This window comes from Priestia sp. FW507-14D1A (assembly GCF_058781295.1).
Genome location: NZ_JBYSWQ010000001.1, coordinates 905,764 through 1,021,106, shown reverse-complemented (window position 1 = coordinate 1,021,106; position 115,343 = coordinate 905,764). Strand labels below are relative to the sequence as shown.

The following is a 115,343-nucleotide window of genomic DNA, read 5'->3' as shown; positions in this document are numbered from 1 at the left end:
TTGGATGAAGATCCAAAAGAGCATTTTAAAACAGTTTTTGGAGAAGACCATGAAGAGCTAGTGCTTGTAAAAGATATTCCTTTTTACTCTATGTGTGAACACCACTTAGTGCCTTTTTACGGAAAAGCTCATGTTGCGTATATTCCAAAAGGCGGACGAGTGACCGGTTTAAGTAAGCTGGCAAGAGCGGTAGAAGCTGTTGCGAAACGTCCTCAGCTTCAGGAGAGAATTACATCTACAGTGGCGGATTCTATTGTAGAAACATTAGAGCCGCACGGGGTAATGGTAGTAGTGGAAGCAGAGCACATGTGTATGACCATGCGAGGCATTAAAAAGCCTGGAGCTATGACAATCACTTCTGCTGTACGCGGAGTGTTAGAACACGATGCAAGTTCTAGAGCTGAAGTTTTATCACTGATTAAATCATAATGTGGATGATGAAGGAGAAGAGAATATGACACAAAAAGGAACGCCGGAGTATATTGTCATTAAAGCGGTCGAAGATGGAGTTAACGTAATTGGCTTAACGCGAGGAGCAGATACGCGATTTCATCATTCAGAAAAACTAGATAAAGGCGAAGTAATGATTGCGCAGTTTACTGAGCATACATCCGCAATTAAAATTCGTGGCAAAGCCGTCATTCAGACTGTTCACGGAGAAATTGAATCCGATACGAAAAAATAAGCAGGGATTTTCCTGCTTTTATTTATATTTAAAATAAATGAATAAGAACAGGAAAAACATGGTGAAACTAAAAGCAATATCTTAAATTACTGTCTAAGGAATCCAGATGGTATGTAGATGAACGGTGTTCAAGCGGATGAGCAGCTAAATGATTTAAACCGTGAAAAAGCTTCAAAAGAATTTAAAGGATATTTTATAATGTAATTATGTTATAATTGACACTATCGATTTGGAGTTAAAAGAACTTTAAACAAATAGTGATGGAAAGGGAGACAAGGATGATGAGCGTAAAAACCATCTATGATATTGTGGCCAACATGAAAGAACAGCTTCATGTTGAATTAAGTCATCCATATGTAAAAAAATATATTCATCATCCGCGTATTGATGAAAATAGATTACTGTACATGTGTTCGTTCTTAGATACTCTTTCAATGGAAGAAGAAAAAAAGAACAGCTCTGTGCTATCTGTGATGCTCGTTCAAACCGCACTTGATACCCACGATCTAGTCTCCACTCAAAATGTTAGCGGAAATGAAGGAAAGCTGCATGAGCGGCAGCTAGTAGTTTTGGCCGGAGATTATTACAGCGGCCTGTACTATTACTATTTAGCTCAAAGCAACCAGCTGAATTTAATGAAAGTTATAGCATCTGCTATTAAAGAAATTAATATCGCTAAGATACACATTTATAACAATCGCTCCACTAATCCACACGACGTTATGAATAGTTTTTTAGCAGCAGAATCATCGTTTGTAAGATGCTTATGTGACTATTTTGAACGTGAAGAGTGGAAAGAACTTTTAAAACATGCAGCGTATTTGAACGGGATATTAAAGCAATTAAAGTCATTACAGCATAAAGAGCCTACTCTCTTGCTAAACTATTGCAAACAAATTGGTATGAATCAAGAACAAATAAAAGAATACCTTTATTCGTATAATCAACAGTCTGTAAACATTGTTAGAGGATACTTACGAAGTGAATTTGTGATGAATGAGTTTTTAAGAGAGCACTTAGATGAACTTACATCTAGCTTAGAAGTGCTGAAAAATGTCGTAGGAGAAGGATAGAGATATGCAGCAATCAAAAGAACAGCGTGTCCATGGCGTATTTGAAAAAATATACAAAAATTATGATCAAATGAATTCTGTTATTAGTTTTCAGCGTCATAAGGCATGGCGCAAAGATACGATGAAGCGAATGAATGTTCAAAAAGGAACAAAAGCTTTAGATGTTTGTTGCGGAACTGCGGATTGGACGCTAGCTATGGCGGAAGCAGTTGGAGAAACAGGAGAGGCAGTTGGCCTGGATTTTAGTCAGAATATGCTAAAGATTGGTGAAGAGAAAGTAAAAAACTCACCTTTTTCAAATATTACCTTACTACATGGCAATGCAATGGAACTTCCTTTTGAAGATAATTCATTTGACTATGTAACGATTGGATTCGGACTGCGCAACGTGCCCGATTACCTTCAAGTGTTAAAGGAAATGCAGCGCGTCGTGAAACCTGGCGGAAAAGTGGTTTGCCTTGAAACATCTCAGCCCACGATGATCGGCTACCGACAAATGTACTTGCTTTATTTTAAGTATATTATGCCTGCGCTTGGAAAGATGGTCGCTAAAAGCTATGATGAATATTCATGGCTTCAAGAGTCAGCTAGGGACTTTCCGGGTCAAAAGCAATTGGCTGATATGTTCCGTGAAGCCGGTTTGACAGATGTTGAAGTGAAATCTTACACAGGTGGAGTAGCAGCGATGCATCTAGGGTACAAACGATAAAAGAGAAAAAGCTTGTCCTACAGGTGCAACAGCCTGTAGGATAAGGAGTAAAGAATGAATATATAATGCAAGGTGAGTCCAATGAAACTAAAAATGATGTACGCTTTTTTGAATACGGATATTACCCTTATTGAGAAAGAACTTGAACAAACTGTTCATACCGATGAAACACTTATCACAGATGCTTCTCTTCACCTTTTACAAGCAGGGGGGAAACGAATTCGCCCTGTATTTGTTTTGTTGGCAGCTAAATTTGGGGATTACAACATCGACCAAATCAAACACGTGGCAGTAGCGCTTGAGCTGATTCATATGGCGTCCCTTGTTCATGATGATGTTATTGATGACGCTGATAAGAGACGCGGAAAACCAACAATTAAGGCAAAATGGGACAATCGTATTGCTATGTATACAGGGGATTACATCTTTGCTCGTGCGCTTGAAGTTATGAGTGAGGTTAAAGATGTGGAAGCACATAAAATTTTATCTAATACGATGGTGGAATTAACGCTCGGTGAAATTGAACAGATTAAGGACAAATACAACCTAAACCAAAACTTACGCGTGTATCTGCGTAGAATTAAACGTAAAACGGCACTGCTAATTGCTGCAAGCTGTCAGTTAGGTGCAATTGCAGCGGGAGCTCCTGAAGATATACATAAACGTTTATTTTGGTTTGGATATTACGTGGGAATGTCATTTCAAATTACCGATGACATTTTAGATTTTATCTCATCAGAAGAACAGCTTGGGAAACCAGTTGGCAGCGACTTACTGCAAGGAAATATTACGCTGCCAGTTTTGTATGCCATTGAAAATGCTGAGTTTCGAGATAAAGTAGAACAGCTTTTCGAGAGGGAATATGAGCAAGAGCTGATCAATGAAATTATTTCTGATATTAAATCTTCTAACGCCATTGAACGTTCATTTGAGATGAGCGATCGTTATCTGCAAAAAGCGATGAGCATTTTAGAAGAACTGCCGCCAAACAAGGCGAAAAAAACGCTGCATCAAATTGCGAAGTACATTGGAAAACGGAAATTTTGATTTATTTACTTTCATAAGTTGTAAACTGCTCGAAACAATGTTAATATCTTCATGAGGTGTGATTGCGCTTTCAAAACTTGTTTACATATCATGAACTTCAGGGGTGGAGAGTAAAATGATACAAAAAACGTTTTTAATGGTCAAACCAGATGGGGTACAAAGAAGCATTATTGGTGAGGTTATTTCTCGCTTTGAGAAAAAAGGTTTTCAATTAGTCGGAGCTAAGCTTATGCATATTTCGCAGGAATTAGCTGAAACACACTACGGTGAACATAAAGAGAAAGCTTTTTTCGGTGAGTTAGTGAAATTTATCACATCAGGTCCAGTTTTTGCTATGGTATGGGAAGGTGAAAACGTGATTTCAGTATCACGTCAAATGGTGGGGAAAACTAACCCTCAAGAAGCCCTTCCTGGAACTATTCGAGGTGATTATGGACTGATTGTCGATAAGAATATTATTCACGGCTCAGATTCACCAGAAAGTGCGGAGCGTGAAATCAGCTTATTCTTTGAAAGTGAAGAGCTGACTTTCTATAAAAAAGACGCAGACGCTTGGATTTACTAATTTAGATAGCGCAAGGAGACGAATGAATTTTCATTCGTCTTTTTTATTGTTTTTATAAATAGGTCCTAGGCTATAGATTGCGAATATCTCTCTACATAAACATTTTCACAATGTATTCCGATATATTAGTAAGAAGATAAGCATATATAAAGGTTTTATTTCTTTATATAGCATCAACGTATAGAAATAAGAAAGGAGAGTCAAAAATGATAGATGAATACGACGCGTTTGTGGAGAAAATAAAAATAAAAACAGGCATTGATTTATCACTATATAAGCAGTCTCAAATGCAACGCCGCCTTACCTCCCTATATGAAAAAAAAGGTTTTTCTAGTTTTTTTGAATATTATCGAGCAATGAGCAGTAATAACGAACTGCTTGAGGAGTTTTTAGATCGGATGACGATTAACGTGTCAGAGTTTTATCGCAACTATCAGCGGTGGGATATATTGGAGCAAAAAATTTTACCGGCTCTTGTAAAAGGAAAAACAGACCTGAAAGTGTGGAGCGCTGCCTGTTCAACAGGGGAAGAGCCATATACACTAGCGATGGTTTTATCAACATTTTTTCCTCTTTCGCGTATTTCTATATTGGCGACTGATTTGGATGAAAAAGTGATCGAAAAAGCAAAAATAGGCTTTTATGATGAACGTTCACTTCAGGAAATGCCTGTTTCGATGAAAAATAAGTACTTTCAACAAAGAGGAACCGGGTACTTATTAGATGAAAAAATCAAAAAAACAGTTGTTTTTCAGAAACATAACTTACTGTCAGACTCTTTTCCAAAAAACGTTGACTTGATTGTTTGTCGAAATGTGCTTATTTATTTTACAGATGAAGCAAAGCATGCTTTATATGAAAAATTCAGCAGATCTTTAGCACTTGGCGGCATCTTATTTGTAGGTAGCACAGAACAGGTTTTTACTCCGCAAAAGTATGGATTTGAAACGGCTGATACGTTTTTTTACAGAAAAGTAAAGACCATTTAATCGAGACAACCAGAAGCGGTTTCTTAAAAGCTGAGGTGAAACTTTTTGTACATTCTTATGTTATAGTATGGTATAGTCATATTTAAAAATGGAAAAATTCTGACGAATAATACATATTAAGCGGAGGTACGATTATGCGATATTTAACAGCAGGAGAATCACATGGTCCACAATTGACTACTATTTTAGAGGGTGTTCCGGCAGGGCTTCCTTTAACAGCCGAAGACATCAATACAGATTTAGCGCGAAGACAAAAAGGTCATGGTCGCGGAAGACGTATGCAAATTGAAAAAGATCAAGCGGAAATTTTAAGCGGTGTCCGCCACGGCTATACGCTAGGATCTCCTATTACGTTAGCGGTAGAAAATAACGACTGGAAACACTGGACAAAAATTATGGGCATCGAGCCAATTTCTGAAGAAGAGTCAGAAGAAGTAAAGCGTAAAATCTCAAGACCAAGACCAGGGCATGCCGATTTAAACGGCGCTATTAAATATGGTCATCGCGATATGAGAAATGTATTAGAACGTTCTTCAGCTCGCGAAACAACTGTAAGGGTAGCAGCAGGTGCTGTGGCTCGTCAAATTCTTGCTCAGTTCGGGATTTCTGTAGCTGGACATGTATTAGAAATTGGCGGCGTACAGGCAAATCCGCCTCAATACAAAAGCTTAGAGGACCTTCAAGAAGTCACTGAAGCTTCCCCAGTAAGATGTTTTGACTCAGCTGTTGAGAAAGACATGATGCAAGCAATCGATGATGCTAAGAAAAATGGCGATTCTATCGGAGGCGTAGTAGAAGTTATTATTGAAGGCGTGCCAGCAGGAGTAGGCAGCTATGTTCATTACGATCGTAAATTAGATACGAAGATTGCTGCAGCTGTTATGAGCATTAATGCATTTAAAGGCGTTGAGTTTGGGATTGGCTTTGAAGCGGCTCGCAGACCAGGAAGCGAAGTTCATGACGAAATTCTATGGGATGAAAAGAACGGGTATACCCGTAAAACAAACAACTTAGGCGGCTTTGAAGGCGGCATGACAACAGGTATGCCAATTGTAGTACGCGGTGTAATGAAACCTATTCCAACGCTTTACAAGCCGTTAAAAAGTGTTGATATTGAAACAAAAGAAGTCTTCGAGGCAAGCATCGAACGTTCAGACAGCTGCGCTGTGCCGGCTGCAAGCGTTGTAGCAGAAGCCGTTGTAGCTTGGGAATTGGCTGATGCGCTAATCGAACAGTTTGGACAAGACCGAATTGATTTAATTGCTGAAAATATTGAGAAAATGCGTGCACATGCGAGGGAGTTTTAATGTTGCAAATTGATATTCAAACTTTATCCAAAACATATCCTCTTTATTTAGGCAATGGATTAATTGAAAAGCTGCCTTCTATTATCGAGAGTGTAAAACCTAATCTGTCGTCCGTGTTAATCATCACCGATTCAGCCGTAGATTCATATTATGGAGAAGCGGTTGTAAAAGCGATTAATACAAAGTTTAAAGTGGCTAAATACGTAGTGCCAAGCGGTGAACATGCAAAGTCATTTCAACATTACTACGATTGTCAGACATTTGCGCTCGAGCAGCAGCTTGATCGAAATGCGCTCGTTATTGCTTTTGGCGGAGGGGTAGTAGGCGATTTAGCTGGATTTGTAGCCGCTACTTATATGAGAGGAATTTCTTTTATTCAAGTGCCAACGACGCTTCTTGCACACGATAGTGCTGTAGGCGGTAAAGTAGCCATTAATCATGAGCTTGGGAAAAATATGATTGGTGCTTTTTATCAGCCAGAAGCGGTTGTTTATGATATTGATCTTCTTAAAACGCTTCCCGAAAGAGAATGGCGTTCCGGTTTTGCAGAAGTGATTAAACACGCTTTTATTCACGATGAAGCATTTTATAAATGGCTTCAGCAAAATATACAATCGCTGACTGATTTACAAGATAAAAAATTAATTTATGCTATTCAAAGCGGTATTTTAGTCAAAGCATCTGTTGTAAAAGAAGATGAGACAGAAGCTGGCGTTCGCGCCCATCTGAACTTTGGACATACGCTAGGTCATGCGATCGAAGCAGAGTGCGGCTATGGACAAATCAGCCACGGAGAAGGCGTAGCGATTGGTATGCTGTTTGCTATGAAAGTCAGCAATGTTCTTGGAAAAAGTCAGTTCCCTGTGGACGACATTGCGAAATGGTTTGAAAAATTTGGCTACAAGACGTCTGTCCCAAACCATCTTTCAGCTGAAAAACTGCTCGTAAGAATGAAAGCGGACAAGAAGTCTAAATCAAGCAATGTTCACATGGTACTGCTTGAAGGCATAGGCAAGCCTTTTGTTCAGCAAGTAGAAGATGAAGTGATTCTTAAACTGCTGAATGAAGAGCTTAAAGCTTAGTTTCGTCTAAAGCCAAGTAGATAGTAGTTGACAAATGAATTTGAAACGTACTACAATTGGTAACAAGTTAGTTTAGAGATTTTAGTTATGAGAAAACAATAGACAGTTTAGTTGAGATTAGGGTAGACGAGAATGAGACAGTTGAGCAGAGTTTAGTTGAGTGAATTTTACCATTCGTATACCCAAAGGCCCATTTTTGATGTGTCTTTGGGTTTATTTATTATATCCTCTTTTATATAACCTCATCTATTCTCATTCTCCATGAAATGGAGGATTGAAAGATATGACGAACACGTATACTTCTTTTTTAGAAGACTCTACAGAGTATTTAACCATTCCAATTATAAAAAAAATATTTATCGATAGCATGACACCTGTTGATCTTTTTCAACAAGTAAAAGATGAAGCCGTATATTTGCTTGAAAGTAATGATGAATCATCACCATGGTCCAATTATTCTTTTATTGGCTTAAATCCATTTTTGTATGTCGAGGAAGAAAACGGAACCTATCTAGCAAAAAACAAGCAGCTTCAGCCTATGCTGCAAGGAGACAGCTTTAAAGAGGTATTTTGTAAAATTCAGCAAGAGCTGAAAGTGAAAGTACCAGACCTTGCACTTCCTTTTAAAGGAGGAGCAGTAGGGTTTATCAGCTACGACGCAGTATCGCAAATTGAAAAAGTAAACGTACATGCCCAAAATGATTTGAACATGCCTACTTTTCACTTTATCTATTGCCAAACGATGCTTGCGTACAATCATCAAACAAAAGAGCTTATGGTGATTCACTACATTAAGCTTAATGAGCAAGACAAAGAGCAGCAGAAAAAAGAAAAATACGGTGAAGCTTTAGCAGAGATCAATCGATATGTTGAAAGAATAGCGCAGACGGTGAAAGAAAAGCCAATGATGTTTGAAAGCGAGCAGCGCGAAGTTAGCTTTGAAGGCGTGACATCGTCATACCAAAAAGATAAATTTGTGCAAGATGTGGAAAAAATTAAGGAATACATTAAAAGCGGAGATGTTTTTCAAGCCGTATTGTCACAGAGATTTCAAATTGATACGACCGTAGCTGGATTTGATATTTACAGAGTATTGCGATTAGTTAATCCGTCTCCTTATTTATTTTACGTGAAAGTAAAAGGCGTGGAGCTAATTGGAAGTTCTCCTGAGCGGTTGATTCAAATTGAAAACGGCCATTTAGAAATTCATCCGATTGCAGGAACGAGAAGACGTGGCAGGGATGCAGAAGAAGATGCGCGCTTATACGAAGACTTAATTAACGATGAAAAAGAGCGGGCAGAACACTATATGCTCGTGGACTTAGCAAGAAATGACATCGGCCGAGTTGCACAGTATGGAAGTGTCCAAACACCAGTATTAATGCAGCAGGTTAACTTTTCGCACGTCATGCACTTGATTTCTAAAGTGACAGGGCGCCTTGACGAAAAAGTACATCCCATTGATGCGCTGCTTTCTGCATTTCCAGCGGGTACCGTATCTGGCGCTCCAAAAGTGCGAGCGATGCAAATCTTAAATGAAATTGAACCAGTTGCGCGAAATGTATATGCAGGAACCGTAGCATATCTCGGATTTGATGGAAACATTGATTCGTGCATTGCGATTCGGACCATTCTTTTGAAAGACCAGACCGCTTATATCCAGGCTGGAGCAGGAGTGGTTGCTGACTCAAAACCGGAGCTTGAGTGGAAAGAAACCCGCAATAAAGCCAGCGCTTTAATCAAAACAATTCAATTGGCCCAAGACATCTACGATAAAAAGGAGGATGTATATGTTTAAAGAATTGTTAAAAAAGTGTTTGCGCGGTGAGTCACTTTCAGCGGAAGAAGCAGAAAAAATTATGAATGATATTATGAACGGTAAAGTCCCGGCAGCTCAAATCGCTAGCGTGCTAACCATCTTAACGTACCGAGGAGAAACCGTCGATGAAATTGTCGGTTTTGTCCGAGGTATGAAAAATAATATGAATGCTATTTCTCTAGAAGAATTAAACGTAGTAGATACATGCGGTACCGGAGGAGATGGGGCCTCTACGTTTAATATCTCGACGGCTAGTGCGATTGTGGCATCTGCTGCCGGAGTAAAGGTTGCGAAACACGGGAACCGCGCCGTATCTTCTAAAAGCGGAAGTGCCGACGTGTTAGAACATCTGGATATATGGATTCAAGGAAATGAAAAAGAAGTGAAAAATGCGGTGGCTGACCTCAACATGTCCTTTTTGTTTGCGCCGCTTTATCATCCAGCTATGAAGCACGTTGCTGCTACTCGAAAGGAATTAGGATTTAGAACGGTTTTTAATGCATTAGGTCCATTAGCAAACCCTACTAACTGCACAAAGCAAGTAATTGGCGTTTATTCCATTGAGCTTGCACGAAAATTAGCAGAAGCGCTTGTTGTACTTGGAGCTAACCACGTCCTTCTGGTTGCAGGCAGAGACGGTTTGGATGAAATCAGTGCCACTGATGTAACGGACGTTGTAGAAGTACAGGGCAATGTCATTACAGAATATACGCTTGCACCAGAGGATGTACACTTACAGAGAGGGAAGCTTGAAGACTTAGTGGTAGAAGATGCAAAATCGAGTGCCGAGCTTATTGAATCGCTATTTTTAAATAAAAGCAATGTAACTGCTAAAAACGCAGTCGTGTTGAACTCTGCTGCAGCTATTTACGTTAGCGGAAACGTTTCTACTTTTGAAGAAGGAGTAGCTGTAGCTTTGGAAACAATTGAATCAGGTGCTGCATACACACAATTACAACGATTGAAATCGAAAAAGGTGGTTGAACATGCTCAATAAAATTATTGAAACAAAAAAAGAAGAAATTCAAAACTTACAGTTACCCGAACAGCAAAATGTTGCAAAACGATCATTTTTAGACGCTTTATCAAATCCGAATCGAGAGCTGGCTCTTATTGCAGAAGTGAAAAAAGCTTCTCCTTCCAAAGGATTAATAAAAGAGAATTTTCAGCCTGTGGAAATTGCTAAAGCCTACGAGAAAGGGAAAGCAGATGCTTTGTCTGTGTTAACAGATCAGCACTATTTTCAAGGGAATCGAACGTTTTTAAGTGACATTAAACAGCATGTCTCTATCCCTGTGCTTCGCAAGGATTTCATCATTGATTCCATTCAAGTGGAAGAAAGTGCAAGAATCGGTGCTGATGCTATTTTACTCATTGGAGAAGCACTTGAACCGTTAAAATTGCAAGAGCTTTATCTTCAAGCTGCTGAAAAAGAGTTAGATTGTTTAGTAGAAGTGCATTCTCTAGAAACGCTTGAAAAGCTGCTAGCTGTATTTACCCCGAAGATTATCGGCATTAATAATCGAAATCTTCACACGTTTGAAACCAGCGTGCAGCAGACCAAAGAAATCGCTAAGCACGTTCCGAAAAATCAGCTGTTAGTGAGTGAAAGCGGAATTTACTTATACGATGATGTTTCCTACGTAAAAGAAGCGGGAGCAAAAGCTATTTTAGTAGGGGAATCGCTTATGAGGCAGGATAATCAAACCAAAGCGATTGAAAAGCTGTTTGGGGAAAGTGAATATGCTCATTAAGTACTGTGGTATTCGATCAAAACAAGATATAGCTTTAATCGAAAGTTCGGCTGCTACTCACATTGGCTTTATTTTCTATCCAAGAAGTAAACGATATGTAAAGCCTGAACAAGTAAATGAGTTTGTAACGGATGAAATAAAAAAACAAGTCTCGCTAGTAGGGGTATTTGTTAATACACCGGTTGATCAAATACTTGAAATTGCCTCCCTAACAAATTTAGATGTAATTCAGTGCCACGGGCAAGAAACAGCTGCGGACGTACGTCAGTTAAAGCAGCGTGGATATGAAGTGTGGAAAGCACTCCCTCACAATAAAGAAACGCTGCAGCAAATGCATGTATATGAAGAAGCTGACGGGTATGTAATTGATAGCAAGGTTAAAGAACAATTTGGAGGAACGGGCGTTGCTTTTGATTGGAGCTTCGTTCCTCAGTATGAATCAGCTGCCCAAAGGTTAGGTAAAAAATGTTTTATTGCTGGAGGAATCAATGCTTGTAACATTGAGAACTTGTTACCCTACAAGCCTGGGGCGATTGATATTTCTGGCGGTATTGAAACAAATGGAACGAAGGACTATACAAAAATTATAGAAATTGAAAGGAAGATCATACTATGACATACAATCATCCTGATGAATTTGGCCGCTTTGGTGAATTTGGCGGAAAATACGTACCTGAAACATTAATGAAACCACTTGAAGAAGTAGAAGCAGCTTTGAATCAAGCAATGAAAGATCCGGCATTTAAAGATGAGTATCTGTCTTTACTCGTCAACTACTCTGGGCGACCAACGGCTTTAACATACGCTGATAATATTACCGAAACGCTCGGCGGAGCAAAAATTTATTTAAAACGTGAAGACTTAAATCATACGGGTGCTCACAAAATCAATAATGCCATTGGACAGATTTTACTTGCTAAACGGATGGGGAAAACAAAAATTATTGCTGAAACAGGAGCGGGTCAGCACGGGGTAGCTACAGCTACAGTAGCTGCAAAGTTCGGAATGGAATGTAAAGTATTCATGGGAGAAGAAGATATTGAACGTCAGGCGTTGAACGTCTTTCGCATGAAGCTTCTAGGAGCGGAAGTCATTCCTGCAACTTCTGGAACAAAAACGCTAAAAGATGCAACAAATGAAGCAATTCGCTACTGGGTTCAACATTGTGAAGATCATTTTTACTTAATTGGTTCGGCCATTGGACCGCATCCTTATCCTAAAATGGTTCGAGATTTCCAAAAAATTATTGGAGAAGAAGCAAAAGAACAGTTTACAGCGGTAGAAGGCAAACTTCCAAATGCTGTCGTGGCATGCGTTGGAGGCGGTAGTAATGCAATCGGAATGTTTTATGATTTTATTAAAGAAGAAAATGTACGCTTGATCGGCGTAGAAGCAGGAGGGAAAGGACTAAATACAGCCCTCCATGCTGCTAAAATGGCTAAAGGCACAAAAGGTGTTATTCACGGAACGCTCACGTATTTACTTCAAGATGAAAATGGTCAAATTACAGAGCCTTATTCTATTTCAGCAGGTTTGGATTATCCAGGTATCGGTCCAGAGCATTCTCACCTTTCATCTATTGGACGAGTAGAATATGAAAGTGTAACGGATGATGAGTCAATCGAAGCTCTTCAGCTGCTGGCGAAAACAGAGGGAATCATCCCGGCTATTGAGTCCGCCCATGCGCTGGCAAAAGCATTTGAACTGGCTAAAAGCATGACGAAAGAAGAAACCATTTTAATTTGCTTGTCAGGTCGAGGAGATAAGGACGTTCATACATTAGTAAACTTGCTAGAAGGGAAGGAAGAAGAACATGAATACGTTTGAAGCGAGACTACCTAAACATGAAACATTGTTTATTCCATTTATTACAGCAGGAGATCCTCATGAAGATGCAACGGTGGAAATTGCTTTGTCTTTGCAAAAGCAAGGTGCCTCTATTTTAGAGCTGGGCGTACCATATTCTGACCCTTTAGCAGATGGTCCAATTATTCAAGAGGCGTCTAAAAGAGCTTTATCTGGCGGTATGTCTATTTCAAAAGCAATTAAGCTTGTATCGGTGATGAGAAAAAAAGGTGTGAAAATACCGGTAATTCTCTTTACCTATTTTAATCCTGTGTTACAATTAGGTTTAGAATCCTTTTTCGCGTTAATGCGAGAAAATGAAATAGATGGAGTGCTAATTCCGGATTTACCGTACGAAGAGAGTGGCCGTATCCGGGAGCTTGCCGCTGAAAATGAAGTTGCGTACATTTCAATGGTTGCTCCTACATCTAAAGAGCGTATTCAAAAAATCGCTGCAGATGCAACGGGCTTCTTATACTGCGTGTCGTCTTTAGGCGTTACTGGGGTTCGCTCTACGTTGCCAGCTGATATTGGCACCTTTTTAGAAGATGTGAAAGCAGCAGCTTCTATACCGGTGGCCGTCGGTTTTGGGATTTCAACAAGTGAACAAGTAGAGGTGTTAAAAGAACATAGCGACGGCATTGTAATTGGAAGTGCAATTGTTAATAAAATTGGCCAGCTTGAACAAGTTCTTTTAAATAAGGATACACGCCGAGACGGATTAAATCAAATTGAGGAGTATGTTGCATCCATCGTTTCGCCTATACAAAAATGCGAGGTGTAACACGTTGAAGGTAAAAGAACAATTACTAACTTTATCTCCATATAAACCAGGTAAGCCAATTGAAGAAGTAAAGCGTGAATTTAATTTAGATCGCGTTGTAAAATTAGCTTCTAATGAAAATCCTTACGGCAGTTCTGATTTAGTAAAAGAAGCGATTGCTGCAGAAATCGAAAATATGGCGCTTTATCCAGACGGCTATGCAGCTGAACTGCGTGCAGCAGTAGCAAAGCACGTAGGCGTAGAGCAAGATCAGCTGATTTTTGGAAATGGGTCTGATGAAGTCATTCAAATTATTTGCCGAGCTTTGCTATCGGCTGATACAAATACTGTCATGCCAACGCCGTCATTTCCTCAATATAAGCACAATGCCGTAATTGAAGGTGCAGAAATTCGTGAAGTACCGCTGCGCGGCGGAGATCATGATTTAGATGCTATGCTTCGTGCAATTGATGAAAATACGACAATTGTGTGGGTATGCAGTCCTAATAACCCAACGGGAACGTATGTGAAGGGCGATGAGTTAATTTCTTTTATGAAACAAGTTCCTAAGCATACATTAATCGTTATGGATGAAGCCTATTTTGAGTATGCAGCAGATCAAGCCGACTATCCGGATACGGTAGAGTTTTTGAATGAATACGAAAACTTAATTGTACTTCGCACATTTTCAAAAGCATACGGCTTAGCTTCTTTGCGCATTGGTTACGGTATTGCAAACGAATCATTACTACAAAAAATTGAGCCGGCTCGTGAACCTTTTAATACAAGCCGCATGGCTCAAAAAGCAGCAATCGTTGCTCTTGAAGACCAAGCGTTCATTGAAGAGTGTAAAAAGAAAAATGAAGAAGGCTTGCAGCAATATTATGCTTTCTGTGATAAGAACGGTTTAAACTATTATCCTTCTTTCACTAACTTTGTTCTAATTGATTTTGGCCGTCAAGGCGATGAAGTGTTTCAATTTTTATTGCAGCGCGGATTTATCGTTCGTTCAGGGAATGCATTAGGCTTCCCAACTTCCGTTCGTATTACGGTGGGAACGAAAGAACAAAATGAACAAATTATTGAATTGCTTCAGCAGTTTGTTAATCAAGCAGCAGCGAAAGCTTAATACCTAATATAGTAAAAGATGAGAGTGTGATTTCACACTCTCATCTTCATATGCACAATGAGGTGAAGGAAAGTGACAGAAAATGTTTTTGTTATAGGTTTGGGGTTAATTGGAGGATCGCTGGCGCTTAATATAAAAAAGACGCATCATCATCTTGATGTAATAGGTTTTGACATTAATCAAGAGCAGCTGGAGCTTGCCAAAACTCTAGGTGTAATTGACCAAGCGGCTTCTTCTTTGCAACAAGGCGCGGAGCAAGCGGATTATATTGTTATTGCCATTCCGGTTACTCAAGCAGCGGAAGTGCTAAAACAGTTAGAACATTTTACGCTCAAACAGTCTGTTATCGTCACAGACGTAGGAAGTACAAAAGAAGAGGTAGTGAAGACAGCGGAGGCTCTTATTGCTAAAGGCATTGAGTTTATCGGCGGCCACCCAATGGCTGGGTCTCATAAAAGCGGAGTAGCTGCTTCTAAAGCTCATTTGTTTGAAAATGCCATGTATGTATTAACACCTTCATCTTCTACTTCTTCGGAGGCTTTGGACAGTTTAAAGGAATTGCTAAGTGGTACAAAAGCTAAAATTATTGTGATGTCACCAAAAGAACATGATAAATTAGCGGGTGTCATCAGCCATTTTCCTCATATTATTGCTGCAAGCCTTGTTCATCAAGCAGAATATTACCAACAAGACAACCAGCTAGTTTCGCAGCTTGCAGCTGGAGGGTTTCGTGATATTACACGTATTGCTTCAAGCAGTCCAGCGATGTGGAGAGATATTTTGCTTCATAACCAGGATGCGCTTCTTTCAATGTTTGACCACTGGCTTGAAGAAATGAACGACGTGCGAAATATGATCGAACGAAAAGACGCGAACGATATCTATACATATTTTTCACAAGCAAAACAATTTAGAGATCAGCTTCCTGTACGAACAAAAGGAGCGATTCCATCCTTTTATGATCTCTATGTGGATGTTCCTGACTATCCGGGGATTATTTCAGAAGTAACGGGTTATTTAGCAGAAGATGAAATCAGTATTACAAACATTCGAATTTTAGAAACACGAGAAGACATATACGGAGTATTACGTTTGAGCTTTCAAACAGAGGAAGATAGAAAGCGGGCAAGAGCGTGTCTCCATCAGCATCAATATCAGACGTTTATTTCTTAATGTATGAAAGGCGTGAATGAAATGAGTGGAAAACAATTAAAAACGAATCTTTCATCTCTCCAAGGAGAAATTTCTATTCCTGGAGATAAATCGATTTCTCACAGAGCTGTGATGTTCGGAGCGATGGCAGAAGGGAAAACAACGATTAATCATTTTTTAGCAGGGGAAGATTGCTTAAGTACGATTTCGTGTTTTGAAAAGATGGGCGTATCGATTAAAAGAGAAGGCGAGTATGTCGAAGTCGAAGGTAAAGGTATCGAAGGGTTAAGTGAACCTGCTTCCATCCTAGATGTAGGAAATTCAGGAACGACTACTCGTTTAATGCTTGGGATTCTTGCAGGTGTGCCATTTCATACGTCTCTAATTGGAGATGAGTCGATTGCCAAGCGTCCTATGAGCCGCGTTACGGTGCCCCTGCGCTCTATGGGTGCAAAGATTGATGGGCGTGAGCACGGCCAATATACGCCTTTATCGACTCGAGGAGGAGCTTTAAAAGCAATTCATTACCATTCTCCTGTAGCAAGTGCACAAGTAAAATCAGCGATTTTACTAGCGGGACTTCATGCAGAAGGCACAACAAAAGTAACTGAGCCTTTTACATCACGTGACCATACAGAGCGTATGCTTCGCGCCTTTGGAGTAGACGTAGAGGTAGATGGAACGACTGTAAGCATTGAAGGAGGACAATCTCTGCGCGGAACGGATGTATACGTACCTGGTGACATTTCTTCAGCGGCGTTCTTTCTTGTTGCAGGAGCCATTGTTCCAAACAGCCGAATCGTTTTGAAAAACGTCGGACTCAATCCTACAAGAACAGGTATTATTGATGTGCTTCAGCAAATGGGTGCACGTCTTACAATTTCTAATGAACGTATTCAAAATGGAGAGCCTATTGGCGATTTGACGATTGAAACGTCTCAGTTGAAAGGGATTGAAATTGGGGGGGATTTAATTCCTCGTTTAATTGATGAAATTCCAGTGATTGCTCTTTTGGCGACTCAGGCGAATGGGAAAACAGTTATTAAAGATGCCGAAGAATTAAAAGTAAAAGAAACGAACCGTATCGATACGGTTGCAACGGAGTTAAGCAAGCTCGGTGCCTCTGTTACTCCAACAGCTGATGGCCTCATCATTGAAGGCAAGACTGCTCTAAAAAGCGGTGAAGTAGACAGCTATGGAGATCATCGAATTGGAATGATGCTTGCGGTCGCAGCAGCCATTGCAACGGGAGAGGTAACACTAATGAGAAGTGAAGCTATTCACGTCTCCTATCCTACTTTCTTTGAAGATCTTGATAAACTAAGCGAATAAGAAAAAGACCGGGACAAACGTATTTTGGTTGAAGGGAAATCCGAACGATGAACTGATATTCTTGATAGAGAATCAAACTCGTTCGGATTTTTATTAGGGTGAACGTAGGTCTCATGTATGTAGGTGCTTCTAGCTGTTGATTGATGTAGTCATGTCTTAATCTCGTTTTTATCTTAAAAAATGTAAGCGTATTCAAATTGATTTGTTGAACAAACGCTCAAACTATTTTATCATGGTGTATAGAAGCATGTGTTCTTGCTTCGGTTTGGAAAAAATAGAAAATTAATTCGTTTTATTTGTATATAAAAAGTGAATGTAATAATAAAGGAGAATTGTGTGTGAAAGAACTAGACCGCGCGATAGGTTACGTAGAATCCAATGAAATTGAAAAAGGTCTTGCCCTTATTCATGAATTGAAAGATAAAGCTACAGACGAAGAAAAATTTTTAATGGCTGAACAGCTTCAAGAGTGGGGACTAGTAAATGATGCGCTGCCTTTAATAGACGAGCTCATCGCTAAATACCCAGAAGAAGGCGAGCTGTATTTATTAAAAGCTGAAATGCTTATTGATTTAGAAGAAGAAGAAGAAGCAATTCATATTTTAAATCAAATTAGCAGCGAAGATGATAACTACGTGCCAGCTCTGCTTCTTGTAGCTGATTTATATCAAATGCAAGGCCTTAGTGAAGTAAGTGAGCAAAAGTTAATGGAAGCGAAAAAAATGCTTCCAAATGAGCCGGTTATAGATTTTGGGCTCGGTGAATTTTACAGCAGTCAAGGAATTTATCAAAAGGCGATTCCTTTTTATCAAACGCTGCTAAAAACAGAAAAAGAATTTAACGGCACGGATCTTCGTCAGCGATTAGCTGAAAGTTTAGCAGGTATCGGCCAGTTCGAAGAAGCTCTTCCTTACTTTGATCAAGCGCTAAAAGATAAGCTTGAGATTAACACATTATTTGAATATGCGATTTCAGCGTATCAAGCAGGTCATTATCAGACTGCTATTGAAAAGTTCACAGAACTAAAAGAGCTAGACCGTGAGTACCATTCTCTTTATTTATATTTAGCAAAATCATATGAACATGAAGAGATGCTAGAAGAGGCTGCGGTGGCTGTCAACGAAGGTATTGCGCAGGATGAATTTCAAAAAGAACTTTACTTTTTTAAAGGGAAGATAGCATTAAAGCGCGGTCTAGAAGAAGAGGCTGAATCGGCATTTCAACAAGCGATTGCACTAGATCCAGGGTATATTGAAGCCATTTTAACTCTCTCTAAACTTTATATGAGTCAAGAGAGATATGAAGATGTAGTAGAGAATATCGAGCACGCCAAAGAATATAATGAGCATGACCCTCATTTTGAATGGGATTTAGCAAAAGCTCACCAGGAATTAGAAAATTATGAAGAAGCGCTAAAATACTACGAATCTGCATACACTGTTTTTAAAGAAGAGTATGCGTTTTTAGAAGAGTATGGCTACTTCTTATTAGAAGAAGGACAGCGCTCGAAAGCGAAGGAGATTTTCCAAGCCTTATTAGCAATGGATCCAACAGTAGATGAAATTCAAGACATATTATTTCAATTAGAAGAATAAATAATAGTTCAGAGGATTTTATTGCTGCCGTGTGGAATAAATAACTGTAAAAGGTGTTTTAACTGAGAGTTTAAACACAGAGGAGGGAAGTGAGAATATGACGACCCCTGTTACTGTCAACGAGAAAAAAGAATTTGTTCGCTGGTTTTTAACGAATTATCAGCTGAAGCGAAGAGAATGTGTATGGATTTTAAATTATTTGATGAGCCATGATCAATTGATGAAACGAGTTCACTTCGTTGAGCAAGCACAGTTTTGTCCTCGCGGGATGGTGATGTCTACGCACTGTGTGGAAGACCCTCCATTTCGTTTTTATAAAGAAAATATCATGACAACCGATGCAGAAAAATCATTTCATGATATTCGTTTGAATCGAGAAGAAGACATTTATATTCAATTAAACTTCCGATCGTTGTATTCATCGCCTCAATATGTGGCTGTACTGGAAGACAATCCGTATATGCCAAAAGCTAATCAAACAAATGAAAAAGACAGAGTATTAGCTGAGCAAATATTGGAAGAATCTATTCAGAAGTTTCAGCGATCAAAAATCATGGAACTAATTGATAAAGCATTAGATGAAAACGATAAAGAAGAATTTCAGCGCTTAAGCGAATATTTAAATAACCATTATGTACAGTAGATAAACGAGGGATTGGCTAGCTTCTTAGAAAAAGGTCAATCTCTTTTTTTATCTCCTTATTCATTTTGAAAAATAAATAAGACAAGCTTTAGCGGGCTTGCTGAGAGGAGAAGGAAGTTGAAGCTTCAGACCAAGGAAATGGATGTGTACCTACAATCCAAAAGTTATGTTGATACCGTATTGGTTCCGCTTATTCCGATTGATTTCGGAGAAGATTTAAAGCTTACTGCATCTATGAGTGAATATACGACTGCTCTTACTGAAGAGTTAGAAAGGCAATTTAAAGGAAGAGTGATTTTAACACCTAGTTTTACATACTTAAAAAAAGATGGAGTAGCTGCTGTTTATGAAACATTACTTCGTTGGAATGAGCATATAAATGACAATGAAGTCAAACATCTTTTTGTGCTTACTAGCGACCGAGACTGGCTGCAGTTTGAAAAAGAAATAGGGGCGCACTGCATTTGGATACCTGCTTTACCTCTTGAGCATATAGATGAGTCGCATAAGTATACGCTCATCCATGAACAAGTTCAACAGCTCTTACCGATTTTTGTAGAGAAATGGAGTGTTTAAAAAGACTGTAGAATAAGTAATGGAAGCGTACACAAAATAATGACAAAAAATTTAGAAAAATAAAGATTATTTCCATGTTTTAGGTTTTTATTGTATTGACCTTCCAGAAATATTAATATATCATGATTATGTCCTAGTTTAATAGAATGGTCCATCATGTGTCCAAAATTCTCTGGACTGAACTTTTTTAAAGGGGGGAAAAGCATGGGTGATCGGGTATCAAGACGACAGTTTTTAAACTATACGCTCACTGGTGTAGGGGGATTCATGGCTGCTGGAATGTTAATGCCAATGGTGCGCTTTGCAGTAGATCCAATTTTAGAAAAAGAAGCGGGTCAGGATTTAGTAGCTGTAGCGCAGGTTAAAGACATTACAAAAGAGCCGAAACGTGTCGATTTTAAAATCAAGCAAGTGGATGCGTGGCATAAATCAGAAGAGCCAAGATCGGCTTGGGTGTACAAAACTGATAAAGGTGAAATCGTCGCGCTGTCACCAATTTGTAAGCATTTAGGCTGTACGGTTAACTGGGCTGGTGACAAAAACTATCCACACCGTTTCTACTGCCCTTGTCATGGGGGAATGTATGAAAAAAGCGGTAAAAATGTACCGGGGACACCACCGATGGGACCGTTAGATGTATACGTTCAAAAAGTAAAAGGCGGTACGTTATATCTAGGAAAAGCCAAACCACAAGGAGGGGCATAGAAAATGTTGAATAAAATCTATGACTGGGTGGATGAACGGCTAGATATTACTCCTTTATGGCGAGATGTGGCCGATCATGAAGTGCCAGAGCACGTAAATCCTGCACATCACTTTTCAGCATTTGTGTATTGTTTTGGTGGATTAACGTTTTTTGTTACCGTTATTCAAATTTTATCAGGCATGTTTTTAACCATGTATTATGTACCAGATATAAAAAATGCATGGGAATCCGTTTATTATCTGCAAAATGAAGTCGCTTTCGGACAAATTGTTCGAGGTATGCATCACTGGGGAGCAAGTTTGGTTATCGTCATGATGTTTTTACATACACTTCGTGTTTTCTTCCAAGGAGCATACAAAAAACCCCGCGAGTTAAACTGGATTGTGGGTGTGTTAATTTTCTTTGTTATGTTAGGTTTAGGTTTTACAGGTTATTTGTTGCCGTGGGATATGAAAGCGCTATTTGCAACGAAAGTAGGTTTGCAAATTGCCGAATCCACACCAATTATAGGCCAGCAAGTGAAGACATTACTCTCAGGACATCCAGACATCGTTGGTGCTCAAACACTAACTCGCTTTTTCGCCATTCACGTATTCTTTTTACCCGGAGCTCTACTTGGCTTAATGGGTGCCCACTTCTTAATGATTCGTAAACAAGGAATTTCAGGACCACTATAAAATTTTATACGCTTTATTCAATTAGTCAATCACACTAGTCATCATATGCATCAAGCACATACTCCGTTGTTAGTACTTTCACTAGAGCAGTGAGAAAAAGGAGGGAGAACATGCATCGTGGTAAAGGGATGAAGTTTGTTGGAGATTCACGTGTTCCTGCAGAACGAAAACCCAATATTCCAAAAGATTACTCTGAATTTCCAGGGAAAACAGAAGCATTCTGGCCAAACTTTTTACTAAAAGAATGGATGGTAGGGGCAGTTTTTTTAATCGGTTATCTATGTTTAACCATCGCTCATCCATCTCCTCTTGAACGTATTGCCGATCCGACTGATACGGGGTACTTGCCTCTTCCTGACTGGTATTTTTTGTTCCTATATCAATTGCTTAAATATTCATTTGCTTCTGGTCCATATAATATTATAGGTGCATTTATTATTCCAGGGATTGCATTTGGCGCATTAATGCTTGCTCCGTTCATTGATCGAGGGCCAGAAAGAAGACCAGCTAAGAGGCCGTTTGCAACAGGATTCATGCTTTTGGCTATAGCAGCAGTCTTTTTCCTAACGTGGCAGTCAGCGACACAGGTGGATTGGAAAGCGCGTGAAGAGCAAGGGAAAATTAGAGAAGAAGTAGCGATTGACAAAAATTCAGAAGGCTACAAAATCATGCAAGAACAAACGTGCTTGACCTGTCATGGTGATAACTTACAGGGAGGCCCTGCGGCTCCGGCTTTAACAGGCATTGATTTATCTCCTGAAGAAATCGCCAATATCGCAAAAAATGGTAAGGGCAATATGCCAAAAGGTGTTTTCAAAGGTTCAGATAAAGAATTGAAAACGCTCTCGGAATTTGTCGGAAACTTAGGGAAAGAATAGTGAAAATCAGCCAAAGGGCTGGTTTTTTTTTGAATTTATTTAATGCTGTGGTTTACATCAATGAGATAGGTGCTTGCTATTGTTCAAAAACTGTACATAATAAAGAAGAGGTTAAATGTAAAGGAGACTTTCTAAATGGCTTGGTTATGGTATACCTTAAAAGATAAGCGTTTTTTAACGCTTCTGCTGATCGTGAATATACTAGGAACAATCTACGGATATATTTGGTATGGAAGCCAATTAGCGGAAACGCCTAAGAAGTTTTTATTATTTGTGCCTGATAGTCCAACGGCAAGCTTGTTTTTTGTTATTGTACTTATCGGTCTTTTACTTGGAAAGCATTTTTCATTGTTTGAAGCTTTAGCAATGATCACGCTGTTTAAATACGGGATTTGGGCCGTCGTAATGAATGTATTGGTCTATGTGTTAACAGGATACATTGATTGGATGATGCTTATGTTAATGGCTTCTCATGCAGCAATGGCTTTTCAAGGGCTTTTATACGTACCGTTTTACCGGATTAAATTATGGCATATAGCTGTTGCCGCTGTATGGGCCGTACATAATGATATCATTGATTACGTTTTTTCTATGATGCCAAGATACAGCATGCTCAATGCGTATATGTCTGAAATTGGTTATTTTACATTTTGGCTAAGCATTTTATCTATTTTCATTACATACTGGTTCACAGTTCGTGCTTCTTCAAAAAAACAGCTATAAAAAATTTTTGAAATAGGCGCACGAAACGAGCTCTCTTTTTCTAAGATATAGTAGGCTATATTTAAGTATGAGGTGAGTGACTGTGAAGGAAACCAAACGAGAGCTTCATCCGTCCGTTGTGGAATTTAAACAATTTGTAAAATCACATCCCAAATTAGTAGAACAGGTTCGAAAGCAGCAAAAAACGTGGAAAGAGCTTTATGAAGATTGGTATTTATTCGGTGCAGAAGATCCAATGTGGGAGGCATATCGTTCAGAAGAAAGTGCAAAGGCTGAACCAGCTGCTGCAACAGAGGAGAAAAAAGATATTATGGGTACAATTGTATCCTCGCTGAAAAACATGGACTTGAATCAAATGCAAAATCATATCACAAATGTAAATTCAGCTATTTCGAATATTCAACAAGTACTGCAGCAATTTCAGCCATCTAAGCCATCCGGTGGAGGAGCAGCTTCCGGGCCAGGGAATCCATTTGGCTTTAGGAAAGATTAAACGCAATGAGAAAAGATATATACGAGTATATGCAGTCTCGTCCTAAACTCAACGACTTCGTTCGTGAACAGCCAATGTGGTACCGGCGTTTATCTAGAAATCCTGAAGAACTAGAGAAATTTGAATTAGAATCCAAGCACTACTACAAACAAACGATTCCTCATAAAGTCGAAAAGTTTTCGAATTCGATTCAAATGGCAAACATGATGTTTCATATGTTTCAGTCCATGAAAAATCAATGATCTCTGCATACATAGCGATGCAGAGATTTTTGCATGTCATGAGTAAAAACAAAGAGTTTGTAAACACTATGGAGAAACGAATGATAAAGGAATGGTATTATGCGCTTACTATTAACGACGGCCTTATGTGTAGTTTCTCTGCTAGGATGCAACCATGATAAACCAAAACCTGAAACTAAAATTCCCTCTCAACCGCGTGCAGCTGAAACGTTTGGTGCAATGAATACAAAACCTTCACTGATGGTACACCAGCATGTGAAAGGACAAAACGTATACGTCGAATGTATTCTAAGCGGGTTTTCATTTTCAACAGAGAGTGGATTCCTTCAAATCACAGTAGATGGAAAACCATTTAAAGAAATGAAGCAAGCAGCCTTTGTTTTAAGTGATCTTCCAAAAGGATCTCATACTGTTACGATTGAACTGATGAAATCTAAAGAAGAAAGTTATCAAGTGAGGAATACCTTTACGGTTGAAATTATATAGTTAAAAAGTAGAACTTGTAGTAAATCAGTGTAAGCTGTTTTAGCAAGTTCTTTTTCTTTAGATCCAAAACGTGATAAGATAAAAACGGAGGTGCACAGCCATGCTGACAACAATGAGAACTGTTGAATTACTCGATGAGTCTGATCACGTAGCGAACATGGTGTTACAATCAGACGTAGCCGAGAACTATCGTCAATGTTTATATAGATTAAATAAAGATTCACATGCACAGGCATTAATTGCTGAATTTGTGAAAATAAAGGAACAGTATGAGGATGTTCAGCGATTTGGAAAATATCATCCTGATTATAAAACCATTACGAGACAAGTACGTGATGTAAAGCGTCAAGTTGATTTACACGCGACAATCGCTGCGTTCAAAAAAGCAGAAAATGAATTACAAAAGCTGCTTGATGAAATTAGCGTTATCCTTGGTCAAGCTGTTTCAGAGCACGTGAAAGTACCGACGGGAAATCCGTTTTTTGATACGGGAAGCAGCTGCGGCGGTGGCTGCGGATCTGGTGGAAGCTGTGGGTGCAGCGCGTAAGCCGTTCACTGTATAAATCGAACGCAATCAGCACAGGAATTTCCGCAGCAGGCCATTTTACGCTGTGGAACGTAAAACCTGTGCTGATAAACATAAGTAAGATGCTGACTTCTGACAAAAGTTGAGCGCCACGTAGCATTTGTATTGGATGTAGCAAAAATAGATGAAGCTTCTAGAAGCTCATCTATTTTTCTACGCTCAATTGATGTGTTTATATACAAAAAGGGTATATTTGTGATTTTTTTGAAAATGACTTGTTCAATAGCTCTCTGCTCGTTAAAATGAGTAAGAAAGAGCATCCAGATATCATCTAAATTCATACATAAAGCACCTACTTCATATAAAAGAATTTATGATAAAGAAAACCAATATAACGTATGCAAAAGGGGAACTAAATATGTTTGTTGAACGTCAAGGAATTGTGGCGTATGTGCATTCTGTTAAGCAAGCAAAAGCATTGCGAAAGTACGGAAATGTACATTACGTATCTAAAGAATTAAAGTATGTTGTCTTATATTGCAACCAAGATGGCATTGAAAAAACAATCCATAAACTTCAGTCTCTACCTTTTGTGAAGAAAGTAGATCCTTCTTATCGGCCGTTTTTAAAAACAGAATTCGAAAATTCAAAGCCGGATAAGGCGAAGGAATATGACTATAAGATAGGAATTTAAACAAAAAAGGAATGTGATGTACATTCCTTTTTTTATTTTACTTGCCCTTGGCAAATGAATAGGCAGGGATGAGATTATTGCATTGGCGGAATAAAGCGGTTCATTCGCAAAATGCCAATAAGGTGCTGATAGTATAGTGCTGTTTCTGGAAATGTAGTAGATGGTTTGACATCGAGTACCACAATTTCTTTTCCCGCTTCCTCAGCAGCTTGTTTAAATAACTCAACGCGCTTGCTGTCGTTTTGTTTTAAAACAATTCCTTCTCGGCAAACGTAAAGCGGTTGGAAATTCCCTTCAGCTGTTGGATGCAAGACAGCGACAAAAGAAGCTACTGGTCGATCTTCTTTTACTGTTCGCAGCATAATAAGATGAGCAAGACGGTGTTTGTTGCTTTTGACAATCTCTAACAGCTCATAAATATCTGAATACCCTTCTCCGAGCTCAATAAAACGCTGAATCATATGTATTTCCCCCTTTATGTATTAAAAAAGCAAACTCACGTAGTTTAATGTATCATTGAATATTTTAAGAGTAAATAAAAAAATCCCTACAACTACTCATTGTAGGGCCCTTCAATAAAGGGGTGTAATCACCTCTGCGATTACAAGCACCTTGATGAAGGCAAAGGGAGAGGAGAAACCGGAGGAAGAACTTATGGGGAAACGTAAGTCTTCTCCGCGGTTGGCAACAACATCGGTTAGATGATGTTGTTACTAGTCAGTATGTCCGTTTTAGACGTTCATATACCTGTGTTGTGAAATTCACTTTTTCATACATAAAAGACTGATAACATGACAGAGAAAAAGGGTAAATTTACGTTTATTATGACATATTAAAGTAAAGGAAATCTTCTATGAACGAAATGCCGAATGATCTTCATAGATGTATCTTCTAGAAAAGAATCAGTGTATCTAAGGACACGGTCATAAAAGTCCAGCATAAAAGCAAGGTGCTGGGTTATTGCACAGAATGTATACAGCATTGAATAAATTGAGGATTTTTGCTAGTCTTTGTAATTCAAAATATGTTAGGATAATGAAGAATAAGGAAGTAAAAGTAAGGTAGTGATAAGGATGAGAGTAGTAGCAGGTTTATATAAAGGCCATGCGTTAAAGGCGGTTCCAGGATACTCAACCCGCCCTACAACAGATAAGGTGAAAGAAGCTATTTTTAATATGATTGGACCGTTTTTTGAAGGTGGAACAGCTCTTGATTTGTTCGGTGGAAGCGGTGGCTTGGGAATTGAAGCTCTAAGCCGAGGAATAGATAAAGTCATTTTTGTGGATCGGGATGGCAAAGCGATTCAGACGATTAAAGCAAACTTAGCATCTTGCCGGTTAGAAGACCGCGCTGAAGTGTATCGAAATGATGCAGAACGTGCACTGAAAGCGATAAAGAAAAGGGAGCTGACTGTCGATTTACTTTTGCTTGATCCACCGTATAAAGCACAAAAGTTGAAAGCGCTTATCGAAACGGTAAGTGAAGAAAACCTTCTAGCAAAAACAGGAATTATTGTAGCGGAGCATTCTCATGATGTACATTTAGATAATGAGATTGGTTTATTTGAAAAAATAAAAAGCGAAACGTACGGTATCATTGGTGTTTCTATTTATACATACAAAAAAGAAGAATCAGTTGAATAAATCAATGAGCTGTTAGATGTAGAAAGGGGATACGTATGGGCAGTATAGCTGTTTGTCCAGGAAGCTTTGATCCAGTTACAAATGGACATTTTGATATTATTAAACGAGGCGCAAATGTATTTGATACGATTTATGTGGTTGTTTTAAATAACTCTTCAAAAAGTCCTCTATTTACAGGGGAAGAGCGAGTAGCTTTGCTGAAAGAAGTAACAAAATCACTTCCTAATGTGGTAGTCGAGTCGTACAGCGGATTATTAATGGAATATGCAAAAGAAAAGCAGGCAAAGACCATTTTAAGAGGTTTGCGTGCGGTATCGGATTTTGAGTACGAAATGCAAATCACATCTGTAAATCGCGTATTAGATAAAGAGATCGAAACGTTATTTATGATGACAAATAATCAATACTCGTTTTTAAGTTCTAGTATTGTAAAAGAAGTAGCTAAATATGGCGGGAATATTTCTGAATTAGTTCCTCCGCCTGTTAGAGAAGCGCTTGCGGAAAAATTTGAACAGCTGTCTCAAAAATAAGATAAAAAAGAACGTGACGTTTTCTTTGCCGATAAGAAAACGTCACGTTCTTTTTTTACTAGGAACGATGAAGAAACGTTCGTTTTGAATATATATAAATATAGCAGCATAGCGTAAAAATCGTTAAGAGCGGACCGTACACGTTTAGCCACTGCGATAGAATCGTAATGGACTCCAAGTGAGAAAAAACCGGCAGTGCTCCTTCTGATGCTTGAAAAGTAGTAATGGATTCTCGAAGAGGACCCCATAGAAAGATAGTGAATACTACCGCAAAAAAGCCGTGAAAAATGCGTGCAATAAAAAACGGAAAAAATCGAATATCTGTTTCTGCGAGTATACTAGCCACTTGTGCTTGAACGGAGAAACCGCTGAAGCCTAATACAAAGCTAACGATGATAATTTGATGAAACAGCAGCGTGTCAGGCGCTTCACTTGCTAGACGGCTTCCTAGTGTGATTTCAAAAAGCCCTGAAATAAAGGGGAGGCTCAGTTCAGTCCCTATATGACAGAGGGAAAATAAATAAGCTAGACCGCTGCTTAAAACGGCCGTGATATGAGTAACATATAAAAGTTTGTTTAATACAGAAAATAAAATGATAAAACCGCCAATCATTAAGAGAGATTGAACAGCAGAAGTAACCGCATCTCCTAGAAGCTTCCCGATAGGACGCTTATCTTTTAAACGCGTTTTATGCATTTCATGAAAAGCTAACGATAAAGAAGGTTTTTGAGTTACTTGTCCTTTCGGTTTTGCTGATCCATAAAAACGCATCACCAATCCTACACAAATATTCCCTATGTAATGTGAGAGAGCTAATATGATACCGACAGCTGGATTGTGGAAAAAGCCAACTGCCACAGCTCCAAAAATAAAAATAGGGTTAGATGAGTTAGTAAATGATACGAGTCTTTCAGCTTCGATAGCTGTTAGCTGCTTTTCTTGACGCAGCCGGGAAGTGATTTTTGCACCTGAAGGAAACCCAGAAGCCATGCCCATTGCTAAAGCAAAACCCCCTACTCCAGGTACTCGAAATAAAGGCCTCATAAACGGCTCTAATAAGATCCCAATGAACTTCACTACGCCAAACCCAATAAGCATTTCTGAAACAATAAAAAAGGGCAGCAGAGAAGGAAAGACGACCTTCCACCATGTGTTAAGACCTCTTACTGAACCTTCTAGCGCTTCTTTTGGATATACAATAAGCGCAATAGCGAGAAGCGTTACGCTCGTCCCGAGCAGAAGTGTTTTCACCATCGATTTATTCAATGAACGATTCATCTCCTTTTCTAAGCTCACGTCATTTTGATATGAATGAAATGAGGAGTTTTAGGCAAATGTACAAGTTCTTCTATATATCAATATACGAAGCTATGCATCGACTTTATGCCTGTGAGTAAGGAGAAAATAAATTCATACTGAATAAAAAGGCGTCTTGTCACATTTGGAAATACAATTCATATACATAAATCAATGCACTTCTAAGATAGTCAAGGAGTAAAAAAACGTATACGCAGCAAGCGAAGAGCAAGAATTTCTTAAAACAACCTTCAGTATAGTATAATGCTTAATAACCACCGTGCATTGAGCAAAACATATCTTTAGCTTCATACTAAATGAACAAATACAAAATGAAGAATAGTCCTACCGAAGACAGGGCAACAATGATAGAGAAGCTCATCAAATGTTTTTACATTTTTAGAAGTCTATAAGGTAAAACGAGGGGGCAGGTAAAGTGGAAAGCCCAAAAATAGGAGTTGCGTTAGGCTCAGGTGGAGCTAGAGGTTTTGCACATTTAGGAGTAATCAAAACGCTAACAGAAAATAACATTCCTATTGATTTTCTAGCTGGCAGCAGCATGGGAGCTTTAGTTGGTGCACTATATGCGTCAGGTATTGAACTGGCAACTCTTTATAAAATGGCGCTAACGTTCAAACGAAAGTATTATTTGGATTTTACCGTGCCTAAAATGGGATTTATTACGGGCAACAGAGTAAAATCGTTGGTTCGCACCTTTACGCAAAATAGAACCATTGAACAGCTATCTATACCGTTTGCCATTGTAGCGACAGATTTGAAAACAGGAGAGAAAGTGGTGTTTAAAAAAGGACCTATCGCTGAAGCGGTGAGAGCAAGCATTTCAATTCCAGGAATCTTTGCTCCCGAAGTAATTGATGGACGATTGCTTGTAGACGGCGGGGTAGTAGACCGTATTCCTGTGTCGGTTGTAAAAGAAATGGGATCTGATATTGTCATTGGAGTCGATGTATCAAAAGCGAAAGTGAATGCAGAAATTAGCTCTATTTTTGATGTCATTATGCAAAGTTTAGATATTTTGCAAGATGAGCTAGTAGCTCATCGGACCATTGCTTCAGACATTATGATTCGTCCTAATCTCGATACTTTTAGTTCCAGAGCGTTTACAAACATTCAAGAAATGATTTCAATTGGTGAACAAGCAGCACATGAGCAGTTGCCTTCTATCCTGCAAGCAATTGATCATTGGAAGGAGAACAAAAAAAGTGAAATCTAGAATTAGAATTTTGGTATATTTGGCTGTTATTGCAGTGGTGGCAATGCTTTGTTTTTATCCTTTGCCGTACTACATTACAAAGCCTGGAATGGCAGAAGAACTTGCGCCTATTATTAAAGTAGAAGATGGATACCATGAAAAAGGGACGTTTATGCTGACAACTGTAAGAATGGGCAGAGCAACTCCTCTTTCATATGGTCTTGCGAAAATACAGGACTTTCATGAAATTTTCCCTACAAAGCAAATTTTGCAGCAAGGTGAAAGCGATGAAGATTACTCGACAAGGCAATTACATATGATGGATACGTCAAAAAATGCTGCTATTTCAGTCGCATACGAAAAAGCTGGAAAGAGCGTTTCTTACCTCAATAAAGGCGTATATGTTACATATGTCGTAGAAAATATGCCTGCACATGGAAAACTTCATGTTGGAGATGTAGTGACGAAAGTAGATGAGAAAAAAATTCAAACTGCTGAGGACTTAATCAACTACGTATCGACTAAAAAAGCAGGAGATTCAGTATCAATCTATGTAAAAAGAGATGGCAAAGAAAGCAAACATACTCTAAAAGTTAAAGCATTCCCTGACGAGCCGAAACGAGTAGGCTTAGGAATTGCCTTAGAAACGAACCAAGAACTAAAAGTTAAGCCCGATATACATATTGATACTGAAAAAATAGGAGGGCCTTCAGCGGGACTGATGTTCTCGCTTGAAATTTATAATCAGCTTGTTAAAGAGGACATGACAAAAGGCCATCGCGTTGCAGGTACAGGGACTATCAATGATAAAGGAGAGGTAGGACCAATCGGAGGTATTTCGCAAAAAATTGTAGCCGCAGATAAAGAAGGAGCAGAAATTTTCTTTGCACCAAATGAAAAAGGGGCTGCGGGCTCTAACTACCGAGAAGCAGTGAAGACAGCTAAAAAAATAGACAGTGATATGAAAATTGTACCCGTAGATTCATTTTCGGATGCCGTCACGTATTTAGAAAAGCTGAAACCATAAAAAAATCGTCTCTTGCAGACGATTTTTTTATGGCCAAATGATAGGAGGCTGCGTGTATTCTTGTTTCATAAATTGAGAGCGCAGAGGCTCTTGAAACGGCATACTATAAACATGTGTCGCTTTAATATCGATATCAATTTCTTTTAGTTTACATTGCGAGACAGTGGATACAATAGGAAGAGACAGCTTTTTCTTAATTGTTTTTAAATAGTCTTGTCCGGTCTTTGACATTCCCAATAAGCGAATGTAAGGATCAGCTTGTTGCATCTCACTTTTTGTTGTATTGGTTAAAAGGTGAACGCACATGCGCTGTAAACGGGTTCTCGTATATCGCTTCGTTTTAACCTTTGTTAAAAAATCTTCAAATGAAGTAGCTGAAGAAATATAAGATAACAGCCGATGTTCAATACCTTCTTCTATTTCATAAATACGCTGTAAGTCATAAAGCGGAGTAGTTAATAATTTGTATTTCAAAAATGGGAAATAATGCTCCCAATGATGAAACTGTCCGTGTGCTTGCTTGTAAGCTGCTAATTCATTTGCTGTACTAACTGGCATGTGCTTGCTCAGATCCTCACTGCTGCTGCTGTCAAAAATAGCTTTACGTATGCTTGTAGCGCTTGAAATAAAAGAAGAAGATAGGGAATCATCGTGATAATGTGATTGAATTCGAGTGATTGTATATGGTTTAATAGATGCATGCTGTTTTTTAATGGCAGCTACATAGCTCATTCCAAGCACATTATTTGGCTGAGATAAATCAATAGGAGCCTCCGTGAAAAGCTGTAAGAAAGCGTTGGAAGCTGCTTTTGGATAACTGTTCCCTTTTTTCATCTCTTGTTGAATTAAAGCGGATAGTTCTGATTCATGAGCTTCGAGCAAATCAGCGGTGCGGGTAAATGAGTCAATATTGCCATTTTCGCTGCCAAAGCATACAAAGTCAGCGCGAAGGGATTCTAAAATAGAAATAGCGCCGCTTGCGAATGTTTCAGCTTTTTGAGTAGAAAAAGCATAGGGTAATTCAACGACTAAGTCTGCACCAGCGGCTAAAGCCATTCTTGTGCGGGACCATTTTGATACAAGAGCAGGCTCTCCGCGCTGCAAAAAGTGCCCGCTCATCACAGCAATCACACAATCTGCTCCGGTTTGTTGTTTCGCTTGCTGCAAATGATAAGCGTGTCCATTATGAAAAGGATTATATTCGACAATTATTCCAACTGCTTGCATAATGTCTCCTTTTAATTTATTATTTTTAGTCTAGCTCTTTGTTTTAAAAACATTTTTTTATGAAAGTAAGAAATATTTACAAAAAAGCATATTTAAGTACATTATAGTGTAAAGAAAAAATATTGACAAATAATCTTGTGAAAGCTATAATAACCTTTGTTGCCTTGAGGTGATTAACAATGAAATGGACAATACATCAATTGTATCAGTTGCAAAATAAAGGTCTAACATTTGACGAAGTGATTGACGGCAAAGAGTTTATGAATGCTGATCCTCAAATTCGTAGAATGTCAGATGTAAATGTGAAAGGAAGAGCCGACATTAGCTCTTCGAAAGTAACGTTTCACCTTAAAATCTCAGGAGAAATGACGTTGCCTTGTGCTCGTACATTAGTTGACGTTCCGTATCCGTTTGAAATTAACGCAACTGAAACGTTTTTATTGAATGTGAATGCTGATTATGAAGAAGATGCTGAAGTACGCATTGTAGAGGGAGAAACGGTTGATTTACAACCTTTGATTCAAGAGTTAATTATTGTTGAAATTCCTCTGCAGGTATTTAGTGAAAATCAGCAAGCGGCAGGAGCAGCTCCACAGTCAGGAAAAGACTGGGAAGTTGTTACCGAAGAAGAACAGCAGGAAAAAGTAGATCCCCGCTTAGCCGTACTCGAAAATTTCTTTAAAGACAAAAAGAAATAAAAATGCGAAGATCCGGCTTTCGGGCCTTCATATGATTTTAAAACTCTTTTAAGGAGGTGGGAATAATGGCTGTACCTTTTAGAAGAACATCTAAAATGAAGAAAAGAACGCGTCGTACGCACTTTAAATTACAAGTTCCTGGTATGGTAGAGTGCCCAAATTGTGGTGAAATGAAACTATCACACCGCGTATGTAAAGCTTGTGGTACTTACAAAGGAAATGACGTAGTAAGCAAATAATTGCTTATTTAAATAAAAGACCCTCTTAAAGGGTCTTTTATTTTTTTTGCCTTTTTTCCTTCTCTGCCCTTTGGAAGAGAAGGATTTTTCTTATAGAACAAGAACTCTTTTTAAATAAACAATTACTGTTGTAAAAGGATTCATACCTTGTCTATAAGGAGGAAAAAGCATGAAAAAAAGCGAGTTGTTTACTACAAGCCAAGGCATTGCTACGTTTGTGATTAATCGTCCTGAAAAGCGTAATGCTATTGATTATGATGTTATGAATGAACTGCAGCAAGCTGTAGATTATGTGAAACATGATCAGTTAGTAAAAGCTTTCGTAATTACAGGTGCTGGTTCAGATGCATTTTGCAGTGGAGGAGATTTAAGCGTATTTCATGAGCTAAAGACTTCGAAAGAGGCATCTCAAATGTTAACGAAAATGGGGAAAATTCTTTATGAGATTTTAACACTCCCAAAACCCACAGTTGCCCTTTTGAATGGAACATCGGTTGGAGGAGGATGTGAGCTTGCGATTGCATGTGACTTCCGTATAAGTGCAACACATAGCGAAATGGGATTTATTCAAGGGAATTTAGGAATTACAACAGGCTGGGGAGGAGGAACCATTCTTCTTGAAAAGCTGCGTTATCAAGAAGCGATGGAAATGATCTACAGTGCTCAGCTGTATGGAGTAGAACGAGCAAAGCAAATTGGATTTCTTTCTTATGTCACGTCGTTTAAAGAGCTAACTATGAGGTGTGAGGAGTGGTTAGCGCCTATCACTCATAAACCGACCCATGTATTGCAAGCTTACAAAGAAATCGCTATTGAGAAATGGGAGCAAAGCCGGGTTTGGAATCGGATGGAACAAGAAATTCATCGCTGCTCGATATTGTGGGAGTCGCCTGAGCATGAAGAAGCGGTTCAAAAGGTCATCGTTAAAAAAGCATAGTTATGAACTGCATTTCCATAGCAATATAGTGAATAAGCGAAAGATGAAAGAATCACGGGTTTCCCATTTTGCTTCAAAGTATATGAAAGATTTTCTTGATTGAGAAGAGGAACAATAGTCTATCTTATCTAGTAGGTGCATATTCATTTAATAAGTACGGATAAGGAGGGATAGAAAAATGACTTCTTCTCGTCAAGATGCATGGACTCATGATGAAGATTTATTACTCGCAGAAATTGTACTGCGTCATATACGTGAAGGTGGCACTCAGCTAGCTGCATTTGAAGAAGTGGGGAAGAAACTTACACGAACATCAGCAGCTTGTGGCTTCCGCTGGAATTCTTTTGTGCGCAAACAATACAAGACTGGTATTGATCTTGCGAAAAAACAGAGAAAAGAATTAAAAGCAAGAACTGTTTCAAAAGATGACGAGCAGCCTGCACGCTTATCATATATGGAAGCAGAGAAACATATTTCGCTTAATGAGGTAATTAAATATTTAGAAAATGTAGATCAAGGGCAAAGGCACTCGTCAGAGCTTCTCGAAGCTAATGAAGAACTGCAGCAAAAGATTGAACGTTTACAAGAGAAAGTAACGATTTTGGAAAAAGAAAAAAAAGCTTTGCAAAACAACTTGTTAATTGTGGAAGATGACTATAAAGCTCTTATTGAAATTATGGAGAGGGCTCGTAAAATGGTTGTATTAAAAGAGGATGAAAAAAGTAGAAAAGTGAAATTTCAAGTGGATAAAAATTTAAATTTAGAAAAAGTTCAAAAGTAAAGGGACAGTTTGAAGGCTCCCTACTTCATGTTGATCACATATACCACATAGATATAAAATAAACAGCTGGAAATCAGCTGTTTATTTTTGTTCGCTTACACCGTTTGGTAGCCAAATAAGAGGGTTTTCTCCCAAATCACGATCGATATCATATGTTACAGGTACAAACCCCATTTTTGACCAAAAATCACTCGATTTTACTCGTGGGCTTGTTTTGATAGGTAATTGAAAGGATTTGGCGTATTCAACGAGCGTTTGACCCAATCCTTTGCGCTGAAAATCGCTGAGCACTTCGAGTTTCCACACTTCAATATACGTTTGAGGCGGCTCGAAATATTGATCGTACTGTTTGTTTCGCTTATAGAGACTCATCCGAGCCACTAAGCTATTTCCAAAATAAATACCGTAAAACGGAGAATTTATTTCATTATCGGAAATTTTGGCATGTAATTCTTCTAGCATTGAAAGTTCTTGAATGCCATATTCTTTGAATTTCTTGAACTCTTCTAGCGTTTTAAAATTAATTTTTAAATGCTTCACTTCGTAATTCATCCCATATCCCCCTTGTTATGTCTCCTTGCTAGACAAACGAACTGGCTTGGTTCGTTCATCTAATATTATATAACAAAAATACAAAATATTCTGTTTTCATGATTGGTGAACGAATATTCAATGCGCATAAGGAAAAATGAATTCTTTCAGTTACATACGAAGAATACATTACTATAAGCATCACTTTTTAGAAAGGAAGCAAAAGGAAAGTGAGATTCAAATAGAAAGCGTTTTCAAAAATTGTAGAGGAGTTTTAAAATTATTGTAGAATTATATGGGGGAAAGTAGAAATTTGAGGAAAGGGGAGAGAAAGGTGAAAAAAATACTGATTGCAAATCGAGGAGAAATTGCTCTTCGTATTATTCATACATGCAAACAAATGGGCATTGAAACGGTGGCTGTCTATTCCGATGCAGATGCAGAGCTTCCTTATGTTCAAGCAGCTACAAAAGCACGTCGAATTGGAGAGCCTCCTGTGCAAAAGTCATATTTGAATGTAGAAGAATTGCTGCGAATTAGTCATGAAGAAAAAGTAGATGCCATTCATCCTGGGTATGGATTTTTATCGGAAAATAGTGCATTTGCTAAAAGAGCGATTGATGAAGGTTTTTGTTTTATCGGCCCTTCTCCCGAAATCATTTCGATGATGGGCGACAAAATTGCTGCTCGTGCCGCGATGAAAGAAGCGGGTGTACCTGTTGTCCCCGGCAGCGAAGGCGATGTGACGTCAGTTGAAGAGGCTTGTAAAGTAGCGAATCTAATTGGATATCCCGTTATGTTAAAAGCAAGCGGAGGTGGCGGCGGAATTGGGATGGTGCGCTGCGATAACGAAGAAGCAGTAAAACAAGTGTATGCCTCCACAAAAGCAAGAGCCAAAGCATATTTTGGTCAAGAAGGAATGTTTATTGAAAAACTTATCACAAACGCAAAACATATCGAAGTACAGGTGTTTGGAGATCAGCATGGTAATGTCGTTCATCTTTTTGAACGCGATTGTTCCGTACAAAGAAGAAATCAAAAAGTGATTGAAGAAGCCCCTGCGCTTTCTTTAAAAGAAAGTACGCGACAAGCCATGCAAAACCAAGCCGTTCAAGCGGCTAAAGCAATCGGATATTATAATGCAGGTACGGTGGAGTTTATTGTGGATGAAGACGAAAATTTTTATTTTCTTGAAATGAACACGCGGCTGCAAGTTGAGCATCCGATCACCGAGCAAATTGCAGGGGTCGATTTAGTTAAGTGGCAGATCTTAGCTGCGCGCGGAGAAAAGCTTCCACGTGTGCAAGAGGAAATAGCAGCAAATAACTATGCCATTGAATTTCGAATTTATGCAGAAGATCCGTTTACTTTTTTACCGGCTCCGGGAAAAATTACGGGTTATCACTTGCCGGAGCGAACCTATGCACGCGTAGACAGCGGCTACAGTGATATGAATGCGGTTACACCTTTTTATGATCCAATGATTGCAAAAGTTATTATTACTGGTCGTACACGTTCAAATGCAATTGAACTAGCTAAATCATATTTTACAGAAGCTGTTGTAGAGGGAATCAAAACGAATATTCCTCTATTTAAGCAGCTGTTAAATGAAGAGTTATATGAAAAAGGCACCTATAACACATCGTTATTATCAACCGTATTAAATAAAGGAGGAGCACCACAATGAGTGAAATCAAAGCGACAATGGCAGGCATGGTATTTAATGTGTTTGTTCAGCAAGGTGCAAGTGTAGCCAAAGGAGAAGTTGTTGTTGTATTAGAATCTATGAAAATGGAAATTCCTATTGAAAGCGATCAAGCTGGTATTGCAGAGACTGTCCATATAGCCGTGGGGGATTTTGTGAACGAAGGCGACGTTTTGGTGACTATTTCATAACTCATAAAGGAGAGATATCATGATACATACAGGTGAATCTCAGAAAAAATATGATGAAAATCGTCAAAAAGTAGAGCGTGGCAACGCGGAGAAGTACAAAGAGAAACTTGCAAAACAACAGAAGCTTTTTGTAAGAGATCGTTTAGCCCTTTTATTTGATGACGGGAAATATGAAGAAGACGGCATGTTTGCAAATAATAAAGCCGAAGGGTTGCCGGCAGACGGTGTTGTAACTGCAATTGGGAAAGTAAACGGTGAAACGGTTTGTGTAATGGCTAATGACTCTACTGTAAAAGCAGGGTCTTGGGGGGCCAGAACAGTAGAGAAAATTATTCGGATTCAGGAAGTAGCAGAAAAACTGCATGTGCCTTTGCTGTACCTAGTGGATTCTGCAGGAGCGCGTATTACGGATCAATTAGATATGTTTCCAAACCGCCGAGGCGCTGGACGGATCTTTCACAATCAAGTAAAACTTTCCGGCGTCATTCCTCAAATTTGTTTGCTCTTCGGTCCGTCAGCAGCTGGAGGGGCATATATCCCTGCATTTTGTGATATTGTTGTGATGGTAGATGGAAACGCTTCTATGTACTTAGGTTCGCCGCGTATGGCCGAAGCTGTTATTGGAGAAAAGGTTACGCTAGAAGAAATGGGAGGAGCACATATGCACTGCAGCGTTAGCGGATGTGGAGATGTGTTAGCTTATTCTGAAGAAGAAGCTATTTCGTATGCCAAATCTTATTTAACCTACTTTCCACAAAACTATCAAGAGAAGCCTAAAGTACAAAAAGCTAAAGAGCCTAAGCAGACAAAGGATTTAGTAGAATTAATTCCAGAGAATCAAAATGTTCCATTTGATATCTATGAAGCAATTGATACCCTTATTGACGAAGGGAGCTTCTTTGAAGTGAAAAAACTGTTTGCCGCCGAATTGGTAACAGGGCTTGCACGAATAGATGGAAAAGTAGTAGGGATTATTGCCAATCAGCCGAAGGTCAAAGGAGGAGTGCTGTTTGTAGATTCAGCAGATAAAGGCGCAAAATTTATTCAACTGTGCGATGCCTTCCATATTCCTTTGCTATTTTTAGCGGATGTACCTGGATTTATGATTGGAACCAAAGTAGAAAGAGCAGGCATCATTAGACATGGAGCAAAATTGATTGCAGCGATGAGTTCAGCTACAGTTCCTAAAATTTCCGTAGTTATGCGCAAAGCTTATGGCGCAGGGCTTTACGCTATGGCTGGTCCAGCTTTTGAACCGGATTGCTGCCTTGCATTACCTACTGCTCAAATTGCCGTAATGGGTCCTGAAGCGGCAGTAAATGCCGTCTATTCTAATAAAATTAATGAAATTGAAGATCCGAAAGAGCGGTTTATGTTTGTTAAACAGAAACAGCAGGAGTATAAAGAACACATCGATATCTATACGCTGGCTTCTGAACTTATTATTGACGACATCGTTCCTGCTAATGAACTGCGTCGAACTTTAATTGACCGCTTTCGATTATATGAAACAAAGAATGTGACCTTTAGCCGTCGTAAACATCCGGTGTATCCCGTATAATAGAAAAAAACGGGATCACTCTAAATAATTTACAATAAGCCCGGTGATTTTTAATCACACGGGCTATATGAATAGGTAAAATTTTAAGAATGCATTTAATTCAAAGCATTTTTTTGCTAAAATGAAACTCAATAATGGAAAGAGGAACAAAAAATACGATGAAAACTATAGGTATTATTGGAGGCGGATCATTAGGTCTGTTGTTTAGCGCGTATTTATCAGATTGTTATGATGTAACCTTGTATACGAAAACAAAAACTCAAGCAAAGTGCATTAACGATAATGGAATTACCTTACATAGACAAGGGGAACATCACACTAAAAAAGTCAGTGCTATCCCTCTGGAAAAAAACATAAAAGAAGCAGATTTAATCATTATTACTGTAAAACAGTATCATTTAAAAGAGATTATTCCTTTTATCAAAACCCTTACTATACATACTCCCCTTTTGTTTATCCAAAACGGTATGAGCCATATTGAAATTCTTAAAAATCTCCCGCAGCGCACTCTCTATTTGGGTACAGTTGAACACGGGGCAATGCGTACAAATATGGATAGCGTCCATCATACAGGAATAGGAACAACCCGTATTGCTTCGTACAGAGGAGAAATGGAGTCTATCTTGCCAATTGTGAATTTTCCTTGGGTGATTGAAACAGATTGGTATGCGATGCTGGTGAAGAAATTAGTTGTAAATGCGCTCATCAATCCTCTTACGGCGCTGTATCGGGTAAAAAATGGGCAGCTGATTCATAACGGCTACTTTTATAAAACGATGCGTCTATTGTTTGAAGAGATTGCCGCTGTGTTAAAACTGGATTCAGCTTTTAATTATTGGGAAAATGCACTGGGGGTTTGTTCGCGCACGAGTACAAATCAATCTTCTATGCTAAAAGATATACAGGAGGGGCGGCAAACAGAAATTGATGCTATTTTAGGCTATATTCAAACACAAGCTGCTGAAAAAAGAACGTCGACGCCTATTGTTGACTTTTTATATGGGTCAATAAAAGGAATCGAAGAAGAAAAGGGTGATTAACATGGGAAGTTTTATTGCTGGAGTTTTTGCGACGTTTGTCACTCTGCCGCTCGTTGGTTTTTTTATTCTATACATGCTTTTACGCAAACTGACGAAAAATAAAAGGAAATCTGTCCACATAGCAACGTACATTACTACGGTTTTTCTTATTTTGTCCGTGCATTATGCAGCTGTAGAAATTTTCGGGCACTCTTTTTTGTGGTTGATTGTGCTAGTCCTTTTAGTTGTAGCAATGATTATGATGTTTGTACATTGGAAAGTCAAACATGACTTAGAAATGAAGCTTATTGCGAAAGGGTTCTTTCGGATGAATTTCGTTTTGTTTCTTATTGCACATATTGTATTAAATATAGGTGGAATCGCTTTTCGCATTTCCTCTCTGTAAAGCATGTTACTAGACGTGAGCAGTTACATTATGGATAATGAAGCTATATGTAGAGAATATAAGTATTAGGAAAAGAAAGGAAGTTCTTTCATGGAGATTACAGGCGTCTCTTTAAAGGCGGGAAACAAACTAACGAACGATTACATAAAAGGTGAAAAGCAAGCACTTTCCTTTTTTCATTATAATATACACGAAAAAGACGTATATGAAAAACGTTTAGCGGATGTTCAAAAGCAGTCTTATCCAAGAGAACAGCTTGCTGAGTATCTGCTTAATTTTAATAAGCGCTACGGAGCATCTTCTAAGACGATTGAAAATATTGAAAAGCTAAAAGATCCTAACAGCGTAGTAGTCGTTGGCGGTCAGCAAGCGGGGCTGCTTACAGGTCCTTTGTACACCATTCATAAAGTGATTTCAATTGTGCTGCTAGCTAAACAACAAGAGGAAGCTTTAAACGTGCCCGTGCTTCCGGTATTTTGGATTGCTGGAGAAGATCATGATTTTGCTGAGATCAACCATGTATACACAGAGCATAAAAACCAGCTTTTAAAGAAAACGTTAAAGCATTCTTTAAAGAAAAAGCAAATGGTTTCTCAAATCGAGCTAGACCATGAAGCCTGTAGAAGCTGGGTTCGTGATGTTTTTCAAACGTTTAACGAAACGGCGCATACAAACCAGGTATTACACTTTGTTTTAGAGGCGTTAGATAAATCACGTACCTATGTCGATTTCTTTGCTCATTTGGTTACCACAATGTTCGCAGAGTCAGGTCTTATTTTAATGGATGCAGCTTCTAAAGAAGTGCGCAGCATTGAATCTTCTTTCTTTGTGACGTTAATTGAACAAAATGACAAATTATCGTCAGCCGTTATGGAACAGCAAACAGAGCTTCAAAAACAGTACAAACGAATGATTGAAGTGGGAGAAGAAACAGCCCATCTCTTTTATTCACACAACGAAAACAGAGTACTTTTAGAAAGAGATGCAGAGCAAGAGCAGTTTGTTGGAAAGCAAAATGAACTCGCGCTGTCTAAAGAAGAGCTGGTTCAAATTGCTAAACAAACGCCAGAGCTTCTTAGTAACAACGTTGTGACTAGACCTCTTATGCAGGAGTACTTACTTCCTACCCTTGCGTTTATTGCAGGTCCAGGGGAAGTAGCGTATTGGGCAGAGCTTGAAAAAGCATTTTCTTTATTTAGCTTTAAAATGCCTCCCGTGGTTCCGAGGTTATCCTATGCAATCGTAGAAAGACATATCGAAAAGTATATGGATGAACTTCAGCTAGACCTTTCGAACGTAATAAACGAAGGCGTAGATGCAGAGAGGGAGCACTGGCTTAAGACAGAAGTTCACAACCCGTACGAAATGTATTTTGAAAAAGCGAAAGAAGATTTTGAAAAAATTCATAAAACTCTTCGTGAAAATATTCAAAAAGAAGACAAAACATTTGATGAAGTCATGCTTAAAAATCGAGCGATTATTCAAAAGCAGTTTGAAACCATTCAAAAGATTGTCGAATCCAAACAGCTAATTAAGCACGATGTGAAGCATTCAAAATATGCTCAAATTGAACTTGCTCTTCGTCCCTACAATGCTCCACAAGAACGCATGTGGAATATTATGTATTATTTAAATGGCTATGGTATGCAATTTGTGTCAGATTTACTAAGTGCTGAAGTCGAATTAAATCACCAGTTAAAAGTCTGCTATGTCTAATAAAATCCTGCTGAAAAGCAGGATTTTTATTTTGGAAAAGAGAACAAGTTTACAAGGTGAATGTCAACCAATTGGATCCTTATAAGGTATTTATTTCTAATTACACAAAAAAACCTTATATTCCTTACATTTTATTCTATGAATATGTCCTACTTTTAACAAAATGACACTATTTGTGACAAAAAGACAAAATTCTACTTAATTCTTATACAAATAGCTGAAATAATGTTGAACTTTGATATATAATATAAACGTGTATATATATCAAAGAAAAACACCGTTTTTTGCTTTTTGTATACATAACTAAGTAGTTTAGAAAGAAGTAGGTGTCATAATGTTTAATCACACAACTGTTTTGCTTAAAGAAGCAGCGGAAGGTTTAAATATTAAACCGGATGGAGTATATGTCGACTGCACGCTTGGCGGAGCAGGTCATAGTGAATATATCGTAAAACAGCTATCAGAAAAAGGGAAATTAATTGCGTTTGATCAAGACGATGTTGCTCTTGAAAATGCAAAAGAAAAATTAGCCCCGTATCTAGACAGAGTTATTCTAATCAAAAGTAATTTTCGCTATTTAAAAGAGCAGCTAATGAAACATGGAATTGAAGAAGTAGATGGAGTATTGTTTGACCTAGGCGTCTCGTCTCCTCAGTTGGATACACCAGAGCGAGGGTTCAGCTTTCATCATGAGGCCCCGCTTGATATGCGCATGGATCAAAACTCAAAGTTTTCTGCGTACAACGTAGTAAATGAATGGCCTTATGAAAAACTTGTGAAAATCTTTTTCCAATACGGAGAAGAAAAGTTTTCCAAACAAATTGCCCGCAAAATTGAGGCATATCGAGAGTCTAAACCAATTGAAACAACGCTAGAGCTGGTTGATCTTATTAAAGATGGTATTCCAGCGCCAGCTAGACGAACGGGTGGACATCCGGCAAAACGGATTTTCCAGGCTATTCGAATTGCTGTAAATGATGAGCTTCAAGTATTTGAAGATGCAATTGAACAGGCTATGGATGTGATCAAAAAAGGTGGACGTGTAAGTGTTATTACCTTCCATTCACTTGAAGACCGAATTTGTAAAGTAGCGTTTAAAAATGCAAGTACGGTTCCGCAGCTTCCTCATGGACTGCCGGTTATTCCAGAAGAATTTAAGCCTAAAATGAAAGTCATTACAAGAAAACCTATTTTACCTTCAGAAGAAGAGGTAGAAGAAAATAAGCGAGCGCGTTCGGCAAAGCTTCGAATTGTTGAGAAATTAGTCTAATAAAAGGGTTTAAACAAAGAGGAGGGGACGAGAATGAACAATGCAGCATACAAAGTAAGAGAGCAAGATCAGCAGCAGAAGCAGCAAAAGACGGTACGGCAAGTTGTTCGAAAGACAAAAAGAAAAATCACGGTTGGTGAAAAAATTGTGTATTCTGGGTTTGTCGCACTCATGCTGTTTGGGTCTGTGCAAATCATTTCAAATCAATCTTCGCTTTATAGCATCAGTGAAGAGGTGCAATCACTCGATGGAAAGATTGACAAGCAAGAAGCAAAAAACAATGAGTTAAAATTACAGGTAACAGAGTTAAGTGCATACGATCGTATTTGGACAAAAGCAAAAGAACTTGGACTAAAATTGAATGAAAATAACGTAAAAGTCGTTAACGATTAATTGCGATGACTACGTCGAGAAAAAATAGCAATATTAGTACAGGAGCAGCAATATTAATTTTAATATTTGCATTGCTCTTTTTTGTATTAGCCATCAGGTTCTTTTACATCCAAGCGACGGGTAAAGCAAATGGAGAAGTTTTAGCCGAAATTGCACAAAAACAGCACACGCGAACGTCTAAAATTGAAGGACAGCGCGGTACGATTTACGATCGAAACGGAGAAGCGATCGCCCAAGACACGGGTGCTTATACGGTTGTGGCGATTTTGAAGGAGTCGCAGTCAGGAGATAAAAAACACCCACAGCACGTGGTAGACCCTGAAAAGACAGCTGAAAAGCTAGCGCCGCTATTGAATATGGACGAATCAAAAATTGAAAGCATGTTAACGAGAGGAATTAAAAGAGAGGCATTCCAAGTCGAACTTGGCCCCGGAGGCCGTGACATTGATAACGTGCTGAAGCAAAAAATTGAAAAACTAAATCTTCCGGGCATCACGTTTTTACGCGATTCGAAGCGTTTCTATCCAAACGGTGTATTCGCTTCAAGTATTTTAGGATACGCACAAAAAGATGATAAGGGTAAAATCGTAGGGAAAATGGGGATTGAAAAAGTATTTGATAAGCAGCTTTCTGAAGAAGATGGATATGTGAAATACGAAGCTGCTAAAAACGGAATTAAGCTTCCGGATCCAAAAGAGTCAATTGTAGCTCCTAAAAACGGAGACAGCGTCACGCTTACGATTGATGAAAAAATTCAGACGTTCTTAGAGGATGCGATGACAACAGCAGCTAAAGAATATAAACCAGAAGAGCTAATGGCAACGGTAGTGAATCCAAAAACCGGTGAAATTTTGGCGATGTCAAACCGTCCTTCATTTGACCCGAATATTCGTGATATCACTTCTTATCGTAATCCGTTTGTTGAAAACAGCTATGAACTTGGTTCAACGATGAAAATTTTTACGCTAGCAGCCGCAATTGATGCAGGCGTTTATAACGGCGAAGATCGCTATCAGTCGGGATCTTATAAAGTAACGAAAAACAGCGTTCCCATTAACGATCACAACGCCGGGGTCGGCTGGGGGGCTATTACATTTAATGAAGGAATTCAAAGGTCTTCAAACGTAGCGGTGGCTATTTTAGCCAATGAAAAACTGGGCACCGATCGTTTGTATAAATACTTGGACAAGTTTGGCTTTATGGATAAGACGGGAATTGACTTGCCAAACGAAGCTTCTAGCAAGTTAGTGACGAAGTACCCGAGAGACCGCGTAACCACTGCGTTTGGGCAGGCGTCTGCTTTTACGCCTATTCAAGAAATTCAAGCGGCTACTGCGATTGCAAATGACGGCAAGATGATGAAGCCTTACGTAATTAAACAAGTAGTCGATGAAACAAATAAAAAGACGATTAAAAAATCGAAACCTACCGTGGTGGGGCAGCCAATTTCTAAAAAAGCAGCGAACGAGACGTTAAATATTTTAGAAACCGTTGTTTCTTCAGAAAATGGAACAGGGAAACCATACGCGATTGAGGGGTATGATGTTGCTGGAAAAACTGGTACAGCTCAAATTCCCGCTCCAAATGGAGGTTACCTGCATGGGCACGGAAAAAACCTTATTTCCTTTATGGGCTTTGCGCCTGCAAACGATCCAAAGCTGCTTGTCTATGTAGCCGTTAAAAACCCGACTCTCAAGCCTCAAGAGGGAGGAAGTGAACCCCTTGTTGCCGTATTTAATCCAGTTATGAAGAATAGTTTACAGTACTTGGGTGTAGAGCCTACTAAGAAGGATAAAGACGGGAAAGAAACGAAAGAAAAGAAAGTGGATTCAGAAATTACGCTTAAATCTTACGTTAATGAATCAGTTGACAGTACCGTGAAAGACTTAAAACAAAAGGGGCTTATTCCTGTTGTAATAGGTAAAGGAGATACGGTAGAAAGCCAATTACCGACTGCTGATACAATTATTATTGGACAGCGCGTGTTCATTAAGACAACTGGACAAGCGACAATGCCTGATTTAACAGGTTTTTCACATCGCGACGTGATTCGCTTTAGCGAATTTGTCAACGTTCGACCTAGCGCACTTGAAAATGGTTATGTTGTAAGTCAAAGTATTAAAGCAGGCGATCCGTTAAAAGCAGGAACGTATCTGAAAGTGGAACTTGAAACGCCTAAAGAATTTTCAAGCACGTTAAATAAGTTAAAAGAAACGGGAAAAAGTGAGTCTGATAGTAAAAAAGACGATAAGCAACTTGACTAGAAATTAAGTTCTAGTGAATCCTGTACAAGCATATATTGGAACGAGCCGATTCAGAGGAGGTTCTAATATATGCGGGTATCAGGAGTCACAGTTCGTAAAAGGCTAGCCATTGTTTTGTTTGTCGGTTTTATTGTGTTTTTGATTATTGATACAAGGCTTGGATATGTACAGTTGCTGACTGGGGATACGCTAACTGAAAAAGCCAAAGACTTATGGAGTCGGAATATTCCTTTTGAACCTGAAAGAGGAAAGATACTAGATCGCAATGATGTGGCACTTGCTACAAATAAAAGTGCACCGACCGTTTTAGTTATGCCAAGACAAGTTGAAAATCCAGCTGTTACGGCTGAAAAGTTAGCAAAAGTGCTGGGAGCATCAAAAGAAAAAGTATATGAACAAATAACAAAAGCTTCTTCTAGCGTATATTTGCGTCCTGAAGGAAGAAAAATTTCACATGCGAAAGCAAATGAAGTGCGAAATTTAAATTTAAAAGGCGTATATATAGCTGAGGATTCGAAGCGGTACTATCCGTTTGGAAGTTATTTGTCGCATGTATTAGGCTTTGCGGGAGTAGATAATCAAGGGTTAACGGGCCTTGAATTATATTATGATAAAGAGCTAAAAGGACAAAAAGGTTCAGTTAAATTGTATTCGGATGCTAAAGGTAAAAAGATGCCCAATATAGCCGATGACTACACAGCACCTGTGGACGGGCTGGATTTGAGATTGACCATTGATTCACGTGTGCAAACGATCATGGAGCGTGAGTTGGATAATGCTCAGACAGCTTATAATCCAGATGGTATGATTGCCATTGCCATGAATCCTAAAAACGGTGAAATTTTAGGTATGTCAAGTCGTCCGGGCTTTGATCCTACGGATTTTAAAAATGTGAAGCCTGAGGTGTATAATCGCAATCTTCCAATCTGGAGCGTATATGAGCCCGGATCAACGTTTAAGATTATTACACTGGCAGCTGCTCTTGAAGAAAAGAAAGTGGATTTACTAAAAGATCAATTTTACGATGATGGAGCCGCGGAAGTTGGCGGAGCGAGACTTCGCTGCTGGAAAAAAGGCGGACATGGACAGCAGTCTTTTTTAGAAGTTGTACAGAACTCATGTAACCCTGGTTTTGTGGAGCTTGGAGAACGTTTAGGAAAAGAGAAATTGTTCAAATACATTAAAGAATTTGGCTTTGGTCAAAAAACAGGTATTGATTTACAAGGGGAAGCAAAAGGGATATTGTTCCCGCTTGAGCGCGTAGGTCCGGTTGAACAAGCTACAACAGCTTTTGGGCAAGGGGTTGCTGTTACGCCTATTCAACAAGTAGCTGCTGTTTCAGCAGCCGTAAACGGTGGAACGCTTTATGAACCTTATATTGCCAAAGAGTGGGTAGATCCAACTACCGGAAAAGTTGTAAGCAGTCATAAGCCGGTTGCTAAGCGAAAAGTTATTTCCGAGGAAACGTCTAAGCAAGTGCGTTTTGCTCTTGAAAGTGTAGTAGCACAAGGAAGCGGAAAAGGAGCTTTTGTGGAAGGGTACCGCGTTGGAGGAAAGACGGGTACTGCGCAGAAAGCTCAAAATGGAAAGTATTTGAAAAATAATCACATCGTTTCTTTTATCGGTGTTGCACCAGCAGATAACCCTGAAATTGTCGTGTATGTTGCGGTTGATAACCCAAAAGGCACTATTCAGTTTGGTGGAGTTGTAGCAGCTCCGATTGTAGGTAAAATGATTGAAGACAGTTTGCGTGTGATGGACGTTAAACCGCGTAAAGGACAAATTGAAAAAGAGTTAACGTGGCTGGACACACCAATGATAAAAGTACCAAATGTCGTAGGAATGTCAAAAAAAGAGTTACAAGAACAGCTACTTAATTTAAAATTAGATGTGAGTGGCGAAGGAGATAAAGTGGTCAAGCAGTCTCCTGCAGCTGGAACGAAAGTTAAAGAAGGCGAAACGGTTAGAATTTATATGGGAAAATAAAAATCTCTATAAATCACTATTCTTCCTTGCATGATAATCAGCAGGTTACTCTGCGTGTGAACATGAAATCAACAAATAAGCCTTGGGGGTGTTCCCTCCGGGCTTCTTTTTCTGTAAAATGTAATAGGTTAGGTGCTAGAAAAAGAAGAATAGTTGCCATAGCGTCTTATAACAAACGTTTCACTTTACAAATAGAGAGGACATGGTAGGAATGGATTTACGAGAACTACTAACACATTTACATGATTTTGTTCAGCTTCCTGAACAGAATATTGATATTACGTCAATTGAAATGGATTCAAGAGAAGTTAAGCCCGGAGCACTGTTCATTTGTATAGACGGCTATACGGTTGATGGTCATAACTTTGCACAGATGGCTGTGGAAAAAGGAGCAGTAGCAATCTTAGCAGAAAAGCCTGTGGATGTAGAAGTGCCCGTTGTACGCGTGAAGAGTACAAAGCGAGCAATGGCAGTGCTAGCGGATGCTTTCTACAATCAGCCTACACAAAAAATGCATTTAATTGGTGTAACGGGCACAAACGGAAAAACAACGATTACACATTTAATTGAGCATATCTTTAAATCACAACGTAAAAAGACGGGTCTGATTGGAACGATTGAAATTCGTATTGGTGATACGTCTTATGATGTGAAAAACACAACGCCTGAATCGCTGACGCTTCAAAAAACATTTAATCAAATGGTGGAGGAGAATGTAGAAGTAGCGATGATGGAAGTATCATCTCATGCGCTTGACTTAGGACGCGTACACGGGTGCGACTTTGACGTGGCGGTATTTAGTAACTTAACGCAAGATCATCTGGATTATCATCATACAATGGAAGATTATCGTCGTGCGAAAGGGTTGCTATTTGCACAGTTAGGAAACGCTTATAACCATAATCGTCCTAAGTTTGCTGTTCTTAATGCTGATGATGCGGCAACTGAGGAATATATTAAAAACACGGCTGCTACAGTGATTACCTATGGCATTGACCGTGATAGTGATATTCGTGCAACCAATATTCAAATTACAAACAGCGGCACAACGTTCGACTTGACAACACCGACAGAAACGGTTCGTGTAGAAATGAAGCTTATTGGGAAATTCAGCGTCTACAACGTATTAGCGGCTACGGCTTCATGTTTAGTGTCAGGTATTCCTCTGTCAGTTATTGTCGAGGAAATAAAAGTGTTAGAAGGCGTGTCTGGGCGTTTTGAAGTGGTTGATGCGGAGCAAGATTTTACGGTTATCGTTGATTATGCTCACACGCCGGACAGCTTAGAGAACGTGTTAAAAACTGTAAAAGAATTCGCAAAACGCAATATATATGTTATTGTTGGTTGTGGCGGAGATCGAGATCGTACAAAACGACCAATCATGGCTCGGATTGCAGCTGAATACAGTACACAAGCTATTTTGACATCTGATAATCCACGAAGTGAAGATCCATTGGCTATTTTAAAAGATATGGAAGAAGGTTTGGATACAGATAACTATGTGACGATTGCTGATCGTGCAGAAGCTATTCGCTATGCAGTGGAAGCAGCGCATGCAGATGATGTTATTGTCATTGCTGGAAAAGGGCACGAGACCTATCAAATTATTGGTAAAAAAGTATTTGATTTTGACGATCGAGAAGTATCACGCAAAATGATTGAGGAGCGAAAGTAGTAATGAAATGGGTAGAGAACAAAATGAGTCGGAATGAGTTGGAAGTTAAGGAGGGAACATCGTGCTAGAACAATCAATTTTATTGACAATCGGCGTAGCCTTTTTGATTACAGTTGTATTGTCGCCGATTTTTATTCCCTTCTTAAGAAGATTAAAGTTTGGTCAAAGTATTCGTGATGAAGGCCCGAAATCTCACCAGAAAAAATCAGGTACACCTACAATGGGCGGTATCATGATTTTATTATCTATTATTGTGGCAACTCTTATTATGGTCAATCAGTATGCAGAACTTACATATAAGACGTTTCTATTATTATTTGTCACAATCGGATTTGGTTTATTAGGATTTTTAGATGATTTTATAAAAGTAGTGTTAAAGCGTAACCTTGGATTAACATCTAAACAAAAGTTTTTAGGTCAGGTTGTCATTTCAATTATTTTTTACTTTATTGCAAGACAGTTTGAGTTCTCAACTGAAGTGACGATTCCAGGAATTAAAGACCCAATCGATTTAGGTTGGTTTTATGTTGTTTTCCTTATCATCTGGCTTGTTGGTTTTTCAAATGCGGTTAACTTAACGGATGGATTAGACGGACTTGTATCTGGTACAAGTGCGATTGCTTTTGGTGCATTTGCAGTTCTTGCCTGGAATGCAGAGCAGTTTGAACTATCTATTTTCTCAGTTGCTGTAGTAGGAGCTGTGTTAGGATTTTTAGTGTTTAATGCCCATCCTGCAAAAGTATTTATGGGAGATACGGGTTCTTTAGCGCTAGGAGGAGCTATCGCTACGGTGGCTGTCTTAATGAAAATGGAATTCTTGCTTGTTATTATCGGTGGTGTGTTTGTTATTGAAACACTATCTGTTATTATTCAAGTCGCATCTTTCAAAACAACAGGAAAACGTGTGTTTAAAATGAGCCCGCTTCATCACCATTACGAGCTAAGCGGCTGGTCGGAATGGCGCGTAGTTATGACTTTTTGGGCTGTAGGACTATTATTTGCAATGCTTGGAATTTATATCGAGGTGTGGATTTAAATGAAATCAGTCAATACGTATCAAGGTAAACAAGTACTTATTTTAGGATTAGCCAAGAGCGGTTTAGCAGCCGCTCAGTTAGTTAAACAGCTTGGTGCTAAAGTAGTCGTTAATGATCAAAAACCGTACGAAGAGAACGTAGCAGCACAGGAATTAGAAAAAACGGGCATTGAAGTTGTGTGTGGACATCATCCGCTTGAGCTTTTAGACAAAGCGGATGTTATTGTAAAAAACCCTGGGATTCCGTATTCGAATGTTCTATTGCAAGAAGCATTAAAGCGAAATATTCCGATTTTAACAGAAGTAGAATTGGCTTATGAAATTAGCGAAGCGCCTTTTATCGGAATTACGGGAAGCAATGGGAAAACAACAACAACAACGCTAATTTATAAAATGTTAGAAGAAGATCAAAAGCAGCCGTTGATTGCTGGAAATATTGGAACAGTAGCTTGTGAAGTGGCGCAAAAAGCAACAAAGGACAATGTAATTGTAACGGAGCTTTCTTCTTTTCAGCTGATGGGAATTGAAAAATTCCGTCCGAAAATCTCTTTATTATTGAATTTGTTTGATGCTCACTTAGACTATCATGGCACAAAAGAGGAATATATCAAAGCGAAAGCAAATCTCTTTAACAATCAAACAAGTGAAGACTTTGCCGTTATTAATGCGGATGATGAGCTAGTGATGAAAGCTAGTGCAGATGTTAAAGCGACAAAAGTACCTTTTTCTGTTACAGCTCAAACGACAGAAGGAGCGTATATTAAAAACGAAACCATTTTCTTTAAAGATGAAGAAGTGATGTTCTTAAAAGATGTGGTGCTGCCAGGCAAACATAATCAAGAAAACATTTTAGCAGCTATATCCGTTGTGAAGCTGTACGGCTGTTCAAATGAAGCTATCTACCGCGTGCTCACAACGTTTGCTGGTGTTAAACACCGCGTTCAATATGTCACGACAATCAACAAACGTAAGTTTTATAATGACTCTAAAGCTACGAATATGCTTGCTACAAAAGTAGCTCTTTCCGCTTTTTCGCAGCCGACGATTCTACTTGCAGGTGGACTCGATCGCGGCAATGAGTTTGATGATTTAAAAGAAGAGTTTAAAAATGTGAAAGCTGTGATTACATTTGGTGAAACGGCTCCTAAAATTGAACGCGTAGCAAAAGAAGCGGGAATACAAATTGTAAAACGTGTCGATAATGTTAAACAAGCAGTTTCAGAAGCATATGCTTGTTCAGATGAAGAAGATGTTATTTTATTATCTCCTGCTTGTGCAAGCTGGGATCAATTTAAAACTTTTGAAGAACGTGGTGACATCTTTATTGAATCTGTGCATAAACTGAAATAAGGGCTTGTCTAAACACCTAGAAAATACACTAGCCCTAATCTATTTTTAGAGGTGTGTGACAGTGTCGACAAAAAGGTCTACCCCAGATTTTTTTCTCATAATCGTTACGCTTTCCTTGCTAACCATCGGCCTTATCATGGTATACAGCGCAAGTGCGGTATGGGCTACATACAAGTTTAATGATTCTTTTTTCTTTGCTAAACGCCAGCTCTTATTTGCAGGGCTTGGAGTATGCGCGATGTTTGTCATCATGAATATTGATTATTGGATGTGGCGTACGTGGGCAAAACCAATTGTAATCATTTGCTTTGTTATGCTGGTACTTGTATTAATTCCGGGAGTAGGGCTAGTACGGAATGGGTCGCAAAGTTGGATAGGAGTTGGAGCGTTTTCGATTCAGCCTTCAGAATTTATGAAGTTTGCTATGATTATATTTTTAGCGAAATATTTATCAGAAAACCAGAAGAAAATTACATCCTTTAGAAAAGGAATGTTACCGGCGTTATTACTGGTTTTCTTACCGTTTGGCATTATTATGATGCAGCCGGATTTAGGAACGGGAACGGTGCTTGTTGGAACTTGTTTAGTCATGATTTTTGTTTCAGGAGCAAAAGTAAGTCACTTTGCAGGTCTTGGGTTGCTTGGCGTTGCCGGTTTTGTAGGGCTTGTTTTATCGGCTCCTTATCGGATTAAACGCATCACCTCATTTTTAAATCCTTGGGAAGATCCGCTTGGAAGCGGGTTTCAAATCATTCAATCTCTTTATGCAATTGGGCCGGGGGGATTGCTTGGATTAGGGTTAGGGCAAAGTAGACAAAAGTTCTTTTATCTGCCGGAGCCTCAAACTGATTTTATTTTTGCTATTCTGGCAGAAGAGCTCGGTTTCATCGGTGGAACACTTGTTCTTCTTTTGTTTAGCTTATTGCTTTGGAGAGGAATTAAAGTAGCACTCGGAGCACCTGATCTTTACGGAACGTTTTTAGCCTTAGGAATTATTTCAATGGTTGCGATTCAAGTCATGATTAATATAGGCGTGGTAACAGGTCTTATGCCTGTTACGGGAATTACGCTTCCATTTTTAAGTTACGGCGGATCATCGCTGACGCTCATGCTGGCAGCAGTTGGAGTTTTGTTAAATGTTAGTAGATATTCTCGCTATTAATTGAAAAAAATTGTATAATGTCAAGTAGGCAATGGTCTACTGAAGTAAACCGTCATCTTAAATCCAAGTGCACGCCGGATTTTGTTGGCGGTTTATTTTCGATTTTTTACAGGTAGATGATATTTTTGTATGAAATGTTTTTAAAATGTAATGTTGTGATAACCAATTTTGAGTCCAACTATGGTATGATGTGTAAGGTTAAATGTTTTATCTTAGTGAGTAGGTGAACGTATGTGCACTTATGAGCGTAGCGTTTTTTTTATGACTGTCAGCATGTGTTTAACTTCTAAATGAAAAACGATAAAAAAACAATTAAAATTACTTTATATAGCAGATGAACGTACATTCTATGGGTGAATGTCATACGATAAATAAAAATGATGAAATTGACAACAGAATAGAGTGCCTTCGTAGAAAAAACGTATCTTACAAGGTGCTGCTGCTTAGTTATGAATCTGTTCTTATTATTCTTATGCATTAGAAGTAAGGGCGCATTGACATGAAAGTTTTATAACAGCAAAGAGGGTTTTAGGAGGTTCTTATGGAAGCGTTAGTAAAAGAGTTAGTCGAAGCGAATATTGGAAAGGTTCGTGAAAATGAACCGCTAGCAAAACATACAACAATGAAAATTGGTGGTCCAGCAGATGTGCTTGTAGAACCTGATTCTGTTGATCACTTAAAAGTTACAATGGATATTATTAAAAAACACGGCGTGAAATGGAGAGCGATTGGTCGAGGATCTAATCTTCTTGTTTCTGATAAGGGAATTGAAGGCGTGGTCATTAAGCTCGGAGCCGGATTAGATGATTTAACAGTAGATGGAGAGACGGTTACTGTAGGTGGGGGATACCCTAGCATCAAGCTTGCAACAGTTATTACAAAACAAGGCCTGTCTGGGCTGGAGTTTTCAAGTGGAATTCCTGGATCTGTGGGAGGCGCTGTTTATATGAATGCAGGTGCCCATGGTTCTGATATGTCTCATGTAGTCGAAAAAGCGCTGATTTTATTTGAAGATGGCACTCTTGAGTGGCTGACAAATGAAGAGCTTCAATTTTCGTATCGTCATTCAATTCTACAAAAAGACCGTCCCGGAGTATGTGTAGAAGCCGTGCTGCGTTTGAAAAAGGGAACGAAAGATGATATTGTGGCGGTCATGCAGAAAAATAAAGACTATCGCCGCGAAACACAGCCTTGGAATTTCCCTTGTGCAGGCAGTATTTTTAGAAATCCGCTTCCAAATTATGCAGGAGACTTAATTGAAAAGTCCAACTTAAAAGGTTTTTCAGTAGGCGGGGCGCAAATTAGTGAGCAGCATGCGAACTTCATTGTCAACACAGGAGATGCAACGGCTTCAGACGTGCTGAATTTAATTGCTCATGTTAAGAAAACAATTAAAGAGAAATTCGATATTGATATTCATACAGAAGTTGAGATTATCGGCCGCTAATTACCCAGCCCGTGGCTGTATGGTTATGCGTGAAAAGGTAGCTTTTATGTGTTTATTCTATGCTATAATGGGGATATTCTCATGAAGCAAAGATTGGAAATAAATAGATGGTAATTCCTCGTTTATTTTCTCAAATGGATAAGGGTGAAAAAAATGGAAAAAGGTAAGTTAATTGTTTTAGAAGATCGGGTACCGAAGCTGCAAGAACAGCGAAAGCAAAAAGCAAATAGACGGCTGATTTTGTATTTATCACTCTTTTTCATCCTTATTTTATTTATTGTATATTCTCAATCTTCTCTGAGTAATGTTTCTAACATTGAAGTACAAGGGAATAAACATGTAAGTGATAAGGATATTGTCAAAGCGAGTGGTCTGTCCAAAAAAACCAGCTACTGGAAAGCTGATGCTGATCAAATTCAAGAAAAAGTCGAAAAAAACCCTGAGGTAAAGGAAGCTGTCATTCACAAAACATTTCCTAATAAGGTCGTAATCGACGTAAAAGAGTACGCAAGAATTGCATATGTAACCTCGGGGAATAAATATTTCCCTGTGAATGAAAATGGAAAAGTTCTAAAAGAAGTAAGTGCTAAGAAAGTGTCATCCGACGCTCCGCTGCTAATTGACTGGAAAGACGGAGACGCTATACAAAGCATGGTTCAAGAATTAGCTAAAACGCCTAAGAGCATAAAAGGGGCTATTTCTGAGATTTACTACGCGCCGACAAAATCAGAACCTCTTCACATCGAGGTGTTTATGAATGATACGCGTGAAGTAAGCGGGAAAATTAGCAACTTCTCTGATAAAATTGTTCATTACCCAGCTATTGCAAGTAAATTAAGTGATGATCAAAAAGGTATTATTGATTTAGAAGAAGGATATGCATTTAAACCTTATAAAAAGAGCAAGCAGTAATTATTTTTTATAAGTGTTAATTAAAGGAAATAGATGAGTTGAGACTGGCAAACTAGCCCTCGTACATTGTATAATCACATGCAAGTATTCTGCATACATATGATTTTCTTCTCCGTTGCTGTGAAATGGAAATGTAATATTTGTTCTAGGTAAGTTTCGCTTTTCTCAGTGTACATCTTAGTGTAGACTTGTAGTTAAATAGCTTTTTTCAGTGAATTTTAGGCTTAAATCTAAAAAAAAGTCAAAACCAGAACGTTTTGTTCTTTGAAAGAGATAAAGTCTGTGAAAAACTTGAAAAAAATTGATTTTACAAAAGGGAAACAGATGTATTTGTTGAATATTTTCATATAATAAAAAATTAATATTGTTGTTCTTCTTAATTTATTAAGATGACATGTGCAGAAAGAAAAAGGAGGTGCCAAAGAATGAACAGCAATGAAATATACGTTAGTTTAGACATCGGTACATCCAGTGTGAAAGTAATCATCGGAGAGATGAGTAACGATTCATTGAATATCATTGGTGTAGGGAATGTTAAATCACACGGACTAAAAAAAGGTTCTATCGTTGATATAGATGCAACAGTTCAATCTATTAGAAAAGCAGTAGAACAAGCTGAACGAATGGTAGGCATTACAATTAAAAAGGTTGTAGTGGGCATAAGCGGAAATCATGTATTTTTACAAGATTGTCACGGAGTAGTAGCCGTATCAAGCGAGAATCGTGAAATTACAAACGAAGATATTCATCGAGTAATTGATGCTGCTCAAGTCATGTCTATCCCGCCAGATCGTGAAATCATTGATGTTATTCCAAAGCAATTTATTGTAGATGGCTTAGAAGGTATTAATGATCCTAGAGGTATGATTGGGGTACGTTTAGAAATGGAAGGCACAATCATAACGGGATCTAGAACGGTTTTACATAACTTATTACGCTGTGTAGAAAGAGCTGGTTTAGAAATCAGTGATATTTGTTTACAGCCTCTAGCCGCTGGTTCAATTGCATTATCTCGTGATGAAAAAAACTTAGGTGTCGCACTGGTAGATATCGGTGGAGGTTCAACAACGGTTGCGATTTTTGACCAAGGACATTTGAAAGTAACAAATGTACTAGCTGTTGGCGGAGAGCACATTACCAAGGATTTATCGATTGGCCTTCGCACATCGACTGAAGATGCGGAAAATATTAAGATAAAGCATGGACATGCTTTCTACGATCATGCTTCTGAAGAAGAAGTATTTAGTGTACCGATTATTGGAAGCGATCAGCATCAGCAGTTTAATCAGCTCGAAATCTCTGATATTATTGAAGCTAGACTAGAAGAGATTTTAGATATGATTACGCAGGAGGTAAATCGCCTAGGATACAAAGATATTCCAGGAGGATTTGTTTTAACAGGCGGAGTAGTAGCGATGCCTGGTATTCTTGAGCTAGCTCAAGTGATTTTAAAGAATAACGTGCGCATAGCAGTGCCTGATTATATTGGAGTACGTGAGCCGCATTATACAACAGGCGTAGGATTAATAAAATTTGCATACAAAAATGCTAAAATACAAGGCCGGGAAATTGGAGCGCCAGTTGTGGAAGAAGAGCCGATTGAGCAAGAAATGATCAAACCTAGCCCGAAACCACAGCAGCCGCAACAATCAGCTGAGCAGCCCAAAAAGAAAAATGACCAAAATTTAATGAAGAAGTTTTTTGGATACTTCTTTGATTAACGTTACGGATTGGTAATTTCGAAGAATTAGGAGGAACTATCATGTTGGAGTTTGATACAAGTGTAGACCAATTAGCGACGATTAAAGTAATCGGTGTCGGAGGCGGCGGTAACAACGCGGTTAACCGAATGATTGAACATGGCGTCCAAGGTGTAGAATTTATTGCAGTTAATACAGATGCACAAGCATTAAATTTATCAAAAGCTGAAACAAAAATGCAAATCGGCGCTAAATTAACAAGAGGATTAGGTGCAGGTGCTAATCCAGAGGTTGGTAAAAAAGCAGCCGAAGAAAGTAAGGAACAAATCCAAGAAGCCTTAAAAGGTGCAGATATGGTTTTCGTAACGGCTGGTATGGGTGGAGGAACTGGAACTGGTGCAGCTCCAGTCATTGCCCAAATTGCTCGTGAGCTAGGAGCACTAACGGTAGGTGTTGTTACTCGTCCGTTTACGTTCGAAGGTCGTAAGCGTTCTACTCAAGCGGCAGGCGGTATTGCGTCAATGAAAGAAGCAGTGGACACGCTGATTGTTATTCCAAATGATCGCTTATTGGAAATCGTTGATAAAAACACGCCAATGCTAGAAGCGTTCCGTGAAGCGGATAACGTATTGCGACAAGGTGTGCAAGGTATTTCAGATTTAATCGCAGTTCCTGGATTAATTAACTTAGACTTCGCTGACGTGAAAACAATTATGTCTAACAAAGGATCTGCACTTATGGGTATCGGTATTGCAACTGGTGAAAACCGCGCTGCTGAAGCGGCTAAAAAAGCTATTTCAAGTCCACTTCTTGAAACATCTATCGATGGAGCTCAAGGTGTATTAATGAACATCACAGGCGGTACAAACCTAAGTCTTTACGAAGTACAAGAAGCTGCAGATATCGTTGCTTCGGCTTCTGACCAAGAAGTGAACATGATCTTTGGATCTGTTATTAACGAAAACCTAAAAGACGAGATTGTTGTTACAGTTATTGCAACTGGCTTTAGTGACCAAGATTTATCACAGCCAAAACCAGGTCGTCCTTCGTTATCGGCGAATCGCATGCAGCAATCGACACAGCAGCCGGCTCCACAGCCGAAGCGTGAAGTAAAGCGTGAAGAACCTGTACAGCAAGAATATACGCGTCCATCTCAGCCACAGTCTGAAGATGCGCTAGATATTCCAACATTCTTACGAAACCGTAATCGTAGACGCTAAGAAAATAAAAAACCAAGACCTCTGTTTTATACAGAGGTCTTTTTTTATGCAATGAATCTAGAAAACTCAAAAAGAATATAAAAAACATTCGACATGGTCAATATGATGCCTTTAAAGGGTTTATGTTTTCTTTCTAAAAGTGGTGTGACAAATATCGAATGATTTCCTCAAAAATACTGCTTGTTTCTCGGCATGAACTGACAGACTTTCTAATAGGATGTACTATATACTAATTTTTAACAGAAAAATTCAGAAAGAATGGAGAGGTTATAAACATTGCCAATCTATTTAGATTTAATATGGATGCTGAATTTTGGGTTAGATACGATTTTACTAATGTTATGTGCAGTTGTACTTAAACGGAATTACAAGTGGTGGCGGCTTTTGCTTGGCGGCTTTATCGGTTCATTAATTGTCCTTCTTATGTTTACGCCTTTTTCTCATCTTATGGTTCACCCTGCCATTAAAATTTTATTCTCTTTTTTTATGGTATTGATGACGTTTGGTTATAAACGACTGCGCTTTTTCTTTGAGAATTTATTAACGTTTTATTTTGCAACCTTTGTTGTTGGTGGAGGATTAATGGGCGTTCACTTTTTATTTCAAGATCAGTTTCTTGTTCTTAATCAAATGGTTGATACAAAATCTCCACAGTTTGGTGATCCTATTAGCTGGATATTTGTTCTTATCGGTTTTCCGCTATTATCTTATTTTTCAAAAGCACGAGTTGATGATTTGCGAATGAAAAACATTACATTTGATCAGCTGGTAGATGTGGAAGTTATTTTAAACGAACAGACGCTGTCGATGAAAGGACTTATTGATAGTGGAAACCAGCTTGTAGATCCGCTGACGAAAACCCCGGTTATGATTGTTACAGCAGATTCTTTAAAAGAAATATTGCCTGAAGGATTAATGGAATTAAGCAAAAATGTCCAATCCTTTTCACACAGCGAAGATATTGATCAAGAGTGGTATTCAAAAGTCCGCTTTGTCCCTTATCGAAGCGTGGGCCAAGCCAATCAGCTGCTTCTTGCTCTAAAGCCAGATATGGTAAGGCTGGTGCATCAGTCCAATACGATTGAAGTCACTAAAGTATTAGTAGGTATTAGTCATACAACGCTTTCAGTGGAGAAGCAATATGAATGTATTGTTCATCCGAAGCTCATTGTTATTGGAGAAGTAAGTTCCGCATCGTAAAAGGTGTGAACAAATAAAGGAGGATACAGAATGGCTACATATCGAATTCGATTTCAATTATGGTGGTACAAATTATTAATTAAACTTAAGCTGAAAACAGATGAAGTGTATTATATAGGAGGAAGTGAAGCTCTTCCACCGCCTTTAACAAAAGATGAAGAAGAAGTACTTCTGAAAAAACTCCCATCAGGAGATGAAGCAGCACGTTCACTGTTGATTGAGCGTAATTTGCGACTGGTTGTTTATATTGCCCGCAAGTTTGAAAATACGGGAATCAATATTGAGGATTTAATTAGCATCGGCACCATCGGTTTGATTAAAGCAGTAAACACATTTAATCCTGAAAAGAAAATTAAGCTAGCGACGTACGCCTCTCGCTGTATTGAAAATGAAATTTTAATGTATTTGCGCCGCAACAATAAAATTCGATCTGAAGTTTCATTTGATGAGCCGTTAAATATTGATTGGGATGGAAACGAACTGCTATTATCTGACGTGATGGGAACCGAAGAAGATATCATCACAAAAGACCTGGAAGCCAATGTAGATCGAAAACTTTTGTTGAAAGCACTGCACCAATTAAATGATCGTGAAAAGCAAATTATGGAGCTGCGCTTTGGGCTAGCCGGCGGAGAAGAAAAAACGCAAAAAGATGTAGCTGATATGCTAGGCATTTCTCAGTCTTATATTTCAAGGCTTGAAAAACGAATTATTAAACGGCTGCGAAAAGAATTTAATAAAATGGTTTAAGTAAAAAAGCTGATTGTATAAGGGCTGAGAAGCATCTTATACAATCAGCTTTTTTAGCGTGGAATTGTCAGAATTGTAAAAGTGCATATTTTTTCCTTCGGAGGAGATACTGAATTCAGAACATCATCTCCTGTTAGGAGGGAAAGAGTTGACAAGAAATAAAGTAGAAATTTGTGGAGTAGATACTTCGAAACTTCCCGTATTAAAAAATGAAGAAATGCGAAAGTTGTTTAAACAAATGCAGGCTGGAGATGGAACAGCAAGAGAAAAGCTAGTAAGCGGAAATTTACGTCTCGTACTCAGCGTGATTCAACGTTTTAACAATCGTGGAGAATTTGTTGATGACTTATTTCAGGTTGGGTGTATTGGATTAATGAAATCCATTGACAATTTTGATTTAAGTCAAAACGTGAAGTTTTCTACATATGCTGTCCCAATGATTATAGGGGAAATTCGCCGCTATTTACGTGACAATAATCCAATCCGTGTTTCTCGTTCCCTTCGTGATATTGCTTATAAAGCTCTTCAAGTTCGTGAAAGGCTTATGAGTGAAACATCCAAGGAACCTACAGCTGAGGAAATTTCAAAAGTCCTAGAAGTACCGCATGAAGAAATTGTGTTTGCTTTAGATGCTATCCAAGATCCGGTTTCTCTATTTGAACCTATTTACAATGATGGTGGAGACCCAATCTATGTCATGGATCAGCTAAGCGATGAACGCAACCGTGATTCAACTTGGATTGAAGAAATTGCTTTGCAAGAAGGTATGAGAAGATTGAACGAGCGAGAAAAACTAATTTTACGAAAGCGCTTCTTTCAAGGTAAAACACAGATGGAAGTTGCTGAAGAAATTGGTATTTCTCAAGCGCAGGTTTCTCGTTTAGAAAAAGCTGCTATTAAACAGATGAATAAAAATATTCAAAGTTAACAAAAGCTATCTAAACTGGCAGCTGCTCGTGTTCATATAATTAATACCATTCACTTTATTTGATGTTCAACTTAATAAGCATCGTGTCTATAAAAACAGACGCGGTGCTTATTTTGTATGTATCAATTCAATTTATAATACATGACCAAAAGATATTCATATCAGATTTCCTATTGCTGTGAGGACTTCTAGCTACTTGTTGAGAATGTCTCTTGATGAAAAGCTGTGTAATTAGTAAACAAAATCCCTATAGAAAGAGAATGACAGAGAAAAAATAAGCTTTTCCTTCATGAAATGAAAATTTGAAAATATATATAGGCTAAGGAATAAAGTTGGCTATAGGAGGAGAGAGAGCATGTTAAAGATTTCAGAATTTCAGCTGAAAGATGTAGTGAATGTAGCTGATGGCAAAAAACTTGGAAATGTAGGGGATATTGATATTGACTTAACAACGGGAAAAATACAGGCCGTCATTATCGGAGGCTCTCGTGTATTAGGCTTCTTTGGAAAAGATGATGAAATTGTGATTCCGTGGAAAAATATTGTGAAAATTGGTTCTGATGTCATTTTAGTACGTTATAAAGACGCATTTCAGCCTGAAGAGAATTAGTTTTTTGTCAACAGCGCCTAGCAATCTGTGGTACAATATGTGAGAACAAATGAAACAAGGGATGTGTCACATACATGAATCCTGAGCCATTAAAAAAAAGTCATCACGACTCGTTTATGTGGCTGAGCCCTTGGGTAGAAAAGAATGATATGCTTGTTGCTGGTTTCACCACAAAAAATGGTGGTGTGAGTAAACCTCCATTTGCTTCTTTTAACCTAGGGCTTCACGTAAACGATAACGTAGAAGATGTTATTACAAATAGAAAAATTTTAGCAGCCGAACTAGACATGTCTTTTGAAAGCTTTGTATGTGCTGAACAAGTACATGAAGCAACTGTTCAAAAAGTAACAAAAGCCGACTGTACAAAAGGAATCTACAAGTACGAAGAGGGCATAAAAGCAGCGGATGGCATTTATACAAATGAATCTGATATTTTGTTAGCTTTATGTTATGCAGATTGTGTTCCCCTGTACTTCTATGCGCCTGATCACCATTTAGTTGGTCTAGCTCATGCCGGGTGGAAGGGAACAGTGAAAGATATTGCAGGAAATATGATTCGACGTTGGGTAGAGCAAGAAAATGTCCCAATTGAAGATATTTACGTGGCGATTGGCCCTTCGATTGAAGATTGCTGTTATGTTGTCGATAACCGCGTCATTACACAAGTAAACGAAGCAGTTGGCCAAAATGGATATCAAGAAGTAAGCCCTGGACAATACGCGCTTAATTTAAAAAAAGTCAATAAGCTGCTGATTCAAAACGCAGGCGTATTGCCGGAACGAATTTTAACATCGTCGTATTGTACAAGCTGTGAAGATGACCTGTTCTTTTCACATCGCCGCGACCAAGGGAAAACAGGACGCATGTTTAACTTCATAGGCTTTAAGGAGGAGTAATTACATAGTGACAGCTAGCGTAAGTGAAAATCTAGAAGCAGTTCAACAAACAATTGCTGAAGCGTGTAAAAAAGTTAATCGAAATCAAAAAGATGTAGAGCTGATTGCTGTAACAAAATACGTTTCCACAAAACGAGCAGCAGAAGCAGTGGATGCAGGCATTTTACATCTCGGAGAAAACAGGGATGAAGGTCTTCTAGAAAAGTATGAATCAATCGGTGAGAAAGCGACCTGGCATTTTATCGGAAGCTTACAAACAAGAAAAGTAAAAAATGTGATTGATAAAGTTGACTATATTCATTCACTAGACCGATTATCTTTAGCAAAAGAAATTGATAAACGCGCAGGACATCGTATAAAATGTTTTGTACAAGTTAATATTGCCGAAGAACAATCCAAGCATGGTCTTGCTGTAGAAGACGTAATTCCATTTATTCGATCTCTTGAAGAATTTGCAAATATCCAAGTGGTCGGATTGATGACAATGGCTCCTCACACAGATGACGAGTCTACGCTTCGCAGCTGTTTTCAAGGTCTAAAAAAATTGCAGAGTCGTATACAAGAACTAAACTTGCCATATGCACCGTGTACAGAGCTATCAATGGGAATGTCAAACGATTATGCAATTGCAATTGAAGAAGGAGCAACATTCATTCGACTAGGAACTACGTTAGTTGGGAATGAACGTTAAGGAGGTGTAATTCAAGATGAGTATGAAAAATAGCTTTAGAAGTTTTTTTGCTCTTGATGACGATACTGAATATGTAGAAGAACATTACGAACAAGAAGAGTCGGTAGAAGAGCCTGTACAGCAGTCGAGACCAGCAGCGAAAGCTAGTCAGCAGCCGAATCAGCAGCAAAATGTGATTAGCTTGCAAAGCGTTCAAAAATCATCAAAAATGATGCTTTGCGAACCTCGCGTCTATGCCGAAGCACAAGAAATTACGGATCATTTAAAAAATCGTAAAGTCGTAGTTGTTAATTTACAGCGCATTCAACGAGATCAAGCAGTGAGAATTGTCGACTTTTTAAGTGGTACAGTTTATGCTTTAGGCGGGGACATTCAAAAAATTGGAACCGACATCTTTTTATGTACACCTGATAATGTAGACGTAAGCGGAAGCATTTCAGATATGATGGGAGAACACGATACAACAAACGTAAAGAGGTGGTAGTTTTTGGACATCGTTTTTGGGATTCTTGGAAAATTAATTGGGCTTTACTCATGGGCACTGATTATTTACATTTTGATGTCTTGGGTACCCGATGTAAGGGCGTCTAAGTTTGGTCAGCTGCTTGGCAGTATTTGTGAGCCTTACTTAGAGCCTTTTCGTAAAATCATTCCACCTATTGGCATGATTGATATTTCACCTCTTGTCGCAATCTTTTTATTGCGATTTGCTGAAAGAGGCGTGTATTCACTTAATAATGTGGTGGGTTTTATTTAAAAAAGGAATCGCTGGATTCCTTTTTTACATACCAATAGTAGGAGTAATAATATGTCTATTTATGAACATTTTAGGCAAGAAGAACATGGATTTATTGACCAGGTTCTTCAGTGGAAAGAAGATGTCCTACATCAATACAGCCCAAAATTAACGGACTTTTTAGATCCAAGAGAGCAGCAGATTGTGACGGCTATTGTCGGAACTGAAGGAGAGGTTCAAGTTTCATTTGATGGTGGACAACCGTTTGCTGAACGCAAGCGTGCGCTGCTATATCCGGATTACTATGTACCTCAAAGCGAAGATTTTCAGTTGCATATGTATGAGCTCAATTATCCTAAAAAGTTTGTGACGATTGAACATCCTCAAGTTCTTGGTTCGGCGATGTCCTTAGGACTGCGCCGTTCAAAATTTGGCGATATTTTGGTCGCGGGAGACGATATTCAGCTTGTAGCTGCAGAGGAAATTTCTTCTTATATTGAGATGAATTTAACATCAATTGGAAAAGCCAAAGTTTCACTTTCTTCTATTCAAAGAGAGCAGCTGCATGTCGTAAAAGAAGAGCTGATTGAACACGTTTATACAGTTTCTTCAATGAGGCTTGATGTTTTGCTGTCGACCATTCACAATTTATCAAGACAAAAAGTCCAGCCGTTTATTGCAAATGGAGCGGTAAAAGTAAATTTTAAAGTCATTGAACACCCTTCTTTTGAATGTCATGAAGGTGATGTTTTGTCGCTTCGTGGTCACGGCAGAAGTCGTATCGTTTCACTTGAAGGCAAAACTAAAAAAGAAAAATGGCGGATTGTTGTAGGAAAGCAGAAATAAAGAAATCTACTAGCAGGAAATTTTAAAAATATGTCGAATAAACCATTACTAATGACGTAATGAGACAACACGGAGGTGGCCTAGATGCCTTTAACCCCTTTGGATATTCATAACAAAGAGTTTAATCGCGGGTTTCGCGGATATGATGAAGATGAAGTAAATGAGTTTCTTGACCAAGTAATTAAAGACTATGAGCTGGTCATGCGTGATAAAAAGGAGTTAGAAGGAAGAGTATCTGAATTAACAGATCGTCTTGGACATTTTACTAACATTGAAGAAACGTTAAATAAATCAATTTTAATTGCTCAAGAAGCAGCGGAAGATGTGAAGCGAAACGCTGAAAAAGAAGCGAAGCTCATTATAAAAGAAGCAGAAAAAAATGCGGACCGTATTATTAACGAAGCACTGTCTAAGTCTCGTAAAATTGCGATGGACATTGAGGAGACGAAAAAGCAGTCTAAAGTATTTAGAACTCGTTTCAAAATGTTAATCGAAGCACAGCTTGAAATGTTAAACAGCGACGACTGGGATCAGCTGATGGATTATGAGATGCCAGCGCTAGAAGAAAAAATTGACTAGTCAAGACATCATCTTGACTTCTCACGTTTTGTTGTCATATAATTTGGTAACAGATGAAATTTCATATCAAACAGTACGGAGACAGGGACAGTAGCTTTTTTAGTTTGTCAAAGCGAATCGAGGATGGTGCGAGCTCGATAACAAGCAAAAAAGTGAAAATCACCCTAGAGTACCATTGCTGAACCGATGATAGTAAGCAGTGGCGGTTTATTCACGTTACGAATGCAAAGAGGATTTGCGTGCAGCAAATCTACTAGGGTGGTACCGCGGGAGGCCTTCTCGTCCCTTTTTGGGATGAGGAGGTCTTTTTGTTATGGTACAAAAAGATATGAAATTTACGTTTTTTTTTGGAGGGTAAAACATGGAATATAAAGATACATTATTGATGCCAAAAACTGAATTTCCGATGCGTGGAAATTTACCGAACCGCGAGCCTAAAATGCAAGAACAGTGGGCTGAAATGAATATTTATGAAAAAGTACAAAAACGTACGGAAGGCCGTCCGCTATTTGTCCTGCATGACGGACCTCCATATGCGAATGGCGATATTCACATGGGACATGCACTAAATAAAATTTTAAAAGATTTTATCGTTCGCTATAAGTCGATGTCAGGCTTCTGCGCACCTTATGTACCAGGCTGGGATACACACGGTTTGCCAATTGAAACAGCTTTAACAAAAAATAAAAAAGTAAACCGCAAAGAAATGACGGTAGCTGAGTTCCGTAAGCTTTGCGAACAGTATGCTTGGGAACAAGTAAACGGCCAGCGTGAGCAGTTCAAGCGTTTAGGCGTACGCGGAGATTGGGATAATCCATATGTAACGCTTCAGCCGCAGTACGAAGCGCAGCAAATCAAAGTGTTTGGTGACATGGCGAAAAAAGGCTACATCTACAAAGGGTTAAAACCTGTGTACTGGTCCCCTTCAAGTGAATCTGCTTTAGCAGAAGCGGAGATTGAGTACTATGACAAACGTTCAGCTTCTATTTACGTAGCGTTTAACGTAAAAGATGGTAAAGGTGTGCTTGAACAAGATGAAAAATTCATCATTTGGACGACAACACCATGGACAATGCCAGCTAACCAAGGGATTGCTGTCAATCCTGAGCTTCAGTACAGCGTAGTTGAAGCAGATGGAGCAAAATATGTAGTGGCAACTGAACTGATTGAAACAGTTGCTAAAGAAATTGAATGGGCTGACTATAAGACGGTTCGTACGGTAAAAGGTTCAGAACTTGAGCGTGTAGTAGCTGAGCATCCAATCTACAAGCGTGATTCATTAGTTGTTCTTGGCGATCATGTAACAACGGATGCTGGTACTGGGTGTGTTCATACAGCACCGGGACACGGGGAAGACGACTTTATCGTTGGTCAAAAATACGGTTTGGAAGTTCTTTGTCCAGTCGACAGTAAGGGTCATATGACGAATGAAGCACCAGGATTTGAAGGATTATTCTATGATAAAGCGAATAAGCCAATTACAGACAAACTAGAAGAAGAAGGCGCGCTGTTAAAATTAAGTTTCATTACCCACTCATACCCACATGACTGGCGTACAAAGAAACCAACAATTTTCCGTGCAACGGCACAGTGGTTTGCGTCTATTAAAGATTTCCGTGAAGATTTATTAAAAGCAGTAGAAAAAACAAAATGGGTGCCTACTTGGGGTGAAACGCGACTTTATAACATGGTGCGTGACCGCGGCGACTGGTGTATTTCTCGCCAACGTGCATGGGGCGTTCCGATTCCGGTATTTTATGCTGAAAATGATGAGCCAATCATTACGGACCAAACAATCGAACACGTATCAAATCTATTTAGAGAACATGGATCAAACGTATGGTTTGAGCGTGAAGCAAAAGACTTGCTTCCGGAAGGCTTTACTCATGAAGGAAGCCCAAATGGCCGCTTCACAAAAGAAACAGACATCATGGACGTATGGTTTGACTCTGGTTCTTCACATCAAGCTGTTCTGGAAGAACGTGAAGACTTACAGCGTCCGGCTGATTTGTATTTAGAAGGTTCTGACCAATACCGCGGCTGGTTTAATTCAAGTCTTTCTACAAGCGTAGCTGTAACGGGTGAAGCACCTTATAAAGGGGTACTTAGCCACGGATTTGCTTTAGACGGTGAAGGTCGCAAAATGAGTAAGTCATTAGGAAACGTTGTAATACCAGAAAAAGTAATGAAACAACTAGGTGCAGATATTTTACGTTTATGGGTAGCTTCTGTAGATTACCAAGCTGATGTTCGTGTATCTGATAACATTTTAAAACAAGTAGCAGAAGTATATCGTAAAATCCGCAACACGTTCCGTTTCTTACTAGGAAACTTAGCGGATTTTAATCCAACAACTGATGCTGTAGCTGTTAAAGACCTTCGTGAAGTAGACCGCTACATGCTTGTGAAGCTGAACAAATTAATTGATAAAGTGAAAAAATCTTATGATTCATATGAATTCTCAAGCATTTATCACGCAGTGCATAATTTCTGTACAATTGATATGAGTTCATTCTACTTAGACTTTGCAAAAGATGTATTGTACATCGAAGCAGAAAATAATGTAGAGCGTCGCAGCATTCAAACGGTCCTTTATGAAACGTTATTATCGTTAACGAAATTAGTGTCGCCAATTCTTTCTCATACAGCAGACGAAGTATGGGTTCACATTCCAAATGTAACGGAAGAAAGCGTGCAGCTAGTTGATATGCCAGAGGTTCAAGAAATCGAGGGAGCAGATCAATTAGTAGAGAAATGGGATGCATTTATGGAGCTTCGTGATGAAGTATTAAAAGCTCTAGAACAGGCTCGTAATGAAAAAGTAATCGGTAAGTCTTTAGAAGCAAAATTAACGCTGTATCCAACAGCAGATACAAAAGAACTGTTAGCATCTATTTCTGAAAATGTAGGTCAACTCTTCATCGTTTCAGATCTTGAGGTAGCAGAAGGTGAAGCACCTGCTGAAGCACAAAAATTCAGCTATGCTTCAATTGTTGTAAGTAAAGCAGAAGGTGAGAAGTGTGAGCGCTGCTGGGTTGTATCACCAACAGTTGGCGAAGATCAAGATCACCCGACTTTATGTACACGCTGTGCGGATGTTGTAAAAAATCACTACGTTCAGCAGTAATTAACAAAAACACGTCCTTTTTGGGCGTGTTTTTTGCTGTACGAAATTCCCAAATACAATGGTATAAAGTATTTAAAGCCTTAGGAAAAACTTGTGTTGTAGATTCGATGGAAAACTCGGTAAACCTAACATCATTAATACTTCATCTTATCAGCACAGGAGGCGTTTGCATGTATGAAAATTATCTTTCCATTGGACAGGAATTAGCTCTTATTAAAGAAGAATTACAAGATCGCCTATTGAGATATGCTACAGAACAATCTGGTTATATAGATGAAAAGGAACGTTACGTAATAGAAATGATTAAAGCCGATTTAAAAGATGTAGAACACGCGTTAGCAAAGCTTGACGTTGGTGCGTTTGGAATTGATGAACTAACTGGCGAAGTGATGTCTATTCATAAATTAAAAGTAATGCCGACGGCCCGCACAAATGAAGATTTATTTGTTTTATGGTGAGAAGCGAGAAAAAAAATGAATTATGTGCTAAAATGCTTTAGTATGGATTCGTTTGATTTTATTGCGGGAGGAAAACGTTTGTGTTTTATTATCTTATCGCTTTAGCTGTTATACTTATTGATCAGGTAACAAAATGGATGATTGTAAAAGAAATGTATTATGGACAAAGCATCACCGTAATTGAAAACTTTCTTTACATTACCTCTCATCGTAACAGAGGAGCCGCGTGGGGGATTTTACAAGGACAGATGTGGTTCTTTTATCTCATTACGGTGGTTGTGGTAGTCGGTTTAATAATTTATATTCAAAAGCTCAAAAAACAAGATAAATGGTTCGGTATTGCGCTAGCATTAATGTTAGGCGGCGCCATTGGAAACTTTATTGATCGAGTGGTCCGTAAAGAAGTAGTTGATTTCGTAAATACATACATCTTTACGTATGATTTTCCGATTTTTAACGTAGCTGATTCGGCACTTGTCGTCGGAGTAATCATCATGTTTATTATGACGCTGTTTGAAGGGAAAATGAAGAAGGAGCACAAAGAATGAATGTAATTGAAACAGTTATAAATGAAGAACAAGCGGGAGAACGTATTGATAAAGTACTTTCGACTGTAAATGCAGAATGGTCACGTTCACAAGTGCAGCAATGGATTAAAGAAGGTCACGCAAAAGTGAACGATAAAACCGTTAAAGGAAACTATAAATGTAAAACAGGAGACGCTATTATTATCGAAGTGCCGGAACTAGAAGAGCTTGATGTGGTAGCGGAAGAAATGAATTTAGATATTTATTATGAAGATCAAGATGTGCTTGTTGTAAATAAACCTCGCGGTATGGTTGTACATCCAGCTCCTGGTCATCATAGCGGTACGCTTGTAAATGGCCTAATGGCTCACTGTAAAGATTTATCCGGTATTAACGGCGTTATGCGCCCTGGTATCGTTCATCGAATTGATAAAGATACATCTGGTTTACTTATGATCGCAAAAAATGATTTAGCTCATGAATCACTAGTTAGTCAGCTTGTAGCTAAAACAGTGACGCGTCGTTATAAAGCTATCGTTCACGGAGTAATTGCGCACGATCACGGTACAATTGATGCGCCAATCGGCCGAGATAAGCAAGATCGTCAAAGCATGACGGTGACTGATGAAAACAGTCGTGATGCAGTGACGCACTTTACTGTATTGCAGCGTTTTAAAGATTTTTCACTAGTCGAATGTAAGCTAGAAACAGGGCGAACACACCAAATTCGCGTTCATATGAAGTATATTGGCTTTCCGCTTGCCGGGGATCCGAAGTACGGACCGAAAAAAACGCTTCCGATTGACGGACAAGCGCTTCATGCAGGTGTATTAGGCTTTATTCACCCTCGTACAAATGAATATATGGAATTTGAAGCACCGGCTCCAAAAGAGTTTAATGAGATGCTAGAGCTTATTGAAAAAAGAAGTTGACAACTGCCATAAGTGATGGCATACTTGTATTAACTTAATAAGAACCTTTAAGAACAGTCCAGAGAGGCTGAGAAGGAAACGGTGCAGAAAAGGCATACTTATAGCCTTTTTGAAGAAATATGTCTAAAACCAAATCCTCTTGCCTCAAGGCAAGAGGATTTTTTTATGTCAACAACTTGAGGTGAAAAACAGTGAACGTAAAAGCTACCGTACTTGACGAACAGGCTATTCGCCGCGCTTTAACTCGAATTGCACATGAGATTATTGAAAAGAATAAAGGAATCGAAAATTGTGTGCTAGTGGGGATTAAAACGCGAGGTATTTATATCGCAAAACGTTTAGCAGAACGAATTGCACAAATTGAAGGAAATACATTGCCAGTCGGAGAACTAGACATCACGCTTTACCGAGATGATTTATCGAAAGTAACAAGCAATGATGAGCCTCTCGTAAAAGGATCAGATATTCCGACAGATATTGCAAATAAGAACGTCATCTTAGTAGACGATGTGTTATATACGGGCCGTACGGTTCGAGCAGCACTTGATGCACTGATTGATATCGGCCGACCTGAACTCATTCAGCTGGCTGTTTTAGTGGATAGAGGGCACCGCGAGCTGCCGATTCGAGCAGACTATGTTGGCAAAAATGTACCGACAGCTAAAAGTGAAAAAATTGCGGTGCATTTAATGGAAGTAGACGAAAAAGACCACGTGTCTATTTACGAAAAATAAATTATATACCCTTTTAAATGGTAGTCCCGTGAGGCTGCAAAAGGGGGGTCACTATACAAGGGAAACTATACTGGGGTATAGCGTCTTCCTTGTATGCTGAAAACCTCTTTGCCTCTGCGTAAAGAGGTTTTTTAATAGTGATAGGAGGAAAAACATATGAGTCAACAACGAGATTTTGTACTTGATATACATGATAAACCAAAAGCAGTAAATTGGTTAACATTGAGTCTACAGCATTTGTTTGCAATGTTTGGGTCGACGGTGTTAGTGCCGTTCCTAGTCGGGTTCAGCCCGGCAATTGCTTTGATTTCAAGCGGGGTAGGAACGCTTGCTTTCCTGCTCATTACAAGAGGTCAAATTCCTTCTTATCTTGGTTCATCGTTCGCGTTCATCACGCCAATCATTTTCGCAAAAGCTTCGTTTGGACCTGAAGAAACGATGGTTGGCTGTTTCTTAGCTGGACTTGTTTATGGAATCGTTGCTTTGATTATAAAAGGAACAGGAATCAATTGGATTATGAAGCTGCTTCCTCCGGTTGTAGTAGGGCCAGTTATTATGGTTATAGGCTTAGGACTAGCTAATACAGCAGTAGGCATGGCTATGAACGATGCAAAAGGAAATTACAGCTTAACTTACCTGATGGTTGCGCTTGTGACACTAGCGATAACAGTTGCTTGCTCAATCTTCTTTAAAAACATTATCAGCCTGATTCCGGTACTGATGGGAATTATCGGCGGATACATCTTTGCTTATACACAAGGATTGGTAGACTTTTCAAAGGTAGTGAAAGCAGAGTGGATTGAAGTACCTCACTTCTACGTGCCGTTCGTCACATACACGCCGTCCATTTCACTAGGGATTGTGCTTATCATGGTACCTGTAGCAGTCGTAACACTTTCAGAACATATCGGACACATTCTCGTCTTAAATAAGATTGTGGATCGAAACTATATTGAAAAGCCAGGGCTGCACAGATCGATTTTAGGAGACGGAGTAGCAACTATGCTTGCTGCACTGATCGGCGGACCGCCAAATACAACATACGGTGAGAACATCGGAGTGTTAGCCATCACAAAGGTGCTTAGCGTATTTGTGATAGCAGGAGCAGCAGTCTTCGCGATTTTGTTCGGGTTTGTCGGCAAAATCAACGCTCTTATTTCAAGTATACCAACGCCGGTCATGGGCGGGATTTCAATTCTCTTATTCGGAATCATTGCTTCATCAGGCTTGCGCATGATGGTGGATGCAAAGGTAGACCTTGGATCAAAACGAAACTTAATGATTGCTTCGATTATCTTAGTGTTAGGAATCGGAGGAGCACACTTAGATATCTCAGAACATGTAAAGATTGATAGCATGGCACTGTCTGCCATCATGGGAGTTCTGCTGAATCTAGTTCTACCGAAAGAGAAGATAAAAGAAGCAGAAAATGTTCAACAAACGTCAGCACGAAAAATTTCATAGAACGCCTTTTAATTGAAATCCAGAGAGGTTTCTAAGGGTGTGTGAAAAGCGCGTTATAGACGAAGCTTGTTTTCTTACACCCTTTCTAAGTTAGAAAGGGTGTTTTTTATAAAGAAATGCGAGGAAAGCAAAAATGGAGGGAATCGATATGAAACATTTAGTGACAGTCTCAACACTAGAAACAAATGAAATTCTAGAGATTTTAGACAGCGCTGAAAACTATCGAACGAATAAACAAGGATGGAAACCGGAAGAGAAAATGTTTGTTGCCAACTTATTTTTCGAAGCGAGCACGCGTACTCGATGCAGCTTTGAAATGGCAGAACAGCAGCTAGGATTAACAACAATTCCGTTTGAAGTAACAACTTCAAGCGTCCAAAAAGGAGAAACGCTTTATGACACGATTGAAACATTAGCTTCAATCGGCGTTCAGTCAGTTGTTATTCGCCACCCGCAAGATCGTTATTATGAAGCACTGCAGGAAAAAGTATCGATTCCCATCATTAATGCAGGAGACGGATGCGGTCAGCATCCAACTCAGTGTCTGCTTGATCTACTGACGATTCGCCAAGAGTTCGGCTCGTTTAAAGGATTAAAAGTCGCAATAGTCGGAGATTTGCGACATAGCCGCGTAGCGAGATCGAATGCTGAAATGCTGACAAAACTAGGGGCGACCGTATATTTTGCGGGACCTGAAGAATGGAAAGATGAAGAGAACAGACACGGTACATATCTTGATATCGATGAAGCAATCGAAACGGTCGATGTTGTGATGCTGCTGCGTATTCAATTTGAAAGGCATGAAGAGAACACTTCAGAGCTTGCACAGAACTACCACAGCCGCTTCGGATTAACCGTTGAACGAGAGCGGAAAATGAAATCACATAGCATTATCCTTCATCCAGCTCCTGTAAACAGAGGAGTCGAAATTGCAGATGAGCTCGTTGAATGTGAACGCTCAAGAATTTTTAAACAAATGCAAAATGGCGTGTACATTCGCATGGCAGTATTAGCAAGAGCGCTACAACCAATTGAAAGGGGACTTAATAATGACAACAATTATCAAAAATGCTACATGGTTAAATAAAGGGAAAATTGAAAAAGTCGAACTGAAAATTGAAAATGGTGTAATTGCTGAAATAGCTTCACACATCGACGTACAGAATGAAGAAGTCATTGATGCAGGCGGGAACTTCTTATCACCGGGTTTAATCGATGTCCACGTTCACTTGCGCGAGCCAGGGGGAGAAAAGAAAGAAACGATTGAAACGGGTACTTTAGCAGCGGCAAAGGGCGGTTTTACAGCAATTGCTGCAATGCCAAACACGCGTCCAGTTCCGGATACGGTTGAACAAATGGAGTGGGTAAACAAGCGTATTGAAGAAACAGCACATGTTCGCGTATTGCCATACGCATCGATTACCACTCGCCAATTAGGAAAAGAACTAACGGACTTTGAAAGCTTAAAAGAAGCAGGCGCATTTGCTTTTACAGATGATGGAGTAGGCGTTCAGTCAACAGGAATGATGCTGGAAGCGATGAAGAAAGCCGCTTCATTAAATAAAGCAATCGTTGCACACTGTGAAGATAATGATTTAATCAACAAAGGCTGCATCCACGACGGAAAATTTGCAAAAGAACATGGATTAAACGGTATTCCTTCTATCTGCGAAGCCGTTCAAATTGCACGAGATGTCCTGCTTGCTGAAGCAGCAAACTGTCACTACCATGTGTGTCACGTAAGTACAAAAGAATCCATTCGCGCCATTCGGGATGCGAAAAAAGCAGGCATTCGCGTAACCGCAGAAGTAACGCCTCATCATTTACTGCTAAATGAGGAAGACATCCCTGGGCTTGATTCAAACTTTAAAATGAATCCGCCGCTTCGAGGAAAAGATGATCAACAGGCATTAATTGAAGCTTTATTAGACGGAACGCTTGATTTTATCGCCACTGATCATGCACCGCATACAGCGGACGAAAAAGCAGAAGGCATGGAGCTTGCGCCGTTTGGAATTGTAGGACTTGAAACAGCTTTCCCGCTTCTTTATACAAACTTGGTATTAAAAGAAGTAATAACGCTAGAGCAGCTAGTATCATATTTAACAAACAAGCCTGCTGACACGTTCAACCTTCCTTATGGCACCATCGAAGTAGGGAAACCAGCAGATTTAACTATCATTGATCTTGAAACAGAAAAAGCAATTAATCCAGAAGAATTTGTATCAAAAGGTAAAAATACGCCGTTTGCTAACTGGGTATGCAAAGGTTGGCCGGTAATGACATTAGTAGAAGGTAAACGAGTATGGGAGGATGTTAAAGCATGCAACGTCAACTAATTTTAGAAGATGGAACAGTATTTATCGGAAAAGGATTCGGCAGCGACAGAGAAATGACAGGAGAAGTTGTTTTCAACACGGGAATGACAGGATATCAAGAAATTCTATCTGATCCATCATACTGTGCACAAATTGTGACATTAACATATCCTTTAATCGGAAACTACGGTATTAACCGCGATGACTTTGAGTCGATTGAACCAGCTGTACACGGTTTGATTGTAAAAGAAGTTTGTGATGCTCCTTCAAACTTCAGAAGCGAACTATCAGTAGATGAATTTTTAAAACAAAAAGATATTCCAGGATTAGCTGGAATCGACACGAGAAAATTAACGCGAAAAATTCGTCAGCACGGTGCGCTTCGCGGACGCGTGTGCAACATGGAAGTCAATGTAGAAGAAGTGGTAGCACAGCTTCAAAATCATGAACTTCCGACTGATTCAGTTAAAAAAGTATCAACAGTGAAGCCTTACCCAAGCCCAGGAAGAGGTAAAAAAGTGGTACTCGTTGACTTTGGAATGAAACACGGAATTTTACGCGAATTAACAGCTCGTCAATGCGACGTGATTGTGGTTCCTTATAACGTAACTGCGCAAGAAATTCTTCAATTAAATCCAGATGGTATCATGTTGAGCAACGGACCTGGAGACCCAAAAGACGTACCTGAAGCAATCGAGATGATTCAAGGGGTTTTAGGAAAGGTTCCTCTTTTCGGAATTTGTTTAGGACATCAGCTGTTTGCGCTAGCATGCGGAGCAGATACAGAAAAAATGAAATTTGGTCATCGTGGATCCAACCATCCTGTAAAGGATCTAAAAACCAATAAAGTAGCTCTTACATCTCAAAACCACGGCTATACAGTATGTGAGCCATCTCTTGTCAACACGCCATTAGAAGTGACGCACGTTGCGCTTAACGATGGAACAGTTGAAGGAGTAAAGCATAAAGAATATCCGGCATTTACGGTTCAATATCACCCTGAAGCATCACCTGGACCTGAAGATGCAAACGGATTGTTCAACGAATTTATGGATCTTATGAAAAACAATCAGAAAGTAGGTAATTGCTAATGCCAAAACGTCAAGATATTAACACAATTCTCGTAATCGGATCAGGACCAATCGTCATCGGACAGGCGGCAGAGTTTGACTATGCAGGAGCGCAAGCGTGTATTGCGCTAAAAGAAGAAGGATACAAAGTTATTCTTGTGAACTCCAATCCTGCAACAATCATGACAGACTCAGAAATGGCAGATAAAGTATATATTGAACCTCTAACGGTTGAATTTGTAAGCTCAATTATTCGTAAAGAACGCCCGGATGCACTGCTTCCAACGCTTGGCGGTCAAACGGGACTGAACTTAGCGGTAGAATTACACGAAACGGGTATTTTAGAAGAATTGAATGTAGAAATTCTCGGGACAAAATTATCGGCGATTGAACAAGCTGAAGACCGTGAGCAGTTCCGTTCACTAATGAATGAACTAAATCAGCCTGTCCCAGCAAGTGAAATCATTCATTCGCTAGACGAAGCGTATGCGTTTGTTGAACAAGTAAACTATCCCGTAATCGTGCGTCCTGCTTATACGCTTGGCGGTACGGGAGGCGGAATTTGTAACAACGAGCAAGAGTTGATTGAAATTGTAACAAGTGGATTAAAACACAGTCCTGTAACACAGTGCTTACTTGAGAAAAGCATTGCAGGCTTTAAAGAAATTGAATATGAAGTAATGCGCGATGCAAACGATAATGCGATTGTAGTATGTAATATGGAAAACTTTGATCCGGTCGGTATTCATACGGGAGATTCAATTGTTGTAGCACCAAGCCAAACGCTAAGCGACCGTGAGTATCAGCTGCTTAGAAATGCGTCACTAACAATTATCCGAGCGCTTAAAATCGAAGGCGGATGTAACGTTCAGCTAGCACTAGATCCAGAAAGCTTCCAGTATTACGTAATTGAAGTAAACCCTCGCGTAAGCCGCTCATCGGCTTTAGCATCAAAAGCAACAGGGTATCCAATTGCAAAATTAGCAGCAAAAATTGCGGTAGGCTTAACATTAGATGAAATGATGAACCCGGTAACTGGGAAGACATACGCATGTTTCGAACCGGCACTAGATTACATCGTATCTAAAATTCCACGCTGGCCGTTTGATAAATTTGAATCAGCTAATCGTAAACTAGGTACACAGATGAAAGCAACAGGTGAAGTAATGGCAATTGGCCGCACGTTCGAAGAGTCAATTTTAAAAGCCGTACGCTCACTTGAGTCAAACGTTCATCACTTAGAACTGAAAGATGCGCATGAATTTGATGATGCCATTATTGAAAAACGTATTCGCAAAGCTGGTGATGAGCGATTATTCTACATCGCAGAAGCCATTCGCCGCGGCGTAACAATTCAGCAAATTCATGACTGGAGCAAAATCGATCTCTTCTTCTTAGTAAAACTTGAAAAAGTGATTGCTTTTGAAAATGTGTTAAAAGAAGAGATTCATAACGTAGAAGTTTTACAGGAAGCAAAAGAAATGGGATTTGCAGACTGCACGATTGCTAAGCTATGGAATCAAACAGAGCGTGAAGTATATGATTTCCGCAAACAAAATGGCGTGATGCCAGTGTACAAAACAGTAGATACATGTGCAGCAGAATTTGAATCTACAACACCATATTTTTACGGTACGTTTGAAGATGAAAACGAATCGATTGTTACAGATCGTAAAAGCGTTGTGGTGTTAGGGTCAGGACCAATCCGCATCGGGCAAGGAATTGAGTTTGACTATGCAACAGTTCACTCCGTGTGGGCGATTAAAGAAGCTGGATACGAGGCGATTATTGTCAATAACAATCCAGAAACAGTATCAACTGACTTCAGTATTTCAGATAAATTATACTTCGAGCCGCTGACGATTGAAGATGTGATGCATATCATCGATTTAGAAAAACCAGAAGGTGTGGTTGTACAGTTCGGTGGTCAAACAGCAATCAACTTAGCAGACGAGCTAGAAGCAAGAGGGGTCAAGATTTTAGGAACGTCGCTTGAAAGCTTAGATGCAGCGGAAGACCGTAAAAAATTCGAAGCGACGCTAGCGCGTTTAGAAGTACCTCAGCCGCTTGGAAAGACGGTTACATCCGTAGAAGAAGCAGTGGTTGTGGCAAAAGAAATTGGTTATCCGGTGCTTGTACGACCTTCATATGTACTAGGCGGACGCGCAATGGAAATTGTGTATAAAGAAGAAGAACTGCTTCACTATATGAAACACGCGGTAAAAGTACACGCAGATCACCCTGTGTTAATCGACCGCTACTTAACTGGAAAAGAAATTGAAGTCGATGCCATTTCAGACGGTGAAACAGTGGTTATTCCAGGGATTATGGAACATGTAGAGCGCGCCGGTGTACACTCAGGTGACTCCATTGCTGTATATCCACCGCAAACTCTGTCACAGGATGTAAAAGATACAATCATTGATTACACAACACGTATTGCAAAAGGCTTAAACATTATTGGACTGCTCAACATTCAGTTCGTCTTATCAAAAGGAGAAGTGTTTGTTCTTGAAGTAAATCCTCGTTCAAGCCGTACGGTGCCGTTCTTAAGTAAAATTACGCGTATTCCGATGGCGAATGTCGCAACAAAAGTTATTTTAGGAACAAGTTTGCAAGAGCTTGGCTATGAATCAGGCATGCACCCTGAAGAAGAAGGCGTCTACGTAAAAGTGCCGGTCTTCTCATTTGCAAAGCTGCGTCGCGTAGATATTACGCTTGGACCTGAAATGAAATCTACTGGAGAAGTAATGGGGCAAGATTCAACGTACGAAAAAGCATTATATAAAGGACTAATTGCGTCAGGTATGTCCATTAAGCCGTACGGTTCAGTACTTATGACAGTAGCGGATAAAGACAAAGAAGAGGCAACAGCGCTGGCGAAGCGTTTTGCTAACATCGGCTACCAGGTGATTGCAACGGAAGGAACAGCTTCAACGTTTACAAAAGAAGACATTCGCGTAAAAGTAGTAAATAAAATTCATCATGAAGATCACAATCTTTTAGATGTGATACGAAAAGGTGAAGCGCAGCTTGTCATCAACACGCTAACAAAAGGAAAACAGCCTGCGCGTGACGGATTTAAAATTCGCCGTGAAGCAGTTGAAAATGGTGTACCTTGCTTAACATCACTTGATACAGCAGAAGCGATTTTACGAGTGCTTGAAACGATCAGCTTCCATACAACACCAATGAAAAAAGTTCGTCCAACTAAAGAGGTGACAACCGTATGATCAAACATGAAATGATGCAAGTCGTCAGTCAGCGACCGTTAACACACAATGTATATGAATTAACCCTTCAAGGCGAGCTTGTTCGTTTCATGAATGAGCCGGGGCAGTTTGTGCATATCCGCGTTAACAACGACTATTTGCCGCTGCTTCGCAGACCAATCAGTATTGCAGAAATTGACCAAACGCACGAACAGTTTACGATGATTTACCGTGCAGAAGGGGCGGGAACATCGCTGCTTGCCGAAAAACAAGCCGGACAGTCGATTGACGTGTTAGGTCCGCTTGGCCACGGTTTTCCATTGGAAGCGATAGAGTCAGGTCAAACGGCTTTATTAGTAGGGGGAGGCATTGGAGTGCCTCCGCTCTATGAGCTTTCAAAAAGACTTCGTGAAAAAGGCGTGCAGGTTATTCACGTCTTAGGCTTTCAATCAAAGGCAGACGTATTTTACGAGCGAGAGTTTTTAGCTTTAGGAGAAACATATATTGCAACGGTAGACGGCTCTTACGGAACAAAAGGTTTTGTCACAACGGTGATTGACGAGCAGCAGTTTTCATATGACGTTATGTTTTCATGCGGTCCAACTCCGATGTTAAAAGCACTAGAAAATAATTATACAAACAAGCCGCTTTATATTTCTTTAGAAGAAAGAATGGGCTGTGGAATCGGCGCTTGTTTTGCATGTGTATGCAGAGAAAGTGAAGATTCTACGGCGTATAAAAAAATCTGCAGCGACGGTCCCGTCTTTCAAGCAGGGGAGGTGCTTCTATGAGTATGCTAAAAACGACATTGCCAGGATTAGATTTGAAAAATCCAATTATGCCCGCATCCGGCTGTTTTGGATTTGGGCGTGAGTATGCTCAATTTTATTCACTTGATGCACTTGGAGCCATTATGATTAAAGCGACTACTGCGGACACTCGTTTTGGCAATCCAACTCCTCGCGTAGCGGAAACATCTGCAGGAATGTTAAATGCGATTGGATTACAAAATCCTGGGTTAGAAAAAGTAATGAACGAAGAGCTCGTTTGGCTTCAGCAATATGACGTGCCGATTATCGCGAACGTAGCCGGTGCTTCAATTGAAGAATATGTGCACGTGGCAAAAGAAATTTCAACCGTATCAAATGTAAAAGCACTTGAATTGAATATTTCATGTCCTAACGTAAAAGAAGGCGGAATTGCGTTTGGCGTAGATCCTGTCATTGCTGCTCGTTTAACGAAAGCGGTAAAAGATGTTTCAAATGTTCCAGTTTATGTTAAACTATCACCAAACGTATCCAATATTGTAGACATGGCGATGGCTGTTGAAGAAGCCGGCGCGGATGGCTTAACGATGATCAATACGCTTCTCGGGATGCGTCTGGATTTGAAAACAGCTCAGCCGGTTTTAGCGAACGGCACAGGCGGACTGTCAGGCCCATCCATTAAACCTGTAGCGATTCGAATGGTATATGAAGTGAGTCAAAAAGTGAACATTCCAATTATCGGTATGGGCGGAGTGACAACTGCTGAAGATGCACTCGAGTTCCTATATGCAGGTGCAAGTGCAGTGGCGGTTGGTACAGCAAACTTTGTTGACCCGTATGTATGTCCAACCATCATTGACGAACTGCCAAGGCTATTAACATCATTAGGATACGAGCATGTTTCAGAATGTATCGGAAGGAGCTGGAAAAAGCGTGAAGCAACCGTTAATCATTGCTCTTGATTTTTCATCAATTAACGATGTACAGCAGTTTTTAATGCCTTTTCAACAAGAGTCATTGTTTGTGAAAGTAGGCATGGAACTGTTTTATAAAGAAGGGTTATCCATTATTTCTGCATTAAAAGAGCAAAACCACCAAATCTTTTTAGACTTAAAGCTTCATGATATTCCCAATACGGTAAAGCAAGGGATGAAGTCTTTAGCTTCTCTTGAAGTGGATTTGGTTAACGTTCACGCAGCGGGCGGAATGAACATGATGCAAGCAGCCGTTGAAGGACTTGACTTAGGAACCGCTGCGGGCAAAAAACGCCCGGATTGTATTGCGGTTACTCAGCTAACGAGTACATCTGATGAAATGCTAAAAGAGCAGCAGCTCATTACACATTCGATGCAAGAAGTGGTTACGCATTATGCAGCGCTTGCTAAAAAAAGTGGACTTGACGGCGTTGTATGTTCTACTCATGAGGTGCCTTCGATTCGAAACGCAGCAGGAGAGGACTTTTTGACCGTAACGCCGGGTATTCGTATGGGCACAGATTCAGTAGATGACCAAGTCCGTGTGGCAACACCTCAGCTAGCGAGAGAATATGGCTCAAGTGCCATTGTCGTTGGACGTTCTATTACTAAAGCAAAAGACCCGCTTAAAGCATATTATGAGATGTTACAGCAGTGGAAAGGGGAGCGTATTACGCGATGACAAAACTACGAAAAGAAATTGCAAAACAATTAATTGATATTGAGGCAGTAAGCCTTCAACCAAACGCGCCGTTTACGTGGGCCTCTGGAATTAAGTCACCTATTTATTGTGACAACCGTCTAACGCTTAGCTACCCGAAAGTGCGAAAAGAAATTGCAAAAGGTCTGCAGCATTTAATTAAAACGTATTTTTCCAATGCAGAAGTGATTGCTGGTACCGCTACAGCTGGTATCCCTCATGCAGCGTGGGTAAGTGAAGCGCTAGAGCTTCCAATGTGCTATGTGCGAAGCAAAGCAAAAGAACATGGCCAAGGAAATCAAATCGAAGGAAAAGTAACAAAAGGTCAAAAAGTAGTTGTGATTGAAGATTTGATTTCAACTGGCGGAAGTGTGTTTACAGCAGTGGATGCATTAAAAGCGCAGGGATGTGAAGTGCTGGGAGTTGTGTCTATCTTTACATATGAGCTGGAAAAAGCGCGTCAGCTGTTTAAAGAAAAAGAACTTCAAGTTTATTCGCTAACAGACTATTCTACGCTAGTAGAAGCGGCAAACGAAGCGGGATACATTGAAGAAGAAGCGATGGACAAGCTATTTAAATGGCGTGAAAACCCTTCAGACCCTTCATGGATGAACTAAACTCAATAAAAACCCCCTTTTCTATATAGAAAGGGGGTTTTTATTATGACTGACGCAGCTTCAGTACAAGTTCTTCGCTAGGCGTTACGTACACCGTTTGCTGGTTATCGTACGTCACAAAACCAGGCTTGGCACCGCTTGGTTTTTTTACGTGGCGAATTTTTGTATAGTCCACGGGTACCGAACTTGAATTTTTAGCTTTACTAAAGTAAGCAGCAAGGTGAGCCGCTTCTAAAATGGTTTCTTCTGAAGGCTCTTGGCTGCGGATAACAACGTGAGAACCCGGTATATCTTTTGTATGAAACCAAATGTCATCACGAGCAGCAAGGCGATTTGTTAAATACTCATTTTGCTTATTGTTTTTGCCAACTAAAATCGTCGTGCCGTCGCTTGAAACGTATTGTTCAAGTGTAGGCGTGGTGTTTTTTTGTTTTTTTGCTTGTTTTTGCTGACGGTTGCGCAAATATCCTTCTTCCACAAGCTCTTCACGAATCTCGGCAATGTCTTTGTGAGTAGCAGTATCCATTTGCTGAATAAGTGATTCAAAATACTGTACTTCTTCGTTTGCTTTTTCAATTTGTTCGATTACAATCGAAACGGAATTTTTCGCTTTTTGATACTTTGTGAAATAGCTTTGAGCATTTTGAGACGGTGATTTTTGCGGATCTAATGAAATCGTAAGTGTACCGCTATTTTCATCATAATAATTAATAACGTCCACTTTCGCATCTCCTTTTTTGACAAGGTGTAAATTTGCGGTAAGGAGTTCACCGGCTAGCTGGTAATCAGATGCTTTTTCTGCATTTTGCAGCGTTTGCTCAAGCTTTTTTATTTTTTTCTCATTTTTCTTTTTCTCGGTAGAGATAAACTGTACTAAATCATGCGCTTGCTGCTTTACACGATCTCGCTCTGCTTTCCCGTAGTAATAGCGGTCAAGAAGCTCACTGATGGTTGCATACGTTTTTTTCGTACCCTCTAAATGCGTTAATTCCAGTAAATAAAAGTAGTCTTTTTGATTAACGGTTGTCAGAGTCGGTGTAAACTGACCTTCTTTGATCAGCGTCATCGTTTCGACGAATGATTTTGGAAGGGTAGAACGATTCGCTAAGCCAGAGCGAAACACCACTTCATTTGCAATTAAAGGAGAAAGCCCCGAGAAGGTTTGCACTAGCTGGGTGGCTAACTTTCCGCTATTAAAATCAATTTTTTTAACCACGGTTTCCTCATCCGCTTCAAATGGGTGAAGCTTATCTTGGCTAGGAGGCAGTACGTAAGGTGCTCCGGGCAGAAGCGTACGGTGCCTGTTCAAGGCCATTGGAACGTGTTTAATGCTGTCGATAATCGTTTGTTTTTCTTTATCTACAAGCACAACATTACTATGTCTTCCCATGATTTCAATAATAAGCTGCTTGTACGTCACGTCGCCAATTTCATTTCGTCCTTTTGTTTCAATGACTAAAATGCGGTCTAATCCAAGCTGATACACTTGTTCAATAATGCTTCCTTCTAAATGTTTGCGAAGAAGCATACAAAACATAGGAGGCTCAGATGGATTTTCATAGGGCTCATTTGTAAAATGAACGCGTGAATAGTTAGGGTGAGCTGAGATTAAAAGTTTGCGGTTTTCACCTTTAGCGCGTACTTGTAAAATCAACTCGTTTGGAAACGGCTGATATATTTTTGAAATTCGTCCTGAAACCAAGGTCTCAGATAATTCTTGTAAAATGCCATATGTAAAAATACCATCAAATGACATAGTGCTCACATCCTTAAGTAATTGAAAATTGTCCTATAGAAAAGTATAGCATTTTTTAGGACGAGTCTGAATAAGCATACGATATAAGATTGTAACAATCTAATAGGTGCATTTACAAATAAAAGGGTGTGAAAAGATGCAATGAGATGGTATGAATTAGGTGAAAAAGCAATAGTAGAAGTAACAAAAACAGACAGACAGCATGGTCTTACACACAAAGAAGTAAAAGCACGTCAGCAGCAGCAAGGATTTAATGAATTGACTGAAGGAGAGAAAAAACCGGCCATTCTTGTGTTTCTAGAGCAGTTTAAAGATTTTATGGTGCTGGTTTTACTAGCTGCTACGCTTATTTCAGGTCTTTTAGGCGAATACATCGATGCGATTGCTATTATTGCCATTGTAGTAATTAATGGATTTCTAGGTTTTTTTCAAGAAAGAAAAGCAGAGAAATCTCTTCATGCATTAAAAGAGCTTTCTGCTCCTCAAGTAGCAGCTATGCGTGAAGGGAAATGGGTTAAGTTGCCATCTAAAGAGCTGGTAGTAGGAGACATTGTAAAGTTTTCGAGCGGAGACCGCATCGGGGCTGACCTTCGGATTATGGAAGCCAAAAGTCTAGAAATTGAAGAATCAGCGCTTACGGGAGAGTCTTTGCCAGTTGCCAAGCAAATAAAAGCTTTGCCCGGAGATGAAGTGCCGCTTGGAGATCAGGACAATATGGCGTTTATGGGTACGCTTGTGACGCGAGGAAGCGGAACAGGTATCGTTGTAGGGATTGGAATGAAAACAGCGATGGGACAAATTGCTGATTTGCTTCAAAATGCTGAAGCCATGATTACTCCTCTTCAACGGAAGTTAGAGCAATTAGGTAAAATTTTAATCGTTGTAGCGCTTGCACTTACTGTATTAGTTGTCGGGATTGGCGTGCTGCAAGGCCATGATTTATACAGTATGTTCTTAGCGGGAGTTTCGTTAGCTGTTGCTGCCATACCCGAAGGTCTTCCTGCCATCGTAACCGTGGCGCTATCTCTTGGTGTACAGCGCATGATTAAGCAAAGATCCATTGTTCGCAAACTTCCTGCTGTTGAGACACTAGGATGCGCATCAGTCATTTGCTCAGACAAAACGGGCACATTAACGCAAAATAAAATGACGGTTACTCACCTCTGGTCAGGAGGAATGACGTGGAGGGTATCAGGGACAGGGTATGAACCTACGGGTGTATTTTCGCGAGAGGAAAGAGAAGTTGATACACGGAATGAAAAACCGCTTCAGCAGCTTTTAGTGTTTGGTCTGCTTTGCAATCAAACGTCCATTTCGAGAAAAGATAAAGAATATGTCATCGACGGAGATCCTACTGAAGCGGCTTTGCTTGTTGCCGCAATGAAAGCGGGGCTGACAAAAGAAAACATTCAAAAGCAGTTTACGATTATTGAAGAGTTTCCATTTGATTCAACGCGTAAAATGATGAGTGTAGTCATTGAAGACGCATCTAATAAGCGCTATGTTATAACAAAAGGTGCTCCGGATGTGCTGCTTGTAAACAGCAAAAATATTTTGTGGGAAAGCAGACAACAAACGCTGTCGGTAACAGTTCATAATGAAGTAAAAGGAGCGATTGATCAGTTAGCTAGCCAAGCGCTTCGAACAATTGCGATTGCTTATCGGCCGTTAGAAGACCATGAGAGCGTCCATACAGAGAACGAAGCGGAAAAAGACCTGACTTTCCTCGGGCTTCAAGGAATGATTGATCCGCCAAGACCAGAAGTCAAGCAAGCGGTCAAAGAATGCCGAGACGCAGGAATCAAAACCGTTATGATTACAGGTGATCACGTCATTACAGCACAGGCGATTGCAAAACAGCTAGGCATTCTACCGAAAAACGGTCAAGTCTTGGAAGGAACGGATTTATCCAAAATGACGCAGGAAGAGCTAGAAGAAGTAGTGGATGATGTTTACGTATATGCCAGGGTATCACCTGAGCATAAGCTTAAAATTGTTAAGGCTCTTCAAGCAAAAGATCACATTGTAGCCATGACGGGCGACGGCGTAAATGATGCACCGGCTATTAAAGCAGCAGACATAGGCATCGCAATGGGCATCACCGGGACAGACGTAGCAAAAGAAGCGTCTTCACTCGTTTTGCTTGATGATAATTTTGCTACTATTAAATCAGCGATCAAAGAAGGACGAAACATCTATGAAAATATTCGAAAGTTTATCCGTTACTTGCTTGCATCAAATGTAGGAGAAATCTTAGTTATGCTCTTTGCGATGATTTTAGCACTTCCGCTTCCGCTAGTGCCCATTCAAATACTATGGGTAAACTTAGTAACAGACGGTTTGCCTGCGATGGCTCTTGGCTTAGACCAGCCAGAGGACAACGTGATGAAGCGCCATCCAAGGCATCCGCGTGAAGGTATCTTTGCAAGAGGATTAGGGTGGAAAGTAGTCAGCCGCGGATTTTTAATTGGAGCTGCTACACTTGCTGCATTCATGATTGTTTACGACAATGACCCAGATCGGCTGCAGTATGCACAGACGATTGCATTTGCCACACTTGTCATGGCACAGCTTATTCACGTATTTGACTGCCGGAGCGAAAAATCAATTTTTGATCGCAATCCATTTCAGAACTTATATCTTGTAGGAGCCGTTATTTCATCTATTATCCTTATGCTGGTGGCCATTTACTATCCGCCCCTGCAGCCTATTTTCCATACAATGGCTATTGCACCGCGGGAATGGCTCGTTATTCTAGGACTTGCAAGCCTTCCAACTTTTTTACTTGCCGGTTCACTTTTAACAAGAAAAGCTTCATAAATTGTGCTATACTTTAATACAGGCTGTCCTAAATGAGAAAACTCATGAAGGCAGCCTTTACAGGTTGAATAAAGAAGAGAGATTTCTTTTTTTTGCTAACACTTTCTTTTATGATACTTTTTATGTAAGATGTACATAGTGGATGTGATGATAATGATAAAAAGTATGACTGGTTTTGGCCGCGGAAAAGCGGAAGTGGAAAATCGATCAGTAACAGTGGAAATGAAGTCTGTTAATCATCGTTTTTGTGAAATTGTTATTCGTATGCCAAGACAATTAATTGAAATTGAAGATAAAATAAAAAAAATCGTTCAAACATACATAAAACGTGGTAGAGTAGAAGTATTTGTTACTATTTCAGGTGAAGAAATGGCAAAAAAGAAACTGCAGACGGATTGGCAGCTGCTTGAGGAATACATGAATGCGTTGCAGCAAGTACAAGAAAAGCATGGGCTGTCACAATCTGTTCAAATTCAAGACATTTTACACATGCCTGAAGTAATGACAACTTATGAAGAAGAAGCTGATCAGACGAGTATTCATGGTGCAATCTTTGAAGCCGTTGACGCTGCTGTGCATCAGTTAGTGGATATGCGGAAACGAGAGGGATCAGAGCTGTATCATGATTTGATGGGGTACTTACAGGATATTCAAGACATTCGCGAAAAAATTACACAGCTTGCTCCTGAAGTTGCTGAACAATATCGCGAGCGTATTAAAAGAAAGCTGAGCGATTATTTAGAAGGTGCTTTCGATGAGCAGCGAGTGCTGACTGAAGTAGCTATTTTTGCTGAAAAAGCAGATATTAGCGAAGAACTTACGCGAATTCAAAGTCATGTTTCACAATTTATTCAAGCATTAAATACACCTGATTCAGTAGGACGCAAGCTGGATTTTCTTGTTCAAGAGCTGAATCGTGAAATGAATACAATCGGTGCGAAGGCAAATAATGGTACTATTGCTCAGTATGTTATTAGTATGAAAGCACAATTAGAACGCATAAAAGAGCAGGTTCAAAATATTGAATAGCCTTCGTGTAAGATAAAGATTATATTGGTATAGCGGGAGGCTTCTTATGAGCGGTAAATTAGTGAACGTTGGATTTGGAAATTTTATTTCTTCTAATCGTATAATCTCTGTCGTTCATCCTGAATCAGCTCCAATCAAACGCATTATTCAAGATGCAAAAGATCGAGGCTCTTTAATAGATGCAACGCAAGGACGTAAAACACGATCTGTTATTGTTATGGATAGCGATCATGTTATTTTAGCTCCTGTACAGCCAGAAACTGTGTCACAGCGACTTATAAACAAAGAAGAATTATTAGAAGGGTAGGTCACTTGAACCGATGATTGAAAGAGGTTTATTAATTGTTCTTTCCGGACCATCAGGTGTTGGAAAAGGAACGGTACGAAAAGCATTGTTTGAGCAAGAAGACATTAAATTGCAGTATTCTATCTCTGCAACAACAAGAAAGCCCCGCGAAGGTGAAGTAGATGGTGTTGACTATTTCTTCAAACCACGCGAAGAGTTTGAGCGCATGATTGAAAATAAGAAATTATTAGAGTGGGCTGAATACGTAGGTAACTACTACGGTACCCCGGTTGATTATGTAGAACAAACGTTATCTGAAGGCAAAGACGTATTTCTAGAAATTGAAGTGCAAGGTGCTCTTCAAGTGAAAGAAGCGTTTCCAGAAGGTTTGTTCATCTTCTTGGCACCGCCGAGTTTGTCAGAGCTTAAAAGTCGTATCGTAAACCGCGGTACTGAAACAGAAGATTTAATCAATAACCGTATGCGCGTGGCAAAAGAAGAAATTGAACTTATGGACGCCTACGATTATGTTGTAGAAAATGACAAAGTAGAAAATGCTTGTGCTCGCATCCGTGCTATCGTAACGGCTGAACACTGCCGTCGTGATCGTATTTCTGCGCGCTATAAAAGAATGCTGGAGGTAGAATAAACATGCTTTATCCATCAATTGATTCCCTAATGGAAAAATTAGATTCTAAGTACACGCTTGTGACAGTAGCTGCAAAACGTGCACGTCAATTACAGCTTCACAATGATACGCCGATTGAAAAGCCGGTTTCTTATAAATTTGTAGGCTGTGCTTTAGAAGAAATTAATGCTGAACAATTAAGCTATAAGCAAGGTGTAGCAGAAGAAGATTCTAAACATCAGTAAGTGAAAAAATAACAACCTACTTTATAGGTTGTTATTTTTTTGATGCTTTTGTTTGTATTCAAGCAGGATAGTGAATGTCTCATTACAAAAATGGTATAATAATTAAATTGAAAAGCTTTAGATAGTTACCCGAGTAAACAAGCGGATGCTGGTTGAGCGGGATAAATAGATGGGGGCATAATGATGAAGGGAAAACGAATTTTATTATGTGTTAGCGGCGGGATCGCCGTATATAAAGCCGCAGCTTTAACAAGTAAATTAGTACAAGCGGGAGCGGAAGTTAAAGTAATGATGACTGCTTCGGCATGCGAGTTCGTAACGCCGCTTACGTTTCAAGCTCTGTCTCGAAACCCAGTTTATACAGATACGTTTGATGAAAAAGATCCATCTGTGATTGCACATATTGATTTAGCAGATTGGCCTGATTTAATTTTAGTAGCTCCTGCTACGGCAAATATGATAGGGAAAATAGCAAATGGTCTTGCAGATGATATGATTTCCACAACGCTGCTCGCTGCTACTGCACCTGTGTGGATTGCACCTGCAATGAATGTTCATATGTACGATCATCCAGCTGTTAAAAAAAATATGAGCACTCTTTCATCATTTGGTTACTCTTTTGTAGAGCCTGGAGAAGGGTATTTGGCATGCGGTTATGTAGGAAAAGGCCGTCTTGAAGAGCCAGAAACAATTGTTTCACTAATCGGATCTTATTTCTCACAAGCATCAGATACACAAAAGATCCTTGAAGGTGTGAATGTATTGGTTACAGCAGGACCTACGGTAGAACGCATTGATCCCGTCCGATTTTTCACCAATCGTTCTACCGGGAAAATGGGCTATGCTCTTGCAGAACAAGCTGCTAAGTTAGGTGCATCGGTAACACTTGTAACGGGACCGACGAATTTAGAGTATCCAAAAGGAGTGCAGGTTGTTCAAATTGAAAGTGCGCAGCAGATGCTTGAAGCTGTTATGCAGCGCTATCATGAAGCAGATGTTGTTATCAAATCAGCCGCAGTGGCAGATTACCGACCAAAGCATGTGTTTGATCAAAAGATGAAAAAGCAGCCTGGTGCAGCAGTATTAGAGCTAGAGAGAACAACAGATATTTTACGCACGCTTGGAGAGCAAAAAGAACACCAGCTTTTAGTCGGCTTTGCAGCAGAAACAGAACAAGTGGATGAATATGCACAAAAGAAACTTTTATCTAAAAACTTGGATATGATTGTAGCCAATAACGTAACGACAGAGGGAGCAGGTTTTGGGACGGACACAAATATTGTAACGCTCTATAAGCGAAGCGGAGAGTCTAGGAAACTTCCCATTCTTTCAAAACACGATGTAGCTACCGAGGTGTTAAAAGAAGTGAAGGAAATGTTAGAAGGGCTGAAAAAATGAGTGTAGCTAGTGTAATTGTGGACGTGGCTGCTAAGCAAACAGATCGAGCTTTTGACTACGCTGTTCCTGACAAATGGAAAGGAATTATTGTTCCAGGTATGCGAGTTGTCGTTCCGTTTGGTCCTAGAAAAGTTCAAGGGTTTGTGGTGGCTCTTAAAGAAGAGGCCGAGGTTAAGCGTGTTAAACCAATTGCTGACCTGCTTGATTTAACGCCGGTTCTGACTCCCGAACTGTTAGAGATTGGGCACTGGCTAACCGAAAAAACGCTTTGTTTTATGATATCGGCTTTTCAAGTCATGCTGCCTGCGGCGATGAAAGCAAAATATGATAAAGAACTGTCACTCCTTTCAAAAGAGGCATACGAACAGCTTCATGAGAAAGTAAAGCCGTTTTTTCAGTCAAGATCCTCACTGAAGTGGAGTGAAGTAGAAAAGACAGCCGCTGCTCCTGCTTTTCACCGTGATATTCAAAAAGGTCTAATCGAAGTTGTCTACGTTGTGAAAAACAAAGGAAACAAAAAAACGGCAAAAGGCGTAAAACTGAATCAAAGTCTTGAAGAAATTCAGCAGTTTATGAGCGAGTTAAATAAGCAGGCAGAAAAGCAAAAACAAGTGCTGTCTTTTATGCTCGAGCGAAATGAAGAAGTAGCTATAAAAGAAATAGCGGAAGATTTGCAGATTACCTCCGCTCCTATAAAAGCGCTGATTAACAAAGGACTCTTAGCGGAAACGGAAATTGAAATATACCGTGATCCTTATCAAGATCGATACTTTACACCATCAAAGCCATTTCAATTGACGGATGAACAAGCTGAGGCAATTGCACCGATTCTGCGGGACATCGAAGAAAATCTTCACGATGTGTTTTTAATGTACGGAGTAACCGGAAGTGGAAAAACAGAAGTGTATCTCCAATCAATTGATCAAGTGCTGAAAAAAGGAAAAGAAGCGATTATGCTTGTTCCGGAGATTTCACTTACCCCTCAGATGGTCAAGCGGTTTAAAGAGCGGTTCGGCTCAAAAGTTGCTGTGCTTCATAGCGGCTTGTCTACTGGTGAGAAATACGATGAATGGCGAAAAATTCAGCGAAAAGAAGTATCCGTTGTAGTAGGGGCCCGCTCTGCTGTATTTGCTCCATTTGAAAATTTGGGCCTTCTTATTATCGATGAAGAACATGAGACGAGTTATAAACAAGAAGAAAACCCCCGTTATCATGCCAGAGATGTAGCTATTTACCGAGGGCAGCATCATCAGTGTCCTGTCATTTTAGGAAGTGCAACACCAACGCTTGAGTCCTTTGCAAGAGCGCAAAAAGGTGTGTATAAGCTGCTGACGTTAAAGCAAAGAATGAATAAGTCATCAATGCCGTCGGTGGATATCGTTGATATGAGAGAAGAGCTTCGCAGCGGCAATCGCTCTATGTTTTCAACTCTGCTGTTTGAAAAGATGAAAGACCGTTTGAAAAAAGGGGAGCAAATCGTTTTATTTTTAAATAAAAGAGGTCATTCTTCTTTTGTCATGTGCAGGGACTGCGGTTACGTTCCGACATGTGAGCACTGTGAAATTTCACTAACGTATCACCGCTATCAAAATAAATTAAAATGCCATTACTGCGGACACGAAGAACATGTGCACACTGAGTGCCCAGAATGCCACAGCGAACATATCCGCTTTTTCGGATCTGGTACACAAAAAGTGGAAGAAGAATTAACAAAAGTGCTGCCTGAGGCTAGAGTCGTTCGAATGGATGTTGATACGACAAGCAGAAAAGGCGCGCATGAAAAGCTCCTGAACAAGTTTGCAAGTGGAGAAGCGCAAATTTTACTAGGGACGCAGATGATTGCGAAAGGGCTGGACTTTCCAAACGTCACGCTTGTAGGCGTTTTAACAGCAGATACGATGCTGAATTTACCTGACTTTCGTGCATCTGAAAAAACGTTTCAGCTTTTAACGCAAGTAAGCGGAAGAGCAGGACGCCACAAACTTCCAGGAGAAGTAGTGATTCAGACGTACACGCCTGAACACTACAGTATTCAACTTGCGAGTCAGCATGATTACGATGCGTTTTATATGCAGGAGATGGAAATTCGTAAAATGCATAAATATCCGCCTTTCTTTTACTTGGCGCTTGTAACGGTATCTCATGAAAATATTGCAAAAGTGGTGTCTGTTACGGACAAAATTTCGCAGTATCTGCGTCAGAAACTTTCGCCGCAAACAACGATCTTGGGGCCAGTCGCATCTCCGATTGCTAAGATAAAAGATAGATATCGCTATCAATGCATGTTAAAATACAAGCTGGAACCAAGCCTGATTCCGCTGTTGAAATATATATTAGAACGTTATCAAGCGGAAATGCAGAAGGAGAATTTAACGATCACTATTGATTTGAATCCATACTCGATGATGTAACCAGTCGTCTTGATGGCGTTAAATAAGAAGGTTTTTGGATATAAATAGAAAGAATAAAGGAGGTGCCTATTTGGCTAAGCTTAAGCTTGTTTACCATCCTAATGAAGTACTTGAACAAGAGTGTGAAGTCGTTAAAAACTTTGATAATAAATTAGCGAAATTACTAAACGGCATGTATGATTTAATGCTTGAAGCAGACGGTGTGGGTTTAGCTGCTCCTCAAGTAGGAGTTCTGCAGCAAGTGGCAGTGGTAGACGTGGATGACCGACACGGTAAAATTGAGTTAATTAATCCGGTAATTATTGAGCAACGAGGCGAACAAATCGGTCCAGAAGGCTGCCTAAGTTTTCCGGGCCTTTTTGGTGACGTGGCTCGAGCTGATTATGTGAAAGTACGTGCGCAAAATCGTAAAGGAAAACCTTATTTTATAGAAGCAAAAGGTTTTTTAGCACGAGCAATTCAACATGAAATTGATCATTTACACGGTGTATTGTTCACGGAAAAAGTAACAAAGTATTACGAAGAGGATGAACTAGAAGGGTAGGTTTTACACGATGAAAGTCGTATTTATGGGAACGCCGGATTTTTCAGTGCCGGTTTTACAAACATTACTTAAAGATGGATATGAAGTGGTCGCAGTGGTTACACAGCCGGACCGACCAAAAGGGCGCAAGCGCGTATTAACACCTCCTCCAGTAAAAGTTGAGGCGTTAAAGCATGAAATACCTGTACTGCAGCCAGAAAAGATTCGTTTAGAAGAAGAATATCAGAAAGTATTAGCGTATGAGCCTGACCTAATTGTAACAGCGGCTTTTGGTCAAATTTTACCAACCCCTATTTTAGAAGCGCCTAAATACGGCTGTATTAACGTGCATGCTTCTCTGTTACCTGAACTGCGCGGAGGCGCGCCGATTCATTATTCAATTCTACAAGGTAAGCCGAAAACTGGTGTTACAATTATGTATATGGTAGAAAAATTAGATGCAGGTGATATCTTAACACAGGTAGAAGTTCCGATTGAAGAACGTGATCACGTTGGCACGCTTCATGATAAACTCAGCGCTGCTGGTGCAAAACTGCTTTCAGAAACCATTCCTTCTCTTGTAAAAGGTGAAATTACGCCGGTTAAACAAAACGATGACGAAGCGACATTTGCTTCTAACATTAAGAGGGAACAAGAGAAAATTGATTGGGCCCGTACAGGAGAAGAAATTTATAACCATATCCGCGGACTTCACCCTTGGCCCGTTGCTTATACAACAGCAGACGGTCAGGTCATGAAAATTTGGTGGGGAGAGAAAGTATCTGCATCAGGAAAACCGGGTACCGTTTTATCACTTGAAGAGGATGGATTTATAGTAGCAACTGGAAATGAAACAGCTATTAAAGTGACGGAACTTCAGCCGGCTGGAAAAAAACGTATGGATGCAGCGCAGTATTTACGAGGTACATCCGTTGAAGTCGGAACAGTATTAGGGGATGTCAATGAGTAAGTACAACGTTCGAGACATAGCTTTAGATATTTTACTAGCTATTGAAAAAAATCAGGCATTCAGCAATCTATTGTTAAATAACAGTATACAAAAACGCGGTATTCAAGGAAAAGATGCAGGGCTGTTAACGGAAATTGTGTATGGAACGATTCAAAGACGTGATACGTTAGATTACGGGTTAGCGCCTTTCTTGAAAAATCCAAAAAAACTGCAGCCTTGGGTGCGAGTGCTGCTTCGTTTGTCTCTTTACCAAATGGTATATTTAGACCGAGTGCCGGACCGGGCAATCCTCCATGAAGCAGTAGAAATTGCCAAAAAACGCGGCCACAAAGGAATTGCCTCAATGGTAAACGGCGTTTTACGAAATATTCAGCGCAGCGGCACGCCTTCTTTAGAAGAAATACAAAATCCTGTGGAGCGGTTGGCAATTGAAACGAGTCATCCATTGTGGCTTGTAAAACGCTGGGTGGAACAATATGGATTGGACAAAACACGCGGAATCTGTTTAGCTAATTTAATGGCCCCTAAACAAACAATCCGAGTAAACAGTGCACGCTTTACGCAAAATGAAGTAAAAGAAGCGCTTGAAAAAGAAGGTATTGTTGTAGAACCAGGCCATTTTGTAGAAGAAGCGCTAGAAGTTCAAAAAGGAAATGCAGCTCATACACAAGCATTTCGTGAAGGAATGTTTACCGTTCAAGATGAAAGCTCTATGTTAGTGGCTCATGCGCTCGGTGCGGAGGCAGAAGAGCTAATTTTAGATAGCTGTGCTGCACCGGGAGGAAAATCAACTCATATTGCAGAGCAGCTTAAAAATAGTGGTAAAGTTATTTCCTTGGACATTCATGACCATAAAGTAAAGCTGATTGCCCAGCAGGCAGAGCGTCTGCATCTTACCAATATTGAGCCGACGGTTCAAGACAGCCGCAAAGCGGGCGAACAGTTTGATAAAGAAATGTTTGACCGTATCTTAGTAGATGCTCCGTGCTCAGGTTTTGGTGTAATGAGACGTAAACCTGATTTGAAATATACAAAAACTGAGCAAGATGTAAAGCAGCTGGCGCGTATTCAACAAGATATTTTAAATGCGGTTGCGCCTTTATTAAAAAAAGGTGGGACCCTTGTATATAGTACATGTACAATTGACCGGGATGAAAATGGGGATGTTGTAGCAGCATTTTTAGCAGATCATGCTGATTTTCAAAAAGATGAAACACTCGCTGCACGCATGCCGCAAAAGCTTAAACAAAACGTAAAACATGGTGAAATTCAATTGCTGCCAGATGCACAAAGCGATGGGTTTTATATTGCATGTTTACAGAAGAAGGTGTAAAAATGGAAGAAGTAGCTAAAAGAAAAGCAAAAGCAGAAGAAAAAGCGCAAAAACCATCTATTTATTCATTAGAAATGCACGACCTAGAAAATTGGTTAGTGGAACACGGAGATAAGAAGTTCCGTGCTAAACAAATTTTTGACTGGTTATATATTAAACGCGTAACGGACTTTGACGATATGTCAAACTTATCTAAAGGATTACGTGAACAATTAAAAGACAAGTTTGCATTAACGACATTAAAAACAGTTGTTCAGCAAACGTCTGGGGACGGCACGATGAAGTTTTTATTCGAACTCCATGACGGTTATACGATTGAAACGGTGCTTATGCGTCATGAATACGGAAATTCTGTCTGTGTAACAACTCAAGTTGGCTGTCGCATCGGCTGTACATTCTGTGCGTCTACTCTTGGAGGTTTAAAGCGTAACTTAGAAGCTGGAGAAATCGTAGCGCAAGTAGTAAAAGTACAAAAAGCGCTAGATGAACAAGGAGAACGCGTGAGCTCTGTCGTAATTATGGGTATTGGGGAGCCATTTGATAACTACGATGAAATGATGCGCTTCTTAAAAACAATTAACAGTGATGATGGATTAAATATTGGTGCACGTCATATCACAGTATCGACAAGTGGAATCATTCCGAAAATCTATAAGTTTGCTGATGAAAAAATGCAAATCAATTTTGCAATTTCACTTCACGCTCCAAACAATGACATCCGCTCACGCTTAATGCCGATTAACCGTGCGTACAAACTTCCTGATTTGATGGAAGCCATTAAATATTATACGGATAAAACGGGAAGACGTATTAGCTTTGAGTATGGTCTATTCGGAGGAGTAAACGATCAAGTAGAGCATGCCGAGGAATTAGCGGATTTGATTAAAGACGTTAAATGTCACGTGAACTTGATTCCCGTAAACTATGTGCCTGAGCGTGATTATGTTCGTACACCGCGTGAACAGATTTTTGCATTTGAACGTACGCTTAAAAAGCGTGGCGTTAACGTGACTATTCGACGTGAGCAAGGTCATGACATCGATGCAGCTTGTGGCCAATTACGTGCGAAGGAGCGTAAAGAAGAGACGAGGTGATTGTATGGCAACTGTCTTCATGACAGACCGAGGGAGAGTTAGACAACACAATGAAGATAACGGAGGGGTATTTTTGAACCAATACAATCAGCTGCTTGCAATTGTGGCTGATGGTATGGGAGGTCATCGAGCTGGCGACGTCGCCAGTGAGATGGCGGTTCAAAAATTGCAAATAGCGTGGGAAGAAGCGGACAAGGTAACGTCTCCTGATGAGGCGACGCAGTGGATTCGTACGCATGTTTCGCAAATTAATCAAGATATTTATCAGTATGCTCAGGAGCATGAAGAGTGTAAAGGGATGGGTACAACAGTTGTACTTGCTTTATGCGCCGATACGTTTTGTGCGATTGGTAATATAGGAGACAGCAGATGCTATATTTCAAATGAATATGGATTTCAACAAGTAACAGAAGATCATTCTCTTGTGAATGAACTCGTAAAAAATGGTCAAATCACCAAAGAAGATGCCGAGCATCATCCACGAAAAAATATCTTATTGCGAGCACTAGGTACCGAAGAAAATGTTAGTTTAGATGTAAAAACAATTGAAGTGGAAAAAGAAGATCGATTATTATTATGTTCAGATGGACTGACAAATAAGGTAACGGAACAAAAGCTGAACGAAACGTTATCAACAAGTTCATCACTTCACGAAAAGGGTACGAGCCTGATTCAATTAGCAAATGAGCTTGGTGGAGAAGACAATATTACACTTGCAATTGTGGACTTTACATCTGAAAGTGGGTGAGAGTGTTGCTAATAGGTAGACGGCTAAACGACCGTTATAAGGTATTGCAAGTAATTGGTGGAGGCGGAATGGCAAACGTCTATTTAGGTCGCGACATGATTTTGGATCGTGATGTGGCAATTAAAGTGCTTCGTTTAGACTTTGCAAGTGACGATGCATTTATAAAGCGTTTCCATCGAGAAGCACAATCTGCTACGAGTATTGCTCATCCTAATATTGTCAGCATTTATGATGTTGGAGAAGAAGAAGATATTTACTATATCATCATGGAATATGTACCGGGTATGACATTAAAGCAATACATTCTGCAAGAATCACCACTATCTCTTGATAAAGCCATACATATTATGACGCAGATTACATCAGCTATTGCCCATGCTCATCAGTACGGAATTATTCACCGGGATATTAAGCCTCAAAATATTTTAATTGATCATGATGATACCATTAAAGTTACTGACTTCGGCATTGCCGTAGCACTAAGTTCTACAACCATTACGCATACTAATTCTGTTTTGGGCTCTGTTCATTATTTATCTCCTGAACAGGCAAGGGGAGGGCTTGCGAATAAGCGTTCTGATATTTATTCGCTTGGCATCGTCCTATTTGAATTGCTAACGGGTCGAGTCCCTTTTTCTGGGGAATCGGCTGTGTCAATTGCATTAAAACATTTACAGACAGAAACACCTTCTCCTAAAAGATGGAATCCATCTATCCCTCAAAGCGTGGAGAATGTTGTATTAAAAGCAACAACTAAAGATCCATTTTACCGATACAGTTCCGTCGAAGAACTCGAAGCGGATTTACAGTCTGCTGTTCATCCAAATCGTTATAATGAACAAAGGTTTACGGTGCCTGATGATGAAGAAGTGACAAAAGCCATTCCAGTTATTAAGGAGGATTTTGTTGAATCCGAAGAAACGCACGTACCTGTGAGAAAACCGCCTCACTTAGAGCGCGAAGAACAAGAGGAAGAAGAGTTAAAGCCGAAGAAAAAAAAGAAGAAAAAGAAAAAAGGCAAAAGCAAGCTGATTGTAACGCTTGTTTTAATTTTTTTGCTGCTGGCAGCTGCTAGCGTAGCCGCCGTTACATTTATTCCGGCTTTATTACTGCCAAAAGACGTAAAGGTTCCTGATTTACATAATCAAGATTATGAATCAGCAGTAACCGATTTAGTTTCTTTAGGCTTTAAAGTGAAGAATCCTAAAGATATATCTGATAATGAGGTGGAAGAAGGCGACGTGGTTAAAACGATGCCAGAAGCGGGAGACGTTATCAAAGAAGGATCCAATGTCATTATTTATCGAAGTACAGGAAAGAAAAAAGAAGCATTTAACCGGTACATTGGAAGAAGCTTTACGGAAGTAAAAAGTCTGTTAGAAAAGCAGAATTATAAAGATATCCAATCCATCGAAGTTGAAAGCACAGAACCAAAAGGCAATATTACAGATCAGACGCCTAAAGAAACCGAACAAGTGGTACCGGAAGATACAACGGTTACGCTATGGGTAAGTAAGGGTCCGCCGAAGATTACATTAAAGGATTTCTCGGGCTGGACGGAAAAAAGCGTAAAAGATTATGCGTCAGATGAAGATATTGAAGTGGACGTAAAAACAGCGTATTCCGACACTGTTGAAAAAGGTCTTGTGATGTCTCAAAAGCCTGCAGCGGAGCAGAGTATCGAGCAAGGTGATAAGCTCACCATTACGGTCTCAATGGGCAAGGAGCCAAAAGCTCCTCAAACGGTGTCAGTGGATGTGACTATCCCGTATAAAGAAGAGACTGACACCGAAGCAAGCACGGAACAAGGCGACGCAACGGAAACAGGCGATGCCACCGGAACAGAAGAGGAAAAGCCAAAGCCGCAAAAAGTACAAATTTATATCGAAGATGCAGATAACGATATGTCCGTTCCTGCTAAAGAACTAACGATTACTGAAACAACAAAAGAATCGTTCGATGTTTTAGTTGATGAAAATGAAAAAGCGTCTTATAAAATTGTCCGAGACGGGGAAGTTATTGAAGAAAAAGACGTTGAATATCCAGAGTGATAGGAGTGAGGTTATGCCAGAAGGAAGAATTATTAAATCCCTTAGCGGATTTTATTATGTTCTTCATGACGGACAAGTAACGCAATGTCGAGGACGAGGTGTTTTTCGTAAAAAGAAGGTAACACCTTTAGTCGGTGACAATGTAGTATTTCAGGCGGAAAATAAGCTTGAAGGATATATACTTGAAATTAAAGAACGTAAAAATGAATTAGTTCGTCCCCCTATTTCAAATGTTGATCAGGCGCTGCTTGTTTTTTCAGCGATTGAACCTGATTTTAGCACAATGCTTCTTGACCGATTTTTAGTGTTAGTGGAGTCTAATCATATTGAACCTATTATTTGTATTTCAAAAGTAGATCTTTTATCACAGCAGCAAAAGCAAGAAATCGAGCAATATGCCGAAGAATATCGTAAAATAGGATATGAGGTCATTTTAACGTCGACAGTCACAGAAAAAGGCATGGAACAAATTCAGCCGTTATTTGAAGATCGCGTAACGGTTATTGCCGGACAGTCAGGTGTAGGTAAATCTTCACTGTTAAATACACTTAAACCAGAGCTTGAGTTAAAGACAAATGATATTTCAATGTCTCTTGGAAGAGGAAAGCATACAACACGTCATGTAGAACTGATTTCGTTTGGTGAAGGGTTAGTAGCCGATACGCCAGGCTTTAGCTCACTGGAATTTTTAACGTTAGAAGTAGAAGAGTTAGCCGATTGTTTTCCTGAAATGTCGCGTTTGAGTGAACAGTGTAAATTTCGAGGTTGTTTGCATGTGAAAGAACCAAAATGTGCGGTGAAAGAAGCATACGAACAAAAAGAAATTCCGAGTTATCGCTACGAACATTACTTGCAATTTATTGAGGAAATTAAGCAAAGAAAGCCGAGGTATTAAAAATGACAAAAATCGCACCTTCCATTTTATCTGCCAATTTTTCAAAGCTTGCTGAAGAAATTCGTGAAGTTGAAGCAGGTGGAGCAGACTACATCCATATAGACGTTATGGATGGCCATTTTGTTCCTAATATTACAATTGGGCCGCTTATCGTTGAGGCTGTACGTCCTGTCACAACACTGCCATTAGATGTGCATTTAATGATTGAAAACCCAGATCAATACGTTCCAATGTTTGCAAAGGCAGGTGCTGATATTTTAACGGTGCATGCTGAAGCGTGTACTCATTTGCACCGCACCATTCAATTAATTAAAGAGCACGGCATGAAAGCAGGCGTTGCTTTAAATCCTGCAACGCCAATTGACGTGGTGAAGCATATCTTAGAAGATATCGATCTTATTTTATTAATGACGGTGAACCCAGGCTTTGGAGGGCAAAACTTCATTCCAAATGTACTGCCGAAAATTGAGCAAATCTCTCAGCTTATTGAAATTCGTCACCTTTCTATTGAAGTAGAGGTTGATGGAGGAATTAATGAAGAAACAGCAAGAAAATGTGTGGAAGCAGGAGCAAATGTCTTAGTGGCTGGCTCAGCTATTTATAATCAAGAAGACCGAGCTGGTGCAATTAGTCAAATTCGCACAACTGTTCAAGCGTAAGTAATAAAAGCTGCTGTGTACAACGAGTAGAACTTGTACACAGCAGCTTTTTCTTTTAGGATAAAGAAAACATAGTTATTTCGTTCATTTTTTAATAGAAAAGGAGCATATACATAATGAAAATTCATATTCTAGCAGGGGGACCGGATGAACATATGCCGCCCCTGCACCAATCAAATGATGTAAAGTGGGTAGGAGTAGACCGCGGCGTATTCCTTCTTCTTCAGCAAGACATTTTGCCCGTAAAAGCATTCGGAGATTTTGATTCCATTACAAATGCGCAGCTTAAGCTAGTGAGAGAAGCATTACAAGATGTTGAACTGTATCCTGCGGAAAAAGATGCAACGGATTTGGAGCTTGCTTTTGAGTGGGCAATAGAGCAAAAACCGGACAGTATTTGTATCTTTGGAGCAACAGGTGGAAGGCTTGACCACATGTTTGGAAGCATTCAGCTCCTGTACAAAGGGTTAAAAAAGAAAGCGAATGTACAAATGATTGACAATCAAAATATCATTCAATTGTTTGAACCAGGCACTTATCATGTAGATCGGTTAAAGGAGTTTCACTATATTTCATTCGTTCCATTTTCAGGCAGTGTAAAAGAACTTACGCTAGAAGGTTTCAAATATCCGCTCAATAAGCATGAAGTAGAACTCGGCTCAACTTTATGTATTAGCAATGAACTTATTCAACAAAGAGGTACTTTTTCATTTACAAAAGGCATATTAATGATGGTAAGAAGCAATGATAAACGTTGCTTGTGATGAAGTATGGAAAATGAGAGCAGGACATAGGGCTTTCTTTAAAAGGAGATAAAGTGTGGAGACGGTTAGGAGGGACAGTATGAAATTCTATACAATCAAACTTCCAAAGTTTTTAGGTGGGATCGTAAAGGTCATGCTTAATTCGTTCAAAAAAGATTAACAACGCCAGAATAATAAAAGAAGCACCATAAAATATGGTGCTTTTTCATTATAAAGATTAAACGCGTTGAACTTTACCAGACTTAAGGGCTCTAGCTGAAACGTACACACGTTTTGGTTTACCGTTCACTAAGATACGTACTTTTTGAACGTTAGCACCCCATTTACGCTTAGTAGCGTTCATTGCGTGAGAACGTGCGTTACCTGAACGAGCTTTTCTACCAGTTACTACACATTTGCGTGCCATGATTTTCCCTCCTAACACCAAAAAAACTACTCAATTCTGTTTTGAGAAATACTATATTAATTTATCACAGCCTTACAGAGAATGCAATAGTTCTGGAGAAAAGCTTTCAAGAAATTTTCCTTGACATATAAAATGAATCTATGTTCAATAATATAGAGAGTAGAAATAGGTATAACTTGGGCTATTACTTATTTTAAGACAAGTTGATACCTAATACTGTCATCTTTAAAAGGGACAAGCTGGACGCCTCTTTTAAAACGAGATTGATTATAGTAGAATATTTATAACCTATGAAAGTAGAAAGGGGAACGAGTATGTCCATCGAAATGAAAACGAAGTATGGTCAAATTGATATCTCTACAGATGTAATTGCAACAATTGCTGGAGGAGCAGCTGTTGATTGTTACGGGATTGTCGGAATGGCTTCAAAAAATCAGCTTAAAGATGGTCTTACAGAAATTCTTCGCAAAGAAAACTTTACACGAGGTATTGTGGTAAGACAAGAAGAGGATGACGTACATATCGATATGTACATTATCGTAAGCTATGGAACAAAAATTTCTGAAATTGCTCATAATGTGCAAACAAAAGTAAAATACACACTGGAACAAACGGTTGGTTTAACGGTTGATTCAGTAAATATTTATGTGCAGGGTGTTCGTGTAACGAACGTTTAATTAAGGAGGAAGATTCGTGTCAATGACAACGTTGGACGGAAAGCGGTTTAGAGAAATGGTGCTTCAAGGAGCCCAGCATCTATCTAACAATGCAGATTATGTAGATGCGCTGAACGTTTTTCCCGTACCAGATGGCGATACTGGAACAAATATGAACTTATCGATTACGTCTGGTGCTAAAGAAGTAAAAAATAAACTATCTGATCACATCGGCCAAGTGAGTCAAGCTTTGTCTAAAGGCTTATTGATGGGCGCGCGCGGTAATTCAGGAGTTATTTTATCTCAATTATTCCGCGGTTTTGCGAAATCGGTTGAGCAAAAGTCAGCGATTACAACAGTAGAGTTTGCTGAAGCCCTTGAGCTTGGTGTAGAAACTGCTTACAAAGCTGTTATGAAACCAATCGAAGGAACCATTTTAACAGTAGCTAAGGATACTGCTAAAAAAGCAGCGGCTGTTGCTAAAAAGCAATCTGATATGATTCTGTTCATGGAAGAAGTACTTAAGGAAGCTAATGCTTCATTAAATCGCACGCCAGATCTTTTACCCGTGTTAAAAGAAGTAGGCGTAGTGGATAGCGGAGGTCAAGGGCTTGTTTTAATTTATGAAGGCTTTTTAGCTGAATTAAAAGGTGAAAAACTTCCCGGTGTACCCATGTCAGCTCCTTCAATGAATGAACTCGTAAATGCTGAGCATCATAAGCATGCGCAAAGCCATATGAATACAGAAGATATTGAATTTGGCTATTGTACAGAATTTATGGTAAGGCTGGAAGAGGATAAGCCTGCAGCTAAAACATTTTCTGAAGAAACGTTTCGTCAAGACTTAAGTAAATGGGGCGACTCATTGCTTGTAGTATCCGATGATGAAATCGTGAAAGTTCATATTCACGCCGAGCATCCTGGAGAAGTGTTAAACTACGGGCAGCAGTACGGAAGTTTAATTAAAATGAAGATTGAAAACATGAGAGAACAGCATAGCAGCATTGTTTCAGGTGAAGAAAAGCCTGCAGTAAAAAATGCTGAAAAACAGCTCTTTGGCATTGTTACTGTGTCAATGGGAAAAGGAATTGCTGAATTGTTCAAGAGCCTTGGGGCAACGGTTGTCATTGAAGGCGGACAAACAATGAATCCAAGTACGGAGGATATTGTCAAAGCGATTGAAGAAACAAATGCTGAACAGGTACTGATTTTACCTAATAACGGAAATATTGTGATGGCTGCTAACCAAGCGGCTGCTGTTGCCGGCAGTCACGTTTCGGTTGTCCCGTCTAAAACGGTTCCTCAAGGAATGACAGCGCTGCTATCATTTAATCCTCAGCAAAGCTTAAAAGAAAACGAGGAAGTAATGACAGAAGCTCTGCAGCACGTGAAAACAGGACAAGTAACGTATGCAGTTCGCGATACAAATATTGATGGTCTTGAATTAGCTAAAGGCGATTTTATGGGTATTGCCGAAAAGAAAATCGTTGTAAAAGATTCAGAGAAATTAGAAGCAGCGAAAAAGCTGTTGACTTATATGATTGATGACGAAGCGGAAATCCTTACGATTCTTCAAGGACAGGATGTCTCAGACGATGAAGCTGAAGCGCTAACATCGTTTGTAGAAGAAACGTTTGAAGAAGTTGAGGTAGAGCTTCATAAAGGAGATCAACCTTTATATTCTTACATTTTTGCAATTGAATAACCAAAAAAGAAGCATCCCTTTCGAGGGGCGCTTCTTTTTTTGTGTTTTTTAAGTTAAATACGAACTATTTTATTTTTAATTGTTGTAATTGTTCGGTATATTAGGTATATTAGTTGAAAAGAACACGTTTATATGGTAGTTTTGAAAACTGATTAAGTCAAATGTGAAAGAAAACAGCATGAGAGGAGAGACAACAGTGGATATTTTAAAAGGAACAGGTTTATTATTATTAGTTTTATTTTTATTTTGGTTGTTTAGCAACAAGGCACCTTATGGCATGAAAGCAATGGGGGCTCTCGCAAGCGGAGCGGTAGCTGCGTTTCTCGTAGAGGCCTTTCAGTCATATGTAGGAGGAGATTTACTAGGTATTTCATTCCTGGGTGAAGTTGGAAAGGCTGCAGGAGGAATGGGAGGAGTTGCGGCGGCAGCACTAGTTGCTTTGGCGTTAGGCGTATCTCCTGTATATGCTCTTATGATGGGAGTGGTGTGTTCAGGGCTAGGCTTGCTCCCTGGATTTTTTGCGGGATACCTCATGGCATTTGTAGTGAAATTTATTGAGAAAAAGGCACCTGCTGGTCTAGACTTATTAGGCAACATCTTAATTGCGGCACCTTTAACAAGATTAATTGGTAATGCATTCTCACCTATTGTAGATGCGACTCTTTTAAATATTGGAGGAATTATCAAAGATACAACAAGTGCTAGCCCTATTTTGATGGGAATTATTTTAGGGGGAGTTATTACAGTAGTAGCAACGGCTCCGCTTAGCTCAATGGCTTTAACGGCTATGCTAGGGTTAACGGGATTGCCTATGGCGATTGGAGCTCTTGCTGTGTTTGGTTCTTCTTTTATGAACTATGTGCTGTTTGATCGATTAAAAATTGGGGATCGTCGTACAACCATTTCAGTTGCAGTTGAACCTTTAACGCAAGCGAATATTATTTCAGCAAATCCAATTCCTATTTACATTACAAACTTTGTTGGAGGTGCAATGGCCGGTGTGGTTGTGGCTCTGTTCGGATTGGTAAATGATGCTGCAGGCACGGCAACGCCAATCGCAGGACTTGCAGTGATGTTTGGGTTTAATGACCCTATGAAGGTCACAATTTGTGCAGTGCTTTGCGCACTAGCGGGAGCATTAGCTGGATTTATAGGTTCGGTTGTTTTTAAAAACTTTAAAATTAAAACAGTAGACGATGTAGCTTCCGAGCAAGAAGCAGCTTAAGTAATTCATCTTTTCCTGCATAATATAGTAAAAAAAGCGGTGTGCTTATCTTATTTTCATAGATAAATACACTGCTTTTTTTGTGCATGAATCCCTAATAAAAATGAGAATTTTTAAATTTTTTAAGAGCGTGAAACAAAGCTTCCAAAAAGTCAAAAGCTCAAGTAACATATAAGTAATAACAATGTCTAAATAGCAGGGGGAAAATCCTTATGAAATATAAATCTGTCTTTGATATTATTGGTCCGGTAATGATTGGACCATCTAGCTCACATACAGCTGGTGCAGCGCGTATTGGACGCGTTGCCCGAACGCTTTTTGGCAAGCAGCCCACAAAAGTTGTGGTTTCACTGTACGGTTCTTTTGCTCAAACGTATAAAGGGCACGGAACAGACGTAGCGCTGATTGGCGGTATTTTAGATTTTGATACGTTCGACCAGCGTATTCCGCAATCTTTGGACTTAGCTAAAAAGGAAGGGATGGACGTCACGTTTGTTGAGGAAGCAGCAATCACAGATCATCCGAATACTGCTCGCATTAAAATGAGCGACGGATTAAAGGAAATTGAAGTTGTTGGAATTTCAATTGGCGGAGGGAAAATTCAAATTACGGAGCTGAACGGATTTGAATTAAATTTATCAGGCATGAATCCAGCTATTCTCGTTGTGCATAATGACCGATTTGGTGCCATTGCGACCGTTACGAATATTTTGATGAAACACTCAATTAATATCGGACATATGGAAGTATCTCGCAAAGAGCGCGGAGAAGTAGCGCTCATGGCAATTGAAATGGATACGAATATTGAAGATGATGTAATTGAAGAGTTAAAAACATTGCCTCACATTATTCAAGTAACAAGAATGGTGGAGTAGGATAGAGCCAATAGGAGCGGTTTGAGAGAATAACTGGAGCCGAGTGGTTATAGATGATTCTGAAGTGAAAATAAGACAGAATAATAGCGGAGGTTACTATGTTTCGAAACGTAGCAGAACTAGTAGAATTAGCAGAAAGTCAAAATGTAAAAATTGCAGAGATTATGATTCAACAGGAAATAGATATCACGGGAGTTACTCGTGAAGAAATCATGGAAAAAATGGACCGGAACTTAACGGTTATGGAAGAAGCGGTTGAACGCGGTTTAAAAGGGGTACAGTCTGTTACAGGTTTAACAGGCGGAGATGCAGTGCTGCTTCAAAACTATATTCAAAGTGGAAAATCTTTATCTGGAAATTTAATTTTAGATGCAGTCAGCAAAGCTGTAGCGACAAACGAAGTAAATGCGGCAATGGGGACAATCTGTGCAACCCCTACTGCTGGATCTGCGGGGGTAGTGCCAGGAACGCTGTTTGCAGTGCAACATAAGCTAAACCCAACTCGTAAAGAAATGATTGAATTTTTATTTACATCAGGTGCTTTTGGGTTTGTTGTAGCCAATAATGCGTCTATTTCAGGAGCAGCAGGCGGATGTCAAGCAGAAGTTGGTTCAGCTTCAGGTATGGCAGCTGCAGCGATTGTTGAAATGGCAGGAGGTACACCTAGTCAGGCAGCTGAAGCAATGGCAATTACTCTCAAAAATATGCTAGGATTAGTATGTGACCCAGTAGCGGGGCTAGTAGAAGTTCCATGTGTGAAACGAAACGCAATGGGAGCGGCGAATGCAATGATTGCAGCAGATATGGCCTTAGCAGGCATTACAAGTCGTATTCCATGTGATGAAGTCATTGATGCTATGTATAAAATTGGTCAAACAATGCCGGTTGCATTACGAGAAACTGCACAAGGAGGCTTAGCGGCAACACCAACAGGTCGCGAGCTTGAAGCGAAGATCTTTGGTATTGCATTAAATAAAAGTGAATGAACTAACAACTATTTCAATTAAAACCATTAAAGGTATTGGAGAGGAAACAGCACAAGCATTAGAGGATATGCATATTCACAGTGTGCATGACTTGTTAGAACATTTCCCATACTGCTATGAAGATTATGAGTTAAAAGATTTGGCTGAAGCAAAGCACGACGAAAAGGTCACCGTAGAAGGAAAGGTTCACAGCGTCCCCTCGCTTACGTATTACGGAAAAAAACGTTCGCGCCTGACGTTTCGGCTGCTAGTAAACCGCTATTTGATTACGGTTACTTGTTTTAATCGCCCTTACTATAAATCAAAGTTAGAAATCGATCAAACTGTTACGGTTACGGGGAAATGGGATCAGCATCGGCAAACGATTAACTTGCAGGAGCTTCAATTTTCTCCGTTTGTTAAAAATCAAACGATTGAGCCTGTTTACTCGGTTAAAGGCAGCTTAACGGTCAAAGGAATGCGGAAATTCGTCTCTCTTGCGTTGAAGAATTATGGCAGCAGCATTCAGGATATGCTCCCGGCTTCTATTCGTTCTAGATACAAACTAGTAACGCGTGAAGAAGCGGTTAGAAGTATTCACTTACCTCGTGATCATGAAGATTTAAAACAAGCAAGACGTCGATTTGTCTATGAAGAATTTCTACTTTTTCAATTAAAAATGCAGGCGCTTAGAAAGCGCGAAAGAGAAGAAACGCCTGGAATGAAGCAAGCGTTTGATTCAACTGAGCTGGTAAACTTCACGAACTTGCTGCCGTTTCCGTTAACAAACGCTCAAAAACGTGTAGTAAACGAAATTACGCACGATATGAAATCGCCTTATCGCATGAATCGCTTGCTGCAAGGTGATGTAGGGTCAGGTAAAACAGTCGTAGCAGCGGTTGCTTTATACGCCACTGTTTTAGCAGGGCATCAAGGTGCTTTAATGGTACCGACTGAAATTTTAGCTGAACAGCATGCTGAGTCATTGACTACGATGCTTAAAAAGGTAGGAATCAGCGTAGGCTTGCTAACAGGGTCTGTTAAAGGAAAAGCAAGAAGAGAGCTGCTTCAGCGAGTGAAAGACGGAGATGTTCATGTATTAGTAGGTACACATGCCTTAATTCAAGACGAAGTTATATATAATAGCTTAGGGCTCGTCATTACGGATGAACAGCACCGCTTTGGAGTTGGGCAGCGCCGGGTTTTACGTGAAAAAGGAGAGAGTCCGGATGTACTGTTTATGACGGCGACTCCTATTCCAAGAACTCTTGCTATTACGGTGTTTGGAGAAATGGATGTGTCCATTATTGATGAAATGCCAGCAGGACGTAAGGTAATTGAAACATACTGGGTAAAACATGATATGCTTGAACGTATTTTACATTTCGTTGAAAAAGAAATACATGACGGCAGACAAGCTTACGTTATTTGTCCGTTGATTGAAGAATCGGACAAGCTGGATGTTCAAAATGCAATTGATGTACATGCAACACTCACTCACTATTTTAATGGAAAAGCAAGCGTTGGTCTCATGCACGGAAGATTGTCACCTGATGAAAAAGAAGAAGTGATGAAACAGTTTAGCGTAAATGACGTGCAGATTTTAGTATCAACAACGGTTGTAGAAGTAGGAGTGAACGTTCCGAATGCAACCGTGATGGTCATTTATGATGCAGAGCGCTTTGGGTTATCTCAGCTTCATCAGCTAAGAGGACGCGTAGGACGAGGAGATGCACAGTCGTATTGCATTCTGCTCGCGGATCCGAAATCAGAAGTTGGAAAAGAACGAATGACCATTATGACGGAAACAAACGATGGATTTGTATTATCAGAAAGAGACTTAGAGCTTCGTGGACCTGGTGATTTCTTTGGCAGAAAACAAAGCGGGATGCCTGAGTTTAAAGTAGCCGATATGGTGCACGATTACCGTGCGCTTGAAGTAGCTCGAGAAGATGCTGCTAAGCTTGTAAATTCCGACAGCTTTTGGACAGAAGATCAGTTTGCACTGCTGAGAATACAACTAGAAGCAACGGGCGTATTGACTGGAGAAAAATTTGATTAGTAAAAGAGACTGAAACAAAGTAGTTTAGTTGAAGGAAAATCCGAACGATCAATCGTTCGGATTTTTTTCATTGTGGTGATGAACTTAGATTTCATGTATGTGATGGGTATGTAGGTGCTTCTAACTGTTAAGTAAAGGGCATGGCACTCCTGCGGGGAAAGCGAAGTCTTGCACGGAAATCAGCAGCGGTGTAACAAGCAATCTATACGAGCTCCTTTATCCCATTTGTTCATCTTTAGATTGAAGTGACAATCTCTTTTCGTCTATAAAGATAAAAAGCGGCTTAGAGTGAAAGAGTTAGTGGCTGGTGGCCATTACTACGACGTCAATGCACAGAATACAGCATGTGAAAAATGTTGCAATTAGAAGGCAATGATTATATACTGCTATTAGTACCTAGTATTAAAAGTTCGGATGGTGGACAATGAAGCGCAGTAAAAAAGAAAGACAGCAGCTATTAAAAACGACAATTGAAGAAAACCCATTTATTACGGATGAAGAACTAGCAGACCGTTTTTCAGTGAGCGTTCAAACAATTCGATTAGACCGCCTAGAGTTGTCGATTCCTGAACTGCGAGAACGTATTAAGCATGTAGCTTCAAAACAACTAGACGAGGAAGTGCGTTCGCTTCCGATTGAAGAAGTAATTGGAGAAGTTATCGACATTGAACTAGATCAATCAGCGATATCTATTTTTGATGTGAAAACAGAGCATGTGTTTCAGCGTAATCAAATTGCTCGTGGTCACCACCTTTTTGCGCAAGCTAATTCGTTAGCTGTCGCTGTTATTAACAATGAACTAGCGCTCACAGCAGATGCGTCGATCCGTTATCATCGCCCTGTTAAGCTTCATGAACGAGTGATAGCAAAAGCGAAAGTTCTGTCAACTAGTGAAGTGCGAACCACCGTTGAGGTAAACAGCTATGTAGGGCAAGAGCAAGTATTCTCTGGCACTTTTAAAATGTATCGTTCTACAAAGGATAAATAATAAAAAGGATGAGACGCAACATGAAACTAGCTATTGATGCAATGGGCGGAGATCATGCACCGAAAGCCATTATTGAAGGTGTAGAAAAAGCTACTGCTCAATTTAAAGAATTACATATTACGTTAATTGGAAACGAATCAGAAATAAAAAAGTATTTAACAAATTCAGATCGTATTTCAATTATTCATACAGAAGAAACCATTGATGCAACTGATGAGCCAGTGCGAGCTGTGCGCCGTAAAAAACAAGCATCTATGGTATTAATGGCAAATGAAGTGGCCGAAGGTCGTGCGGATGCCTGTATTTCAGCAGGAAACACAGGTGCGCTAATGACAGCGGGGCTTTTTATTGTAGGTCGTATCAAAGGCATTGAACGTCCAGCACTTGCTCCGACGCTTCCGACACTAGATGGAAAAGGCTTTTTAATGCTAGACGTTGGTGCAAACGTTGATGCCAAGCCTGAACATTTGCTCCAGTACGCTGTGATGGGGTCTGTGTATGCCGAAAAAGTACGCGGCATTCAAGCTCCTAGAGTGGGGCTGCTGAACATTGGAACTGAGGATAAAAAAGGAAATGATTTAACAAAGCAAGCCTTTCAGCTGCTAAAAAATGCTGATCTCAATTTTGTAGGCAACGTGGAATCCCGTGATTTGCTAAACGGCGTAGCGGATGTGGTTGTAACAGATGGTTTTACAGGGAATATGACTCTTAAGAGCATTGAAGGAACGGCGCTTTCCTTGTTTTCTATGATTAAACAAGAATTAATGAGCACGTTAAAAAGCAAGTTAGCCGCAGCGGTGCTAAAGCCTCAGCTGCAGGGGTTAAAAGCGAAAATGGATTACAGTGAATATGGAGGCGCAGGGCTGTTTGGATTGCATGCGCCTGTTATCAAAGCGCACGGTTCGTCGGATGCGAATGCAGTATTTAGCGCGATTAAGCAAGCTGTCAATATGGTGGAAAACAATGTGTCTTCCACTATTCAAAAAGCAATCGAACAAACTGCTAATGAAGAAAAGGAGAGATAAGAAATGGGGAAAATTGCTTTTATCTTTCCAGGCCAAGGGTCACAAACTGTTGGTATGGGAAAAGATTTATATGATGGAACCGAGGAAGCGAAAAAGCTGATTCATACAGCTGACGAAGCTTTAGGGTTCAGTCTTTCAAACATTATTTTTGAAGGGCCTCAAGAAGAATTGACGTTAACTTATCACGCTCAACCTGCTCTTTTAACAACGAGTACAATGCTGCTTGAAGCATTTAAAACGAGCGGAATTACACCCGATTTTGTTGCGGGTCACAGTCTAGGAGAATACAGTGCGCTTGTGGCTGCTGAGGTTTTATCGTTTGAAGATGCCGTTGTTGCTGTTCACAAAAGAGGTCGCTATATGGACGAAGCTGTACCAGCAGGTCAAGGTACAATGGCAGCAGTGCTTGGCATGTCAGCAGAAGATCTAGAAGCTGTTACCGCTCAAATTACAAGCGAAGGCGACGCTGTTCAGCTTGCAAATATTAACTGTCCGGGTCAAATTGTTATTTCAGGTACGGTAAATGGCGTAGAAAAAGCTGGAACTCTTGCCAAAGAAAAAGGCGCAAAACGCGTGATTCCTCTAGTGGTAAGCGGTCCGTTCCACTCTAGTTTAATGAAGCCAGCTGCTGAAAAACTACGTGATACGCTAGAAACAGTGGGCTTTAGCGATGCGAAAGTTCCAGTCGTAGCAAACGTAACAGCAAAGCCGGTTACTGACAGTCAAGATATTCAAAACAAGCTAGTGGAACAGCTGTATTCTCCGGTGAGATGGGAAGAAACAGTTGAGACACTTCTTGCAGAAGGTGTAGATACATTTGTTGAAATTGGACCAGGAAAAGTATTATCAGGTCTTGTGAAAAAAGTAAATCGCCGTGCGGCTGTTTATGCTGTTAATGATCTTACATCATTAAAATCAACGATTGAAGCACTAAAAGGGGGAGAATAACATGTTACAAGGGAAAGTTGCGGTTGTAACAGGCGCTTCTCGCGGAATTGGTCGTGCCGTTGCAATTGAGCTCGGAAAGCTTGGTGCTAAAGTAGTTGTAAACTATTCTGGCAGTGAAGCGAAAGCTCTTGAAGTAGTGGATGAAATTAAAGGATTAGGAACGGATGCAATTGCTGTACAAGCGAATGTGGCGGAAAGTGATTCTGTACAAGCAATGATAAAAGAAGCGATTTCTACATTTGGTTCAGTAGATATTTTAGTGAACAACGCAGGCATCACACGTGATAATCTTCTTATGCGTATGAAAGAAGACGAATGGGATGATGTTATTAATACAAACTTAAAAGGCGTATTTTTGTGTACAAAAGCGGTTACTCGTCAAATGATGAAGCAACGCGCAGGACGCATCATTAATATTTCATCAATTGTCGGCGTCAGCGGTAATGCTGGACAAGCAAATTATGTAGCAGCAAAATCAGGAGTGATTGGTTTAACAAAAACAACTGCCAAAGAATTAGCAAGCCGCAATATTACAGTGAATGCAGTTGCTCCTGGTTTCATTGCAACAGACATGACGGATAAATTGAATGAAGAAGTGCAGGCGGAAATGTTAAAGCAAATTCCTCTTGCAAGCTTCGGCCAGCCTGAGGATGTTGCGAACGCAGTTGCGTTTTTAGCATCAGATGCAAGCCGCTATATTACGGGTCAAACGATTCACGTTGACGGCGGAATGGTGATGTAAAAAAGGCACTTTACGAAAAGTGTAATTTGGTGATAAAGTACAAAGGGACGTTTACTAGGCGACCGATAAACTTTATTATTCAACCATAGTATTTTAGATGGAAATCATCTATAATGACTTGAGGGGAGGTGAAGAACAATGGCAGAGGTACTAGAACGCGTAACAACAATCATTGTTGATCGTCTTGGTGTAGACAAAAGTGAAGTGAAACTAGAATCTAGTTTCAAAGAAGACTTAGGTGCTGACTCTCTAGACGTAGTTGAATTTGTAATGGAGCTTGAAGAGGAATTCGATATCGAAATTTCTGACGAAGAAGCTGAAAAAATTTCAACTGTAGGAGATGCAGTTAATTACATACAGAGCCAAATTTAATCTGTAGTATATGTATGAAAAGCCCCGTTAAACAGCGGGGCTTTCTCTTCTTTTTAAGAATTTCAAAAAAAGACCTCTTTTTTTTGAAAAGGTAGTGTATCTTTTAGGATACCTCGTTTTATAATGAGAGATGTTAGGAAAAAACTACGAAACAATTGAAGCAGGTAAGCGGAGGTATTTTATGCCTAAACAATATTCAAATCGAGATCGAAAGATAAACGTGAAATTCAAGCAAAATTTTGCAGAGTTTCAAAAGGAAATTGGTATTCAGTTTACAAATGAAGCGCTTCTTTTTCAAGCATTTACACATTCATCCTATGTGAATGAGCATCGCAGAAGACCGTATGAAGACAACGAGCGTCTTGAGTTTTTAGGAGATGCCGTATTAGAGCTAACCGTATCGCAATTTCTATTTAAAAAATATCCAACGATGAGTGAAGGTGAGTTAACGAAGCTTCGTGCAGCAGTTGTGTGCGAACCGTCGCTTGTTACTTTTGCAAATGAAATGGATTTTGGTAAACTAGTGTTACTTGGAAAAGGTGAAGAGATGACAGGCGGCCGATCTAGACCGGCTTTACTGGCCGATGTGTTTGAAGCATTTATCGGAGCTCTTTATTTAGACCAAGGGCTTGATACGGTAGTAACGATTCTAAAAAAAGTTGTCTTTCCAAAAATTAATGAAGGTGCTTTTTCTCATGTGATGGATTTCAAAAGCCAGCTTCAAGAAGTGATTCAACGTGATGGAGTTGGACACTTAGAATACAAAGTTTTGCAAGAAAAAGGTCCAGCGCATAATCGCGAATTCTTATCTCGCGTATCGTTAAATGGTGAAGAGCTCGGCGTTGGTGTAGGGCGTTCGAAAAAAGAAGCAGAGCAAAAAGCAGCTCAAGTAGCTATTACGAAAATTAGAGCAAGTCAAACGAAATAAAATGATCCCCCTCTTAACGTATTCGTTATAAAGGGGGATTTGCTATGAAAAAATTACATGTGTGAGGGGGGATC

Annotated in this window: 116 protein-coding genes and 1 other annotated feature (1 of these 117 running past the window's edge); of the genes, 109 read left to right on the top strand and 7 right to left on the bottom strand. The window is 39.6% G+C overall.

Going from position 1 to position 115,343, the window contains the following annotated elements:
* From folE to AC3WJG_RS05545, 29 genes are all read left to right on the top strand, one after another.
* Nucleotides 1-429, top strand: partial view of a GTP cyclohydrolase I FolE gene (gene folE, locus AC3WJG_RS05685; RefSeq protein WP_337133927.1) — the 3' portion only. The gene continues 138 nt to the left of window position 1, outside the view; the window shows 429 of its 567 coding nt (coding positions 139-567); its start codon lies off the left edge, out of view; its stop codon occupies nt 427-429.
* Nucleotides 430-454: 25 nt separating this feature from the next.
* On the top strand, nt 455-685 hold the full coding sequence (mtrB, locus tag AC3WJG_RS05680) for a trp RNA-binding attenuation protein MtrB (RefSeq protein WP_013059014.1): 231 nt from the start codon (nt 455-457) through the stop codon (nt 683-685).
* Between the two features lie 278 nt (nt 686-963).
* Complete coding sequence (locus AC3WJG_RS05675) at nt 964-1,758, top strand: heptaprenyl diphosphate synthase component 1 (protein ID WP_337133928.1); 795 nt, start codon at nt 964-966, stop codon at nt 1,756-1,758.
* Nucleotides 1,759-1,762: 4 nt separating this feature from the next.
* On the top strand, nt 1,763-2,467 hold the full coding sequence (locus AC3WJG_RS05670) for a demethylmenaquinone methyltransferase (protein ID WP_013059012.1): 705 nt from the start codon (nt 1,763-1,765) through the stop codon (nt 2,465-2,467).
* An 81-nt stretch (nt 2,468-2,548) separates the two neighbouring features.
* A complete protein-coding gene (hepT, locus tag AC3WJG_RS05665; RefSeq protein WP_028410738.1) occupies nt 2,549-3,514 on the top strand; it encodes a heptaprenyl diphosphate synthase component II in 966 nt (321 codons plus the stop codon).
* 115 nt (nt 3,515-3,629) lie between these two features.
* Nucleotides 3,630-4,079 (top strand): nucleoside-diphosphate kinase, encoded by a 450-nt coding sequence (gene ndk / locus AC3WJG_RS05660; protein ID WP_028410739.1) that lies wholly within the window; start codon nt 3,630-3,632, stop codon nt 4,077-4,079.
* A gap of 206 nt (nt 4,080-4,285) precedes the next feature.
* A complete protein-coding gene (locus tag AC3WJG_RS05655) occupies nt 4,286-5,068 on the top strand; it encodes a CheR family methyltransferase (RefSeq protein WP_337133929.1) in 783 nt (260 codons plus the stop codon).
* A gap of 134 nt (nt 5,069-5,202) precedes the next feature.
* A complete protein-coding gene (gene aroC / locus AC3WJG_RS05650; RefSeq protein WP_102812624.1) occupies nt 5,203-6,375 on the top strand; it encodes a chorismate synthase in 1,173 nt (390 codons plus the stop codon).
* A complete protein-coding gene (gene aroB / locus AC3WJG_RS05645; protein ID WP_102812623.1) occupies nt 6,375-7,457 on the top strand; it encodes a 3-dehydroquinate synthase in 1,083 nt (360 codons plus the stop codon). Before aroC ends, aroB begins: the two co-directional genes overlap by 1 nt.
* A gap of 283 nt (nt 7,458-7,740) precedes the next feature.
* Entirely contained in the window at nt 7,741-9,255 is a 1,515-nt protein-coding gene (gene trpE, locus AC3WJG_RS05640; RefSeq protein WP_028410743.1) for an anthranilate synthase component I, read from the top strand.
* Complete coding sequence (gene trpD / locus AC3WJG_RS05635) at nt 9,248-10,273, top strand: anthranilate phosphoribosyltransferase (RefSeq protein ID WP_013059005.1); 1,026 nt, start codon at nt 9,248-9,250, stop codon at nt 10,271-10,273. Before trpE ends, trpD begins: the two co-directional genes overlap by 8 nt.
* Nucleotides 10,263-11,030, top strand: coding sequence for an indole-3-glycerol phosphate synthase TrpC (gene trpC, locus AC3WJG_RS05630; protein WP_013084885.1), 768 nt, complete (start codon nt 10,263-10,265; stop codon nt 11,028-11,030). Before trpD ends, trpC begins: the two co-directional genes overlap by 11 nt.
* The gene (locus AC3WJG_RS05625; protein WP_028410745.1) at nt 11,020-11,646 is read left to right on the top strand and encodes a phosphoribosylanthranilate isomerase; all 627 of its coding nucleotides are present in this window, start codon (nt 11,020-11,022) and stop codon (nt 11,644-11,646) included. The genes trpC and AC3WJG_RS05625 overlap by 11 nt, the downstream gene beginning before the upstream one ends.
* Nucleotides 11,643-12,857, top strand: a complete 1,215-nt coding sequence (trpB, locus tag AC3WJG_RS05620) for a tryptophan synthase subunit beta (protein ID WP_013059002.1) — start codon at nt 11,643-11,645, stop codon at nt 12,855-12,857. The genes AC3WJG_RS05625 and trpB overlap by 4 nt, the downstream gene beginning before the upstream one ends.
* Entirely contained in the window at nt 12,844-13,659 is an 816-nt protein-coding gene (gene trpA, locus AC3WJG_RS05615; protein ID WP_013084883.1) for a tryptophan synthase subunit alpha, read from the top strand. The genes trpB and trpA overlap by 14 nt, the downstream gene beginning before the upstream one ends.
* 4 nt (nt 13,660-13,663) lie before the next feature.
* On the top strand, nt 13,664-14,767 hold the full coding sequence (hisC, locus tag AC3WJG_RS05610; RefSeq protein ID WP_102812622.1) for a histidinol-phosphate transaminase: 1,104 nt from the start codon (nt 13,664-13,666) through the stop codon (nt 14,765-14,767).
* Nucleotides 14,768-14,839: 72 nt separating this feature from the next.
* Nucleotides 14,840-15,940: a prephenate dehydrogenase gene (locus tag AC3WJG_RS05605; protein ID WP_028410746.1), complete on the top strand. Its 1,101-nt coding sequence runs from the start codon at nt 14,840-14,842 to the stop codon at nt 15,938-15,940.
* Between the two features lie 21 nt (nt 15,941-15,961).
* Complete coding sequence (gene aroA / locus AC3WJG_RS05600) at nt 15,962-17,251, top strand: 3-phosphoshikimate 1-carboxyvinyltransferase (RefSeq protein WP_028410747.1); 1,290 nt, start codon at nt 15,962-15,964, stop codon at nt 17,249-17,251.
* Nucleotides 17,252-17,583: 332 nt separating this feature from the next.
* Entirely contained in the window at nt 17,584-18,846 is a 1,263-nt protein-coding gene (locus AC3WJG_RS05595; protein WP_285850282.1) for a tetratricopeptide repeat protein, read from the top strand.
* A gap of 97 nt (nt 18,847-18,943) precedes the next feature.
* Nucleotides 18,944-19,489, top strand: coding sequence for a ReoY family proteolytic degradation factor (locus AC3WJG_RS05590; RefSeq protein ID WP_013058996.1), 546 nt, complete (start codon nt 18,944-18,946; stop codon nt 19,487-19,489).
* 117 nt (nt 19,490-19,606) lie between these two features.
* Entirely contained in the window at nt 19,607-20,065 is a 459-nt protein-coding gene (locus AC3WJG_RS05585; protein ID WP_492588038.1) for a YpiF family protein, read from the top strand.
* Nucleotides 20,066-20,269: 204 nt separating this feature from the next.
* The gene (locus AC3WJG_RS05580) at nt 20,270-20,770 is read left to right on the top strand and encodes a QcrA and Rieske domain-containing protein (RefSeq protein ID WP_013058993.1); all 501 of its coding nucleotides are present in this window, start codon (nt 20,270-20,272) and stop codon (nt 20,768-20,770) included.
* A gap of 3 nt (nt 20,771-20,773) precedes the next feature.
* Nucleotides 20,774-21,448: a menaquinol-cytochrome c reductase cytochrome b subunit gene (gene qcrB / locus AC3WJG_RS05575; RefSeq protein WP_013058992.1), complete on the top strand. Its 675-nt coding sequence runs from the start codon at nt 20,774-20,776 to the stop codon at nt 21,446-21,448.
* A 110-nt stretch (nt 21,449-21,558) separates the two neighbouring features.
* Nucleotides 21,559-22,326, top strand: coding sequence for a menaquinol-cytochrome c reductase cytochrome b/c subunit (locus tag AC3WJG_RS05570; RefSeq protein WP_013058991.1), 768 nt, complete (start codon nt 21,559-21,561; stop codon nt 22,324-22,326).
* 135 nt (nt 22,327-22,461) lie between these two features.
* Nucleotides 22,462-23,049 carry a lipoprotein heptaprenylglyceryl N-acetyltransferase LhaT gene (lhaT, locus tag AC3WJG_RS05565; protein WP_050689693.1) on the top strand — a complete coding sequence of 196 codons (588 nt, stop codon included), beginning with the start codon at nt 22,462-22,464 and terminating at the stop codon, nt 23,047-23,049.
* Between the two features lie 82 nt (nt 23,050-23,131).
* The gene (locus tag AC3WJG_RS05560; protein WP_013058989.1) at nt 23,132-23,542 is read left to right on the top strand and encodes a YlbD family protein; all 411 of its coding nucleotides are present in this window, start codon (nt 23,132-23,134) and stop codon (nt 23,540-23,542) included.
* 5 nt (nt 23,543-23,547) lie between these two features.
* A complete protein-coding gene (locus AC3WJG_RS05555) occupies nt 23,548-23,784 on the top strand; it encodes a YlbE-like family protein (protein ID WP_013058988.1) in 237 nt (78 codons plus the stop codon).
* Between the two features lie 99 nt (nt 23,785-23,883).
* A complete protein-coding gene (locus AC3WJG_RS05550; RefSeq protein ID WP_028410751.1) occupies nt 23,884-24,270 on the top strand; it encodes a carbohydrate-binding protein in 387 nt (128 codons plus the stop codon).
* A gap of 100 nt (nt 24,271-24,370) precedes the next feature.
* Nucleotides 24,371-24,817, top strand: coding sequence for a YlbF/YmcA family competence regulator (locus AC3WJG_RS05545; RefSeq protein ID WP_028410752.1), 447 nt, complete (start codon nt 24,371-24,373; stop codon nt 24,815-24,817).
* 5 nt (nt 24,818-24,822) lie between these two features.
* On the opposite strand, the gene AC3WJG_RS05540 is transcribed toward AC3WJG_RS05545, so the two are convergent.
* Nucleotides 24,823-25,137, bottom strand: a complete 315-nt coding sequence (locus AC3WJG_RS05540) for a hypothetical protein (RefSeq protein WP_028410753.1) — start codon at nt 25,135-25,137, stop codon at nt 24,823-24,825.
* 77 nt (nt 25,138-25,214) lie between these two features.
* Between AC3WJG_RS05540 and AC3WJG_RS05535 the strand changes: the two genes are divergently transcribed.
* Nucleotides 25,215-25,490: a YlbG family protein gene (locus AC3WJG_RS05535; RefSeq protein ID WP_013058985.1), complete on the top strand. Its 276-nt coding sequence runs from the start codon at nt 25,215-25,217 to the stop codon at nt 25,488-25,490.
* Nucleotides 25,491-25,564: 74 nt separating this feature from the next.
* On the opposite strand, the gene AC3WJG_RS05530 is transcribed toward AC3WJG_RS05535, so the two are convergent.
* On the bottom strand, nt 25,565-25,951 hold the full coding sequence (locus tag AC3WJG_RS05530; RefSeq protein ID WP_060745950.1) for a DUF7147 family protein: 387 nt from the start codon (nt 25,949-25,951) through the stop codon (nt 25,565-25,567).
* 612 nt (nt 25,952-26,563) lie between these two features.
* On the opposite strand from AC3WJG_RS05530, the gene rsmD reads away from it, so the two are divergent.
* Both rsmD and coaD read left to right on the top strand, forming a co-directional pair.
* A complete protein-coding gene (gene rsmD, locus AC3WJG_RS05525; RefSeq protein ID WP_013084870.1) occupies nt 26,564-27,133 on the top strand; it encodes a 16S rRNA (guanine(966)-N(2))-methyltransferase RsmD in 570 nt (189 codons plus the stop codon).
* A gap of 35 nt (nt 27,134-27,168) precedes the next feature.
* Nucleotides 27,169-27,663, top strand: coding sequence for a pantetheine-phosphate adenylyltransferase (gene coaD, locus AC3WJG_RS05520; RefSeq protein ID WP_013058982.1), 495 nt, complete (start codon nt 27,169-27,171; stop codon nt 27,661-27,663).
* A gap of 58 nt (nt 27,664-27,721) precedes the next feature.
* Here the strand turns inward: coaD and ylbJ are convergent, their stop codons facing one another.
* The gene (ylbJ, locus tag AC3WJG_RS05515) at nt 27,722-28,930 is read right to left on the bottom strand and encodes a sporulation integral membrane protein YlbJ (RefSeq protein WP_028410755.1); all 1,209 of its coding nucleotides are present in this window, start codon (nt 28,928-28,930) and stop codon (nt 27,722-27,724) included.
* Between the two features lie 466 nt (nt 28,931-29,396).
* Between ylbJ and AC3WJG_RS05510 the strand changes: the two genes are divergently transcribed.
* Together AC3WJG_RS05510 and AC3WJG_RS05505 are read left to right on the top strand one after the other, a co-directional pair.
* Nucleotides 29,397-30,194 carry a patatin-like phospholipase family protein gene (locus tag AC3WJG_RS05510; protein WP_013058980.1) on the top strand — a complete coding sequence of 266 codons (798 nt, stop codon included), beginning with the start codon at nt 29,397-29,399 and terminating at the stop codon, nt 30,192-30,194.
* On the top strand, nt 30,184-31,200 hold the full coding sequence (locus AC3WJG_RS05505) for a SepM family pheromone-processing serine protease (RefSeq protein ID WP_028410756.1): 1,017 nt from the start codon (nt 30,184-30,186) through the stop codon (nt 31,198-31,200). The genes AC3WJG_RS05510 and AC3WJG_RS05505 overlap by 11 nt, the downstream gene beginning before the upstream one ends.
* A gap of 27 nt (nt 31,201-31,227) precedes the next feature.
* Here the strand turns inward: AC3WJG_RS05505 and AC3WJG_RS05500 are convergent, their stop codons facing one another.
* Nucleotides 31,228-32,427, bottom strand: a complete 1,200-nt coding sequence (locus AC3WJG_RS05500) for a nucleotidyltransferase (RefSeq protein WP_102812621.1) — start codon at nt 32,425-32,427, stop codon at nt 31,228-31,230.
* A 179-nt stretch (nt 32,428-32,606) separates the two neighbouring features.
* Here AC3WJG_RS05500 and AC3WJG_RS05495 point away from each other — a divergent pair, with 179 nt between their 5' ends.
* From AC3WJG_RS05495 to AC3WJG_RS05480, 4 genes are all read left to right on the top strand, one after another.
* Nucleotides 32,607-33,125: a YceD family protein gene (locus AC3WJG_RS05495; RefSeq protein ID WP_014458367.1), complete on the top strand. Its 519-nt coding sequence runs from the start codon at nt 32,607-32,609 to the stop codon at nt 33,123-33,125.
* A 65-nt stretch (nt 33,126-33,190) separates the two neighbouring features.
* Nucleotides 33,191-33,364, top strand: coding sequence for a 50S ribosomal protein L32 (gene rpmF, locus AC3WJG_RS05490; RefSeq protein ID WP_013058976.1), 174 nt, complete (start codon nt 33,191-33,193; stop codon nt 33,362-33,364).
* A 169-nt stretch (nt 33,365-33,533) separates the two neighbouring features.
* Entirely contained in the window at nt 33,534-34,301 is a 768-nt protein-coding gene (locus AC3WJG_RS05485) for an enoyl-CoA hydratase/isomerase family protein (protein WP_028410758.1), read from the top strand.
* Between the two features lie 178 nt (nt 34,302-34,479).
* The gene (locus tag AC3WJG_RS05480) at nt 34,480-35,082 is read left to right on the top strand and encodes an RsfA family transcriptional regulator (protein WP_013058974.1); all 603 of its coding nucleotides are present in this window, start codon (nt 34,480-34,482) and stop codon (nt 35,080-35,082) included.
* A gap of 81 nt (nt 35,083-35,163) precedes the next feature.
* Here the strand turns inward: AC3WJG_RS05480 and AC3WJG_RS05475 are convergent, their stop codons facing one another.
* Complete coding sequence (locus tag AC3WJG_RS05475) at nt 35,164-35,634, bottom strand: N-acetyltransferase (RefSeq protein ID WP_013058973.1); 471 nt, start codon at nt 35,632-35,634, stop codon at nt 35,164-35,166.
* Nucleotides 35,635-35,947: 313 nt separating this feature from the next.
* Between AC3WJG_RS05475 and AC3WJG_RS05470 the strand changes: the two genes are divergently transcribed.
* The 42 genes from AC3WJG_RS05470 to pyrE all read left to right on the top strand — a co-directional run bounded on the left by AC3WJG_RS05470 (nt 35,948) and on the right by pyrE (nt 82,762).
* Nucleotides 35,948-37,300, top strand: coding sequence for an acetyl-CoA carboxylase biotin carboxylase subunit (locus AC3WJG_RS05470; RefSeq protein WP_098658764.1), 1,353 nt, complete (start codon nt 35,948-35,950; stop codon nt 37,298-37,300).
* On the top strand, nt 37,297-37,509 hold the full coding sequence (locus AC3WJG_RS05465) for a biotin/lipoyl-containing protein (protein ID WP_013058971.1): 213 nt from the start codon (nt 37,297-37,299) through the stop codon (nt 37,507-37,509). Before AC3WJG_RS05470 ends, AC3WJG_RS05465 begins: the two co-directional genes overlap by 4 nt.
* A gap of 19 nt (nt 37,510-37,528) precedes the next feature.
* Nucleotides 37,529-39,070 (top strand): acyl-CoA carboxylase subunit beta, encoded by a 1,542-nt coding sequence (locus AC3WJG_RS05460; protein ID WP_013084862.1) that lies wholly within the window; start codon nt 37,529-37,531, stop codon nt 39,068-39,070.
* Between the two features lie 158 nt (nt 39,071-39,228).
* Nucleotides 39,229-40,110 carry a 2-dehydropantoate 2-reductase gene (locus AC3WJG_RS05455; RefSeq protein WP_028410760.1) on the top strand — a complete coding sequence of 294 codons (882 nt, stop codon included), beginning with the start codon at nt 39,229-39,231 and terminating at the stop codon, nt 40,108-40,110.
* A gap of 1 nt (nt 40,111) precedes the next feature.
* Nucleotides 40,112-40,495 carry a DUF3397 domain-containing protein gene (locus tag AC3WJG_RS05450; RefSeq protein WP_028410761.1) on the top strand — a complete coding sequence of 128 codons (384 nt, stop codon included), beginning with the start codon at nt 40,112-40,114 and terminating at the stop codon, nt 40,493-40,495.
* A gap of 90 nt (nt 40,496-40,585) precedes the next feature.
* Entirely contained in the window at nt 40,586-42,211 is a 1,626-nt protein-coding gene (gene bshC, locus AC3WJG_RS05445; RefSeq protein ID WP_102812620.1) for a bacillithiol biosynthesis cysteine-adding enzyme BshC, read from the top strand.
* Between the two features lie 334 nt (nt 42,212-42,545).
* Nucleotides 42,546-43,481 (top strand): 16S rRNA (cytosine(1402)-N(4))-methyltransferase RsmH, encoded by a 936-nt coding sequence (gene rsmH / locus AC3WJG_RS05440; RefSeq protein ID WP_028411477.1) that lies wholly within the window; start codon nt 42,546-42,548, stop codon nt 43,479-43,481.
* Nucleotides 43,482-43,514: 33 nt separating this feature from the next.
* A complete protein-coding gene (gene ftsL / locus AC3WJG_RS05435; protein WP_028410764.1) occupies nt 43,515-43,874 on the top strand; it encodes a cell division protein FtsL in 360 nt (119 codons plus the stop codon).
* Nucleotides 43,875-43,879: 5 nt separating this feature from the next.
* Nucleotides 43,880-46,138 (top strand): penicillin-binding protein, encoded by a 2,259-nt coding sequence (locus tag AC3WJG_RS05430; RefSeq protein ID WP_337133930.1) that lies wholly within the window; start codon nt 43,880-43,882, stop codon nt 46,136-46,138.
* A 69-nt stretch (nt 46,139-46,207) separates the two neighbouring features.
* Nucleotides 46,208-48,124, top strand: coding sequence for a stage V sporulation protein D (locus AC3WJG_RS05425; RefSeq protein ID WP_013084856.1), 1,917 nt, complete (start codon nt 46,208-46,210; stop codon nt 48,122-48,124).
* Between the two features lie 211 nt (nt 48,125-48,335).
* Nucleotides 48,336-49,799, top strand: a complete 1,464-nt coding sequence (locus AC3WJG_RS05420) for a UDP-N-acetylmuramoyl-L-alanyl-D-glutamate--2,6-diaminopimelate ligase (protein ID WP_337133931.1) — start codon at nt 48,336-48,338, stop codon at nt 49,797-49,799.
* Nucleotides 49,800-49,860: 61 nt separating this feature from the next.
* Entirely contained in the window at nt 49,861-50,835 is a 975-nt protein-coding gene (mraY, locus tag AC3WJG_RS05415) for a phospho-N-acetylmuramoyl-pentapeptide-transferase (RefSeq protein WP_013058961.1), read from the top strand.
* On the top strand, nt 50,836-52,185 hold the full coding sequence (murD, locus tag AC3WJG_RS05410) for a UDP-N-acetylmuramoyl-L-alanine--D-glutamate ligase (RefSeq protein WP_102812619.1): 1,350 nt from the start codon (nt 50,836-50,838) through the stop codon (nt 52,183-52,185).
* Between the two features lie 61 nt (nt 52,186-52,246).
* Nucleotides 52,247-53,347 (top strand): stage V sporulation protein E, encoded by a 1,101-nt coding sequence (gene spoVE / locus AC3WJG_RS05405; protein WP_013058959.1) that lies wholly within the window; start codon nt 52,247-52,249, stop codon nt 53,345-53,347.
* 541 nt (nt 53,348-53,888) lie between these two features.
* Nucleotides 53,889-54,794: a UDP-N-acetylmuramate dehydrogenase gene (gene murB, locus AC3WJG_RS05400; protein ID WP_013058958.1), complete on the top strand. Its 906-nt coding sequence runs from the start codon at nt 53,889-53,891 to the stop codon at nt 54,792-54,794.
* A 153-nt stretch (nt 54,795-54,947) separates the two neighbouring features.
* Complete coding sequence (locus tag AC3WJG_RS05395) at nt 54,948-55,706, top strand: cell division protein FtsQ/DivIB (protein WP_016765445.1); 759 nt, start codon at nt 54,948-54,950, stop codon at nt 55,704-55,706.
* Nucleotides 55,707-56,131: 425 nt separating this feature from the next.
* A complete protein-coding gene (ftsA, locus tag AC3WJG_RS05390; protein ID WP_013058956.1) occupies nt 56,132-57,427 on the top strand; it encodes a cell division protein FtsA in 1,296 nt (431 codons plus the stop codon).
* 41 nt (nt 57,428-57,468) lie between these two features.
* Nucleotides 57,469-58,626, top strand: coding sequence for a cell division protein FtsZ (ftsZ, locus tag AC3WJG_RS05385; RefSeq protein WP_013058955.1), 1,158 nt, complete (start codon nt 57,469-57,471; stop codon nt 58,624-58,626).
* A gap of 276 nt (nt 58,627-58,902) precedes the next feature.
* Entirely contained in the window at nt 58,903-59,826 is a 924-nt protein-coding gene (gene spoIIGA / locus AC3WJG_RS05380) for a sigma-E processing peptidase SpoIIGA (protein WP_013084851.1), read from the top strand.
* A gap of 30 nt (nt 59,827-59,856) precedes the next feature.
* Nucleotides 59,857-60,576, top strand: a complete 720-nt coding sequence (gene sigE, locus AC3WJG_RS05375) for an RNA polymerase sporulation sigma factor SigE (RefSeq protein ID WP_013058953.1) — start codon at nt 59,857-59,859, stop codon at nt 60,574-60,576.
* 148 nt (nt 60,577-60,724) lie between these two features.
* Nucleotides 60,725-61,504: an RNA polymerase sporulation sigma factor SigG gene (gene sigG, locus AC3WJG_RS05370; RefSeq protein ID WP_013058952.1), complete on the top strand. Its 780-nt coding sequence runs from the start codon at nt 60,725-60,727 to the stop codon at nt 61,502-61,504.
* A gap of 355 nt (nt 61,505-61,859) precedes the next feature.
* Nucleotides 61,860-62,114, top strand: coding sequence for a YlmC/YmxH family sporulation protein (locus AC3WJG_RS05365; protein WP_013058951.1), 255 nt, complete (start codon nt 61,860-61,862; stop codon nt 62,112-62,114).
* Nucleotides 62,115-62,188: 74 nt separating this feature from the next.
* A complete protein-coding gene (gene pgeF, locus AC3WJG_RS05360; protein WP_098331893.1) occupies nt 62,189-63,010 on the top strand; it encodes a peptidoglycan editing factor PgeF in 822 nt (273 codons plus the stop codon).
* A gap of 7 nt (nt 63,011-63,017) precedes the next feature.
* On the top strand, nt 63,018-63,701 hold the full coding sequence (locus tag AC3WJG_RS05355; protein ID WP_028410769.1) for a YggS family pyridoxal phosphate-dependent enzyme: 684 nt from the start codon (nt 63,018-63,020) through the stop codon (nt 63,699-63,701).
* 16 nt (nt 63,702-63,717) lie between these two features.
* Nucleotides 63,718-64,185 (top strand): cell division protein SepF, encoded by a 468-nt coding sequence (locus AC3WJG_RS05350; RefSeq protein WP_492588032.1) that lies wholly within the window; start codon nt 63,718-63,720, stop codon nt 64,183-64,185.
* 3 nt (nt 64,186-64,188) lie between these two features.
* Nucleotides 64,189-64,458 carry a YggT family protein gene (locus AC3WJG_RS05345; RefSeq protein WP_013058947.1) on the top strand — a complete coding sequence of 90 codons (270 nt, stop codon included), beginning with the start codon at nt 64,189-64,191 and terminating at the stop codon, nt 64,456-64,458.
* Between the two features lie 51 nt (nt 64,459-64,509).
* The gene (locus tag AC3WJG_RS05340) at nt 64,510-65,283 is read left to right on the top strand and encodes a YlmH family RNA-binding protein (RefSeq protein ID WP_028410771.1); all 774 of its coding nucleotides are present in this window, start codon (nt 64,510-64,512) and stop codon (nt 65,281-65,283) included.
* A gap of 84 nt (nt 65,284-65,367) precedes the next feature.
* Nucleotides 65,368-65,862, top strand: a complete 495-nt coding sequence (locus AC3WJG_RS05335; protein ID WP_013058945.1) for a DivIVA domain-containing protein — start codon at nt 65,368-65,370, stop codon at nt 65,860-65,862.
* A gap of 69 nt (nt 65,863-65,931) precedes the next feature.
* Nucleotides 65,932-66,152 (top strand) — a binding site (T-box leader).
* Between the two features lie 71 nt (nt 66,153-66,223).
* Nucleotides 66,224-68,989 (top strand): isoleucine--tRNA ligase, encoded by a 2,766-nt coding sequence (gene ileS / locus AC3WJG_RS05330; RefSeq protein WP_060745956.1) that lies wholly within the window; start codon nt 66,224-66,226, stop codon nt 68,987-68,989.
* A 170-nt stretch (nt 68,990-69,159) separates the two neighbouring features.
* Nucleotides 69,160-69,447: a conjugal transfer protein TraR gene (locus AC3WJG_RS05325; RefSeq protein ID WP_013084845.1), complete on the top strand. Its 288-nt coding sequence runs from the start codon at nt 69,160-69,162 to the stop codon at nt 69,445-69,447.
* A gap of 80 nt (nt 69,448-69,527) precedes the next feature.
* Complete coding sequence (gene lspA / locus AC3WJG_RS05320) at nt 69,528-69,995, top strand: signal peptidase II (protein WP_013084844.1); 468 nt, start codon at nt 69,528-69,530, stop codon at nt 69,993-69,995.
* The gene (locus AC3WJG_RS05315; RefSeq protein WP_028410773.1) at nt 69,992-70,906 is read left to right on the top strand and encodes an RluA family pseudouridine synthase; all 915 of its coding nucleotides are present in this window, start codon (nt 69,992-69,994) and stop codon (nt 70,904-70,906) included. The genes lspA and AC3WJG_RS05315 overlap by 4 nt, the downstream gene beginning before the upstream one ends.
* Nucleotides 70,907-71,097: 191 nt before the next feature.
* Entirely contained in the window at nt 71,098-71,640 is a 543-nt protein-coding gene (pyrR, locus tag AC3WJG_RS05310; protein WP_013058940.1) for a bifunctional pyr operon transcriptional regulator/uracil phosphoribosyltransferase PyrR, read from the top strand.
* A gap of 156 nt (nt 71,641-71,796) precedes the next feature.
* Nucleotides 71,797-73,104 carry a uracil-xanthine permease family protein gene (locus AC3WJG_RS05305; protein ID WP_025750364.1) on the top strand — a complete coding sequence of 436 codons (1,308 nt, stop codon included), beginning with the start codon at nt 71,797-71,799 and terminating at the stop codon, nt 73,102-73,104.
* Nucleotides 73,105-73,252: 148 nt separating this feature from the next.
* Complete coding sequence (locus AC3WJG_RS05300; RefSeq protein ID WP_013058938.1) at nt 73,253-74,191, top strand: aspartate carbamoyltransferase catalytic subunit; 939 nt, start codon at nt 73,253-73,255, stop codon at nt 74,189-74,191.
* A complete protein-coding gene (gene pyrC / locus AC3WJG_RS05295) occupies nt 74,154-75,443 on the top strand; it encodes a dihydroorotase (RefSeq protein WP_337133933.1) in 1,290 nt (429 codons plus the stop codon). Before AC3WJG_RS05300 ends, pyrC begins: the two co-directional genes overlap by 38 nt.
* Nucleotides 75,428-76,513: a carbamoyl phosphate synthase small subunit gene (locus AC3WJG_RS05290; protein ID WP_028410775.1), complete on the top strand. Its 1,086-nt coding sequence runs from the start codon at nt 75,428-75,430 to the stop codon at nt 76,511-76,513. The genes pyrC and AC3WJG_RS05290 overlap by 16 nt, the downstream gene beginning before the upstream one ends.
* Nucleotides 76,513-79,725, top strand: a complete 3,213-nt coding sequence (gene carB / locus AC3WJG_RS05285; protein ID WP_028410776.1) for a carbamoyl-phosphate synthase large subunit — start codon at nt 76,513-76,515, stop codon at nt 79,723-79,725. The genes AC3WJG_RS05290 and carB overlap by 1 nt, the downstream gene beginning before the upstream one ends.
* A complete protein-coding gene (locus tag AC3WJG_RS05280; protein ID WP_013084838.1) occupies nt 79,722-80,495 on the top strand; it encodes a dihydroorotate dehydrogenase electron transfer subunit in 774 nt (257 codons plus the stop codon). The genes carB and AC3WJG_RS05280 overlap by 4 nt, the downstream gene beginning before the upstream one ends.
* Complete coding sequence (locus AC3WJG_RS05275; protein ID WP_016765435.1) at nt 80,492-81,433, top strand: dihydroorotate dehydrogenase; 942 nt, start codon at nt 80,492-80,494, stop codon at nt 81,431-81,433. The genes AC3WJG_RS05280 and AC3WJG_RS05275 overlap by 4 nt, the downstream gene beginning before the upstream one ends.
* The gene (pyrF, locus tag AC3WJG_RS05270) at nt 81,405-82,127 is read left to right on the top strand and encodes an orotidine-5'-phosphate decarboxylase (protein ID WP_028410778.1); all 723 of its coding nucleotides are present in this window, start codon (nt 81,405-81,407) and stop codon (nt 82,125-82,127) included. The genes AC3WJG_RS05275 and pyrF overlap by 29 nt, the downstream gene beginning before the upstream one ends.
* Nucleotides 82,124-82,762 carry an orotate phosphoribosyltransferase gene (gene pyrE / locus AC3WJG_RS05265; RefSeq protein WP_028410779.1) on the top strand — a complete coding sequence of 213 codons (639 nt, stop codon included), beginning with the start codon at nt 82,124-82,126 and terminating at the stop codon, nt 82,760-82,762. The genes pyrF and pyrE overlap by 4 nt, the downstream gene beginning before the upstream one ends.
* A 43-nt stretch (nt 82,763-82,805) precedes the next feature.
* On the opposite strand, the gene AC3WJG_RS05260 is transcribed toward pyrE, so the two are convergent.
* Entirely contained in the window at nt 82,806-84,518 is a 1,713-nt protein-coding gene (locus AC3WJG_RS05260) for an Rqc2 family fibronectin-binding protein (RefSeq protein ID WP_028410780.1), read from the bottom strand.
* 141 nt (nt 84,519-84,659) lie between these two features.
* Between AC3WJG_RS05260 and AC3WJG_RS05255 the strand changes: the two genes are divergently transcribed.
* The 17 genes from AC3WJG_RS05255 (at nt 84,660) to spoVM (ending at nt 102,532) form a co-directional block, all read left to right on the top strand.
* Complete coding sequence (locus AC3WJG_RS05255) at nt 84,660-87,338, top strand: calcium-translocating P-type ATPase, SERCA-type (protein ID WP_028410781.1); 2,679 nt, start codon at nt 84,660-84,662, stop codon at nt 87,336-87,338.
* Nucleotides 87,339-87,491: 153 nt separating this feature from the next.
* Nucleotides 87,492-88,367 (top strand): YicC/YloC family endoribonuclease, encoded by an 876-nt coding sequence (locus tag AC3WJG_RS05250; RefSeq protein WP_028410782.1) that lies wholly within the window; start codon nt 87,492-87,494, stop codon nt 88,365-88,367.
* 46 nt (nt 88,368-88,413) lie between these two features.
* Nucleotides 88,414-88,674 (top strand): DUF370 domain-containing protein, encoded by a 261-nt coding sequence (locus AC3WJG_RS05245; RefSeq protein ID WP_013084831.1) that lies wholly within the window; start codon nt 88,414-88,416, stop codon nt 88,672-88,674.
* A 13-nt stretch (nt 88,675-88,687) separates the two neighbouring features.
* Complete coding sequence (gmk, locus tag AC3WJG_RS05240; protein WP_013058927.1) at nt 88,688-89,302, top strand: guanylate kinase; 615 nt, start codon at nt 88,688-88,690, stop codon at nt 89,300-89,302.
* 2 nt (nt 89,303-89,304) lie between these two features.
* On the top strand, nt 89,305-89,526 hold the full coding sequence (gene rpoZ / locus AC3WJG_RS05235; RefSeq protein WP_013058926.1) for a DNA-directed RNA polymerase subunit omega: 222 nt from the start codon (nt 89,305-89,307) through the stop codon (nt 89,524-89,526).
* A gap of 180 nt (nt 89,527-89,706) precedes the next feature.
* Complete coding sequence (gene coaBC / locus AC3WJG_RS05230) at nt 89,707-90,924, top strand: bifunctional phosphopantothenoylcysteine decarboxylase/phosphopantothenate--cysteine ligase CoaBC (RefSeq protein ID WP_028410783.1); 1,218 nt, start codon at nt 89,707-89,709, stop codon at nt 90,922-90,924.
* The gene (priA, locus tag AC3WJG_RS05225) at nt 90,921-93,335 is read left to right on the top strand and encodes a primosomal protein N' (RefSeq protein ID WP_337133934.1); all 2,415 of its coding nucleotides are present in this window, start codon (nt 90,921-90,923) and stop codon (nt 93,333-93,335) included. Before coaBC ends, priA begins: the two co-directional genes overlap by 4 nt.
* A 70-nt stretch (nt 93,336-93,405) precedes the next feature.
* Nucleotides 93,406-93,879 carry a peptide deformylase gene (def, locus tag AC3WJG_RS05220; RefSeq protein ID WP_013084828.1) on the top strand — a complete coding sequence of 158 codons (474 nt, stop codon included), beginning with the start codon at nt 93,406-93,408 and terminating at the stop codon, nt 93,877-93,879.
* Between the two features lie 10 nt (nt 93,880-93,889).
* Nucleotides 93,890-94,828 (top strand): methionyl-tRNA formyltransferase, encoded by a 939-nt coding sequence (gene fmt / locus AC3WJG_RS05215; RefSeq protein WP_050689665.1) that lies wholly within the window; start codon nt 93,890-93,892, stop codon nt 94,826-94,828.
* Nucleotides 94,821-96,161 carry a 16S rRNA (cytosine(967)-C(5))-methyltransferase RsmB gene (gene rsmB, locus AC3WJG_RS05210; RefSeq protein WP_098331899.1) on the top strand — a complete coding sequence of 447 codons (1,341 nt, stop codon included), beginning with the start codon at nt 94,821-94,823 and terminating at the stop codon, nt 96,159-96,161. The genes fmt and rsmB overlap by 8 nt, the downstream gene beginning before the upstream one ends.
* Before the next feature lie 2 nt (nt 96,162-96,163).
* Nucleotides 96,164-97,255 (top strand): dual-specificity RNA methyltransferase RlmN, encoded by a 1,092-nt coding sequence (rlmN, locus tag AC3WJG_RS05205; RefSeq protein WP_028410787.1) that lies wholly within the window; start codon nt 96,164-96,166, stop codon nt 97,253-97,255.
* Between the two features lie 4 nt (nt 97,256-97,259).
* Nucleotides 97,260-98,003, top strand: coding sequence for a Stp1/IreP family PP2C-type Ser/Thr phosphatase (locus AC3WJG_RS05200; RefSeq protein ID WP_028410788.1), 744 nt, complete (start codon nt 97,260-97,262; stop codon nt 98,001-98,003).
* A gap of 5 nt (nt 98,004-98,008) precedes the next feature.
* On the top strand, nt 98,009-100,054 hold the full coding sequence (gene pknB / locus AC3WJG_RS05195; protein WP_028410789.1) for a Stk1 family PASTA domain-containing Ser/Thr kinase: 2,046 nt from the start codon (nt 98,009-98,011) through the stop codon (nt 100,052-100,054).
* A gap of 13 nt (nt 100,055-100,067) precedes the next feature.
* Nucleotides 100,068-100,949: a ribosome small subunit-dependent GTPase A gene (gene rsgA, locus AC3WJG_RS05190; protein ID WP_028410790.1), complete on the top strand. Its 882-nt coding sequence runs from the start codon at nt 100,068-100,070 to the stop codon at nt 100,947-100,949.
* Nucleotides 100,950-100,951: 2 nt separating this feature from the next.
* Nucleotides 100,952-101,608: a ribulose-phosphate 3-epimerase gene (gene rpe, locus AC3WJG_RS05185; protein WP_013084822.1), complete on the top strand. Its 657-nt coding sequence runs from the start codon at nt 100,952-100,954 to the stop codon at nt 101,606-101,608.
* A 116-nt stretch (nt 101,609-101,724) separates the two neighbouring features.
* On the top strand, nt 101,725-102,372 hold the full coding sequence (locus AC3WJG_RS05180; protein ID WP_028410791.1) for a thiamine diphosphokinase: 648 nt from the start codon (nt 101,725-101,727) through the stop codon (nt 102,370-102,372).
* 79 nt (nt 102,373-102,451) lie between these two features.
* On the top strand, nt 102,452-102,532 hold the full coding sequence (gene spoVM / locus AC3WJG_RS05175; RefSeq protein ID WP_016765421.1) for a stage V sporulation protein SpoVM: 81 nt from the start codon (nt 102,452-102,454) through the stop codon (nt 102,530-102,532).
* A 57-nt stretch (nt 102,533-102,589) separates the two neighbouring features.
* Here the strand turns inward: spoVM and rpmB are convergent, their stop codons facing one another.
* The gene (gene rpmB, locus AC3WJG_RS05170) at nt 102,590-102,778 is read right to left on the bottom strand and encodes a 50S ribosomal protein L28 (RefSeq protein WP_013058914.1); all 189 of its coding nucleotides are present in this window, start codon (nt 102,776-102,778) and stop codon (nt 102,590-102,592) included.
* A 314-nt stretch (nt 102,779-103,092) separates the two neighbouring features.
* Between rpmB and AC3WJG_RS05165 the strand changes: the two genes are divergently transcribed.
* The 12 genes from AC3WJG_RS05165 (at nt 103,093) to rnc (ending at nt 115,269) form a co-directional block, all read left to right on the top strand.
* Nucleotides 103,093-103,455: an Asp23/Gls24 family envelope stress response protein gene (locus AC3WJG_RS05165; RefSeq protein ID WP_013058913.1), complete on the top strand. Its 363-nt coding sequence runs from the start codon at nt 103,093-103,095 to the stop codon at nt 103,453-103,455.
* Nucleotides 103,456-103,471: 16 nt separating this feature from the next.
* A complete protein-coding gene (locus tag AC3WJG_RS05160; protein WP_492588026.1) occupies nt 103,472-105,139 on the top strand; it encodes a DAK2 domain-containing protein in 1,668 nt (555 codons plus the stop codon).
* A gap of 196 nt (nt 105,140-105,335) precedes the next feature.
* Entirely contained in the window at nt 105,336-106,364 is a 1,029-nt protein-coding gene (locus tag AC3WJG_RS05155) for a PTS sugar transporter subunit IIC (RefSeq protein ID WP_028410793.1), read from the top strand.
* A 212-nt stretch (nt 106,365-106,576) separates the two neighbouring features.
* The gene (sdaAB, locus tag AC3WJG_RS05150; protein ID WP_013058911.1) at nt 106,577-107,239 is read left to right on the top strand and encodes an L-serine ammonia-lyase, iron-sulfur-dependent subunit beta; all 663 of its coding nucleotides are present in this window, start codon (nt 106,577-106,579) and stop codon (nt 107,237-107,239) included.
* A 98-nt stretch (nt 107,240-107,337) separates the two neighbouring features.
* On the top strand, nt 107,338-108,225 hold the full coding sequence (gene sdaAA / locus AC3WJG_RS05145; protein WP_013084817.1) for an L-serine ammonia-lyase, iron-sulfur-dependent, subunit alpha: 888 nt from the start codon (nt 107,338-107,340) through the stop codon (nt 108,223-108,225).
* Complete coding sequence (gene recG, locus AC3WJG_RS05140) at nt 108,218-110,266, top strand: ATP-dependent DNA helicase RecG (RefSeq protein ID WP_492588024.1); 2,049 nt, start codon at nt 108,218-108,220, stop codon at nt 110,264-110,266. Before sdaAA ends, recG begins: the two co-directional genes overlap by 8 nt.
* A 424-nt stretch (nt 110,267-110,690) precedes the next feature.
* Entirely contained in the window at nt 110,691-111,254 is a 564-nt protein-coding gene (gene fapR, locus AC3WJG_RS05135) for a transcription factor FapR (RefSeq protein WP_013058909.1), read from the top strand.
* Between the two features lie 20 nt (nt 111,255-111,274).
* Nucleotides 111,275-112,279 carry a phosphate acyltransferase PlsX gene (gene plsX / locus AC3WJG_RS05130; protein ID WP_028410795.1) on the top strand — a complete coding sequence of 335 codons (1,005 nt, stop codon included), beginning with the start codon at nt 111,275-111,277 and terminating at the stop codon, nt 112,277-112,279.
* A gap of 3 nt (nt 112,280-112,282) precedes the next feature.
* Nucleotides 112,283-113,227 (top strand): ACP S-malonyltransferase, encoded by a 945-nt coding sequence (gene fabD, locus AC3WJG_RS05125; RefSeq protein ID WP_337133937.1) that lies wholly within the window; start codon nt 112,283-112,285, stop codon nt 113,225-113,227.
* A 1-nt stretch (nt 113,228) separates the two neighbouring features.
* Nucleotides 113,229-113,969 carry a 3-oxoacyl-[acyl-carrier-protein] reductase gene (gene fabG / locus AC3WJG_RS05120; protein WP_013058906.1) on the top strand — a complete coding sequence of 247 codons (741 nt, stop codon included), beginning with the start codon at nt 113,229-113,231 and terminating at the stop codon, nt 113,967-113,969.
* A 138-nt stretch (nt 113,970-114,107) separates the two neighbouring features.
* A complete protein-coding gene (gene acpP, locus AC3WJG_RS05115) occupies nt 114,108-114,341 on the top strand; it encodes an acyl carrier protein (protein WP_013058905.1) in 234 nt (77 codons plus the stop codon).
* Between the two features lie 181 nt (nt 114,342-114,522).
* On the top strand, nt 114,523-115,269 hold the full coding sequence (rnc, locus tag AC3WJG_RS05110; RefSeq protein ID WP_028410797.1) for a ribonuclease III: 747 nt from the start codon (nt 114,523-114,525) through the stop codon (nt 115,267-115,269).
* Nucleotides 115,270-115,343: the final 74 nt, after the last annotated feature.

Coding starts and splice junctions, on each gene's coding strand:
- mtrB (WP_013059014.1), top strand. CDS start 455: ATGACACAAAAAGGAACGCCGGAGTATATTGTCATTAAAGCGGTCGAA.
- AC3WJG_RS05675 (WP_337133928.1), top strand. CDS start 964: ATGATGAGCGTAAAAACCATCTATGATATTGTGGCCAACATGAAAGAA.
- AC3WJG_RS05670 (WP_013059012.1), top strand. CDS start 1,763: ATGCAGCAATCAAAAGAACAGCGTGTCCATGGCGTATTTGAAAAAATA.
- hepT (WP_028410738.1), top strand. CDS start 2,549: ATGAAACTAAAAATGATGTACGCTTTTTTGAATACGGATATTACCCTT.
- ndk (WP_028410739.1), top strand. CDS start 3,630: ATGATACAAAAAACGTTTTTAATGGTCAAACCAGATGGGGTACAAAGA.
- AC3WJG_RS05655 (WP_337133929.1), top strand. CDS start 4,286: ATGATAGATGAATACGACGCGTTTGTGGAGAAAATAAAAATAAAAACA.
- aroC (WP_102812624.1), top strand. CDS start 5,203: ATGCGATATTTAACAGCAGGAGAATCACATGGTCCACAATTGACTACT.
- aroB (WP_102812623.1), top strand. CDS start 6,375: ATGTTGCAAATTGATATTCAAACTTTATCCAAAACATATCCTCTTTAT.
- trpE (WP_028410743.1), top strand. CDS start 7,741: ATGACGAACACGTATACTTCTTTTTTAGAAGACTCTACAGAGTATTTA.
- trpD (WP_013059005.1), top strand. CDS start 9,248: ATGTTTAAAGAATTGTTAAAAAAGTGTTTGCGCGGTGAGTCACTTTCA.
- trpC (WP_013084885.1), top strand. CDS start 10,263: ATGCTCAATAAAATTATTGAAACAAAAAAAGAAGAAATTCAAAACTTA.
- AC3WJG_RS05625 (WP_028410745.1), top strand. CDS start 11,020: ATGCTCATTAAGTACTGTGGTATTCGATCAAAACAAGATATAGCTTTA.
- trpB (WP_013059002.1), top strand. CDS start 11,643: ATGACATACAATCATCCTGATGAATTTGGCCGCTTTGGTGAATTTGGC.
- trpA (WP_013084883.1), top strand. CDS start 12,844: ATGAATACGTTTGAAGCGAGACTACCTAAACATGAAACATTGTTTATT.
- aroA (WP_028410747.1), top strand. CDS start 15,962: ATGAGTGGAAAACAATTAAAAACGAATCTTTCATCTCTCCAAGGAGAA.
- AC3WJG_RS05590 (WP_013058996.1), top strand. CDS start 18,944: ATGACGACCCCTGTTACTGTCAACGAGAAAAAAGAATTTGTTCGCTGG.
- AC3WJG_RS05580 (WP_013058993.1), top strand. CDS start 20,270: ATGGGTGATCGGGTATCAAGACGACAGTTTTTAAACTATACGCTCACT.
- qcrB (WP_013058992.1), top strand. CDS start 20,774: ATGTTGAATAAAATCTATGACTGGGTGGATGAACGGCTAGATATTACT.
- AC3WJG_RS05570 (WP_013058991.1), top strand. CDS start 21,559: ATGCATCGTGGTAAAGGGATGAAGTTTGTTGGAGATTCACGTGTTCCT.
- lhaT (WP_050689693.1), top strand. CDS start 22,462: ATGGCTTGGTTATGGTATACCTTAAAAGATAAGCGTTTTTTAACGCTT.
- AC3WJG_RS05555 (WP_013058988.1), top strand. CDS start 23,548: ATGAGAAAAGATATATACGAGTATATGCAGTCTCGTCCTAAACTCAAC.
- AC3WJG_RS05550 (WP_028410751.1), top strand. CDS start 23,884: ATGCGCTTACTATTAACGACGGCCTTATGTGTAGTTTCTCTGCTAGGA.
- AC3WJG_RS05545 (WP_028410752.1), top strand. CDS start 24,371: ATGCTGACAACAATGAGAACTGTTGAATTACTCGATGAGTCTGATCAC.
- AC3WJG_RS05540 (WP_028410753.1), bottom strand. CDS start 25,137: ATGAATTTAGATGATATCTGGATGCTCTTTCTTACTCATTTTAACGAG.
- AC3WJG_RS05535 (WP_013058985.1), top strand. CDS start 25,215: ATGTTTGTTGAACGTCAAGGAATTGTGGCGTATGTGCATTCTGTTAAG.
- AC3WJG_RS05530 (WP_060745950.1), bottom strand. CDS start 25,951: ATGATTCAGCGTTTTATTGAGCTCGGAGAAGGGTATTCAGATATTTAT.
- rsmD (WP_013084870.1), top strand. CDS start 26,564: ATGAGAGTAGTAGCAGGTTTATATAAAGGCCATGCGTTAAAGGCGGTT.
- coaD (WP_013058982.1), top strand. CDS start 27,169: ATGGGCAGTATAGCTGTTTGTCCAGGAAGCTTTGATCCAGTTACAAAT.
- AC3WJG_RS05500 (WP_102812621.1), bottom strand. CDS start 32,427: ATGCAAGCAGTTGGAATAATTGTCGAATATAATCCTTTTCATAATGGA.
- AC3WJG_RS05495 (WP_014458367.1), top strand. CDS start 32,607: ATGAAATGGACAATACATCAATTGTATCAGTTGCAAAATAAAGGTCTA.
- rpmF (WP_013058976.1), top strand. CDS start 33,191: ATGGCTGTACCTTTTAGAAGAACATCTAAAATGAAGAAAAGAACGCGT.
- AC3WJG_RS05485 (WP_028410758.1), top strand. CDS start 33,534: ATGAAAAAAAGCGAGTTGTTTACTACAAGCCAAGGCATTGCTACGTTT.
- AC3WJG_RS05480 (WP_013058974.1), top strand. CDS start 34,480: ATGACTTCTTCTCGTCAAGATGCATGGACTCATGATGAAGATTTATTA.
- AC3WJG_RS05475 (WP_013058973.1), bottom strand. CDS start 35,634: ATGAATTACGAAGTGAAGCATTTAAAAATTAATTTTAAAACGCTAGAA.
- AC3WJG_RS05465 (WP_013058971.1), top strand. CDS start 37,297: ATGAGTGAAATCAAAGCGACAATGGCAGGCATGGTATTTAATGTGTTT.
- AC3WJG_RS05460 (WP_013084862.1), top strand. CDS start 37,529: ATGATACATACAGGTGAATCTCAGAAAAAATATGATGAAAATCGTCAA.
- AC3WJG_RS05455 (WP_028410760.1), top strand. CDS start 39,229: ATGAAAACTATAGGTATTATTGGAGGCGGATCATTAGGTCTGTTGTTT.
- AC3WJG_RS05450 (WP_028410761.1), top strand. CDS start 40,112: ATGGGAAGTTTTATTGCTGGAGTTTTTGCGACGTTTGTCACTCTGCCG.
- bshC (WP_102812620.1), top strand. CDS start 40,586: ATGGAGATTACAGGCGTCTCTTTAAAGGCGGGAAACAAACTAACGAAC.
- rsmH (WP_028411477.1), top strand. CDS start 42,546: ATGTTTAATCACACAACTGTTTTGCTTAAAGAAGCAGCGGAAGGTTTA.
- ftsL (WP_028410764.1), top strand. CDS start 43,515: ATGAACAATGCAGCATACAAAGTAAGAGAGCAAGATCAGCAGCAGAAG.
- AC3WJG_RS05430 (WP_337133930.1), top strand. CDS start 43,880: ATGACTACGTCGAGAAAAAATAGCAATATTAGTACAGGAGCAGCAATA.
- AC3WJG_RS05425 (WP_013084856.1), top strand. CDS start 46,208: ATGCGGGTATCAGGAGTCACAGTTCGTAAAAGGCTAGCCATTGTTTTG.
- AC3WJG_RS05420 (WP_337133931.1), top strand. CDS start 48,336: ATGGATTTACGAGAACTACTAACACATTTACATGATTTTGTTCAGCTT.
- murD (WP_102812619.1), top strand. CDS start 50,836: ATGAAATCAGTCAATACGTATCAAGGTAAACAAGTACTTATTTTAGGA.
- murB (WP_013058958.1), top strand. CDS start 53,889: ATGGAAGCGTTAGTAAAAGAGTTAGTCGAAGCGAATATTGGAAAGGTT.
- AC3WJG_RS05395 (WP_016765445.1), top strand. CDS start 54,948: ATGGAAAAAGGTAAGTTAATTGTTTTAGAAGATCGGGTACCGAAGCTG.
- ftsA (WP_013058956.1), top strand. CDS start 56,132: ATGAACAGCAATGAAATATACGTTAGTTTAGACATCGGTACATCCAGT.
- ftsZ (WP_013058955.1), top strand. CDS start 57,469: ATGTTGGAGTTTGATACAAGTGTAGACCAATTAGCGACGATTAAAGTA.
- sigE (WP_013058953.1), top strand. CDS start 59,857: ATGGCTACATATCGAATTCGATTTCAATTATGGTGGTACAAATTATTA.
- AC3WJG_RS05365 (WP_013058951.1), top strand. CDS start 61,860: ATGTTAAAGATTTCAGAATTTCAGCTGAAAGATGTAGTGAATGTAGCT.
- pgeF (WP_098331893.1), top strand. CDS start 62,189: ATGAATCCTGAGCCATTAAAAAAAAGTCATCACGACTCGTTTATGTGG.
- AC3WJG_RS05350 (WP_492588032.1), top strand. CDS start 63,718: ATGAGTATGAAAAATAGCTTTAGAAGTTTTTTTGCTCTTGATGACGAT.
- AC3WJG_RS05340 (WP_028410771.1), top strand. CDS start 64,510: ATGTCTATTTATGAACATTTTAGGCAAGAAGAACATGGATTTATTGAC.
- AC3WJG_RS05335 (WP_013058945.1), top strand. CDS start 65,368: ATGCCTTTAACCCCTTTGGATATTCATAACAAAGAGTTTAATCGCGGG.
- ileS (WP_060745956.1), top strand. CDS start 66,224: ATGGAATATAAAGATACATTATTGATGCCAAAAACTGAATTTCCGATG.
- AC3WJG_RS05325 (WP_013084845.1), top strand. CDS start 69,160: ATGTATGAAAATTATCTTTCCATTGGACAGGAATTAGCTCTTATTAAA.
- AC3WJG_RS05315 (WP_028410773.1), top strand. CDS start 69,992: ATGAATGTAATTGAAACAGTTATAAATGAAGAACAAGCGGGAGAACGT.
- AC3WJG_RS05305 (WP_025750364.1), top strand. CDS start 71,797: ATGAGTCAACAACGAGATTTTGTACTTGATATACATGATAAACCAAAA.
- AC3WJG_RS05300 (WP_013058938.1), top strand. CDS start 73,253: ATGAAACATTTAGTGACAGTCTCAACACTAGAAACAAATGAAATTCTA.
- pyrC (WP_337133933.1), top strand. CDS start 74,154: ATGACAACAATTATCAAAAATGCTACATGGTTAAATAAAGGGAAAATT.
- AC3WJG_RS05290 (WP_028410775.1), top strand. CDS start 75,428: ATGCAACGTCAACTAATTTTAGAAGATGGAACAGTATTTATCGGAAAA.
- carB (WP_028410776.1), top strand. CDS start 76,513: ATGCCAAAACGTCAAGATATTAACACAATTCTCGTAATCGGATCAGGA.
- AC3WJG_RS05280 (WP_013084838.1), top strand. CDS start 79,722: ATGATCAAACATGAAATGATGCAAGTCGTCAGTCAGCGACCGTTAACA.
- AC3WJG_RS05275 (WP_016765435.1), top strand. CDS start 80,492: ATGAGTATGCTAAAAACGACATTGCCAGGATTAGATTTGAAAAATCCA.
- pyrE (WP_028410779.1), top strand. CDS start 82,124: ATGACAAAACTACGAAAAGAAATTGCAAAACAATTAATTGATATTGAG.
- AC3WJG_RS05260 (WP_028410780.1), bottom strand. CDS start 84,518: ATGTCATTTGATGGTATTTTTACATATGGCATTTTACAAGAATTATCT.
- AC3WJG_RS05255 (WP_028410781.1), top strand. CDS start 84,660: ATGAGATGGTATGAATTAGGTGAAAAAGCAATAGTAGAAGTAACAAAA.
- AC3WJG_RS05250 (WP_028410782.1), top strand. CDS start 87,492: ATGATAAAAAGTATGACTGGTTTTGGCCGCGGAAAAGCGGAAGTGGAA.
- AC3WJG_RS05245 (WP_013084831.1), top strand. CDS start 88,414: ATGAGCGGTAAATTAGTGAACGTTGGATTTGGAAATTTTATTTCTTCT.
- gmk (WP_013058927.1), top strand. CDS start 88,688: ATGATTGAAAGAGGTTTATTAATTGTTCTTTCCGGACCATCAGGTGTT.
- rpoZ (WP_013058926.1), top strand. CDS start 89,305: ATGCTTTATCCATCAATTGATTCCCTAATGGAAAAATTAGATTCTAAG.
- coaBC (WP_028410783.1), top strand. CDS start 89,707: ATGATGAAGGGAAAACGAATTTTATTATGTGTTAGCGGCGGGATCGCC.
- priA (WP_337133934.1), top strand. CDS start 90,921: ATGAGTGTAGCTAGTGTAATTGTGGACGTGGCTGCTAAGCAAACAGAT.
- fmt (WP_050689665.1), top strand. CDS start 93,890: ATGAAAGTCGTATTTATGGGAACGCCGGATTTTTCAGTGCCGGTTTTA.
- rsmB (WP_098331899.1), top strand. CDS start 94,821: ATGAGTAAGTACAACGTTCGAGACATAGCTTTAGATATTTTACTAGCT.
- rlmN (WP_028410787.1), top strand. CDS start 96,164: ATGGAAGAAGTAGCTAAAAGAAAAGCAAAAGCAGAAGAAAAAGCGCAA.
- AC3WJG_RS05200 (WP_028410788.1), top strand. CDS start 97,260: ATGGCAACTGTCTTCATGACAGACCGAGGGAGAGTTAGACAACACAAT.
- rsgA (WP_028410790.1), top strand. CDS start 100,068: ATGCCAGAAGGAAGAATTATTAAATCCCTTAGCGGATTTTATTATGTT.
- rpe (WP_013084822.1), top strand. CDS start 100,952: ATGACAAAAATCGCACCTTCCATTTTATCTGCCAATTTTTCAAAGCTT.
- AC3WJG_RS05180 (WP_028410791.1), top strand. CDS start 101,725: ATGAAAATTCATATTCTAGCAGGGGGACCGGATGAACATATGCCGCCC.
- spoVM (WP_016765421.1), top strand. CDS start 102,452: ATGAAATTCTATACAATCAAACTTCCAAAGTTTTTAGGTGGGATCGTA.
- rpmB (WP_013058914.1), bottom strand. CDS start 102,778: ATGGCACGCAAATGTGTAGTAACTGGTAGAAAAGCTCGTTCAGGTAAC.
- AC3WJG_RS05165 (WP_013058913.1), top strand. CDS start 103,093: ATGTCCATCGAAATGAAAACGAAGTATGGTCAAATTGATATCTCTACA.
- sdaAB (WP_013058911.1), top strand. CDS start 106,577: ATGAAATATAAATCTGTCTTTGATATTATTGGTCCGGTAATGATTGGA.
- sdaAA (WP_013084817.1), top strand. CDS start 107,338: ATGTTTCGAAACGTAGCAGAACTAGTAGAATTAGCAGAAAGTCAAAAT.
- fapR (WP_013058909.1), top strand. CDS start 110,691: ATGAAGCGCAGTAAAAAAGAAAGACAGCAGCTATTAAAAACGACAATT.
- plsX (WP_028410795.1), top strand. CDS start 111,275: ATGAAACTAGCTATTGATGCAATGGGCGGAGATCATGCACCGAAAGCC.
- fabD (WP_337133937.1), top strand. CDS start 112,283: ATGGGGAAAATTGCTTTTATCTTTCCAGGCCAAGGGTCACAAACTGTT.
- fabG (WP_013058906.1), top strand. CDS start 113,229: ATGTTACAAGGGAAAGTTGCGGTTGTAACAGGCGCTTCTCGCGGAATT.
- acpP (WP_013058905.1), top strand. CDS start 114,108: ATGGCAGAGGTACTAGAACGCGTAACAACAATCATTGTTGATCGTCTT.
- rnc (WP_028410797.1), top strand. CDS start 114,523: ATGCCTAAACAATATTCAAATCGAGATCGAAAGATAAACGTGAAATTC.